This window comes from Actinocorallia sp. A-T 12471 (assembly GCF_033875155.1).
GTDB lineage: Bacteria > Actinomycetota > Actinomycetes > Streptosporangiales > Streptosporangiaceae > Actinocorallia.
The window spans coordinates 112,284-222,572 of record NZ_JAWZTE010000012.1 but is presented as its reverse complement, the minus strand read 5'-3'; the positions used below and the strand labels follow the sequence as shown (position 1 = coordinate 222,572).

Annotated in this window: 114 protein-coding genes and 2 tRNA genes (2 of these 116 running past the window's edge); 72 read left to right on the top strand and 44 right to left on the bottom strand. The window is 71.1% G+C overall.

What is annotated here, in order from left to right:
• A protein-coding gene (locus R9X44_RS28540; protein ID WP_319817401.1) for a hypothetical protein crosses the window boundary here: on the top strand, positions 1-2,638 show its 3' portion. It extends 149 nt beyond the left edge of the window; 2,638 of the gene's 2,787 nt are visible here — the last part of the coding sequence; its start codon lies off the left edge, out of view; it ends in the stop codon at positions 2,636-2,638.
• 112 nt (positions 2,639-2,750) lie between these two features.
• Here the strand turns inward: R9X44_RS28540 and R9X44_RS28535 are convergent, their stop codons facing one another.
• The 5 genes from R9X44_RS28535 to R9X44_RS28515 all read right to left on the bottom strand — a co-directional run bounded on the left by R9X44_RS28535 (position 2,751) and on the right by R9X44_RS28515 (position 6,487).
• Positions 2,751-3,641, bottom strand: coding sequence for a ribonuclease Z (locus R9X44_RS28535; protein WP_319817400.1), 891 nt, complete (start codon positions 3,639-3,641; stop codon positions 2,751-2,753).
• Positions 3,642-4,031: 390 nt separating this feature from the next.
• Positions 4,032-4,553, bottom strand: a complete 522-nt coding sequence (locus R9X44_RS28530; RefSeq protein ID WP_319817399.1) for a hypothetical protein — start codon at positions 4,551-4,553, stop codon at positions 4,032-4,034.
• A 143-nt stretch (positions 4,554-4,696) separates the two neighbouring features.
• A complete protein-coding gene (locus tag R9X44_RS28525; protein WP_319817398.1) occupies positions 4,697-5,488 on the bottom strand; it encodes a hypothetical protein in 792 nt (263 codons plus the stop codon).
• A 212-nt stretch (positions 5,489-5,700) separates the two neighbouring features.
• Positions 5,701-6,009, bottom strand: a complete 309-nt coding sequence (gene mihF, locus R9X44_RS28520; RefSeq protein WP_123668907.1) for an integration host factor, actinobacterial type — start codon at positions 6,007-6,009, stop codon at positions 5,701-5,703.
• Positions 6,010-6,415: 406 nt separating this feature from the next.
• Positions 6,416-6,487 (bottom strand) — tRNA-Arg (locus R9X44_RS28515).
• A 179-nt stretch (positions 6,488-6,666) separates the two neighbouring features.
• On the opposite strand from R9X44_RS28515, the gene R9X44_RS28510 reads away from it, so the two are divergent.
• From R9X44_RS28510 to R9X44_RS28450, 13 genes are all read left to right on the top strand, one after another.
• The gene (locus R9X44_RS28510; RefSeq protein WP_319817472.1) at positions 6,667-7,050 is read left to right on the top strand and encodes a response regulator transcription factor; all 384 of its coding nucleotides are present in this window, start codon (positions 6,667-6,669) and stop codon (positions 7,048-7,050) included.
• Positions 7,051-7,091: 41 nt separating this feature from the next.
• Positions 7,092-7,751: a hypothetical protein gene (locus R9X44_RS28505; protein ID WP_319817397.1), complete on the top strand. Its 660-nt coding sequence runs from the start codon at positions 7,092-7,094 to the stop codon at positions 7,749-7,751.
• On the top strand, positions 7,748-9,172 hold the full coding sequence (gene lysA / locus R9X44_RS28500; protein WP_319817396.1) for a diaminopimelate decarboxylase: 1,425 nt from the start codon (positions 7,748-7,750) through the stop codon (positions 9,170-9,172). Before R9X44_RS28505 ends, lysA begins: the two co-directional genes overlap by 4 nt.
• Entirely contained in the window at positions 9,169-10,452 is a 1,284-nt protein-coding gene (locus tag R9X44_RS28495) for a homoserine dehydrogenase (RefSeq protein ID WP_319817395.1), read from the top strand. Before lysA ends, R9X44_RS28495 begins: the two co-directional genes overlap by 4 nt.
• A gap of 140 nt (positions 10,453-10,592) precedes the next feature.
• Positions 10,593-11,648 (top strand): threonine synthase, encoded by a 1,056-nt coding sequence (gene thrC / locus R9X44_RS28490; RefSeq protein ID WP_319817394.1) that lies wholly within the window; start codon positions 10,593-10,595, stop codon positions 11,646-11,648.
• Positions 11,645-12,556 carry a homoserine kinase gene (gene thrB / locus R9X44_RS28485; protein WP_319817393.1) on the top strand — a complete coding sequence of 304 codons (912 nt, stop codon included), beginning with the start codon at positions 11,645-11,647 and terminating at the stop codon, positions 12,554-12,556. The genes thrC and thrB overlap by 4 nt, the downstream gene beginning before the upstream one ends.
• 299 nt (positions 12,557-12,855) lie before the next feature.
• Positions 12,856-14,820, top strand: a complete 1,965-nt coding sequence (gene rho, locus R9X44_RS28480) for a transcription termination factor Rho (protein ID WP_319817392.1) — start codon at positions 12,856-12,858, stop codon at positions 14,818-14,820.
• A gap of 179 nt (positions 14,821-14,999) precedes the next feature.
• Positions 15,000-16,289 carry a sensor histidine kinase gene (locus tag R9X44_RS28475; RefSeq protein WP_319817391.1) on the top strand — a complete coding sequence of 430 codons (1,290 nt, stop codon included), beginning with the start codon at positions 15,000-15,002 and terminating at the stop codon, positions 16,287-16,289.
• A gap of 29 nt (positions 16,290-16,318) precedes the next feature.
• The gene (locus R9X44_RS28470) at positions 16,319-16,945 is read left to right on the top strand and encodes a response regulator transcription factor (protein ID WP_319817390.1); all 627 of its coding nucleotides are present in this window, start codon (positions 16,319-16,321) and stop codon (positions 16,943-16,945) included.
• A gap of 112 nt (positions 16,946-17,057) precedes the next feature.
• Positions 17,058-17,279, top strand: a complete 222-nt coding sequence (rpmE, locus tag R9X44_RS28465; protein ID WP_319817389.1) for a 50S ribosomal protein L31 — start codon at positions 17,058-17,060, stop codon at positions 17,277-17,279.
• 120 nt (positions 17,280-17,399) lie between these two features.
• Positions 17,400-18,455, top strand: coding sequence for a peptide chain release factor 1 (gene prfA / locus R9X44_RS28460; protein WP_319817388.1), 1,056 nt, complete (start codon positions 17,400-17,402; stop codon positions 18,453-18,455).
• The gene (gene prmC / locus R9X44_RS28455; protein ID WP_319817387.1) at positions 18,455-19,321 is read left to right on the top strand and encodes a peptide chain release factor N(5)-glutamine methyltransferase; all 867 of its coding nucleotides are present in this window, start codon (positions 18,455-18,457) and stop codon (positions 19,319-19,321) included. Before prfA ends, prmC begins: the two co-directional genes overlap by 1 nt.
• Positions 19,322-19,326: 5 nt before the next feature.
• Positions 19,327-20,256 carry an L-threonylcarbamoyladenylate synthase gene (locus R9X44_RS28450; RefSeq protein WP_319817386.1) on the top strand — a complete coding sequence of 310 codons (930 nt, stop codon included), beginning with the start codon at positions 19,327-19,329 and terminating at the stop codon, positions 20,254-20,256.
• 9 nt (positions 20,257-20,265) lie between these two features.
• On the opposite strand, the gene R9X44_RS28445 is transcribed toward R9X44_RS28450, so the two are convergent.
• Complete coding sequence (locus tag R9X44_RS28445; protein ID WP_319817471.1) at positions 20,266-21,201, bottom strand: DUF2207 domain-containing protein; 936 nt, start codon at positions 21,199-21,201, stop codon at positions 20,266-20,268.
• Between the two features lie 349 nt (positions 21,202-21,550).
• Between R9X44_RS28445 and R9X44_RS28440 the strand changes: the two genes are divergently transcribed.
• From R9X44_RS28440 to R9X44_RS28365, 16 genes are all read left to right on the top strand, one after another.
• The gene (locus R9X44_RS28440) at positions 21,551-22,012 is read left to right on the top strand and encodes a hypothetical protein (protein ID WP_319817385.1); all 462 of its coding nucleotides are present in this window, start codon (positions 21,551-21,553) and stop codon (positions 22,010-22,012) included.
• Positions 22,013-22,359: 347 nt separating this feature from the next.
• Positions 22,360-22,803 carry a hypothetical protein gene (locus R9X44_RS28435; RefSeq protein WP_319817384.1) on the top strand — a complete coding sequence of 148 codons (444 nt, stop codon included), beginning with the start codon at positions 22,360-22,362 and terminating at the stop codon, positions 22,801-22,803.
• A 91-nt stretch (positions 22,804-22,894) separates the two neighbouring features.
• Positions 22,895-24,163 (top strand): hypothetical protein, encoded by a 1,269-nt coding sequence (locus tag R9X44_RS28430; protein ID WP_319817383.1) that lies wholly within the window; start codon positions 22,895-22,897, stop codon positions 24,161-24,163.
• A 163-nt stretch (positions 24,164-24,326) separates the two neighbouring features.
• Positions 24,327-25,505 (top strand): MraY family glycosyltransferase, encoded by a 1,179-nt coding sequence (locus tag R9X44_RS28425; protein WP_319817382.1) that lies wholly within the window; start codon positions 24,327-24,329, stop codon positions 25,503-25,505.
• Positions 25,506-25,616: 111 nt separating this feature from the next.
• The gene (locus tag R9X44_RS28420; protein ID WP_319817381.1) at positions 25,617-26,072 is read left to right on the top strand and encodes a hypothetical protein; all 456 of its coding nucleotides are present in this window, start codon (positions 25,617-25,619) and stop codon (positions 26,070-26,072) included.
• Positions 26,073-26,108: 36 nt separating this feature from the next.
• Positions 26,109-26,324, top strand: coding sequence for a hypothetical protein (locus R9X44_RS28415; RefSeq protein ID WP_319817380.1), 216 nt, complete (start codon positions 26,109-26,111; stop codon positions 26,322-26,324).
• Positions 26,325-26,436: 112 nt separating this feature from the next.
• The gene (atpB, locus tag R9X44_RS28410) at positions 26,437-27,231 is read left to right on the top strand and encodes a F0F1 ATP synthase subunit A (protein WP_319817379.1); all 795 of its coding nucleotides are present in this window, start codon (positions 26,437-26,439) and stop codon (positions 27,229-27,231) included.
• Positions 27,232-27,325: 94 nt separating this feature from the next.
• Positions 27,326-27,565: an ATP synthase F0 subunit C gene (gene atpE / locus R9X44_RS28405; RefSeq protein WP_319817378.1), complete on the top strand. Its 240-nt coding sequence runs from the start codon at positions 27,326-27,328 to the stop codon at positions 27,563-27,565.
• A gap of 39 nt (positions 27,566-27,604) precedes the next feature.
• Positions 27,605-28,159 (top strand): F0F1 ATP synthase subunit B, encoded by a 555-nt coding sequence (locus tag R9X44_RS28400; protein ID WP_319817377.1) that lies wholly within the window; start codon positions 27,605-27,607, stop codon positions 28,157-28,159.
• The gene (locus R9X44_RS28395) at positions 28,159-28,968 is read left to right on the top strand and encodes a F0F1 ATP synthase subunit delta (protein WP_319817376.1); all 810 of its coding nucleotides are present in this window, start codon (positions 28,159-28,161) and stop codon (positions 28,966-28,968) included. Before R9X44_RS28400 ends, R9X44_RS28395 begins: the two co-directional genes overlap by 1 nt.
• A gap of 17 nt (positions 28,969-28,985) precedes the next feature.
• Positions 28,986-30,623, top strand: a complete 1,638-nt coding sequence (gene atpA / locus R9X44_RS28390) for a F0F1 ATP synthase subunit alpha (RefSeq protein WP_319817375.1) — start codon at positions 28,986-28,988, stop codon at positions 30,621-30,623.
• A gap of 3 nt (positions 30,624-30,626) precedes the next feature.
• Complete coding sequence (locus tag R9X44_RS28385; RefSeq protein ID WP_319817374.1) at positions 30,627-31,529, top strand: F0F1 ATP synthase subunit gamma; 903 nt, start codon at positions 30,627-30,629, stop codon at positions 31,527-31,529.
• An 8-nt stretch (positions 31,530-31,537) separates the two neighbouring features.
• Positions 31,538-32,965: a F0F1 ATP synthase subunit beta gene (gene atpD, locus R9X44_RS28380; protein WP_319817373.1), complete on the top strand. Its 1,428-nt coding sequence runs from the start codon at positions 31,538-31,540 to the stop codon at positions 32,963-32,965.
• A gap of 63 nt (positions 32,966-33,028) precedes the next feature.
• Positions 33,029-33,418, top strand: coding sequence for a F0F1 ATP synthase subunit epsilon (locus tag R9X44_RS28375; RefSeq protein ID WP_319817372.1), 390 nt, complete (start codon positions 33,029-33,031; stop codon positions 33,416-33,418).
• Positions 33,419-33,434: 16 nt separating this feature from the next.
• Positions 33,435-33,887 carry a DUF2550 domain-containing protein gene (locus R9X44_RS28370; RefSeq protein ID WP_319817371.1) on the top strand — a complete coding sequence of 151 codons (453 nt, stop codon included), beginning with the start codon at positions 33,435-33,437 and terminating at the stop codon, positions 33,885-33,887.
• Between the two features lie 25 nt (positions 33,888-33,912).
• Positions 33,913-34,494: a cob(I)yrinic acid a,c-diamide adenosyltransferase gene (locus R9X44_RS28365; protein ID WP_319817370.1), complete on the top strand. Its 582-nt coding sequence runs from the start codon at positions 33,913-33,915 to the stop codon at positions 34,492-34,494.
• 5 nt (positions 34,495-34,499) lie between these two features.
• Here R9X44_RS28365 and R9X44_RS28360 read toward each other — a convergent pair whose 3' ends face one another.
• On the bottom strand, positions 34,500-35,015 hold the full coding sequence (locus R9X44_RS28360; RefSeq protein ID WP_319817369.1) for a GNAT family N-acetyltransferase: 516 nt from the start codon (positions 35,013-35,015) through the stop codon (positions 34,500-34,502).
• Between the two features lie 58 nt (positions 35,016-35,073).
• Here R9X44_RS28360 and nucS point away from each other — a divergent pair, with 58 nt between their 5' ends.
• A complete protein-coding gene (gene nucS / locus R9X44_RS28355; RefSeq protein WP_319817368.1) occupies positions 35,074-35,754 on the top strand; it encodes an endonuclease NucS in 681 nt (226 codons plus the stop codon).
• 138 nt (positions 35,755-35,892) lie between these two features.
• On the opposite strand, the gene R9X44_RS28350 is transcribed toward nucS, so the two are convergent.
• On the bottom strand, positions 35,893-36,387 hold the full coding sequence (locus tag R9X44_RS28350; protein ID WP_319817367.1) for a hypothetical protein: 495 nt from the start codon (positions 36,385-36,387) through the stop codon (positions 35,893-35,895).
• Positions 36,388-36,471: 84 nt separating this feature from the next.
• The gene (locus R9X44_RS28345) at positions 36,472-37,380 is read right to left on the bottom strand and encodes an oxygenase MpaB family protein (protein WP_319817366.1); all 909 of its coding nucleotides are present in this window, start codon (positions 37,378-37,380) and stop codon (positions 36,472-36,474) included.
• Positions 37,381-37,443: 63 nt separating this feature from the next.
• On the opposite strand from R9X44_RS28345, the gene R9X44_RS28340 reads away from it, so the two are divergent.
• The 3 genes from R9X44_RS28340 to R9X44_RS28330 all read left to right on the top strand — a co-directional run bounded on the left by R9X44_RS28340 (position 37,444) and on the right by R9X44_RS28330 (position 39,542).
• Positions 37,444-38,109 carry a TetR/AcrR family transcriptional regulator gene (locus R9X44_RS28340; RefSeq protein ID WP_319817365.1) on the top strand — a complete coding sequence of 222 codons (666 nt, stop codon included), beginning with the start codon at positions 37,444-37,446 and terminating at the stop codon, positions 38,107-38,109.
• A gap of 83 nt (positions 38,110-38,192) precedes the next feature.
• Positions 38,193-38,975 (top strand): site-2 protease family protein, encoded by a 783-nt coding sequence (locus tag R9X44_RS28335; RefSeq protein ID WP_319817364.1) that lies wholly within the window; start codon positions 38,193-38,195, stop codon positions 38,973-38,975.
• A 174-nt stretch (positions 38,976-39,149) separates the two neighbouring features.
• Entirely contained in the window at positions 39,150-39,542 is a 393-nt protein-coding gene (locus R9X44_RS28330) for an SCO5389 family protein (protein ID WP_319817363.1), read from the top strand.
• On the opposite strand, the gene R9X44_RS28325 is transcribed toward R9X44_RS28330, so the two are convergent.
• Complete coding sequence (locus R9X44_RS28325) at positions 39,511-40,656, bottom strand: LLM class flavin-dependent oxidoreductase (RefSeq protein ID WP_319817362.1); 1,146 nt, start codon at positions 40,654-40,656, stop codon at positions 39,511-39,513. The genes R9X44_RS28330 and R9X44_RS28325 overlap by 32 nt on opposite strands.
• Before the next feature lie 68 nt (positions 40,657-40,724).
• Between R9X44_RS28325 and R9X44_RS28320 the strand changes: the two genes are divergently transcribed.
• The 4 genes from R9X44_RS28320 (at position 40,725) to R9X44_RS28305 (ending at position 43,680) form a co-directional block, all read left to right on the top strand.
• Positions 40,725-41,783 (top strand): 3-hydroxyacyl-CoA dehydrogenase, encoded by a 1,059-nt coding sequence (locus tag R9X44_RS28320; protein ID WP_319817361.1) that lies wholly within the window; start codon positions 40,725-40,727, stop codon positions 41,781-41,783.
• A gap of 20 nt (positions 41,784-41,803) precedes the next feature.
• Complete coding sequence (locus R9X44_RS28315) at positions 41,804-42,082, top strand: hypothetical protein (protein WP_319817360.1); 279 nt, start codon at positions 41,804-41,806, stop codon at positions 42,080-42,082.
• A gap of 1 nt (position 42,083) precedes the next feature.
• Positions 42,084-42,794, top strand: coding sequence for an alpha/beta hydrolase (locus tag R9X44_RS28310; RefSeq protein WP_319817359.1), 711 nt, complete (start codon positions 42,084-42,086; stop codon positions 42,792-42,794).
• A gap of 100 nt (positions 42,795-42,894) precedes the next feature.
• Complete coding sequence (locus tag R9X44_RS28305; RefSeq protein ID WP_319817358.1) at positions 42,895-43,680, top strand: alpha/beta hydrolase; 786 nt, start codon at positions 42,895-42,897, stop codon at positions 43,678-43,680.
• A gap of 3 nt (positions 43,681-43,683) precedes the next feature.
• On the opposite strand, the gene R9X44_RS28300 is transcribed toward R9X44_RS28305, so the two are convergent.
• The 3 genes from R9X44_RS28300 to mce all read right to left on the bottom strand — a co-directional run bounded on the left by R9X44_RS28300 (position 43,684) and on the right by mce (position 47,491).
• Positions 43,684-45,237, bottom strand: a complete 1,554-nt coding sequence (locus R9X44_RS28300) for an AI-2E family transporter (protein WP_319817357.1) — start codon at positions 45,235-45,237, stop codon at positions 43,684-43,686.
• A gap of 164 nt (positions 45,238-45,401) precedes the next feature.
• A complete protein-coding gene (locus R9X44_RS28295) occupies positions 45,402-46,682 on the bottom strand; it encodes a DivIVA domain-containing protein (RefSeq protein WP_319817356.1) in 1,281 nt (426 codons plus the stop codon).
• A gap of 380 nt (positions 46,683-47,062) precedes the next feature.
• The gene (gene mce / locus R9X44_RS28290) at positions 47,063-47,491 is read right to left on the bottom strand and encodes a methylmalonyl-CoA epimerase (RefSeq protein ID WP_319817355.1); all 429 of its coding nucleotides are present in this window, start codon (positions 47,489-47,491) and stop codon (positions 47,063-47,065) included.
• A gap of 85 nt (positions 47,492-47,576) precedes the next feature.
• Between mce and R9X44_RS28285 the strand changes: the two genes are divergently transcribed.
• Positions 47,577-48,752, top strand: coding sequence for an acetyl-CoA C-acetyltransferase (locus R9X44_RS28285; RefSeq protein ID WP_319817354.1), 1,176 nt, complete (start codon positions 47,577-47,579; stop codon positions 48,750-48,752).
• A 72-nt stretch (positions 48,753-48,824) separates the two neighbouring features.
• Here R9X44_RS28285 and R9X44_RS28280 read toward each other — a convergent pair whose 3' ends face one another.
• Positions 48,825-49,520, bottom strand: coding sequence for a DUF4230 domain-containing protein (locus R9X44_RS28280; protein WP_319817353.1), 696 nt, complete (start codon positions 49,518-49,520; stop codon positions 48,825-48,827).
• 82 nt (positions 49,521-49,602) lie between these two features.
• On the opposite strand from R9X44_RS28280, the gene R9X44_RS28275 reads away from it, so the two are divergent.
• A complete protein-coding gene (locus R9X44_RS28275; protein ID WP_319817352.1) occupies positions 49,603-49,902 on the top strand; it encodes a DUF3817 domain-containing protein in 300 nt (99 codons plus the stop codon).
• A gap of 387 nt (positions 49,903-50,289) precedes the next feature.
• Here the strand turns inward: R9X44_RS28275 and R9X44_RS28270 are convergent, their stop codons facing one another.
• Positions 50,290-51,492, bottom strand: coding sequence for a hypothetical protein (locus R9X44_RS28270; protein ID WP_319817351.1), 1,203 nt, complete (start codon positions 51,490-51,492; stop codon positions 50,290-50,292).
• 51 nt (positions 51,493-51,543) lie between these two features.
• Positions 51,544-52,704, bottom strand: coding sequence for an ATP-binding cassette domain-containing protein (locus R9X44_RS28265; protein ID WP_319817350.1), 1,161 nt, complete (start codon positions 52,702-52,704; stop codon positions 51,544-51,546).
• A gap of 274 nt (positions 52,705-52,978) precedes the next feature.
• Between R9X44_RS28265 and R9X44_RS28260 the strand changes: the two genes are divergently transcribed.
• Positions 52,979-53,878, top strand: coding sequence for a co-chaperone YbbN (locus R9X44_RS28260; protein WP_319817349.1), 900 nt, complete (start codon positions 52,979-52,981; stop codon positions 53,876-53,878).
• Between the two features lie 123 nt (positions 53,879-54,001).
• Complete coding sequence (locus R9X44_RS28255) at positions 54,002-55,405, top strand: NAD-dependent malic enzyme (RefSeq protein ID WP_319817348.1); 1,404 nt, start codon at positions 54,002-54,004, stop codon at positions 55,403-55,405.
• Positions 55,406-55,407: 2 nt separating this feature from the next.
• On the opposite strand, the gene R9X44_RS28250 is transcribed toward R9X44_RS28255, so the two are convergent.
• The 4 genes from R9X44_RS28250 to R9X44_RS28235 form a co-directional block, all read right to left on the bottom strand.
• A complete protein-coding gene (locus tag R9X44_RS28250; RefSeq protein WP_319817347.1) occupies positions 55,408-56,343 on the bottom strand; it encodes a zinc metalloprotease in 936 nt (311 codons plus the stop codon).
• A gap of 69 nt (positions 56,344-56,412) precedes the next feature.
• Positions 56,413-56,655 (bottom strand): DUF3039 domain-containing protein, encoded by a 243-nt coding sequence (locus R9X44_RS28245; RefSeq protein WP_413774997.1) that lies wholly within the window; start codon positions 56,653-56,655, stop codon positions 56,413-56,415.
• Between the two features lie 49 nt (positions 56,656-56,704).
• Positions 56,705-57,295, bottom strand: a complete 591-nt coding sequence (locus R9X44_RS28240) for a YqgE/AlgH family protein (RefSeq protein WP_319817345.1) — start codon at positions 57,293-57,295, stop codon at positions 56,705-56,707.
• Between the two features lie 113 nt (positions 57,296-57,408).
• Positions 57,409-57,837, bottom strand: coding sequence for a hypothetical protein (locus tag R9X44_RS28235; protein ID WP_319817344.1), 429 nt, complete (start codon positions 57,835-57,837; stop codon positions 57,409-57,411).
• Here R9X44_RS28235 and R9X44_RS28230 point away from each other — a divergent pair.
• From R9X44_RS28230 to R9X44_RS28220, 3 genes are all read left to right on the top strand, one after another.
• The gene (locus R9X44_RS28230) at positions 57,824-58,252 is read left to right on the top strand and encodes a hypothetical protein (RefSeq protein WP_319817343.1); all 429 of its coding nucleotides are present in this window, start codon (positions 57,824-57,826) and stop codon (positions 58,250-58,252) included. The two genes, R9X44_RS28235 and R9X44_RS28230, sit on opposite strands and share 14 nt — an antisense overlap.
• A 44-nt stretch (positions 58,253-58,296) precedes the next feature.
• Entirely contained in the window at positions 58,297-59,001 is a 705-nt protein-coding gene (locus tag R9X44_RS28225; RefSeq protein WP_319817342.1) for a hypothetical protein, read from the top strand.
• 135 nt (positions 59,002-59,136) lie between these two features.
• On the top strand, positions 59,137-60,867 hold the full coding sequence (locus tag R9X44_RS28220) for a DEAD/DEAH box helicase (RefSeq protein ID WP_319817470.1): 1,731 nt from the start codon (positions 59,137-59,139) through the stop codon (positions 60,865-60,867).
• On the opposite strand, the gene R9X44_RS28215 is transcribed toward R9X44_RS28220, so the two are convergent.
• Complete coding sequence (locus R9X44_RS28215) at positions 60,853-62,427, bottom strand: hypothetical protein (RefSeq protein ID WP_319817341.1); 1,575 nt, start codon at positions 62,425-62,427, stop codon at positions 60,853-60,855. The two genes, R9X44_RS28220 and R9X44_RS28215, sit on opposite strands and share 15 nt — an antisense overlap.
• 108 nt (positions 62,428-62,535) lie before the next feature.
• Here R9X44_RS28215 and R9X44_RS28210 point away from each other — a divergent pair, with 108 nt between their 5' ends.
• Entirely contained in the window at positions 62,536-63,663 is a 1,128-nt protein-coding gene (locus R9X44_RS28210) for a HAMP domain-containing sensor histidine kinase (protein ID WP_319817340.1), read from the top strand.
• 115 nt (positions 63,664-63,778) lie between these two features.
• On the top strand, positions 63,779-64,438 hold the full coding sequence (locus tag R9X44_RS28205; protein ID WP_319817339.1) for a response regulator transcription factor: 660 nt from the start codon (positions 63,779-63,781) through the stop codon (positions 64,436-64,438).
• On the opposite strand, the gene R9X44_RS28200 is transcribed toward R9X44_RS28205, so the two are convergent.
• The gene (locus tag R9X44_RS28200) at positions 64,435-65,010 is read right to left on the bottom strand and encodes an isochorismatase family protein (protein WP_319817338.1); all 576 of its coding nucleotides are present in this window, start codon (positions 65,008-65,010) and stop codon (positions 64,435-64,437) included. The two genes, R9X44_RS28205 and R9X44_RS28200, sit on opposite strands and share 4 nt — an antisense overlap.
• Positions 65,011-65,036: 26 nt before the next feature.
• The gene (locus tag R9X44_RS28195; protein WP_413774996.1) at positions 65,037-66,275 is read right to left on the bottom strand and encodes a nicotinate phosphoribosyltransferase; all 1,239 of its coding nucleotides are present in this window, start codon (positions 66,273-66,275) and stop codon (positions 65,037-65,039) included.
• Between the two features lie 133 nt (positions 66,276-66,408).
• Between R9X44_RS28195 and clpS the strand changes: the two genes are divergently transcribed.
• The 5 genes from clpS (at position 66,409) to R9X44_RS28170 (ending at position 69,057) form a co-directional block, all read left to right on the top strand.
• Positions 66,409-66,699, top strand: coding sequence for an ATP-dependent Clp protease adapter ClpS (gene clpS / locus R9X44_RS28190; RefSeq protein ID WP_319817336.1), 291 nt, complete (start codon positions 66,409-66,411; stop codon positions 66,697-66,699).
• Positions 66,699-67,235: a DUF2017 domain-containing protein gene (locus R9X44_RS28185; protein ID WP_319817335.1), complete on the top strand. Its 537-nt coding sequence runs from the start codon at positions 66,699-66,701 to the stop codon at positions 67,233-67,235. Before clpS ends, R9X44_RS28185 begins: the two co-directional genes overlap by 1 nt.
• A gap of 54 nt (positions 67,236-67,289) precedes the next feature.
• A complete protein-coding gene (locus R9X44_RS28180) occupies positions 67,290-67,712 on the top strand; it encodes a M67 family metallopeptidase (RefSeq protein ID WP_319817334.1) in 423 nt (140 codons plus the stop codon).
• 122 nt (positions 67,713-67,834) lie between these two features.
• Positions 67,835-68,107: a MoaD/ThiS family protein gene (locus tag R9X44_RS28175; RefSeq protein ID WP_319817469.1), complete on the top strand. Its 273-nt coding sequence runs from the start codon at positions 67,835-67,837 to the stop codon at positions 68,105-68,107.
• 2 nt (positions 68,108-68,109) lie between these two features.
• On the top strand, positions 68,110-69,057 hold the full coding sequence (locus R9X44_RS28170) for a cysteine synthase (protein WP_319817333.1): 948 nt from the start codon (positions 68,110-68,112) through the stop codon (positions 69,055-69,057).
• Positions 69,058-69,126: 69 nt separating this feature from the next.
• Here the strand turns inward: R9X44_RS28170 and R9X44_RS28165 are convergent, their stop codons facing one another.
• Positions 69,127-70,026 carry a DUF3825 domain-containing protein gene (locus R9X44_RS28165; protein WP_319817332.1) on the bottom strand — a complete coding sequence of 300 codons (900 nt, stop codon included), beginning with the start codon at positions 70,024-70,026 and terminating at the stop codon, positions 69,127-69,129.
• A gap of 72 nt (positions 70,027-70,098) precedes the next feature.
• On the opposite strand from R9X44_RS28165, the gene R9X44_RS28160 reads away from it, so the two are divergent.
• The 5 genes from R9X44_RS28160 to rdgB all read left to right on the top strand — a co-directional run bounded on the left by R9X44_RS28160 (position 70,099) and on the right by rdgB (position 73,888).
• Entirely contained in the window at positions 70,099-70,884 is a 786-nt protein-coding gene (locus R9X44_RS28160; protein WP_319817331.1) for a thioesterase family protein, read from the top strand.
• Between the two features lie 72 nt (positions 70,885-70,956).
• Positions 70,957-71,781 (top strand): glutamate racemase, encoded by an 825-nt coding sequence (murI, locus tag R9X44_RS28155; protein ID WP_319817330.1) that lies wholly within the window; start codon positions 70,957-70,959, stop codon positions 71,779-71,781.
• 25 nt (positions 71,782-71,806) lie between these two features.
• Entirely contained in the window at positions 71,807-72,550 is a 744-nt protein-coding gene (locus R9X44_RS28150) for an MBL fold metallo-hydrolase (RefSeq protein ID WP_319817329.1), read from the top strand.
• Positions 72,551-72,572: 22 nt separating this feature from the next.
• Entirely contained in the window at positions 72,573-73,292 is a 720-nt protein-coding gene (gene rph, locus R9X44_RS28145) for a ribonuclease PH (protein WP_319817328.1), read from the top strand.
• On the top strand, positions 73,289-73,888 hold the full coding sequence (rdgB, locus tag R9X44_RS28140) for an RdgB/HAM1 family non-canonical purine NTP pyrophosphatase (protein WP_319817327.1): 600 nt from the start codon (positions 73,289-73,291) through the stop codon (positions 73,886-73,888). The genes rph and rdgB overlap by 4 nt, the downstream gene beginning before the upstream one ends.
• A 106-nt stretch (positions 73,889-73,994) precedes the next feature.
• Here the strand turns inward: rdgB and R9X44_RS28135 are convergent, their stop codons facing one another.
• A complete protein-coding gene (locus R9X44_RS28135; protein ID WP_319817326.1) occupies positions 73,995-74,597 on the bottom strand; it encodes a hypothetical protein in 603 nt (200 codons plus the stop codon).
• 547 nt (positions 74,598-75,144) lie between these two features.
• Between R9X44_RS28135 and R9X44_RS28130 the strand changes: the two genes are divergently transcribed.
• The 3 genes from R9X44_RS28130 to R9X44_RS28120 all read left to right on the top strand — a co-directional run bounded on the left by R9X44_RS28130 (position 75,145) and on the right by R9X44_RS28120 (position 79,673).
• Positions 75,145-76,008, top strand: coding sequence for a helix-turn-helix transcriptional regulator (locus R9X44_RS28130; RefSeq protein WP_319817325.1), 864 nt, complete (start codon positions 75,145-75,147; stop codon positions 76,006-76,008).
• Between the two features lie 11 nt (positions 76,009-76,019).
• Entirely contained in the window at positions 76,020-76,217 is a 198-nt protein-coding gene (locus R9X44_RS28125; protein WP_319817324.1) for a DUF397 domain-containing protein, read from the top strand.
• Between the two features lie 651 nt (positions 76,218-76,868).
• A complete protein-coding gene (locus R9X44_RS28120) occupies positions 76,869-79,673 on the top strand; it encodes a hypothetical protein (RefSeq protein WP_319817323.1) in 2,805 nt (934 codons plus the stop codon).
• Here R9X44_RS28120 and R9X44_RS28115 read toward each other — a convergent pair.
• The 6 genes from R9X44_RS28115 to bcp all read right to left on the bottom strand — a co-directional run bounded on the left by R9X44_RS28115 (position 79,663) and on the right by bcp (position 84,256).
• On the bottom strand, positions 79,663-80,592 hold the full coding sequence (locus R9X44_RS28115) for a sensor histidine kinase (protein WP_319817322.1): 930 nt from the start codon (positions 80,590-80,592) through the stop codon (positions 79,663-79,665). The genes R9X44_RS28120 and R9X44_RS28115 overlap by 11 nt on opposite strands.
• On the bottom strand, positions 80,589-81,503 hold the full coding sequence (locus tag R9X44_RS28110; protein WP_319817321.1) for an MEDS domain-containing protein: 915 nt from the start codon (positions 81,501-81,503) through the stop codon (positions 80,589-80,591). The genes R9X44_RS28115 and R9X44_RS28110 overlap by 4 nt, the downstream gene beginning before the upstream one ends.
• A gap of 168 nt (positions 81,504-81,671) precedes the next feature.
• Positions 81,672-82,622: a sensor histidine kinase gene (locus R9X44_RS28105; RefSeq protein ID WP_319817320.1), complete on the bottom strand. Its 951-nt coding sequence runs from the start codon at positions 82,620-82,622 to the stop codon at positions 81,672-81,674.
• Positions 82,622-83,488, bottom strand: coding sequence for an MEDS domain-containing protein (locus tag R9X44_RS28100; protein WP_319817319.1), 867 nt, complete (start codon positions 83,486-83,488; stop codon positions 82,622-82,624). The genes R9X44_RS28105 and R9X44_RS28100 overlap by 1 nt, the downstream gene beginning before the upstream one ends.
• A 171-nt stretch (positions 83,489-83,659) precedes the next feature.
• Positions 83,660-83,733 (bottom strand) — tRNA-Leu (locus R9X44_RS28095).
• Between the two features lie 37 nt (positions 83,734-83,770).
• Positions 83,771-84,256: a thioredoxin-dependent thiol peroxidase gene (bcp, locus tag R9X44_RS28090; RefSeq protein WP_413774995.1), complete on the bottom strand. Its 486-nt coding sequence runs from the start codon at positions 84,254-84,256 to the stop codon at positions 83,771-83,773.
• A 118-nt stretch (positions 84,257-84,374) separates the two neighbouring features.
• Between bcp and R9X44_RS28085 the strand changes: the two genes are divergently transcribed.
• On the top strand, positions 84,375-84,704 hold the full coding sequence (locus R9X44_RS28085) for a DUF3618 domain-containing protein (RefSeq protein WP_319817317.1): 330 nt from the start codon (positions 84,375-84,377) through the stop codon (positions 84,702-84,704).
• Between the two features lie 7 nt (positions 84,705-84,711).
• Here the strand turns inward: R9X44_RS28085 and R9X44_RS28080 are convergent, their stop codons facing one another.
• The 4 genes from R9X44_RS28080 to R9X44_RS28065 all read right to left on the bottom strand — a co-directional run bounded on the left by R9X44_RS28080 (position 84,712) and on the right by R9X44_RS28065 (position 89,204).
• Complete coding sequence (locus R9X44_RS28080; RefSeq protein WP_319817316.1) at positions 84,712-85,986, bottom strand: glycoside hydrolase family 4; 1,275 nt, start codon at positions 85,984-85,986, stop codon at positions 84,712-84,714.
• Complete coding sequence (locus R9X44_RS28075) at positions 85,983-87,032, bottom strand: PfkB family carbohydrate kinase (protein ID WP_319817315.1); 1,050 nt, start codon at positions 87,030-87,032, stop codon at positions 85,983-85,985. The genes R9X44_RS28080 and R9X44_RS28075 overlap by 4 nt, the downstream gene beginning before the upstream one ends.
• A gap of 16 nt (positions 87,033-87,048) precedes the next feature.
• Entirely contained in the window at positions 87,049-88,236 is a 1,188-nt protein-coding gene (locus R9X44_RS28070; protein ID WP_413774994.1) for an amino acid deaminase/aldolase, read from the bottom strand.
• A 125-nt stretch (positions 88,237-88,361) separates the two neighbouring features.
• Positions 88,362-89,204, bottom strand: coding sequence for an alpha/beta hydrolase family esterase (locus R9X44_RS28065; RefSeq protein ID WP_319817314.1), 843 nt, complete (start codon positions 89,202-89,204; stop codon positions 88,362-88,364).
• 98 nt (positions 89,205-89,302) lie between these two features.
• Here R9X44_RS28065 and purU point away from each other — a divergent pair, with 98 nt between their 5' ends.
• The 7 genes from purU to glyA all read left to right on the top strand — a co-directional run bounded on the left by purU (position 89,303) and on the right by glyA (position 95,590).
• Entirely contained in the window at positions 89,303-90,139 is an 837-nt protein-coding gene (purU, locus tag R9X44_RS28060; RefSeq protein WP_319817313.1) for a formyltetrahydrofolate deformylase, read from the top strand.
• 67 nt (positions 90,140-90,206) lie between these two features.
• Positions 90,207-90,812: a YdeI/OmpD-associated family protein gene (locus R9X44_RS28055; RefSeq protein ID WP_319817312.1), complete on the top strand. Its 606-nt coding sequence runs from the start codon at positions 90,207-90,209 to the stop codon at positions 90,810-90,812.
• A gap of 92 nt (positions 90,813-90,904) precedes the next feature.
• Positions 90,905-91,507: a DUF6286 domain-containing protein gene (locus R9X44_RS28050; RefSeq protein ID WP_319817311.1), complete on the top strand. Its 603-nt coding sequence runs from the start codon at positions 90,905-90,907 to the stop codon at positions 91,505-91,507.
• Positions 91,507-92,031, top strand: coding sequence for a hypothetical protein (locus R9X44_RS28045; protein ID WP_319817310.1), 525 nt, complete (start codon positions 91,507-91,509; stop codon positions 92,029-92,031). The genes R9X44_RS28050 and R9X44_RS28045 overlap by 1 nt, the downstream gene beginning before the upstream one ends.
• Positions 92,032-92,790: 759 nt before the next feature.
• Positions 92,791-93,951: a glycine cleavage system aminomethyltransferase GcvT gene (gcvT, locus tag R9X44_RS28040; RefSeq protein ID WP_319817309.1), complete on the top strand. Its 1,161-nt coding sequence runs from the start codon at positions 92,791-92,793 to the stop codon at positions 93,949-93,951.
• Complete coding sequence (gene gcvH, locus R9X44_RS28035) at positions 93,948-94,334, top strand: glycine cleavage system protein GcvH (protein WP_319817308.1); 387 nt, start codon at positions 93,948-93,950, stop codon at positions 94,332-94,334. The genes gcvT and gcvH overlap by 4 nt, the downstream gene beginning before the upstream one ends.
• Positions 94,331-95,590 carry a serine hydroxymethyltransferase gene (gene glyA, locus R9X44_RS28030; protein WP_319817307.1) on the top strand — a complete coding sequence of 420 codons (1,260 nt, stop codon included), beginning with the start codon at positions 94,331-94,333 and terminating at the stop codon, positions 95,588-95,590. The genes gcvH and glyA overlap by 4 nt, the downstream gene beginning before the upstream one ends.
• Before the next feature lie 467 nt (positions 95,591-96,057).
• Here glyA and R9X44_RS28025 read toward each other — a convergent pair whose 3' ends face one another.
• Complete coding sequence (locus R9X44_RS28025; RefSeq protein ID WP_319817306.1) at positions 96,058-96,879, bottom strand: helix-turn-helix domain-containing protein; 822 nt, start codon at positions 96,877-96,879, stop codon at positions 96,058-96,060.
• A gap of 62 nt (positions 96,880-96,941) precedes the next feature.
• Between R9X44_RS28025 and R9X44_RS28020 the strand changes: the two genes are divergently transcribed.
• The gene (locus R9X44_RS28020; RefSeq protein WP_319817305.1) at positions 96,942-97,523 is read left to right on the top strand and encodes a TIGR03086 family metal-binding protein; all 582 of its coding nucleotides are present in this window, start codon (positions 96,942-96,944) and stop codon (positions 97,521-97,523) included.
• A gap of 325 nt (positions 97,524-97,848) precedes the next feature.
• Here R9X44_RS28020 and R9X44_RS28015 read toward each other — a convergent pair whose 3' ends face one another.
• The 8 genes from R9X44_RS28015 to R9X44_RS27980 form a co-directional block, all read right to left on the bottom strand.
• Complete coding sequence (locus R9X44_RS28015; RefSeq protein WP_319817304.1) at positions 97,849-98,856, bottom strand: polyprenyl synthetase family protein; 1,008 nt, start codon at positions 98,854-98,856, stop codon at positions 97,849-97,851.
• Positions 98,857-98,868: 12 nt separating this feature from the next.
• Positions 98,869-101,205: a terpene synthase family protein gene (locus R9X44_RS28010; RefSeq protein WP_319817303.1), complete on the bottom strand. Its 2,337-nt coding sequence runs from the start codon at positions 101,203-101,205 to the stop codon at positions 98,869-98,871.
• A gap of 74 nt (positions 101,206-101,279) precedes the next feature.
• On the bottom strand, positions 101,280-102,668 hold the full coding sequence (locus tag R9X44_RS28005) for a family 2B encapsulin nanocompartment shell protein (RefSeq protein WP_319817302.1): 1,389 nt from the start codon (positions 102,666-102,668) through the stop codon (positions 101,280-101,282).
• A 113-nt stretch (positions 102,669-102,781) separates the two neighbouring features.
• The gene (locus R9X44_RS28000) at positions 102,782-103,810 is read right to left on the bottom strand and encodes a hypothetical protein (protein WP_319817301.1); all 1,029 of its coding nucleotides are present in this window, start codon (positions 103,808-103,810) and stop codon (positions 102,782-102,784) included.
• On the bottom strand, positions 103,807-104,562 hold the full coding sequence (locus R9X44_RS27995; protein ID WP_319817300.1) for a hypothetical protein: 756 nt from the start codon (positions 104,560-104,562) through the stop codon (positions 103,807-103,809). The genes R9X44_RS28000 and R9X44_RS27995 overlap by 4 nt, the downstream gene beginning before the upstream one ends.
• Positions 104,563-104,687: 125 nt before the next feature.
• Positions 104,688-106,010 carry a site-2 protease family protein gene (locus tag R9X44_RS27990; RefSeq protein WP_319817299.1) on the bottom strand — a complete coding sequence of 441 codons (1,323 nt, stop codon included), beginning with the start codon at positions 106,008-106,010 and terminating at the stop codon, positions 104,688-104,690.
• 91 nt (positions 106,011-106,101) lie between these two features.
• Positions 106,102-106,626 (bottom strand): hypothetical protein, encoded by a 525-nt coding sequence (locus tag R9X44_RS27985; protein ID WP_319817298.1) that lies wholly within the window; start codon positions 106,624-106,626, stop codon positions 106,102-106,104.
• Positions 106,614-107,393 (bottom strand): hypothetical protein, encoded by a 780-nt coding sequence (locus R9X44_RS27980; protein WP_319817297.1) that lies wholly within the window; start codon positions 107,391-107,393, stop codon positions 106,614-106,616. Before R9X44_RS27980 ends, R9X44_RS27985 begins: the two co-directional genes overlap by 13 nt.
• Positions 107,394-107,537: 144 nt before the next feature.
• Here R9X44_RS27980 and R9X44_RS27975 point away from each other — a divergent pair, with 144 nt between their 5' ends.
• The 3 genes from R9X44_RS27975 to R9X44_RS27965 all read left to right on the top strand — a co-directional run.
• Complete coding sequence (locus R9X44_RS27975) at positions 107,538-108,641, top strand: PLP-dependent cysteine synthase family protein (protein WP_319817296.1); 1,104 nt, start codon at positions 107,538-107,540, stop codon at positions 108,639-108,641.
• A gap of 76 nt (positions 108,642-108,717) precedes the next feature.
• Positions 108,718-109,596, top strand: coding sequence for a DUF5753 domain-containing protein (locus R9X44_RS27970; protein ID WP_319817295.1), 879 nt, complete (start codon positions 108,718-108,720; stop codon positions 109,594-109,596).
• 44 nt (positions 109,597-109,640) lie between these two features.
• Positions 109,641-110,289 carry the 5' portion of a DUF6879 family protein gene (locus R9X44_RS27965; protein WP_319817294.1) on the top strand. Its footprint extends 122 nt past the window's final position, so the window shows 649 of its 771 coding nt (coding positions 1-649); its start codon is at positions 109,641-109,643; its stop codon lies off the right edge, out of view.

Here is a 110,289-nt window from a genome sequence, read left to right as displayed (position 1 = left end):
GGGCAAGTCGGCACTCGCCCGCGGCCTCGCCGCCCTTCTCGGGCCGCGCTACCCCGACGGCTGCGCGTTCGCCGACTGCGCCGCGCTGCCCGCCGACGCCACCTCCGCCGCGGCGGCCGACCTGCTGCTCGGCGCGCTGCGCCTGGAGCGCGGGCCGTCCGGGCCGCTCGCCGCCCTGCTCGGCGCGGTCCGTGAGCGGCGGGCCCTGCTCGTCCTCGACCACGTGGGCCAGCTGACGGCCGGGGCACGCCATGTCATCGAGGACGTCATGCGCACGATCGCCGAAGCCGGCGGCGAGGCCGCCCACGCCGTCGTGGTCACCCGCGACCCGCTCGGCACCCCGGCCGAACGCGTCTGGCAGGTCCCCCCCTTGACCACCGAAGCCGCCCTACGCCTCCTCCACCCCCGCCACACCCCCACCCTCCTCCCCCCACCCACCCCCAAACACGCCAAACCCCCCAACAACCCAACCAACCCCAACACCCACACCGACCTCCCCCACACCAGGGGCGACAAGCGAACGGGCGTCCGCGCCGACCTCGCCCGCGCGCGGGGCGACAAGGACGCGGGCGACCCCGGCGTGCGTGCGGAGCTCGCCCGCGCGTGGCGTGGCGAGGGCGCGGGTGACCCCGGCGTCCGCGCCGACCTCGCCCGCGCGCGCGGCGGCGAGGGTGCGGGTGAGCTGGACGTGCATGCGGAGCTCGCCCGCACGCGGGGCGACAAGGGCGCGGGTGAGCCCGGCGTGCGTGCGGAGCTCGCTCGCGCGTGGGGTGGCGAAGGCGCGGGTGAGCTGGATGTGCGGGCGGAGCTCGCTCGCGCGCGGGACGGCGAGGGCGCGGGTGAGCCCGGCGTGCGGGCCGACCTCGCTCGCGCGCGGGGTGGCGAGGGCGCGGGTGAGGTGGACGTGCGGGCGGAGGTCGCCCACGCGTGGGGAGGCGTGGGCGCGGGTGAGTCCGGCGTGCGGGCGGAGCTTGTTCGCGCGCGGGGTGGTGAGGGTGCGGGTGAGTCCGGCGGGCGGGCGGAGCTTGTGCGTGGGCGGGGTGGGGTGGGGGAGGTGGATGTGCGGGCGGAGGTCGCTGAGCTGCTTGGAGGGGTGCCGTTGGCGCTTGAGCTCGGCGGGGTGATGCTGGGGCGCGTCCCTGCGCTGCGGTTGCGTGATCATTTGCGGCGACGGCGTGATCTGCATGCGGCGTTCGGGTTGCCGTGGGCGTCGGGGGAGAGGGTCGCGGACTGGGTGGCCGATCTGCTGCCCGCGCGTGAGGCTGTTCTGCTGGGCAGGATGGCTGTCTTTCCCGGGCCTGCCGGGACCGACGCCGTCGCGGCGGTCTGCGGGCATGCGCCGCTCAGTGCGGGGGAGGTGCCCGAGCTGCTTGAGTCGCTGACGGCGGCGGGGCTGGTGACCGAGGCGGGGACGTTGCGTCCGGGGCTCGCGGAGTCCTGCGCGGCGCGCTGTGAGGACCCCGCGCTGCTGCGGGACAGGCTGCTGGCCTACTGCCTGCTCACCGCGCTGGAGGGCCGCCGTGCCGTGCCGTCCGACACGCTCGCCGCGCTGCGCTGGGCGCTGCGTCCCGACGCCGGGCCCGCGTCGGTGCGCGCGGCCGCCGAGCTGCTCGACGCGGCGGGGGAGGACCTGACCGACGACACCGGCCCGGCCGAGGCGCTGGCCTGGACGCTGCGGGCGCTGCACCACACGTCGGGGCTGCCCAGGCACGAGGCGGGCCTCCTGCACGCCCGTGCGGGCGCGCTGAAGGCGCGGATGGGCGACGACGTCGAAGCCAGAGCGCACTACGAGACCGCGCTCGGCCTGTTCGGCGTCGAGCCGCGCGGGCTGCGCCGCCGCGCCGAGGTGCTGGGCAGGCTCGTCGGACTCGACCTGCTGTCGGCGCACCCGAGCACCGCGGCGCTGATCGCGGGGGCGGCGGCCGAGGCGAGGGCGTCGGGCGATCCGCGCGCGGTAACCGCGGTGCTGCCGTCGCTGGCGCTCGCGCTGAGCTGCCTCGGGCGCGGCGACGACGCGCTCGCCCTGCTCGCCGAGGCCGAGGCGGCCGGGCCGCTGCCCTGCCCGGACGAGGCCGCGTTCGTGCACCTGCGCGCGGGCGACCCCGTCGAGTGCCTGGCGAGGACCGCGCCGCTGACCGCGCGCGGCGGCCTCGTCGGGGCGCGGGCGCTGCTGGCCAGGGGCTGGGCGCGGATGGTCGGCGGGGACCTCGCGGAGGCCGCGGAGACGCTGGCGCGCGGGGAGGAACTCGCCGCCGGATCGGGCGCGCCGGGCGTGCTCGCGACGTTCGACGAGGCTTTCGCGCACGCCGCGCGGCTGTCCGGCGACGCCCCCTCGGCGGCGCGCCGCACCGCGCGGATGCTGCGCAGGGCCGTCGACCGCCGCGACGCCCTCACCGGCGTGCGCGCCGGATGCCTCGCGCTCGTCCTGCACGGCGACACCCACCCCGAGGCCGAGCGAATCGCCGAGATCGTCAGGGAATGCCGGTTGCGCACGGGTCTGCCCGCCTGGCCGTTCCCCGACGCGGAGATCGCCGAACTCGAGGAGTCCCTGGGCGCGACCGCGACACCGCCTTCCGGCTGGTACCCCGACACCGTCCCCGCCCTGCTCGCCGAACTCCTCACCCTCCTGGAGACCTGACCTGCCCGTCGAGGGCCAAGAAACTTGGCCGCCCCGCACTGTGACGCGTTCGTGGAGGGCCGCGTCCGTGCGGGGTGGGCCGGGACGCGCGCGCCGTGCTGAGCGGGGAGGCTCAGCGCGGCGCGCGTCGCGTAGGCAGGGGGATGCGGGCGAGGTCGTGCGCGAGCACCGCGCCGGGGAAGGCCGCCTGGTCGAGGAAGAGGGGGTCGTCGGCCTCGTCGTAGCGTTCGGAGAAGTGGGTGAGGACAAGGGTGCGCACGCCGCAGGCACGCGCCACCTCGCCCGCCTGCCTCGCCGTCAGGTGGCCGCGCTCGTACGCGAGGTCGGTCTCGGCGTCGAGGAACGTGGACTCGATGATGAGCATGTCGACCCCGTCGGCGAGCGCGTAGACGTTGTCGCACAGCCGGGTGTCCATCACGAACGCGACCTTCTGGCCGGGCCGGGGGACCGTGCACTCCTCGAGCAGCGGTCCGGACAGCTCACGGATCGCGGGGCCGGAGATGCCGTGCGCGCGCAGGCGCTCGGGAAGGAACGTGCGGCCGTCCGGCTCGGCGAGACGGTAGCCGTAGGTGGGGATGCTGTGTTCCAGCGGAAGCGCGGTCACAGAGAAGCCGTCGCCTTGCAGGACCTCCCCGGCCCCCGAGACGGGATGCTCCACAAGGGGAGGAGAGCCGTAGTAGCTGGTCGCGTGCCTTAGCCGCTCCCAGTAGACCGCCCCCTCGGCGGGGAAGACGGCGTGCACGTCGTGCGGGACGCCGTCACGCCCGATCCGCTGCACGATCCCCGGCACCCCGAGCGAGTGATCGCCGTGGAAGTGCGTGACGCACAACCAGCGCAACTCCGTCGCCGACGCCCCCGCATGCGACATCTGCCGCTGCGTCCCCTCCCCGGGATCGAACAGCACCCCCTGCCCATCCCACCGCAACAAATACCCATTGTGATTCCGCCGCCGAGTGGGCACGGCCCCCGCCGTCCCCAACACCACAAGCTCCCGACTTGCCATACCCCAATCCTCGCAGTCCCTTCGGGACTGCGAGGAGCTACAGGAGTCCCGGACGGACTGGAAGCGAGCGGGCCGGCCGCAGAGCATCCGCGCCCCCGGCGCAGCCGCGTGCGGCCCCGGGGGGATTGGGCGCGAGGGGGCGGTCGCGGAGCGTGGGCGCCCCCGGCGCAGCCGCCGTGCGGTTCGGGAGGGAGAGGGGCGGCTGTGGAGCGGGTGTCCTTGGCGCAGTCGTCGTGTGGTCCCGGGGGACTGGGAGGGAGGGGGCGGGCGGGGAGTGCGGGTGTTCCGGGGTGATCCCCGTGCGGTCTCGAAGGGGCGCGGAGAGCGCGCGTTGCTACGCAGCTCCGCGTTGCAGGCCGGAGGGGCTGGGCGCGGGGCTGCGGGGAGGGGTTAGAGGGGGGTTAGGGAGAGGCGGGGGGAGACGATGGTGCCGTCGGTCAGGGGGGTGATCCAGTGGTCGCGGTAGAGGGTGTGGAGGGCCAGGTGGAGGTCGTTGACGCCGGCGAAGGCGTTGACGTGGGATTCGTGGACGAAGCTCGCCTCGTGGCCGACGGTTTCGATGCCCTGGAAGTCGATCGCGACGGCTTCCAGGACGGCGAGGTCGGCGGGGATGAAGTCGCCGTAGCGGGCGAGGACCGTGGCGCAGAAGTATTCGCCGTCGTCCCAGTCGGCCATCCAGTCCGAGACCCAGGGCTGGTCGAGGAACTCGTGCCGGTCCCAGACCAGCCCCGTCGCGGGCTGCCAGGCCGCCGCGTTGTCGGGGTCGGCGGCCTGGGCGAGCTCCTCGAGGGTCAGCCAGGGTTCCGCGGGGGCGAGGCGGTAGCGCGCCGGGTCGTACCCCCGGCCCGCGTAGGAACGCCCTGTGCAGCGCCACAGCGGCCGGACCCGCCGTCCGACCCGCGATCTGCCCATCGCAACTCCCGACCCGTCTGAGCCCGCCAAGGACGTTGCGATCCTAAACAGCCACCCCGCCCAGGACCGCCCACGTCGACCGCATAAGGAGAATGCGCACCCCCGCTTTACCAGCACGCCACCTGCGCCGACCGGGACGGGCGTCAGGGCAGCCGCAGGCTGACCGGCAGGTCAGGGCAGGCGAGCAGCTTCTGCAGGGTCCCTCCGCAGGGCCGCGGCCGCGACGCGGACGGCGTCAGCGGGCCGCGCGCGGCTCCCGACGCGCGGGTCCGCTCGTCGCCGGTCGGCGTCGCCGTCGGCTCGGTGCGCGGCCGTCCGGTGTGCGGCTGGCGGGTGTGCGGCTCGGCGGTGTGCGGCCGGCCGGTCGGGTCGCCGTGCGCGGGCCCCGCGCTCGCGGGCCCGGACGCCTCCGGACGGGCGGGACGCGGCCCCGCCGAGGGCGAGGGACCCGATGCGGGCATCGCGCCCCCGTGGGCGGGCTCAGCGCCGTCCGCGTCGCCTGCGGGGCTCTCGGGCGCGCTGTGCGGCTCGGCCGACGGCGTCGCGGCGGCCTCCTGCGCCTCGTCGTCCGCGCTGACGGACTCGTCGGCCGGCGCGTGGGCGAGCGCGAGGTTCTGCTCCGGACGCCCGCCGCCGCCCGCGCTCGCCGGCGCCGACGGCAGCGGCGTGGAGGTCGCCGCGGTGGTCACCTCCGGGACGGTGCGGGCGCGCTGCCCCGGCAGCCGCCTCGGCTGCGCCGTGCCGATCCGCTGGACGGTCTGTTCGGCGCGCGGCGCGGACAGGGTCACCTCGGTCGGCGGCACGGAGCCGGTGGACAGCAGGGCGAGGCCGACGATGGCCCAGCCGGACAGGGCGAGAACGGGGAGGACGGACGCGACGACCACACGGCCTCGGGACGAGGACGCGGCGGCGTGCGACCCTGTGTATCTGGTCACGGGCAGAGAGTTGCATACCCGGCGGGAATCGGCTGGGCTTTTTCCTACTTTCCTTAATGTTCCTCGAAGTGCCCGCAGACCCCCTCACCTGCGTGATAGTGCGGTGCGTAATCATCCGAATATCGGGCTGAAAACGACAGAACCCCCGCCATGCGCGCGCATGGCGGGGGTCCGGTACTTCTGAGCTAAGGCGCCTACCGGGCTCGGGGGCGTCAGCCGCCGATCTCGGCGAGGAGCTTGGCGCGCTGCTGCTCGCCAAGCCCGCCGACCCGGCGGTTCTCGTCGATGCCGAGCTTCTCGATCAGGGCGGAGACCTTGGCGGGGCCGTACCCGGGCAGGGCCTTGAGGACCTGGGTGACCTTGGTCTTCTTGGCCACGGTGTCCTCGCGGGCCAGCACGTCGGCCAGCTTGAGCGTCCCGGCCTTCAGCGCCGCCAGCAGCTCGCTACGGGCCTTGCGGGCCTCCTGGGCCTTGGCGAGAGCTTCGGCCCGCTGCTCGGGGGTCAGCGTCGGCAGAGCCATCGTTTCTCCTCGTTGTTGATCGAACCGTCCGCGCCGTCGGCGTGGACGTAGTGACCATCATGGCGAAGAGGACCGACGGATGCCCACTTGAGCAGCGGATTAGTTCGATCTGACGGGGTCCGGTGACCCATCGTGATCGTTTTCGGCCATCCGGTCAAGGCGTGCGGCCACGGCCAGAAGGCGCAGTGAGCGCGTCCGGAGGGCGGGATGGGCGGGTTGTTCGCGGCGTCGGACCACAGTGTTCATTCGTCCTCCTGAAAGGTGCTGCGGGAGGTGCAGTCGGCGGAGGGGCCGTTGATCACAGCGCGATCACCGGGCCGGATATTCCTGACGGGACAGGGAAAGTCGGCCGGGAAACGCGAAAGGCGCGAACCTCGCGGTTCACGCCTTCGTCATGCCGGTGGTGCGCTCCCGGCAGGATTCGAACCTGCGCTTTTGCCTCCGGAGGGCAACGCTCTATCCCCTGAGCTACGGGAGCCTGCCGCGTGCGGATCTTCGGTGCGGATTCTCGGTGCGAATCCTTGGTGCGAATCCTCGCCCGTGCGACGGGAGCCAACACTACCAGGGTTCACGATCGGGCGCGCACGGGTTCGTTTCGAGTGCGCCGCGGGCCGGGGTAAGGCTAGCCTCAGTCTCGTGGTCGAGAAGCTCGGGCGGGTGCTGGTCGTCGATGACGACGAGGTGATTCGGCAGCTCATCGCGGTGAACCTGCAGCTTGAGGGGTTCGAGGTGGAGACCGCCGTGGACGGACGCGACTGTCTGGACAGGGTCCGCGCGGTGGCCCCCGACGTGATCACCCTCGATGTGATGATGCCGCGCCTCGACGGCTGGATCACCGCGGTCCGGCTGCGCGAGGACCCCGACACCGCGCACATCAGGGTCGTGATGATCACCGCGCGCGCGCAGGAGCGCGACCTCGACCGGGGCATGGAGATCGGCGTCGACGCCTACGTCACCAAGCCGTTCGATCCGGCCGAGCTGATCCGGACCGTGCACCGCCTGTCGGCGGCCCGTCCGCCGCAGCCCAGACCGCCCACATAACGGTTGGGTCGTCCACATGCTGGTCGGCTACCCTCGGTGCCGTGACTCCCGGTGACCTCGACGCGGTGATCGTCACGGCGGTGCGCGCCGTGACCGGCGTCACCGTGCCCACGGCCGCGATCACCTGGGAAGACACCTATGTCTCTCCGGTCGCGCTGCGGCACCGGCTCCCCGCCGAGCCGATCGCCGCACGCGTCGCGGAGCACCCCGACATCTCACATGTTGAGACGCGGGGGGCGGGTCTGCTCGCGGTCCGGCTGCGTGAGCCGGGACGGATCGCGGAGGCGATCGAGCGGGACGGGTCCTACGGCTCGGGTGCGACAATCGAAGCGTGCTGGGCGGATTTCCCCAGAACGTTCGACAACCCAGGTTTCCGGGTCAGGTTCGCCTACGAGCGCGCCTGCGCGGTGCGCCGCCGCGCGCGTGACCTCGGCGTCCCCCGGGGCGACGTGGCGACGCTCGTCGGGCCGCGGTCCGGCGGGACGCGCAAGCTGCTCGGCCTGCTCGCGGGGTTCGACGGGCACCGAAAACCGGTGCTCCAGCTGGAACGCATAGCGGACGCCTACCACGACGTTCACGAGACGTTCCGCGAGGAGCCGACCCCTGAGCACGGCGCCCGTGTGATCCTCGCGGGGGCCGTGCGCGTCACGTTGAGCAACGGGCTGCGCAGGCTCGGAGAGACCCCGAGAGAGAGATTGTGAGCAGAGTTCACCCGGCGGGCGGCAGGCACGAGAACGTGCTGCCCGAGGACAACCCTTCGCCGGCACCGGCCGACCTGAACGATCTGGCCCCCCTGGTGTGGCCGCGCACCGCGCGGCGCGAGGGCGGCGCGCTGACCGTCGGCGGCGTCGACGTGCGGGACCTGGCCCAGGAGTTCGGGACCCCCCTGTACGTCGTTGACGAAGAGGACTTCCGCCAGCGCGCGCGCGAGTACGCCGCGGCCTTCTCCGAAGGAGGTTGGCACGAAGGGGGAGGGCACGACGGCAGCGTCCACTACGCGGGCAAGGCGTTCCTGTGCGGCGCGGTCGTGCGCTGGCTCGCTGAAGAGGGCCTCGGCCTCGACGTCTGCACGGGCGGCGAGCTCGCCCTGGCGCTGGCCGCCGGGTTCCCGCCCGAGCGGATCACCATGCACGGCAACAACAAGTCGGCCGACGAGCTCGTCATGGGCCTCGAGGCGGGCGTCGGCAGGATCGTGGTCGACTCGTTCGAGGAGATCGCCAGGCTCGGCTTCCACGCCGAGCGCCTCGGCCTGCGGCCCAAGGTGATGGTCAGGGTGACCACCGGCGTCGAGGCGCACACCCACGAGTTCATCGCCACCGCGCACGACGACCAGAAGTTCGGGTTCTCCCGCAACTCCGGCGCGGCCCTGGAGGCGGTCCGCCGCATCCTCGCGCTGCCGCAGCTCGAACTGGTCGGCCTGCACTCCCACATCGGCTCGCAGATCTTCGAGACCGACGGGTTCGAGGTCGCCGCCCACCGCGTCGCCGAACTCCTCGTCGCGATCCGCGACGAGCACCGCGTGGTGCTGCCCGAGCTCGACCTCGGCGGCGGCTTCGGCATCGCCTACCTGCCCGAGGACGAGCCGATCGACGCCAAGCTGATCGCCGACAACATGCGCGACATCGTCGCCCGCGAGTGCCGGGCCTACGACCTGCCCGTCCCGAGGCTGACGGTCGAGCCGGGCCGCGCGATCGCCGGCCCCGGCGGGATCACCCTGTACGAGGTCGGCACGATCAAGGACGTCGAAGGCATCCGCACGTACGTGAGCGTCGACGGCGGCATGAGCGACAACCTCCGCACCGCCCTTTACGGCGCGGAGTACACCGCAGGGCTCGTCAGCCGTGAGTCCGCCGCCGACCCCATGCTCAGCAGGCTTGTCGGAAAGCACTGCGAGAGCGGGGACATTATCGTGCGTGACCTATGGTTGCCCGAAGATGTTTCGCCCGGAGACCTGGTGGCCGTGGCCGCCACGGGCGCTTACTGTCGGTCGATGGCAAGCAACTACAACCACGTCACCAAGCCGGCCGTGGTGGCGGTCCGGGACGGGGCGGCGCGGGTCATCGTCAGGCGGGAGACGGTCGCCGATCTTTTGAGGCTCGACATGGAGGTTGGACAGCCGTGAAACCGGTGCGGGTGGCTTTGCTCGGGTGTGGTGTCGTCGGCACCGAGGTCGTCAGGCTGCTGCTCGAGCAGTCCGACGACCTCGCGGCGCGCGTCGGCGCGCCGGTGGAGTTGGCGGGCATCGCGGTCCGCCGTCCCGACCGGGTGCGCGAGGGCGTCCCCGCGGACCTGCTGACGACGGACGCCATGGGCCTCGCCACCCGCGCCGACGTGGACATCGTGGTCGAGGTGATCGGCGGGATCGAGCCCGCGCGGTCCCTCATCGTCGGCGCGCTGAAGTCCGGCAAGTCGGTCGTGTCGGCCAACAAGGCGCTGCTCGCCGAGGACGGCCAGACCCTGTTCGCCGCGGCCCGCGAGTTCGGCGTCGACCTGTACTACGAGGCGTCGGTGGCCGGGGCGATCCCGCTGCTGCGCGCGCTGCGCGAGTCCCTGGTCGGCGACAGCATCCACCGGGTGCTCGGCATCGTCAACGGCACCACCAACTACATCCTCGACCAGATGGACACGCACGGCGCTGGCTTCGCCGACGCGCTCGCCGAGGCGCAGGCGCTCGGTTACGCCGAGGCCGACCCGACCGCCGACGTCGAGGCGTTCGACGCCGCCGCCAAGGCCGCGATCCTCGCCCAGCTCGCCTTCCACACCCCGGTCACCGCCGCCGACGTGCACCGCGAGGGCATCACCGAGGTCACCGCGCAGGACGTCGCGGGCGCCAAGGCGATGGACTGCGTCGTGAAGATCCTCGCGATCTGCGAGCGCGACGGCGACCGCGGCGTGGCCGTCCGGGTCCATCCGGCGATGATCCCCAGGTCGCACCCGCTCGGCTCGGTGCGCGGCGCGTACAACGCGGTGTTCGTGGAGGCCGAGTCGGCCGGGAGCCTCATGTTCTACGGCGCGGGCGCGGGCGGCGCGCCGACGGCGTCGGCGGTCCTCGGCGACATCGTCGCGGTCGCCCGCAACCGGGTGAACGGCGCTTCCGGGCCGGTGGAGACCACCTACGCGGCGCTGCCGATCCTGCCGATGGGCGAGACCGTCACCCGGTACTACGTGCAGCTCGACGTCGCCGACCAGGCGGGCGTGCTCGCGCAGGTCGCCGAGGAGTTCGCGCGGCACGGGGTGTCCATCCAGGCGGTCCGCCAGGAGGGCAGCGGCGAGGACGCCCAGCTCGTCATCGTCACCCACCGCGCGACGGACGCGGCGCTGAACGCGACAGTCGCGTCGCTGCGCGGCCACGCGTCGGTGCGCGAGGTCGCCTCGGTCATGAGGGTCGAGGGCGACATCTGAACTCGTCTAGACTCGCCTTCCATAAAGGCAGGTCACTCCCCGGGTCCGGATGTGCCCTCGGGCGGGCGGCCGCCGGGCGGGTCTGACGCCGGGCACAGCCGGACACCGCCGCCCAGGCGGCACGCATCAGGAGGAAAGCCGTGAGCGCTTGGCGCGGGCTGATAGAGGAATACCGTGACCGGCTGCCGGTCACCGACAAGACTCCCGTGGTCACGCTGCTCGAGGGCAACACCCCCCTGGTACCGGCGCACCGGGTCTCGGCGCAGACCGGCTGCGAGGTCTACCTCAAGGTCGAGGGGCTGAACCCGACCGGGTCGTTCAAGGACCGCGGCATGACCATGGCGATCTCCAAGGCCGCCGAGGAGGGCGCGAAGGCCGTCATCTGCGCGTCCACCGGCAACACCTCGGCGTCGGCCGCCGCCTACGCGGTGCGCGCGGGCATGACCTGCGCGGTGCTGGTGCCGCGCGGCAAGATCGCCATGGGAAAGCTGGCGCAGGCGCTCGTGCACGGCTCCAAGCTGCTCCAGGTCGACGGCAACTTCGACGACTGCCTCGAGCTCGCGCGCAAGCTCGCCGTCGACTACCCGGTCGCGCTGGTCAACTCGGTGAACCCCTACCGGCTCCAGGGCCAGAAGACCGCCGCGTTCGAGATCGTCGGCGCGCTCGGCGACGCCCCCGACGTGCACTGCCTGCCCGTCGGCAACGCGGGCAACATCTCGGCCTACTGGATGGGCTACAAGGAGTACGCCGCCGACGGCGTCTCGACCAAGAGGCCCCGGATGATGGGCTTCCAGGCCAGCGGCGCGGCCCCGTTCGTGTCCGGCGCGCCGGTGAGCAACCCGCAGACCATCGCGACCGCGATCCGGATCGGCAACCCCGCGTCCTGGGACCTTGCCTCGGCCGCCCGCGACGAGTCAGGCGGCGCGATCGGCTCGGTCACCGACCGGCAGATCCTCGCCGCCTACCGGCTGCTGGCCCGTGAGGAGGGCGTGTTCGTCGAGCCCGCCTCGGCCGCGTCGGTCGCCGGGCTGCTCCAGGCGCGCGAGCAGGGCGTCATCGAGCCGGGCCTGAAGATCGTGTGCACCGTCACCGGCAACGGCCTCAAGGACCCCGACTGGGCGATCTCCGGCGCGCCCAAGCCGACCACCGTCCGGGTGGACGCGCACGAGGCGGCCACCGCGCTCGGGCTCGCATGAGCCGGAGCGTCACCGTCGAGGTCCCGGCCACCAGCGCCAACCTCGGCCCCGGCTTCGACTCCCTCGGCCTCGCCCTGTCGTACTACGACGAGGTGACGGTCTCGCTCGCCGAGGACGGCGTCGAGATCGAGATCGAGGGCGAGGGCGTCGAACTCGCGGAGCTCGGCGAGGAGCACCTGATCGTCAAGGTGTTCCGGCAGGCGTGGGCGCGGATCGGCGGCGCGGACGGCCCGGCGGGGCTGCGGCTGCATTGCGTCAACCGCATCCCGCACAGCAGGGGGATGGGCTCGTCGTCGGCCGCGATCGTCGCCGGGATCACCGCCGCGCGGGCGCTGCACCCGCAGGGCGCGGAATTCTCCGAGGACGCCGCGCTCGCGCTCGCCACCGAGATCGAGGGGCACCCCGACAACGTCGCGCCCTGCCTCGCGGGCGGCCTGACCATCGCCTGGACCGGCCCCGACGCGGCGACCAAGCTCGTCCGCCTCGACGTGGACGTCCCGGTCACCGTTTTCGTCCCCGACCAGCGGCTCGCCACGGAGCGTGCGCGCGGGCTGCTGCCCGAGAGCGTCACGCACGCCGATGCCGCGGCGAATTCTGCCCGCGCGGCCTTGCTCATCGCGGCACTGACCAGCAAACTGGGCTACGACGTGCTGTTGGACGCGACCGAGGACAGGTTGCACCAGTCGTATCGAGCGCCCGCGATGCCGGGCTCGGCGGCGCTGGTGGAACGGCTCCGTCGGGCGGGAGTGCCGGCCGTGATCTCCGGGGCCGGGCCTACAGTTCTGGCGTTCGGGTGGCCCACTCCCGGTTGGCCCGAAACCGACACGGGTAATGGCTGGGATATGCACCGGCTGAACGTCAGCCCGTACGGTGCCCGCGTTCAGCCGCGCGCCTGCCGAACACGCTGACCTCAGGGAATACAAGTGCGCCGTGGTGGTGTTAGGCTGGAAGCCGCACCAGATGCCCCGCTCGGGTTTCCACTGCTCGGGGCCGCAAGCCCATCGGCATATCCACTGCTGATGCGCCCGTGCACCAGGCTCTCCACTTCTGATTCCCTTCGGCTTGGGGACGAGTACGCGATCATCTGGCTGTCTTCGGAATTTCCGCATGGCGAATTGATCGCCGGATTCGGCGCCCCCGCCGAGTCGAAACATCGGGTAGATCGGCCTCCTATCGGCCCACACCCGCTCCCTGGGAAGGACCCTTTGTGAGCGAATCCAGCGAACTGCTCAACGAAGCGCCGGCCGACGCGCCCGCGCCCAAGCGCGCCCGTCGCGGCACAGGGCTGTCCGCGATGGTGCTGCCCGAGCTGAAGACCCTGGCGTCGCAGCTCGGCATCAGCGGCACGACCGGGATGCGCAAGAGCCAGCTCATCGCTGCCATTCAGGAGAAGCAGGGCGGCGCGGCCGCGGGGGCGGCGGCCAAGCCCGAGACGAAGGCCGAAGGCAAGAGCGAGACCAGAGCCGAGAGCACGACGCGGCCCGCCGCGGCCGAGTCCGTCGGCGAGCAGCCGACCCGCACCCGCAGGGCCCGCGCGGCCGCGCCGCGTGAGGACGCCGAGCAGGCCGAGTCCCGCACGGACATCCGGCAGGAGACTGTCCGGCACGAGACCGCCAGGCACGAGGCGCGGCAGGACAAGCCCGCCGAGCAGGCCAAGGCCGAGACCAGGACCGCCGAGGAGCAGCCCGAGGGCGGCGAGCGCCAGCGCGAGGGCCGCCAGCGCACCCGCAGCGGCCGTGAGCGCGGCGACCGCCAGCGCGACCGCGGTGAGCGCGGGGACCGCGGCGAGCGGGGCGACCGCAACGAGCGCAACGACCGCAACGACCGTGGCGAGCGCGGTGACCGCAACGAGCGGGGTGACCGCAACGAGCGGGGTGACCGTGGGGAGCGCGGCGAGCGGCAGAGCGGCGGCCAGCAGGGCGGCGGCGAGCACGACGACGAGCGCGGCTCGCGGCGCGGACGCCGCTTCCGCGAGCGCAACCGGGGACGCGGCACGGGCGGCCGCGACCGTTACGAGGCCGACCCCGTGGTCTCCGACGACGACGTGCTGATCCCCGTCGCGGGCATCCTCGACATCCTCGACAACTACGCGTTCGTGCGGACCACCGGCTACCTGCCCGGTCCGAACGACGTGTACGTCTCGCTCGCCCAGGTCCGCAAGAACGGCCTGCGCAAGGGCGACGTCATCACCGGCGCGGTCCGCCAGGCCCGCGAGGGCGAGCGGCGCGAGAAGTTCAACGCGCTGGTCCGCCTCGACACCGTCAACGGCATGGAGCCCGAGCAGGCCCGCGCCCGCGTCGAGTTCTCCAAGCTCACCCCCCTGTACCCGCAGGAGCGGCTGCGCCTGGAGACCGACGCCAACATCCTGACGACCCGGATCATCGACCTGGTGAGCCCGATCGGCAAGGGCCAGCGCGGTCTGATCGTCTCCCCGCCCAAGGCCGGCAAGACGATGGTGATGCAGGCGATCGCCAACGCCATCACCAAGAACAACCCCGAGTGCCACCTGATGGTCGTGCTCGTGGACGAGCGGCCTGAAGAGGTCACCGACATGCAGCGGTCGGTGAAGGGCGAGGTCATCCACTCGACCTTCGACCGGCCCGCCGAGGACCACACCACCGTCGCGGAACTCGCCATCGAGCGGGCCAAGCGGCTTGTGGAGCTCGGTCACGACGTCGTCGTCCTGCTCGACTCGATCACCCGTCTGGGCCGCGCCTACAACCTGGCCGCCCCCGCCTCGGGCCGCATCCTTTCCGGTGGTGTGGACTCCACCGCGCTGTACCCGCCCAAGCGGTTCTTCGGCGCGGCCCGCAACATCGAGAACGGCGGCTCGCTGACGATCCTGGCCACCGCGCTCGTCGAGACCGGCTCGCGGATGGACGAGGTCATCTTCGAGGAGTTCAAGGGCACCGGCAACATGGAGCTCAAGCTCTCCCGCCAGCTCGCCGACAAGCGCATCTTCCCCGCCGTCGACGTGGACGCCTCCAGCACGCGTAAGGAGGAGATCCTGATGGCCCCCGAGGAGCTGCGCGTCGTCTGGCAGCTCCGCCGTGTGCTGCACGCGCTCGACACCCAGCAGGCGCTCGAACTGCTGCTGGAGAAGATGAAGGAGACCAAGTCGAACGCGGAGTTCCTGCTCCAGGTCCAGAAGACGACGGTCGCGCACGACTGATCCGCTGATCGCACGCTGAGGCCCGCCCGGTTCACCGCGCGGGCCTCACGCGTTCCCTGACGGGCTCCGCCGCGCGCTTGCGGGGGTTATCCCCACCCTGTGGACGGAGGTCCGCACCATGGTGTGCCGCGCGCGCCTCCGGAAGCCTTGAGGACGTCGAGAGAGAAGGAGCCCCCGCGATGACCGATCCGCGCAGGACGCACGAGATCTCCGTCCCCAAGCCGCTCGACCTGGTCAGGGACGCCTCGGTCTACAAGGCCGCGCTGTACTTTCCGCTCACGTCGCCGCTCGGGCTCGCCTGGCTGGTCATCCTTGCCGGGGGCGTCCCGCTCGCCGCCGCGACCACGATCATCTGGGTGGGCCTGCTGGTGTGGGCGCTGCTCCTTGTGCTGCTGCGGGCTGGGTCGATGCTCGACCGCAGGCTCATCGGCGCGGCGTTCGGCGTGCGGATTCCCGACCCGTACCGGCAGGCCCCGCAGGGTGGGCTGCTCGCGCGGGGGAAGACGATCCTGGGCGACCCGGCCACGTGGAAGGACCTCGCCTTCCAGGTCGTCAGGATTCCGCTGGCGTTCGGGTACTTCACGGGCTCGCTCATCATGTGGGCGCTGACGTTCGCGCTGATCTTCGCGCCCGTGGGCGGGCAGATCAATGAGGGCTTCGTTCCGGAGTTCGGGTCCTACGAGCCGCGTATCGACTCCTGGTACGACGGGGTGCCCTTCACCCTCGTCGGGCTGCTGCTCTTCGTCTGCTGCCTCTATGTGGTGAAGGCGGTCGGCGTCGCGCACGTCGCGCTCGCCAGGGTGCTGCTCGGGCCGTCGGAGAAGCAGGCGCTGCGCGTGCGCACCACCGAGCTCCAGGCGAGCCGGGCGCGCGGCGTGGACGCCGCCGAGGCCGAGCGGCGCAGGATCGAACGCGACCTGCACGACGGCGCACAGCACAGCCTGCTGGGCGTCGCCATGGACATCGGCCGCGCCCGCACCAAGATCGACAGCGACCCCGAGGCGGCCCGCGCGCTCATCGAGCAGGCCCACGACGGCGCGCGTGCCGCGATCGCCGAACTGCGCGACCTGGCAAGGGGGATCTACCCGGCGATCCTCACCGACCGTGGCCTCGAGGCCGCGCTGTCGGCGCTCGCCGGCCGCTCCCCGGTCCCCGTGACGATCTCCGTCTCCCTGCCCGAGCGGCCGCCCGCGGCCGTGGAGTCGATCGCCTACTTCACCGTCGCCGAGGCCCTGACGAACGTGGCGAAGCACGCGGCGGCAGGTCAGGCGGCGGTCGACGCCTTCAGGGACGGCGACCGTGTCGTCGTGGAGATCCGCGACGACGGACGCGGCGGCGCGGAGCAGGCCCCCGGCGGCGGCCTCGCCGGGCTCGCCGACCGCGCCGCGACCATCGACGGCACCCTCACGGTCGACAGCCCCGAGGGCGGGCCGACCATCGTGCGCGCCGTGCTTCCCTGTTCCTGGTGACCGAAGCCGACGGGACGGGGGACAGGCCGATGCGCGTGGTGATTGCCGAGGACTCGGTACTCCTGCGGGAGGGCATCGTGAGGCTGCTCGCCGACGAGGGCGTCGAGACCGTCGGGTCCTGCGGCGACGGCGACGCGCTCGTCGCCATGGCCCGTGACCTGCGCCCCGACCTGGTGATCACCGACGTCAGGATGCCTCCCGGCTTCGGCGACGAAGGGCTCAGGGCCGCCCTGGCGATCCGGCCGCTGCCCGTGCTCGTCCTGTCCCAGTACGTGGAGGAGCAGTACGCCGCCGAGCTGCTCGGCGGGGGCGCGCGCGGCGTGGGCTACCTGCTCAAGGAGCGGATCTCCGACGTCGCGGAGTTCGTCACGGCGGTCCGCGAGGTCGCCGGGGGAGGCACGGTGATCGACCCCGAGGTCGTCGGCCAGCTCCTGAACCGCAACCCCCTGCGCGACCTGACGCCAAGGGAACGCGAGGTGCTCGGGCTGATGGCCCAGGGCCTGTCCAACGCGGGGCTCGCGCGCGCCCTGTTCGTCGGGGAGGGCGCGGTCGAGAAGCACATCTCGGCGATCTTCGCCAAGCTCGGGCTCGCCCCGTCGAAGGACGTCCACCGCAGGGTCCAGGCGGTGCTCGCGCTGCTCAGGGGCGGGGAATAGGGGCTGGTCCCGGCATGTTCACGCATCCGTCATACTGGAGGGGCCCACAGGCCCCGGTTCCCGATCGTGGAAGACCCGGTCGACCCGGCGCCGTCTCGAAGGAGATCCATCCATGAAGCCCGAGATCCACCCGAACTACGTGGTCACCGAAGTGACCTGCACGTGCGGGGCGACCTTCACCACCCGCAGCACCGTGGAGAGCGGCGTGATCCGCTCCGACGTGTGCAGCCAGTGCCACCCGTTCTACACGGGCAAGCAGAAGCTGCTCGACACCGGAGGCCGCGTGGCCCGGTTCGAGGCCCGCTTCGGCAAGAAGAAGGCCGCGGACAAGTAGGGGTGCGGCGGGAGCCCGGCCGCGGCTGTCACATAGCCGCCGCCGGGCTCCGCTGCTTGGGTCCCCCGCCGTCCCGGACGGGCCGCGCGTCCGTCAACCCGCCTTGAGAAGAGCTGACCCGTGAACTTCGACCTCGACGACTTCCTGCGCGAGTACGCCGACATCGAGCTGGCGCTCGGCGACCCGGCCGTGCACGCCGACCAGAAGAAGGCGCGCGACCTGGGCAAGCGGTACGCCCATCTGCGCCCGATAGTCGAGGCGTACCGGGAGCTCGAGCAGGCGGAGGACGACCTCGGCACGGCCCGCGAGCTGGCCGCCGAGGACAAGGCGTTCGCCGACGAGGCCGTCGCCATCGAGGCGCAGATCGCGGAGCTGAACGAGCGGCTGAAGCGACTGCTGGTGCCGCGCGACCCCAACGACGACAAGGACGTGATCGTCGAGATCAAGGCGGGCGAGGGCGGCGAGGAGTCCGCGCTGTTCGCCGGGGACCTGCTGCGGATGTACACCCGCTACGCCGAGCGGATCGGGTGGAAGACCGAGGTCATCGACTCGCAGCTGTCGGATCTGGGCGGCTACAAGAGCGTCACCATGGCCGTGAAGGCCAAGGAGGGCGCGTGGTCGCAGCTCAAGTGGGAGGGCGGGGTGCACCGCGTGCAGCGGGTGCCCGTCACCGAGTCCCAGGGCCGCATCCACACCTCGGCGGCGGGTGTGCTGGTCACCCCCGAGGCCGAGGACATCGACATCCAGATCGACCCGAACGACCTGCGGATCGACGTGTTCCGCTCGGGCGGGCCGGGCGGCCAGTCCGTCAACACCACCGACTCGGCGGTGCGGATCACGCACATCCCGACCGGCACGGTCGTGCAGTGCCAGAACGAGAAGAGCCAGCTCCAGAACAAGGAGTCGGCTTTGCGGGTGCTGCGCTCGCGGCTGCTGGCCGTCGCGCAGGAGGAGGCCGACGCCGCCGCGTCGGCCGAACGCAAGGCCCAGGTGCGCACGGTCGACCGTTCTGAGCGAATCCGCACCTACAACTTCCCGGAGAACCGGATCTCCGACCACCGCGTGGGCTTCAAGGCGTATAACCTCGACCAGGTGATGGACGGAGACCTGACCGCCGTCATCAAGGCCCTGGTGGACGCCGACATGGAACGCCGGCTGGACGAAATTCAGCAGTAATGAACTTGCTTCTCGACGAGATCGCGCGCGCCACGGCACGGCTGGCCGAAGCCGGGGTCGCCTCGCCGCGCGCCGACGCCGAGGAGCTTGCCGCCTTCGTCCACGGGGTGGGCAGGGGCGAGCTGCACACGCTGCCCGACAGCGCCTTCGACGCCCGCTTCTGGGAGGGCGTCGCGCGCCGCGAGGCGGGCGAGCCGCTCCAGCACATCACCGGCCGCGCCTACTTCCGCTACCTGGAGCTGACGGTCGGGCCCGGCGTGTTCGTGCCGCGGCCCGAGACCGAGGTCGTCGCGGGCTGGGCGATCGACCGGCTGCGCGAGATGGACGTCGCCGACCCCGTCGTGGTCGACCTCGGCACGGGTTCGGCGGCGATCGCGCTGTCGATCGCGCAGGAGGTACCGCAGGCCCGCGTGCACGCGGTCGAACTTGACGACGACGCGCACCGGCACGCCGCCCGCAACATCGCCGACCTGGACGCACGCGGCCAGGTCACCCTTCACCAAGCCGATCTGGCCTCCGCGCTGCCCGAGCTGAACGGCAGGGTCGACCTCGTGGTCAGCAACCCGCCCTACATCCCCATGAGCGAGTGGGAGTATGTTCCGGTCGACGTGCGCGAGCACGACCCGGCGCCCGCCCTGTGGGGCGGCGGCGACGACGGGCTCGACGCCGTCCGCGCGGTCGAGCGCACGGCCCACCGGCTGCTGCGCCCGGGCGGATTCGTGGCGGTCGAGCACAGCGATCTCCAGGGGGCCCCGGTCTACTGGATCTTCGCCGAGGAGCGCGGCTGGCGCGACGTGCGCAACCGCCGCGACCTCACCGACCGTGACCGGTACGTCACGGCCCGCCTGACCACCTCGATGGAGTAGTCCCCATGAGCCGACACTACGACTGCTCGGACCCCCTTGAGCGGGCCCGCGGCATCGCGGACGCCGCGTCCTGCCTGCGCCGGGGCGAGGTCGTCGTCATGCCGACCGACACCGTGTACGGGATCGCGTCCGACGCCTTCACCCCCGCCGCCGTCCGGCTGCTGCTGGAGACCAAGGGCAGGGGCCGCGACATGCCGCCGCCGGTGCTGGTCGGCTCGGTGCGCGCGGCGACCGCGCTGATCGACGACCTCGGCCCGTACGGCCAGGACGTCATCGACGAGTTCTGGCCCGGCGCGCTGACCGTCGTGTGCCACGCCAACCCGAGCCTCGCCTGGGACCTCGGCGACACCAAGGGCACCGTCGCGGTGCGGATGCCGCTGCACGACCTCGCGCTCGAGCTGCTGCGCGAGACCGGCCCCCTGGCGGTCTCCAGCGCGAACCTGAGCGGGCACCCGGCGGCGCGGACCGTCGAGGAGGCCGAGGCGATGCTCGGCGACAAGGTGTCGGTCTACCTGAATGACGGCCCGTCCGGCGGCGGCCAGGCGTCGAGCATCGTGGACCTCACCGGCACGCTGCCGAAGCTGCTCCGGCGCGGCGCGATCAGCGAATCCCGGCTGCGGTCGGTGTGCGGGGTGCTGCTGCGCGACGAGCTGCTCGGCGACGATGACGACGAACTCACCGACGACGCCCTCGCCGTCCAGGAGGCCGCGGCGGCCGAGGCCCTGAAGAAGGAGTTCGGGGCCCCGGGCGACGCCCAGACCGACGCCGACAAGCCCGCGGACGACAAGCCCGAGGACGACAAGCCCGCCGACGCCGTCGACTTCGTGAAGGACTCCGGCGACGAGAAGGCCGACGCCGTGGACTTCGTGAAGGGCGCCGAGGACAAGGACGCCGAGGAGTCTCCGGCCAAGGAGACCCCGGCCAAGGACGTCTAAGGCCCGGGCTTACTCCGCCGCGCGGCCGGTCGCGACTCTGCCGAGGGCGAGCAGCATCAGCCCGCACAGCAGTTTGTCGTCCACCGCGACGTTCCACGGGCCGCCGGCGGCGACGTCGTCGGCGAGGTCCCACAGGACGAGCGCGCAGCCCGCGGTGACCAGCACGGCCCGCAGCGGGCGCGGGCTGCGGCCGTGCAGCAGCGTGCCGAGCGGCGCGGCGGACAGCAGCACGAGCCAGCCCCAGGGGGTGAACCCCAGGTGGGGCGGGGCCATGACGGGCGGAGTCGGCGCGAGCGCGCCCGAGGCGAACGCGGCGCGCACGACCATGCCCTCGCCCGGCCTGAGCGCCGACTGGCGGAACTCGGCCCTCCCCGGGCCGTCGGGGCCGCCCGCGCAGGTCGTCTGCGCGCCCGCCCGCCCCGCGAGGCACCCCGTCGCGAACACCGCGGGGGCGTGAATCCGCACGGTCGCCTCGCCGAGCGGATGCGGCCAGGCGGGCCCCAGGACGTTCCACAGCAGCTCGTCGCGTCCGCCGTCCTCGCGCACCAGGGAGACGACGTCGTAGTCCAGCACGTACGTGTGGCGGCCGGACACGGGGTGTCCCGCGCCGATGCGCAACTGCCGCTCGTGCATGAAGTCGCGGACCGTCAGGTTCACCGGCGCGAACGTCGGGCTGGTGACCTCGATGCGCTCGATCCGGTGGGTCGCGTCGCCGTCGCGCTGCCTGAGGCGGCGCAGCAGGCCGGCCGAGCCGTCGCCGGCGAAGTCGACGGTGAACGTCTCCCGCACGTGGACCGTGCCGTTCTCCGCGACGGTCAGGACCGCCTCGAAGGACGGCACGCTCGCCTCGGCGGACTGCTGGCCCCGGAACAGGACGGGGAGCATCGCGAGGAAGACAAGGGTGGCCGCCGTCATGAGGCCGGTGGGGGAGGGGCGTCGCTTCATCACCGGGTGCAGTCTCTCGCGGACGCAACGCAGTCCGCAGCCGTTCCGCGCAACGGGAAACTCAGATTACGGGGAAAGTGTGAACAAGGTCACATGCAACCTGAGACGTCTGCGTGATCAATCGACCGCGCTCCGCGTTCCCCCAGCTAGGGGCCACCATGATCGGTCACCCACGGTGCCCGGAGCCGCCCCCGCATCCCTTCTTCGATGCCGGACGGCGTCCGAAGGTTCCGAAAACCCGGTGAATCAGGCGGCGTGAAGTTTCCCGCATATGACGGGCATAAACCTGATCTTTCTTCAACCGCTACAGTCCCACCCCGAGTAAGGCGAGAGATCAAGGAGTGATCACATGCGGCGAATCGCTGCGGTAACCGTCACCGCCGTCGCTCTGAGCGTCGGGATGGGTCTGGCCGCCGCCCCCGCCGGAGCCGCCCCCGCCAAGAAGGTGACCAAGAGCTGGGTGACCCACAAGGGCAAGACCGCCGCGTTCAAGTCGGTCCAGGCCGGTGGCAAGTTCACCCGCAACGGCAAGAACATCACGGTGCGGGGCTACATCCAGGACAAGGTCCGCGGCAACGGCTGGGCCCCCGGGGTGCAGTTCCGCTACTGGACCGGCGGCAAGTGGAAGCTGTCCGACGAGATCTTCGTCAGCACCAACGGGGTCACGCCGTACGACTCCGTGTACAAGTACTACGACGACAAGCCTCTGCTGAAGGCCAAGGGCACCAAGCTCCAGGTGCGTGAGCTCGCGCTCAAGCCGAACAACAGCAAGAAGGGCACCCGCTACGGCGCCTGGAAGAAGCTCTTCTAACAGGTCCCCGCTCCGCGGTCCCACGCCCGGCGCCCCGCCCAGGGGTGGCCGGGCTTTCTCATGCGGGCGCTGCGCCAGGGGGTCATGTGACCAACGTCACTTGCAACTCGGGGTCGTGGTCACCGGTGGTCGCTCCGCGTAGTCGCCTCAGGTGGGCGGCGCGCGGACCGCGCGCGGGCGGGGCCGTGCGACGGAAGGGGCTTAGATGCCGGGCCGGGATCGGAGGTTCGGGATGTACCTGATGTTTATGCGACCGTCATTTCGCGTCATCGGCGGTAAAAGTGCGCGCATTGCGCGGTCGGTACAGTCCGGTTCCGGAAAATTCGAGCTGATCGAGGAGCGAGTGCATGCGGCGGATCGCCGCGGTGGCCATGGCCGCCGTACTGGTCGCGGGGTGGGCGGTTCCCGCCCAGGCCGGGCCGGGCGGGAAGGTGACGAAGAACTGGTCGACTCCGGAGGGGAAGACCAAGGCGCTGAAGTCCGTCAAGGTCTACGGCAGTTACACCAGGGAAGGCGCGTCGGTCTCGGCGCGGGGGACGCTGCGCGACTTCGGCAAGAACGGGTGGTCGCCCGGCGTGCAGTTCCGGGCATGGCAGGACGGGAAATGGACGCTGTCGGAGGTGTACTTCCGCGTCCGCCCGTCCGGAAAGCCGATGGACGCCGTCTTCAAGATGAACTACGGACTCTTCTGGGCCACCTCCGCGAAGCATTTCCAGGTGCGCGAGGTCGCGCTGAAAGCGACGAGCACCACGAAGGGCCGCAAGTACGGGGCCTGGCGGAAACTCTTCTGAGAAAAAGAACCGCGCATTCTCCGGAGAAGGCGCGGCGCGCGCGGCTACTATGCCGGGGCAGAATCCGCGATGACCGTCGGGAGCGCCACGGATGCCACGCGTCACCACAGTGCTGTTCGCCTGCGGGGCGCTCTCGCTGGGCGCGGCGGTCTTCGGCGTGCCGGGCAGCGCCGGGCCGCCCGCCCCGCAGACCGTCGTCGCCGAGGGCCGCTTCAAGACCGCCGACGGCAAGGGCGCGGCGTTCCGGCACGTCCGCGCGAGCGGGCGGTACGAGGTCACCGAGGACACCGTCACCGTCCGGTTCACGATCACCGACCGCAAGCGGGACGGCTGGACGGCCGGGGTCCAGTTCGCGACCGGCGAGGCATGGGACGAGCACCACTCGCCCGTCTACTTCCCCTCGGGGACGGCCGCCGATCCCCAGCCGGGCGTGCTGCGCGGCCCGAAGGTGGCCGAGGCGAGGCCGCGTGAGCGGCCCAGGTGCCCGCGCTGCAAGGTCGTCGAGCCCCGCAAGCGCAAGGGCGGCGGCCGCCTCGCGGACGGCAGGCTCGCCTACCGCTACCCGAGGGCGTTCACCTCGTCGTTCACCGAGCACCTGTGGGTCCGCGAGGTGCTGATCAAGAAGGACGGCCGCAGGACGATCGTGCGCCCCGGCCGTGCCGTCGCGGTCTACCGGGCCCCCGACGGCATCGTCTACCCGGGCGCGCAGCGCTCTGCCCCCCTCCCGCCCGGCTCCCGCTTCGCCCCCGCCCTCCCCGCCGCCCTCCCTCCGGCCCAGCCCGCGACCGCACCCGGTGATCAGCCCGCCGACGCGCCCACGGCCCTCCCCGCCGCCCCCCACCCGGCCCAGCCCGCCGACGCGCCCACCGGCCTTCCGGCCGACCCGTTCGCCGACGCGCCCACGGGCCTCCCGGCCGACCCGTCCGCCGACCTCTCCGTAGATCCGGGAGGGGCGCAGGGCCCGGCCGGGCGGCGGCCTCCGGTGGGGACCCTGCTGTTCTCCACCAAGCAGTTCCGCGAGCTCGAGGTGGCCGCCGAGCCCTGGGGAGGGGCGGGGCACGCCCGTCGCCGCCAGGACGGGGACGGCGAGGCCAGGATGCTGCTGCGGATCAGGGATCTCGCGGTCGACCGCCGCCTCCCCGGGGTGATCGTCACCTTCACCGACGAGGACGGGACCCGGATAGACACCTGGACGTTCTGGAACGCCAGGGACAGCTCCGGCCGTTGGACGAGTCGGCTTGCGGTCAACAAGCTGTCAGGGCACCTCTTCTACCGCCCCTGCGTGGGTACGCAGAGCCGTAACGACGGGGTGTGGGCCTACGAGCCCGTCGCCTGCGGGGACACCCGCCAGGTCTACTGACCCGGCGGATGTGACGAGGGGGACGAAGGCCGTGGAAAGCGCATCCGGGACGGCCGGAAGGCGTAAGGTGTCCTGATCGTGGGACCGACCGCCAACCCGAGCGGGACGGCGGGCGTCTCACCGGTCATAGGGGTCGCATCAGGGCGGAACGGGGGGTGAGGACATGCGGGAGTACCTGCTGGTGATCCTCACCGGCATCACCGTCACGTACCTGCTCGTTTCCCCGGTGAAGAGCCTGGCGATCGCCATGGGCGCCCAGGCCGCCGTCCGCGACCGCGACGTGCACAAGGTCCCCACCCCGCGCATCGGCGGCCTGGCGATGTTCGGCGGCCTGCTGGGTGCCCTGCTGATGGCCCGGGCGCTGCCGCACATGACCGCGGTGTTCATCGAGACAAAGACCGCCAACGCGATCATCCTGTCCGGCGCGCTCATCGTGCTGCTCGGCATCGCCGACGACCTGTGGGACATCGACGCCCTCACCAAGCTCGCCGGCCAGATCGCCGCCTCCGGCATCCTGATCATGAACGGCGTCCAGCTCAGCGCGCTGCCCAGGCTGGACGGCGGCTCGCTCGCTCTGTCCCCGGTCTACGGCGTCCCGCTCACCGTCTTCATCGTGGTCGCCACGATCAACGCGGTGAACTTCATCGACGGGCTCGACGGCCTGGCCGCCGGCGTCGTCGGCATCGCCGCGTTCGCGCTGTTCCTGCTGGCTTACCGGCTCGCCGAGGTCGTCGACATCCCGCTGCTGATCGGCCCCGCGCTGATCGCCGGGGTGCTCGTGGGCATCTGCGCCGGGTTCCTCGCGCACAACTTCCACCCGGCCCGCATCTTCATGGGCGACACCGGCTCCATGCTCATCGGCCTGCTGCTGTCGGCCGCGACGGTCCAGCTCATCGCCCTGTTCGACACCGCGCTCGCCGAGAAGTACCTGATCTTCCCGCTCTGGCTGCCGCTGCTGCTCGTCCCGATGGTGACGGTCGTGCCGTTCGCCGACATGCTGCTCGCGGTCTGGCGGCGCACCAACCAGGGCCTGTCGCCGTTCGCGCCGGACAAGCACCACCTGCACCACAGGCTGCTGCGCCTTGGCCACTCGCACCGCCGCTCGGTCCTCATCATGTACGGCTGGGTCGGCCTGGTCGGCGCGTGCATGGTCGCGATGTCGTTCGTGCCGCCGAACTCGCCGAAGTGGCAGGCGCTCGTGCTGTTCGTCACTCTGTGTGTCGCCATCCTCGGCGCGGCCCTGATGGTCGGGGTGCCGCGCGTCATCGCCCGCAGGGCCTTCCAGGCCGAAGTCGAGGCCGCCGCGGCCGGACCCGGAGACCGCACCCGGCAACACGCGTAACCGGCCGTTCGCACACCGGTTACCTGGGGGGTAATTGCCGGAGTTCCCTAGGCTTGTGATAGCTTTCACTAAGTAGAGACGAACACGTAACGTAACCACCCCGGAGCCCTCATGGACTCGACCGGCAAGCGCCTTCTGACCGGCGCGGCCCTCCCCGTCTCCTTCGCCGGAGTCATCGCGATCGCCGTCGGAAGCGTCGTCGGCGGAATCGAGGGAGCGCTCGGCGCGGGTCTCGGCTCGGTGGCCGTCATCGTCTTCTTCTCACTCAGCGCGTACGTCGTGAACTGGGCTTCGAAGATCTCGCCGCAGACCGTGCTCGTCGCGGGCCTCGCCAGCTATGTGCTGAAGGTCCTCGCGATGATGATCCTGGTTTCGGCGGTGAAGGGTGTCACGGTTTTCGACACCGTGGTATTCGGCTGGACCGTGGTGGCCCTGGCGGTCGCCTGGATCGTCGCCGAGTTCCGTATCACCCTCGACACACGAAAGCCCTATATCGATGAACCCGCCGGTGATGCCCGCCGCGACGACGCCAAGGAGCGCTCGTCGCACGGGGCCACTCCGATATGACCAGTCCGCGTCTAGCCTGCTATTGTCCGGAACGCGATGAGCGAGCACGAGGCACCATCCAAAGGGGCGGGCCCCAGCTTCGCAGACGCCATGTGGTCGGTCCCGAGCTACATCCTCTCGGGAATGATCATCTGGGGCGGCGCGGGTTGGTTTGCGACCTACCTGACCGGGTGGGTGTTGTTCAAGCCGATCGGGTTGGTGATCGGTGTGGTGCTCGCCGTCTACCTGGTCTACGTGAAATACGGTCGCTGACCGCCGGCGCCTCGCGCCCGGCCAGCCGGTTTTTGATCCGATATCAGCTTGAAGGGAACGCCACAGTGCGCGAGTGCAGCGAGCGGACCACCGTACCCACCGAGGTGAACAAGTGAGTACAGCGATCGTGCTCGCTTCATCCGGTGGGGAGTTCACGCCGCCAGGCGCGGAACTGTTCGACTTCCCGCCGCTATTCGCCGGCGGCCCCGAGTGGCTGACCAAGCCGGTGCTCATGGCGGTCCTCGGCGTCGTGGTCACCTGCGGCCTGGCATGGAGCGCGTTCGCCAAGCCGAAGCTCGTGCCGCGCGGCATGCAGAACGTCGGCGAGATGGGCTACGTGTTCGTCCGCGACCAGGTCGCCCGCCCTTTCCTGGGTAAGGACGCCGAGCGGTGGATGCCGCTTCTGCTGTCGATGTTCATCCTGATCTGGGTCTGGAACATCTTCGCCGTCATCCCGGTCATCCAGTTCCCGGTGGCCTCGCACATCGCGTTCCCCGCGGTTCTCGCGCTGAGCGTGTACTTCCTCAAGATCTACCTGGGCATGAAGCACCAGGGGCCGGTGAAGTACTTCACCAACCTCATCCCCCCCGGCCTGCCCAAGCCGATCTACGTCCTGCTCGTCCCGATCGAGTACCTCTCGACGTTCGTGCTGGCGCCCTTCACCCACGCGGTCCGACTTTTCGCGAACATGTTCGCCGGCCACATCATCCTGGCCTTCTTCAGCCTCGTGGGCTACTGGTTCCTCATCGAGAACCCGACCCTGCTCGGTGCGCCCGTCGGCGTGCTCGGCGTCATCATGACGATCCTGATGACCGCCTTCGAGATGTTCATCCAGTTCCTCCAGGCCTTCCTCTTCACGATGCTGGCCGCGATGTACATCGGCAGCGGACTGCACGCCGACCACTGAGTGCGGCCGCGTCCGCGCGGACCACTCGGAACATCGTTATCCCCAAGGACCAGACCGGCGGATCGTCCGTCGGCCAACTGAAGGAGTAAGTGAAATGAGCGTTGTCGCCCAGTCGGCCCTTGCCGCCGTCGAAGGCAACGTCGGAGCGATCGGCTACGGCCTCGCCGCGATCGGCCCGGGTGTGGGCGTCGGCATCATCTTCGGTCAGGGCGTCCAGGCGATGGCCCGTCAGCCGGAGATGGTCGGTGTCATCCGCCAGAACATGATGCTGGGCTTCGTCCTCACCGAGGCGCTCGCCCTCATCGGTCTGGTCGCGCCGTTCATCTACGGCTGATCCACCGCTGAGAACCCCTGACGAAAGGCTGCGAAAACAATGATCACAGCAGCTTCACTGCTCGCTGCGGAGGAGGGCAACAACCCCCTCATTCCGCACACCTATGAGCTTGTCGTCGGAGTCTTCGCCTTCCTCGTCGTCGTCCTGGTCGTCGGCAAGATCCTGACTCCCCGGATTCAGAAGACCCTTGCCGAGCGCACCGAGCTCATCGAAGGCGGGCTCAAGAAGGCCGAGGACGCACAGGCGGAGGCCAAGCAGACCCTCGACGCTTACAAGAACCAGCTCTCGGAGGCCCGCCAGGAAGCGGCGCGCCTGCGCGAGGAGGCTCGTGAGCAGGGCGCTCAGATCATCGCCGAGATGAAGGAGCAGGCCCAGGTCGAGGCGCGCCGGATCGTGGAGAACGCCCAGGCCCAGATCGAGGCGGAGCGGGCGCAGGCCCTTGCTTCGCTGCGCGCCGAGGTCGGCGCGCTGTCGGTCGACCTGGCCGGACGTGTCGTCGGTGAGTCCCTTGAGGACGAGGCGCGCCAGCGTCGCATCGTCGACCGGTTCCTCGAGGAGCTCGAGTCGTCCAACGCCGCCGGTAAGGCCCTGTGATGGCGGGAGCTGTCAGCAGGGCCTCCCTGGCCGAGGTCGACGAGCGGTTCCCGCAGGTGCTCGCGTCCACCGACGCGGGCGTCCTTGGCGCGGAGCTCTTCGAGATCCTGCACCTGCTCGACCGCGAGCACGGCCTGCGCCGGACCCTGTCCGACCCCGCCGTCTCCGGCGAGGCGAAGGCGGGCCTGCTCGGCTCACTGCTCGACGGCAAGGTCAGCGCCGCCGCGGCGTCGCTGGCCGGGGAGATCGTCCGGCGTCGCTGGAGCACGTCGGCCGAGCTGACCGACGCGGTCGAGCAGTACGCGGTGGCGGCCCTGGCCGACGCCGCCGAGCGCGCCGGACAGCTCGACCAGCTCGAAGAGGACCTGTTCCGCTTCGGCCGCCTGATCGAGGGCAACACCGAGCTGCGCAACGCGCTCGCCGGTGAGCTCGTGCCCGCCGACCGCAAGGCCGAACTGGTCACCTCCCTGCTGGAAGGCAAGGTCGGCGGTCCGACTCTGGCCCTCGTGCTCGAAGCCGTCACCCATCCCCGGGGACGTAGCCTGGAGCGTGGGCTCGATGCCTTCGGCAAGATCGTCGCCGCTCGGCGCAACCGGCTCGTGGCGCTCGTGCGCACCGCCGTCTCCCTCACCGGGGAGCAGCAGAACCGGCTGGCGGCCGCGCTCGGCGCGTCCTATGGCCGCGAGGTACACCTGAACATCGAAATCGACCCCACTGTGCTCGGCGGAATCGCCGTACAGCTCGGGGACGAGGCAATCGACGGCACGATCGCCGGACGCCTTGACGGCGTGCGCCGGCGGATCGCCTGAAGGGCAAGAGAGGAATCATGGCGGAGCTGACGATCCGTCCGGATGAGATCCGGAACGCGCTGGAGCGTTTCGTCCAGTCGTACGAGCCCGACGCGGCCGCGCGCGAGGAGGTCGGCACTGTCACCGAGTCCGGCGACGGTATCGCTCGCGTCTCGGGCCTCCCCTCGGCGATGGCCAACGAGCTCCTTGAGTTCGAGGGCGGTATCCGCGGTCTGGCGCTGAACCTCGACGCGCGCGAGATCGGCGCGGTCGTACTGGGCGACTACACCAAGATCGAAGAGGGCCAGCCCGTGCGTCGCACCGGCGAAGTCCTCTCCACCCCGGTCGGCGACGAGTTCCTTGGCCGCGTCGTCGACGCGCTGGGCAACCCGATCGACGGCAAGGGCCCCATCGACTCGACCGAGCGCCGCGCGCTGGAGCTGCAGGCTCCCACCGTCGTGCAGCGTCAGTCGGTGAGCGAGCCGCTGCAGACCGGCATCAAGGCCATCGACGCCATGACGCCGATCGGCCGCGGTCAGCGCCAGCTCATCATCGGCGACCGGCAGACCGGCAAGACCACGGTCTGCGTCGACACCATCATCAACCAGCGTGAGAACTGGCTGTCCGGTGACCCGGACAAGCAGGTCCGCTGCATCTACGTCGCCGTGGGTCAGAAGGGCTCCACCATCGCTGCCGTTCGCGGCACGCTGGAGGAGGCGGGCGCGCTGGAGTACACCACCATCGTGGCGGCTCCCGCGTCCGACCCCGCCGGCTACAAGTACATCGCGCCCTACACCGGTTCCGCGATCGGCCAGCACTGGATGTACCAGGGCAAGCACGTCCTGATCGTCTTCGACGACCTGTCCAAGCAGGCCGAGGCGTACCGCGCCGTGTCGCTGCTGCTGCGCCGTCCGCCGGGCCGTGAGGCTTACCCGGGCGACGTCTTCTACCTGCACTCGCGTCTGCTCGAGCGCTGCGCGAAGCTGTCGAACGACCTTGGCGCGGGCTCCATGACGGGTCTGCCGATCATCGAGACCAAGGGCAACGACGTCTCGGCGTTCATCCCGACCAACGTCATCTCGATCACCGACGGCCAGTGCTTCCTCGAGACCGACCTGTTCAACCAGGGTGTGCGGCCGGCCATCAACGTCGGTATCTCCGTGTCCCGGGTCGGCGGCTCCGCGCAGATCAAGGCGATGCGCAAGGTCGCGGGCACGCTGCGGCTTTCGCTGTCGCAGTACCGTGACCTCGAGGCGTTCGCCTCGTTCGCGTCCGACCTCGACGCGGCCTCCAAGGCCCAGCTCGACCGCGGCTCCCGCCTTGTCGAGCTGCTGAAGCAGCCGCAGTACAGCCCGTTCCCCGTCGAGAAGCAGGTCGTCTCGGTGTGGGCGGGTACGTCCGGCGAGCTCGACGAGGTTCCGGTGGAGGACATCCGCCGGTTCGAGGCCGAGTTCCTCGACTACATCGAGGCCAACTCCAAGGGCCTCCTGGCGGGCATCCGGGAGACCGGACAGCTCTCCGACGACGCGCTGACGACCCTGAAGGACTCGGTCACCGAGTTCAAGAAGGGCTTCACCACGAGCGCCGGCACCCTTCTGGGCGTCGACGAGCCGGTCGAGCCCCTGGGCGCTGAGGACGTCGAGCAGGAGACCATCAAGCGCGTCAAGAAGGTCTGATCCATGGGAGCTCAGCTTCGAGTCCTGCGCGGCAAGATCAAGTCGGTCAGCTCGACCGCGAAGATCACGCGCGCGCAGGAGCTGATCGCCACCTCCCGGATCACCAGGGCACAGGAGCGCGTGGCCGCCTCCAAGCCGTACGCCGACAAGATCACCGCGGCGCTGTCCGCGCTGGTCAGCCACCGTCCGGGCATCGACCACCCGCTGCTGCGCGAGCAGCCCGCGGACAAGCGCTCGGCCGTGCTGGTCATCACGTCGGACCGCGGTTTCTGCGGCGGCTACAACTCCAACGTGATCCGTGAGGCCGAGGCGCTCCAGGCGCTGCTTCGCGAGCAGGGCCGCGAGCCGGTCCCGTACGTGATCGGCAACAAGGGCGTCACCTGGTACCAGTTCCGCGACCGTGAGCTCGGCGGGCACTGGTCCGGCTTCTCCGGACAGCCGGACTTCCCCAGCGCCGAGCGCGTCGGCCGCAAGCTGGTCGAGGACTTCCTGAAGACCGACGCCGAGGGCGGGGTCGGTGAGATCCACGTGGTCTACACCGAGTTCGTCTCGATGCTCACCCAGGAGGTCCAGGTCAAGCGCCTGCTGCCGCTCCAGCTCGAGGACGTCGAGCGCCCGGACACGGTGCCGCCGTCCTACGACTTCGAGCCGTCGGCGAGCACCGCGCTCGACCTGCTGCTGCCCAACTACATCGAGAGCCGCATCTTCCACATGCTGCTCCAGGGCGCGGCCTCCGAGCATGCGGCGCGGCGGCGTGCCATGAAGTCGGCGACGGACAACGCCAATGATCTGATCGGGCTCTACTCGCGCCAGGCCAACCAGGCGCGCCAGGCCGAGATCACCCAGGAAATCAGCGAGATCGTCGGTGGCGCGGACGCGCTCGCCGACGCCGGTCGCGGGGAGTGAAAAGGAACATGTCTTCAACTGCGGTAGCGATCGGCACCGGCCGCGTCGTCCGGGTCATCGGCCCGGTCGTCGACGTCGAGTTCCCCGCCGACGCGATGCCTCCGATCAACAACGCCCTCCACGTCGACGTCACGCTCGGCGCGGAGACCAAGACCCTGACCCTCGAGGTCGCCCAGCACCTGGGTGACAACGTGGTCAAGACCATCTCCATGCAGCCGACCGACGGTCTGGTGCGCGGCTCCACGGTCACCGACCTCGGCGACCCGATCCTCGTGCCCGTCGGCGACGTGACCAAGGGCCACGTGTGGAACGCCCTCGGCGAGTGCCTCGACACGCCCGTCGCCTCCCTCGAGGTGAACGAGCGCTGGGGCATCCACCGCAGCGCCCCGCCGTTCGACCAGCTCGAGTCGAAGACCGAGATCCTTGAGACGGGCATCAAGGTCATCGACCTGCTGACCCCGTACGTCAAGGGCGGCAAGATCGGTCTGTTCGGTGGCGCCGGTGTCGGCAAGACCGTGCTGATCCAGGAGATGATCACCCGTGTCGCCCGTAACTTCGGTGGCACCTCGGTGTTCGCCGGCGTCGGCGAGCGCACCCGTGAGGGCAACGACCTCTGGGTCGAGATGGACGAGGCCAACGTCCTCAAGGACACCGCGCTGGTGTTCGGCCAGATGGACGAGCCGCCCGGCACCCGTCTGCGGGTCGCCCTGTCGGCGCTGACGATGGCGGAGTACTTCCGCGACGTCCAGAAGCAGGACGTGCTTCTGTTCATCGACAACATCTTCCGTTTCACCCAGGCCGGTTCCGAGGTCTCCACGCTGTTGGGCCGCATGCCGTCCGCGGTGGGCTACCAGCCCACCCTGGCCGACGAGATGGGCCAGCTGCAGGAGCGCATCACCTCGACCCGCGGTCACTCGATCACCTCGATGCAGGCGATCTACGTCCCCGCGGACGACATCACCGACCCCGCGCCGCACACCACGTTCGCGCACCTCGACGCGCGTACCGTGCTCTCGCGGGCCATCACCGAGAAGGGCATCTACCCGGCGGTCGACCCGCTGGACAGCTCCTCCCGGATCATGGACCCGGCGATCATCGGCCGTGAGCACTACGACGTGGCCCAGAGCGTCATCGGGATCCTCCAGAAGTACAAGGAGCTCCAGGACATCATCGCGATCCTCGGTATCGACGAGCTGTCCGAGGACGACAAGGTCACCGTGCAGCGCGCGCGTCGTATCGAGCGGTTCCTGTCGCACCCGATGTACGTCGCCGAGCAGTTCACCGGCCAGCCCGGTGTCACCGTTCCGCTCGACGAGACGGTTGCGTCGTTCAAGGCCCTCACCGAGGGCAAGTACGACCACATCCCCGAGCAGGCGTTCTTCATGTGCGGCGGCGTTGACGACGTCGAGAAGAAGGCGAAGGAGCTCGCCAAGTAAGGCGGACTCCCGCCGCCGGGGCCGCTCGGCCCCGGCGGCCCTTCCTGGAAGAGGAGAGACACTATGGCGATCAGAGTCGCCCTCGTCTCGCCCGAGCGCGAGGTGTGGGCGGGCGAAGCCGAGATGGTGGTCGCGCAGACCATCGAGGGTGAGATCGGTATCCGTACCGGTCACTCCCCGGTGCTGGGCGTCCTTGTCGACGGCAGCGTCGTGAAGATCTTCCCGTCCGGTGGCGACCCCGTCATCGCGGCGGTCGGCAGCGGGTTCTTCTCCGTCGCCGACAACGAGGTGTCGATCCTGGCCGAGCAGGCCGAGCTCGGCGCCGAGATCGACCTCGCGGAGGCCAGGCAGACGCTGGCCGCGGCCCAGGCCGGAGGCGACGGGGACAACCCGGCGCAGGTGGCCGAGCGGCGGGCCAGGGCCAGGCTCCGTGCCGCCGGCGCGGACGTCTGAGAGAGACCGGCAACACGTGGGCGAGCACCTGGCAGAGATCACCGGCTGGGTGCTCGTCGCCGTTGTGCTGATCGTCGTCGCGCTGTTCGGCGCGATGACGCTGCGCCGCTGGCTCCTCGAGCTGGGCGGCGGCACGGTGGAGTGCAGTCTCCGCGATCTCGGCGGCACCGGGGTGTGGCGGCTCGGCATCGGCCGCTACCAGGGCGACGAGCTGCAGTGGCACCAGATCTTCGGGTTCCGGCGCAGGCCGCGGATCGTGATCCAGCGGCGCGGGCTCGTGGTGCTCGGCCGGCGCAGCCCGTCCGACGGCGAGGCCGACGCGCTGACGAACGACGCGGCGATCATCGAGATCCGCAACGGGGACGTCAAGCTTGAACTCGCGATGTCGCTCGCGGCGCTGACGGGGTTCCTCGCCTGGCTCGAGTCCTCGCCTCCCGGCTGGCCGGTGGACCTGCCCTCCGGGGCCTGAGGCGGCGCGCTCTACCCTTGCCGGTATGAGCCGTGAAGACGAACCCGTCGTCCTGTCCAGGATCTACACCCGTACCGGGGACGACGGAAGCACCGGCCTCGGCGACGGGAGCCGCACCAAGAAGACCGACCCGCGTCTCGCGGCGTACGCCGACGTGGAGGAGACCAACGCCTTCCTCGGGGTCACGCTGGCGACCGGGGGGCTTGCCGAGGACGTCGCGGCGGTGCTGCGCCGCGTCCAGAACGATCTGTTCGACGTCGGCGCCGACCTGTCGGCCCCGGTCGTCCCCGACCTCGGCTACGAGCCGCTGCGGGTCACTCCGGCTTACGTGGAGCGCCTTGAGGCGTGGTGCGACGAGTTCAACGCGCCCCTGCCCGTGCTGCGGAGCTTCATCCTGCCCGGCGGCGACCTGCCGACCGCGCACCTGCACGTCGCCCGGACGGTTTCGCGCCGCGCGGAGCGCTCGGTGTGGGCCGCGCTCGAGGAGCACGGGGACAAGGTGAACCCCTTGACCGCGCGTTATCTGAACCGGCTGTCGGACCTGCTGTTCATCCTGTGCCGCACCGCGTCTGCGGGCGCGGAGGTGCTGTGGAAGCCGGGCGGCTGAGCGGCTTACAGACGGCGGGCCATAAGGATGTCGTCCACGTAGACGCCTTCGACGCGGAACTCCTCGCGGAGCACCCCCTCGACGTGGAAGCCGGCCCGCTCGTACAGGCGGCGCGCCGCGGTGTTGCTCGACAGGACCCGCAGGGTGATCTTGCGCGCGCCCTGGCGGCGTGCCTCGGCGCACGCCTCGGCGAGCAGCGCCGCGCCGACGCCCCTGCCCCGGACCGCGTGGTCGACCCCGAGGCCCTGGATCTGCCTGACGTGCGCGGCCGACTGCTGGAGCACGGGCTGGACGAGCCGCAGGAAGCCGACCACGCGGTTCCCCTCCGGCCCGGTGAGTTCGGCGACGAGGAAGTGGTCGGGCAGGTGGAAGCGGTCGAAGAAGTGCGGGCCCGCGGCGGGACGCGGCACCGCCGAGTTGTCCGGGGCCCAGGTGCGCCGGTCGAGGTCGGCGAGGGCCGCCTCGTCGGCGGGCCTCGCCTTGCGGATGACCAGGCCGCTCAGGTCGCTCACGTCGCTCACACCCCAGAGTCTGCCGTTCCCCGGCCGCGAGGGGCGAGGGCGGTGGGAGACTTGGCCCATGCGTCTCGTCATCGCCCGCTGCTCCGTGGACTACGTGGGGCGGCTCACCGCCCATCTGCCTCTCGCGACCCGCCTCGTGCTGATGAAGGCCGACGGCAGCGTCTCGATCCACGCCGACGACCGAGCTTTCAAGCCGCTGAACTGGATGAACCCGCCCTGCTCGGTACGCGAGGAGCCCTACACCGAGCACGGGGCCATCGCGAAGTGGACGGTCACGCACGGCAAGTCGGGCGAACAGCTCATCCTCACGATCTTCGAGATCCTGCACGACCACACCCACGAGCTCGGCGTCGACCCCGGCCTGCAGAAGGACGGCGTCGAGGCGCACCTGCAGGAACTGCTCGCCGAGCACATCACCACGCTGGGCGAGGGGTACCGGCTGGTCCGCCGCGAGTACCCGACGGCCATCGGGCCCGTCGACATCCTGTGCCGCGACGCGTCCGGCGGCACCGTCGCGGTCGAGATCAAGCGGCGCGGCGAGATCGACGGCGTCGAGCAGCTCACCAGGTACCTGGAACTGCTGAACCGCGACCCGCTGCTCGCCCCGGTGAAGGGCGTGTTCGCCGCGCAGGAGATCAAGCCGCAGGCGCGCGTCCTGGCGCATGACCGCGGCATCGACACCGTCACCCTCGACTACGACGCGCTGCGCGGCATCGAGAAGGAAGGGATGCTCTTCTAACGCGGTGAGCCGCCTCCTGAGGCCCGCGCGCGGGTGAACCCTTGCGCGGGTGTCCCGGGAGGCGGCCCGTGCCCGATGCGCGCCGCTCGTTCCGGCGCCCGTCTCGTCAGTCGTCCCCCTTGTCAGTCATCCCCCTTGTCAGAGGTCGGGGCTGAACGAGTAGGTGTACCTGGCATAGTGCGTCCGCGTGCCCGGCACGAACACACGGTAGGTGCGGTTGTTGCGCAGCACCCAGCCGGTCTGCCCGAACCGGTCGGTGCGGCGGCACGAGACCGTCACGAAGCGGCGGTCGTACCCGCGGACCTCCCTGCGCTGGAGGCACGCGCGCGCGTCACGCAGGACGCGGTTGGTGTCGGAACGTTGGATCTGTACCTCGAGCAGGGACCGGTCACGCCGGTGGTCCTGGAGGTCGAGGCGCACCGAGACCCGGTAGCGGCGCAGCTGGTCGTCCACCTTGGGCGCGGCGAGCCTTGCGCCCGCCGTGGCGGAGGAGTCCGCGGCCACGGCAGTGCTCGGGTTCGCCGGCTTCGCCGGTGGTGGAGCTGCGGGAATCGTCGACGTCGACGCGAAGGCGGACGGTGTCGTGGCCAGGACGGCCGCGGCGCTCGCCGCACAGAGCAGGAGCTTGATCATGCATCCTCCCGGAGAGATCGTTATCCGATGACCTGTCCGAGAAGGGTGATGGTGAATCTTGTCGTCGCGCTTGTGCTTGGTCAATTATCGGAAAAACAACTTCTTGTCGGAAATACCTGACGGATAAGGGACGCCGACGCGGGCGTGCGCCTCCTCCACGATCCGCTGGTGGACGCCGTAGCGGAGCGTCCGGGTGAGGGCGTGTCCTGCCGCGCGGGCGGCCAGCGGGCCGAGCGGGGTGCGCGGCGTGAGGCCCAGCAGCCGCTTGGCCCACGACGGCAGCAGGTCGGTCGCGACACGGCTGATGACCTGCGTGGAGTAGCGGGTGACGGGGTCGCCGCCCACCGGGCCGCGTAGGAACCCGATGGCTTCGAGGGTCTCCTCCGAGACGGTGAGACGCGGGCGCATCATCGCGAAGTAGTCGGCGACGTCGGCGCGCGACTTGGGCACGTCGGTCGCGCCGAGCATTTCCGAGACGACGGCGTATTGCGCGAAATACTCGTCTATTCCTTTTCCGTCGAGGGGCTTCGGGTGGTAGCGCTGATGGGCTTTGGCGGCCTGCGCGGACTGGGTGATCCCGGTCCAGATGATGTCGGCGGAACTCGTCGCGGAATAGGGGCGGCCGTCGGGCATCGTGCCGTGCACGCGTTTGTGCATGGTCCTGACGATTCCGGCGAGCTTCTCCGCGACGGGCGTCGCGCCGTACGTCATGCCGCTGACGAAGCTGCTGGTGAACCCGAGGCGGCGGATCGGGTCCTGGAGGTAGTTCGAGTGCTGGTTCGTGCCGTGCGTGACGGGTTCGTTGAGCGTGCCCAGCAGCAGCCCGGACACGCCGCCCAGGACGCCGGAGACGTCGCCGTGCACGTACCAGACGGCCGAGCCGGGGCCGAAGAGGCCGGGGTCGCCGACGGGCTCGGTGTACTGCTCGCCGGGGAGGTGCGCGGCGGCGAGCATGCCCCAGTAGGAGTCATCGATCTGTTTCCTGAGGTTCATAAGCACATACTTACGGAGTGCTGAGACAAATTGCAAGTGGTGTCTCACGGATAGGGTGTGACCATGCCCTCCGGTGCCGCCACGCCCTCCGCGTCCTTCCCGCCGCCGTCCGCCGCCGAGCCGCCCGCTTCGGGGGCTTCGGGGGCCTCGGGGGCCTCGGGGGCCAGGTCGTCGGCCGAGCGGATCGTGGACGCCGCCGAGGAGTGCTTCGCGCGCTTCGGCGTCGCCAAGACGACGGTCGAGGACGTCGCGCACGCGGCGGGCATGTCGCGGGCCACGCTGTACCGCAACTTCTCCGGCGGCCGCGACGAGCTGATCCTCGCGGTGTTCCTGCGCGACGTCGGGCGCTTCCTCGACGGACTCGTCGCGAACGTGCCCGCCGAGCTCGACCCGGCGGAGGCCGTCGTCGCGGGGGTGCTCGACGCCGTGCGGTTCGTGCAGGGCGAGCCGAAGTTCGCCGCGCTGTTCGCGCCCGAGGCCGTCGGGCACACGCACAAGGCGCTCGCGCAGTCGTCGCAGCGGGCCATGGACCTGTGCGCCGAGCGGGTCGAGCCCTACTTCCGCGCCGCGCGCGACGCGGGCCTGCTGCGTCCCGGCCTCGAGGTCAACGGGACCGTGGAGTTCCTGTTCCGGCTCATCTCCTCGCTCAGCCTCGCCCCGCTGGACCGCCCGGAGGCCGAGACCGCGAAGTTCCTGCGCACCTACGTCGTCCCGGCCCTCATCCCCTGACGTCCCGCGCGGCCCGATCGTCGCCGAAGAGTTATCCACAGGGCCGGAAGCGGAAGTGGGGGCCTGCGGGTAGCGTTCGGCTCGTGAGACAGACACAGCGCGGTTCGGGCAGGGGGATCAGCCCGGTCTTCCTCGGCATCGTGGCCTTCACGGTCGTGTGCGGCCTGCTGGTGTGGTGGTCGGCCTGGGAGCCGGGGGTGGGGCCGTCGAGCCAGGCGGGCCTCGCGGTGTTCGGCTTCGTGCTGGGCGCATGGGTGGTGTCCCTGTGCCTGCACGAGTTCGGCCACGCCGCGCTCGCGCACCGCTTCGGCGACCGCTCGGTGGCCGCGCGCGGCTACCTCACGCTCGACCCGCTGAAGTACACCGACATGACGCTCAGCATCGTGCTCCCCGTGCTGTTCCTGATGCTCGGCGGCATCGGCCTGCCCGGCGGCGCGGTATGGATCGACCGCGGCGCGATTCAGGGCAGGCTCAGGCACAGCATGGTGTCCTTCGCCGGGCCGCTCACCAACATCGTGTTCGCGCTGCTGTGCGGGGCGGCGATCCACCAGTGGGCGGGGCCGGACCACGCGGTGTTCTGGGTGGCGCTGGCCTTCCTCGGCTTCCTCCAGATCACCGCGGCGGTGCTGAACCTGCTGCCCGTGCCGGGGCTCGACGGCTTCGGCATCTGGGAGCCGTACCTGCCGCGCGCGTTCGTCAACAAGGTCGCGCCGTACGGGATGTGGGTGTTCATCGGCCTGATCGCGCTGCTGTGGATACCGCCGCTGAACCGGGCGTTCTTCTCGGTGATCTACGCGATCACCGGCCTGTTCGGCATCCCACGGGACTTCGCGCAGGTCGGGCACTCGGTCTTCATGTTCTGGTGACCGCGCCCGGCGCGCGCCCGCCCAGCGCGGCGCCGGGGTGGAAGTCTGCCGGGTAAGGGAAATGTCACGGGTTTGTCAGCGAAAGCTCGCTTTCCGTACGCGTTCACACTGGACGTCTCACGAAAAGGTGATTAGCGTCACCGGTGGACACTTCGGCGGAAGGAAGCCACACGCATGTCCCTTGATGTCTCCCCCCAACTGCTCGCGAGAGCACAGCAAGGTGAGATCGACGACGCGACGTTCGTCGAGTGCATCCGGACCTCGCTCCCGTACGCCTGGGATCTGATCAGCGGTCTGGTCGCCGATCTCGAAGTCGCAGGAGGCGACTTCGCCGACAACCAGACCCCTCCTCCGGACGAGCAGGCGCGCGGGCAGCTCCTGCGAGTTCTGGCGAGTGACGCCATGCGCGGCAGTATCGAGCGCTACTTCGGCGTCAAGCTGGCATTCCAGAACTGCCATCGGGTCGCGGTCTTCCCCGGCAAGGCCGGGGACACCGACACCTACCGGCAGTTCGTCACGGCACGCGAGCAGATCCTCAACCAGCAGCCGCACCTGCGCGACTGCTGACGGGCACCCGGAGCCTCGGCAGGACGTCCCTGCCGAGGCTCCGCACGTTTTCCAGGACGCGCCGGGGGTCGGCGGCGCACTCGGCGAGCAGCACGACGCGCTCGACGCCCGGGACGGCGCAGGCGCGCTCCAGGGCCGCCGTGCAGTCGTCCGCGTCGCCCACGGCGTGCATCTCGGCGAGTTCGGCCGCGTAGGCGGCCGCATCGCGCTGCTGACGAGGCCGTCCGTCGACCGCGACGTATCCGGCCAGGCCGGGACCCATCCAGCGCGGCAGCTCCGCCCTGACGGTCTTCTGGGCCTCCGCACGGCTACGCCCCACCCAGGCGAGCCCCGTCGCCACATGCCCGACCTCCCGAGGCCCGCCCAGCGCGCGGTACCGCGCGATCGCCTCCGCCTTCTCCGCATCGCCCACATGCATCCCGAGCAGCATCGGCAACCCCCGCCGCGCCGCGAGCTCCTCCGACGCGGGACTGGTACACGCCAGGAACACGGGCGGCGCCACCTCGGGCACCGGCACAAACGGCACCTCCCGAAACCTGAAGAACCTCCCCTCCGCCGCAACAGCACGGCCCCCACCCCACGCGCGGGCGTCAGGCCCGTGCTCGGCGGATTCCCGGGCGTCGGCGTCGGCGCGGCCCCCGTCGTGTGCGCGGGTGTTGTGCCCGCGCTCGGGGGATTCTTGGGGTTCTGTGGGGGTCAGGCAGGTGAGGAGGAGGTCCAGGGATTCGGGAAAGGCATGGTCGTAGCGGTCGAGGCCGGTGCCGAGGACCTCGAGTTCGCGCCAGGGGCCGCCGCGGCCGATGCCGAGCAGGAAGCGGCCGGGGGCCAGGGACGCCAGGAGCGCGGCCTCCTCGGCGAGGGCGACCGGGTGCCGGGCGGAGAGGACCGCGACGGCGGTGCCGACCGCGATCCGTGACGTGGCCGCCAGCAGGTGCCCGGCCAGGACCGTCGCCGACGGGCACACCCCGTAGGTCATGAAGTGGTGTTCGGCGAGCCATACCTCGTCGAAACCGGCGTCCTCGGCGGCTCTGGCCAGCGTGACGGTGCGGCGCAGGGCGTCGGCGGGGGACTGGCCGGGCCACTGCCCGGCGGGGAGGAAGAGTCCGAAGCGCATGGTCGTCTGCCTGCCCGCCGGAGGCGTCTGCCAGACTTCTGCACAGTGACGGCTTGAGAGGAACGGCTATGGGCTTCGGCAAGGTGGGTGTGGTCGGACTCGGCACGATGGGCGCTGGCATCGCCGAGGTGCTGGCCCGCGGCGGCGTCGAGACGGTGGGCGTCGAGGTGAACGACACGGCGCTCGAGCGCGGCAGAACTGGCATCGAGGGCTCCACCGCCCGCGCGGTCACCCGCGGCAAGCTCACCGAGGAGGCCCGCGACGAGATCCTCGGCCGGATCACCTTCAGCACCGACTTCAAGGCCCTCGCCGACTGCGACCTGGTGATCGAGGCGGTGCCCGAGCTGATCTCGCTGAAGGCCAAGGTCTTCGCCCAGCTGGACGAGGTCTGCCGGCCCGACGCGGTGCTCGCCACGAACACCTCGTCCCTTTCGGTGACGGAGATCGCCGCGGCGACCTCGCGGCCGGAATCCATCGTCGGCGTGCACTTTTTCAACCCGGCCCCCGTGATGAAGCTCGTCGAGGTGATCTACAGCGAGCGTTCGCGGCCCGAGTACGTCGAGGCCGTCACCGCGCTGGTCCGCGACCTGGGCAAGGTCCCGGTGACGATCGGGGACCGCGCCGGGTTCGTCGCCAACCGGCTGCTGTTCGGGCTGCTCGGCCCGGCCGCCCAGCTCGTGGAGTCCGGCGTCGCCAAGGAGGACATCGACGCCTCCCTGAAGGACCTCGGCCTGCCCATGGGCCCGCTGACCCTGATGGACCTCATCGGCCTCGACACGTGCCTTGAGGTCCTCGAGGCCGTCCACGCCGACTCGGGCTCGCCCAGGCACGCGCCCGCGGGCATCCTGCGCAAGCTGGTCGGCGAGGGCTCGGTCGGCCGCAAGTCCGGCGGCGGCTTCTACACCTACGAGCGCGCGGGCTCCGGCACCGTCGTCGCGCCCGTCGAGGGCACCGCGTCGGCGGAGATCGCCGAGAGCCTGTACGGTCCGTACCTCGAGGACGCGGCCGAGATGGTCCGCAGCGGCTACTGCACCGCCGACGACGCCGACGCCGCCATGACGCTCGGCTGCGGCTTCCCCGTCGGCCCGATCGCGGCCCTGCGCGAGCGCGGAGCCTGGACCGACTGACCTCGCATAACCTACAGATCATGGCGCGCAAGAACCGTCGAGGCGACGGCGGAGCCCGTCCGCTGTCGGCGTTCGGCGTGCAGGAGACAAGGCAGGAGCCCGACGGCGAGTGGCACGTCCGCACGGTGAGCGCGGGCGCGGCGGTCAAGAGCTACCGGTGTCCGGGCTGCGACCAGCTGATCCCCCCGGGCACCCCGCACCTCGTCACCTGGCCCGCCGACCGCGGCGGCCCCGACGACCGGCGGCACTGGCACCGGCCGTGCTGGTCGGCAAGGCTGCACCGACGACCCAGAAGGTGACATGACCACGGAGATCAGGGCGGCCACCGTGCTGCCCGCGCGGCGTGAGGACATCACGCTGCACACCGGCGACGGACTCGAACTCGTCGGGGAACTCGCGCTGCCCGAGGGCCGCGACCCCGTCGCGACGCTCGTCTGCCTGCACCCGCTGCCGACGCACGGTGGCATGATGGACAGCCACGTGCTGCGCAAGGCGTCCTACCGGCTTCCCGCGCTCGCCGACCTCGCGGTGCTGCGTTTCAACACGCGCGGCACGACCAGCGAGCGCGGCACCTCCCAGGGCGCGTTCGACGGCGGCGAGGGCGAGCGCTACGACGTCGCGGCCGCGCTGGAGTTCGCCGAGTACCACGACCTGCCGAACGTGTGGCTCGTCGGCTGGTCGTTCGGGACCGAGCTCGCGCTCAAGTGGGGGCTCGACCCGTCGGTGCGCGGCGCGATCCTGCTGTCGCCGCCGCTGCACCGCGCGACCGACGCCGACCTCGACGCCTGGGCCGCCGACGGCCGCCCGCTGACCGCGCTCGTCCCCGAGCTCGACGACTACCTGAGGCCGCCCGAGGCGGCGCACCGCTTCGCGCGGGTGCCGCAGGCGGAGGTCGTCGGCGTGCCGGGGGCCAAGCACCTGTGGGTCGGTGAGCCCTCGGTGCAGGTGGTGCTGAACGAGATCGTCAAGCGTGTCGCGCCGGCGTCCTGGCCGCTGCCCGTCTCCTTCTGACGCCCGGTGACCGCACACGGCCAGCCCGCGGTGTTTTCCTGATCAGCCGGGTACGGAAGTGTGCGTTGAACCGTTTCAAGGTGTTCTAAGGGGATTGCTGATGCAGTTGTACGCTCGGGACGTCGGTCAAGGCACTCCGCTCGTACTCCTGCACGCCTTCCCCCTGTCCTCCTCGATGTGGCTCCCGCAACGCGAGGCACTGTCCGGTCGGTTCCGGGTGATCACTCCTGATCTGCGCGGGTTCGGCGGCTCGGTACTCGGCGCGGCGGAGCCGTCGGTGGACACCATGGCCGACGACGTCGCCGCGCTGCTGAAGTCCAAGAACATCCCGCGCGCGGTGATCGGCGGGCTGTCGATGGGCGGTTATGTGGCGATGGCGCTGTGCCGCAGGCATCCCGAGCGGGTGCGCGGACTCGTCCTCGCCGACACCAAGGCGACCGCCGACCCCGACGCGGCACGCGAGAACCGGTTGCGGATGGCCGAGCGGCTCACCGCCGAGGGCAGCGTCGCCGCGCTGACCGAAGAGGTGCTGCCCAAGCTCGTCGGGCCGACGACGATGCGGCAGCGCGCCCTTGTCTACGGACGCATCCGTGGCCTGGTCCAGGCGACGCCGCCGAAGGCCGCCGCGTGGGCGCAGCGGGCGATGGCGGGCCGTCCCGACAGCACCGAGACACTGCGCTCGGTCCGGGTCCCGACGCTGGTCATCGTCGGCGCGGAGGACGGCATCACCACCGAGGCCGACGCGCGGCACATGGCCGACGCGCTGCCGAACGCCGAGCTGCACGTCATCCCCAGGTCGGGCCATCTGACGTCGATCGAGCAGCCCGACCTGTTCAACCAGTCGGTCGCCGACTTCGTCAGCGCGGTCGCCAAGTCGACGGTGTGACCGTCAGCGGGCGTCCTGGCGCGGGTGGACGACCTCGCGGATGATGAGCGAGATCGCCGCCGCGACCGGGATCGCGAGCAGCGCGCCGGTGACGCCCATCAGGCTGCCGCCGACGAGCGCGGCGATGACCGTCACGACGGGCTGGACGTTGACCGAGCGCTCCATGATGCGCGGGTAGATGAAGTAGTTCTCGACCTGCTGGTACAGCACGAAGAAGATGGCGCACGCGATGCCCTCGGGCACGCCGGTGAGGAAACCGACGAGCGTGACCGTCGCGCCGCCGATCGTCGCGCCGACCATCGGGATCAGGCCGGTCATCGCGACGATGAGGGCGAGCACCGCCGCGTAGGGCACGCCGACGATGCTGAGGAAGATGTACGCCGACACGCTCGCGATGAGCGAGATGAGCGCCGCGCCGGAGACGTAGCCGCCGATCTGGTCGAGGATCTCGTCGCCGAGCAGCGCGATGCGCGCGCGGCGGGTGCGCGGGGTGAACCGGTAGAAGAAGTTCTTCATCTGCGGCAGTGCCGCGAGGAAGTACAGGGTGAGGATCAGGACGGTGAAGGTGTTGAAGATGGCCGACAGCGCGCCCTTGCCGACGCCCAGCGCCCAGTCGGCGACGCTCGCCTGGAAGTTGGATTCCAGCAGCTTCTGCTGTGCGGTCTCCAGCAGGTTGTAGCGCGCGTCGAACTCGGCGATGCGCTTGTTCTCCTGGAGCTGCCCGATGTACTCCGGGACGTGCTCGGCGAACTTGCTGATCTCGGTGACGACGGGCGGCACGACGGCCCAGCCGATGCCGGTGAGGAACAGCGCGACCGCGAGGAACACCACCGCGACGGCCCTGCCGCGCGAAAGCCCGACCTGCACGAGCCGCTCGACGCCGGGGTTGAGCCCGACCGCGAGGAACAGCGAGATGGTGAGCAGGATGAGCACCTGCCGCACGTCGAGCACCGCCTGGACGAGCAGCCACGCGAAGATGCCGCCGAGCACCGAGGAGAACCCGAACACGAACGGATGGAACCGGCTGAGCGGCCGCCCCGGCGTCCCGAACGGCAGTAGGTCGGTGACCCCCGCCTCCCGATGCCGCTGCCCCATGTCCGTCAACGGATCGGCCGGATAGACCGCAGGAGGCTCCGCCCCGGGCGGCAGCGGCACCGGCCGCCCACCCGCCTTCACGGGACTCCCCGCACCTTCCGCAACCCCGCCCTGCTCCGGCGCCTCCGCCTGCTCGCCCGCGCCCGCCTGTTCCGGGACGCCCGCCTTCGCGGGAGTCCCCGCCTGCTCCGGCACCCCTGCCTGCCCGACCGCGCCCGCCTGGTCCGGGTCGCTGGGCTGTTCCGGGACGCCCGCCTTCGCGGAAGGCCCGGTCTCCTTCGGAGCACCGGTCTGCCCGGGCGCGCTCACCTGCTCCGCGACGCCCGCGTGCGCGGAAGTCCCCGCCTGCTCCGGGACGCCCGTTTGTTCCGGTGTGTTGGGAGGGGGTGGGTTGGGGGTCGTCTGGTCCGGGACCGTGGCGGGGTCATGGTCCGCCGACGGATTCGCGCTGGAATCCCGCATGCGCTCTCCTCACCCGATACGACGATCTACCGTAGCCGACAAAAAGGCCCGCAGTGGTAGACGCCGAAGGGCCCGGGGTCGTTGCCGACCTCGGGCCCCTTCTTCCGGCACAGTCACACTGGTCCGGCACTGTCTGTTCGGATCACGCCTTCAGCGGGAGGGCGTTACTCCTGCCACCAGTCGTCGTCGTCTCCGGCGGCGGCGGGCTTCTTCGCGCCGGCCTTGGCGGCGGGGGCCGCCTTCGGCTCGGGCGCGGCGACCGCGGGGGCGGGCTCCGGCGCGGCGACCTCGGGGGGCGACATGACCGGGGCGACGCCGCCGATGAGCTGGCGCAGCTGGTTGAGGTGGCTGGTGATGGAGTCGCGCTGACGGGTCAGCTCGTCCACCTGGCGCTGCGCCGCGGTGCGGATGCGCTCGGCCTCGGCCTTGGTCTCGGCGAGCAGCTGCTCGGCCTGCGACTTGGCCTCGGCGATGACGTTGTCGGAGTTCTTGCGCGCGTTCGCCATGAGCTGCTTGGCGTGGCTGTCGGCCTCGCGACGGGTCTGCTCGGCCTGCTGGGTGGCCTTGGCCGCCCGCTGCTCGGCGGACGACGCCCGCTGCTCGGCCTCGGCGACGAGCTTCTGCGTCGCGGCCTGGGCGGCGGCGTGGCGCTCGGCGTCCTGGCGGTCGGCCTCCTCGCGGCGGGCCGCGAGCTGGATCTCGAACTCGGCCTCGGCCTGCGCGCGCTGTGCCTCGGACTCCTCGAGGATGCGCTGCGCCTGCGCGCGCATCTCGTCGGCCTGCCGCTTGGCGGTCGTCAGGATCTCGTCGCGCTCGCGCTTGGTGGACGCGCGCAGCTGCGCGACCTCGCGCTCGGTGGTGGTGCGCAGCTTGGCGATCTCACGCTCGGCGCTGGCCCGCTTCTCGGCGACCTCGTGGTCGGCGGTGGCGCGCAGCTTGGCGACCTCGCGCTCGGTGGTCGACGTCAGCTCGTCGGCCTCGCGGCGGGCGCTGGTGCGGACCTCGTCGGCCTCGCGCTCGGCGGTGTTGCGCATGTCGTCGCCCTCGCGCTGGGCGGTGGCGCGCAGTTCGGACGCGTCGTTCTCGGCGGTCGCGCGCAGTTCGGCGGCGTCCACCTTCGCGGCGGCCTTGATCTCGTTGGCCTCCGAGCGCGCGGCGCCGACGAGTTCGGTCGCCTGCTCCTCGGCGAGGCGCAGCAGCTGCTCGATGCGGGCGCCCAGACCCGAGTAGGTCGGCCGCTCCTGCTCCTGGAGCTGGCGGTGGGCGTCGGAGAGCTCGCGCTGGAGCGCGCCCGCCTGCTCGGTGGACTTGCGCACCTCGTTGTCGAGCTGCTTGATGTGCTCGTCCACCTGGTGGCGGTCGTAGCCGCGGAGGACTACGTCGAACTCCTTGGCGGGGGTGTCTTCGAAGAAGTTGCTGAGCTGGGCGTCGATGTCGGACTGCATGGAGGCTCAATCCTGGTGTGACGAGTGGGCCGGGGTCATCTGTGTGACTTCACAACCGGTTGATGGCCTGACGGTGCGCAGAGCTTCTTCCGGCGAGAGCAGCGTACTCCCGACGCTGCCGTGTTGGGGGCTCATCTGAACGCACTGCGTAGATTGTCGGATTTGTTACTTTTCCCGCATGGGCGTTCGAGACCTGCTTCTCCACGCAGAGTGACGCGACGAACCGGACATGAAGGCCGAGACGTCCATGGAAACCCCGGTGCGTGACCGGGCGATTTCGATAACGTCACGAAACAGGCAACGCCGGACTACTCCCAATGTTCTGGTGATTTCCCGGCCTTCCGCCCGGGTAATTTCGGCCCGGCCGTCACCCGTGCCCGTCACTCGGCCTTCTGCACCAGTTCCGTCAGGACGCCGTGGCAGTCCTTCGGGTGCAGGAAGGTGATGCGCGACCCCATCGACCCCCGGCGCGGCTGCTCGTAAAGCACCCGGACGCCCTTGCCCGCGATCCCGTCGGCCTCCTCCTGGACGTCGGAGCCGTCGGTGCCGAACGCGATGTGGTGGACGCCCTCGCCGTTCTTCTCCAGCCACTTGGCGACTGTCGAGTCGTCCCGGATCGGGGTGATGAGCTGGATGTACGACGCGGCCCCGTCGCCGGTGTCGTTGATCTTGAGCATGCACTCGCGGACGCCCTGCTCCTCGTTCACCTCGAAGTGGGCGTCGGTGAAGCCGTAGGTCTGCTTGTAGAACTCGACAGTCGCGTCGAGGTCGTGGCAGGCGATACCGATGTGGTCGATGCGGGACAACATGGGGCGAACCCTCCAGAAACTCGGTGTGGGGCTGCTGGGTATCGTGGCAAACGACGAGAGCCGCGGCTTGGGAGGCCCCCTAGTTATGACTTCTGTGATCATCGCCGGAGCCCGGACGCCCATCGGGCGCCTCCAGGGCTCCCTCAAGGACTTTAGCGCCACCGACCTGGGCGGATTCGCGATCAAGGCGGCGCTCGAGCGGTCGGGCGTCGCGCCCGCCGACGTCCAGTACGTGATCATGGGCCAGGTGCTCCAGGCGGGCGCGGGCCAGATCCCCTCGCGCCAGGCCGCGGTCAACGCGGGCATCCCGATGACCGTCCCGTCGCTGACGATCAACAAGGTGTGCCTGTCCGGCCTCGACGCGATCGCCCTCGCCGACCAGCTGATCCGCGCGGGCGAGTTCGACGTCGTCGTCGCGGGCGGCATGGAGTCGATGACCAACGCGCCGCACCTGCTGCCGAAGTCCCGCGCGGGCTACAAGTACGGCTCGATCGAGGTCCTCGACCACATGGCCTTCGACGGCCTCACCGACGCGTTCGACGCGATCCCCATGGGCGAGTCGACCGAGCGCGTCAACGCCAGGCTCGGGCTTTCCCGCGAGTCGCAGGACGAGTTCGCCGCGCGCTCCCACCAGCGCGCTGCGGCCGCGACGAAGAACGGGGTGCTCGCCGACGAGATCGTGCCGGTGGAGATCCCGACCCGTAAGGGCGACCCGGTGGTGTTCGCCGAGGACGAGGGCATCCGCGCCGACACCACCGCCGAGTCGCTGGGCAGGCTGCGTCCCGCCTTCGCCAAGGACGGGACGATCACGGCGGGCTCGTCGTCGCAGATCTCCGACGGCGCGTGCGCGGTCGTCGTCATGTCCAAGGCCAAGGCCGAGGAGCTGGGCCTGACCTGGCTCGCGGAGATCGTGTCGCACGGCAACGTCGCGGGTCCGGACAACTCGCTGCACTCCCAGCCGTCCCGGGCGATCGAGCACGCGCTCGGCAAGGCCGGGCTCGCCGTCGCCGACCTCGACCTCGTGGAGATCAACGAGGCGTTCGCGGCGGTCGGCATCAAGTCGGCGGAGGACCTTGGCCTGTCGGCCGACATCGTCAACGTCAACGGCGGCGGCATCGCGCTCGGCCACCCGATCGGCATGTCCGGCGCGCGGATCGTGCTGACCCTCGCGCACGAGCTCAAGCGGCGCGGCGGCGGCGTCGGCGCGGCGGCGCTGTGCGGCGGCGGGGGCCAGGGCGACGCGCTGATCGTCAAGGTCTGACCCGAGGCGGACCCGAGATAGACGCGGAAGGGGCGCGGCCGGTGCGGCCGCGCCCCTCGTGTGTTCGGCGTACTAGCCCTGTGGGCCGTTGATGGTGACCTTCTCGAAGCCGAGCGCCTTCATCAGGTTCTCCAGCATCTGCCGTGTGTTGGCGTCCGCGCGTTCCTTCAGCCCCGACGCCTCGGCGGCCTCCTCGATCTTGTCCTCGGCCAGCTTGTACACCTGCTGCTGGTCGTTGGGGTTGCTCGAGAAGAAGTCGCCGAAGCGGTCGATCAGCCCGCGCTCGGTGGCGAACACGTAGGACTTGTCGTTGTCGAGCGCGGCGTTCTCCAGCGCGGCGGCCGGGAGCGTGATCGTGACCTCGGTGCGGTCGGCGTTGACCTCGACGTCGTCGATCTTCGAGAAGTCGACGTAGGCGTCGACGCTGCCGACGCCGACGAACAGGGTCCGCTGGCCGCGGATCGCGTCCGGCAGGAACTTGGCGTCCTTCTCCAGGTCCACGACGACCTGGAACTGGCCCGTCGCCGCCTCGTACCGCGACAGGTCCTTGATCGACTTCAGCACCGCGGGGCCCGACCTGTCCTTGGTCGACAGGCCGAACGGATCGGTCCAGCTCGGCAGCAGGCTGAAGCCCTGTGCCACCGCGTAGAGGACGGCGAGCACCACGACGACGGCGCCCGCCTTGAGGACCCGTCCGGACGACGACCTGGGGGCGGCGGCCTCCGTGCCGGAGTCTTCGGCGTCCCGCCCTGATTTCGTGGGGTTCATACGGGGAAGTGTCCCCGGCCGGAAGCCCCCTCATTCAGGGGTCGGATGACCTTCTCGTGATCATGGCCTTACCTTGGGGGACGTGATCCGAGTCTTCCGCTACGTCTCCCTCGCCGAGGCGACCTCGTTCCTGCTCCTGCTCCTCGTGGCGATGCCGCTCAAGTACCTCGCGGACATCCCCGTCGCGGTGTCGATCGTCGGCGCGGCGCACGGCGCGCTGTTCCTTGCCTACGTCGGCCTCGTCGCCCTCTGCTTCCGCCCCCTCCGCTGGACCCTCACCCGCGCCTTCCTCGCCCTCGTCGCCTCAGTCCTCCCCATCGCCCCCTTCTTCGTAGAAAAGCACTGGATCAACGAGCCCACCACCACACCCGCCCAAGCCTGACCCGCGCCCCTGACGCGCCCGCGCCCCACGTTCCAAGCGGGCACGGCGGGCGTTCCGCCCAGGTCTGACCCGCGCGACGCCCGCCTACCGCGCGACCCTGACGGGCTCGCGGCCCGCGTTCCGAGCGGGCACGGCGGGGCCTCAACGCCCGCGTTCCGCCCAGGTCTGACCCGCGCGACGCCCGCCTACCGCGCGGCCCTGACGGGCTCGCGACCCGCGTTCCGAGCGGGCACGGCGGGGCCTCGACGCCCGCGTTCCGCCAGGTCTGACCCGCGCGACGTCCGCCTGGCGCGCGGTCCTGACGGGCTCGCGGCCCGCGTTTCGAGCGGGCCGAAGGCTCGCGGCCCGGACCTGACGGGTCCGGGGCCGTGTCCGGGTGGGCGGGGGTTACATGAAGTGGGCGCGGCTTAGTTCGCAGGAGCGGAAGAAGCGGTAGTTGCGGGCGAACCACTCGCGGCGCTGGCCCTCGGCCCAGTGCGCGAAGGCGGTGATGGGCCTGACCGGCATGGGCTCGTCGAGCAGCCAGGAGACCACCATCGCCTGGTATCCGGTGCGCGCGCCCGCGCCGCAGCCGCCGAGGGCCGCGCCGAGCTCGCGCACCACGCGGCGCTCGTAGCCGGGCGACAGGTCGGCCAGGTGGAAGCCGACGACCCCGCGCGCGACCCGCACCGGCTCGCGGCCGGGGATCTGCTCGATCCGCGCGATCGCGCCGGGGGTGCCCGCGAGCCGGGTGGCCAGCGGCGCGATCGCCGCGCCGAGCGTCGGCAGCGCCTCGCGCAGCGCCGGATGGACGCACACGACCACCGGCCACTCGCGGCACACGTACGTGGGCCGGGCCGGAACCGCGACGTCCTCGCCCGTCGCCTCGAGCCACGCGGTGCAGCCGACGACCGCGCCGAGCGCGAGGCAGACCGGGGCGAGCAGCCGGGACCGCCGGGTGATCCACGCGGTGTATGCGAGTACGAGCGCGACCGCGAGGCCCGCCGCCCAGCCCGCCTGCGCGGCGGGGACCCGCGCCAGCAGCTCCTCGAACGGGTCGACGGGCCCGAGCCGCGCCGGGGGCAGCACCGCCCAGGCCGGTCCCGGCCGGAACGAGCACCACGCCCACGCCGCCACCGCGACGGCCGGGACGGATGCGGGATGCGGCCTGACCCGTCCGACGAGGTATCCGGCGACGACGAGCAGCGCCGTCGCGCACGCGCCCGCCGCGAGCGCGGCCGCCTGCGCCGCGCCGAATCCGCCGTCGCCGAGCAGCCGTCCCGCGACGAGCGCCCAGCCGCACAGGTGCGCGGCCACCGCGACCGCGACCAGCAGCGCGAGGTCGTGCAGCGGCGCGGCGGCGGGGGAGCGGGCGGCAAGCGCGCGCAGGTAGTCGAGCCGCCTGCCGCGCACGCCGGTCCACGCCGCGAGCGCGGCCGCGGCGGGCCCGGCCCACCGCACCGACGCCTCGGCCGCGCGTACCGTGCCGTCCCAGTCGTGCAGGCCGACGGGCAGCGACCGCCACCCCGCGACCGCGCCGATCCCGGCGAGCGCGGGCAGCGCGACGAGCAGCGACCAGCGCCGCGCGTCGACGCGCATGACCCTTGCCACGCGCGCGATCCGTGCGGGCCGTACCGCCCGAGCGAGGTCACTCACGCCGCGTCAGCCGCACGGCAGCGGGGTCTGGCCGCGCACGGCACCCGAAAGCGCAGCCCGCACAGGCTCCTTGCCCAACACACCGTCACCCGCCCCGCCCCCCAGCGCGCTGCCATCCGCCCTGCTACCCGCGACGCCATCGCCCGGCCTGCTACCCGCGACGCCATCGCCCGGCCTGTTACCCGAGAGGCCATCGCCCGGCCTGCCGCTCAGCGCGCCCTCACCCGGCCCGTTGCCCAAGACGCTCTCGCCCGGCCCGTTGCCCAGGGCGCTGCTGCCCGCCTTGCTCAAGACGCCGTCGCCCGGCCTGCCGCTCAGCGCTCGGTCGCCCGCCTTGGTCAAGGCGCTGTCGCCCGGCCTGTTGCCCAGCGCGCTGTCGCCCGCCTTGCTCAGCGCGCTGTCACCCGGCCCGTTGGCCAGCGCTCGGTCGCCCGGTCCGTGGGCCAGGGCGCTGTCGCGTGTCTTGGTCAAGGTGGTGTCGCCCGGCCTCGGCGAGGGTTTTCCCGTCTTTGACGGGGTGCCGGGGGTGGGGACGGGGGCCGGGGCGCGGTCGGCGGGGGTGAGGCGGCAGTGGTGCAGCACGAGCACGCTGTCGCACCAGGGGCTGAGCGGGGCGGTGTCGGTCGCGGTGACCACGACGGTCGGCGCGGCGGCGGCGATCAGCGGGCCGAGCTCGGCGGCCGCGGCGTCGGAAAGCCCCGCGAAGGGCTGGTCGAGGAACGCGATGTCCGGTTCGTGTACACACGCCGCGGCGAGGCCCGCGCGCACCCGCAGGTCGGGGGGCAGCGAACTGAGCGGCCACCCGGCCACGTCACGCAGGTCCAAGCCGTCCAGCACCTTCTCGACGGACGTCGCGGGCCGCCGCTGGTAGTAGGCCGCATAGGCCACGAAGTCGCCGACCGTCGAGCTCGCCGCCCAGGGGGAGTCGGCGGGCAGGAACCCGATGCGGGAGCGCAGCAGACGCAGCCCGCCCCGGGTGCCTGAGTCGTGGCCAAGCACCTCAAGACGGCCCGTGTGCGGCCGACGCAGTGTCGCGAGCGTGGCGAGCAGGTCCGACGTGCCGGAGCCGGCAGGGCCGGCGATCCCGACCGCGCCTTCCGGCAGGCCGAAGGAGACAGGCCGCAGCACCCACCGTCCCCCACGGCGGACGCCCAGTCCCTTCGCCACGATCGCGGAATTCTCCACGATCACTTTCTGTTTCCCCCTGAGTCGTCGGCGACGCGTGACGGGCGGGCGGCATTCCGGCGTCATCCCCAGGCGGCCGGGCCTTTTGCCGTCGCAACACGCATCGACAGCGGAACTATAACGGCCCTTTGGTATCGCTGTCAGCAGCCTTTTGGTCACTCGCCGCAATGTCCGCTGTGTGCCCGGGCGGCTTCGGTGTGCGGCCCGACGGGTCAGCCGCGTTCGGGTTCCCGCCCGCATGAGGCAGGATGGACCCATGCAGAAGCGTGATTTCTCCCTGCACGGCGCCGTCGACCTGGGTGCCCGCGCGGCGGCGGCCAAGCGGCAGCAGGAGCGCGCCGAGCGGCCGGCCGGGCCGGGCGGCCAGTATGTGATCGAGGCGACCGACGCGAACTTCGGGTCCGACGTCGTCGAGCGGTCCATGCGCGTCCCGGTGATGGTGGCGTTCGTGGTCGACAAGGAGCCGTCGTGCGACGCGCTCATGGGCGACCTGGAGAAGCTGGTCGGCGAGGGCGGCGGAAGCTGGCTGCTCGCCAGGGTCGACATCGAGATCAACCAGCAGCTCCAGGGCTACCTCCAGCAGATGCGGGTGCAGCGGCTGCCGTTCGTCGGCGTCGTGGTGCAGGGCCAGATGATGCCCTTCATCAACAGCGTCCCGCCGGAGGCCGAGCTGCGCCAGGCCGTCGGCGAGCTGTTCGCCGCGCTCAAGGAGCAGGGCCTGATGGGCGAGGTTCCCGAGGGGGCCGAGGAGCCCGTCGAGGCAGCGCCGCCGATGGACCCCGCGCACGCCGCCGCCGAGGACGCGCTGGCCAGGGGCGACTTCGAGATCGCCGCCGAGGCGTTCCGCGAGGTCCTCGCCGCCAACCCGCGCGACGACGTCGCCAAGCGCCGTCTCGCGCTGACCGAGCTGACGATCCGGGTGAAGGGCTACGACCCCGAGCGCCTGGAGTCCGACCCGCTGGCCGCCGCCGACGTCCAGCTGCTCCAGAACGACCCCGAGGGCGCGTTCGACAGGGTGCTGGCCGTGGTCCGCTCCACCTTCGGCGACGACCGCGACGCCGCCCGGGTGCACCTGCTGAGCCTGTTCGAGTGCCTGCCCGCCGATGATCAGCGCGTAGCAAAGGCGCGCCGGGCTCTGCAAGCCGCGTTGTTCTGAAATTTTCGCAATTTTTTGCTTGAGCTTACATACCGCGGCGTTGACGGCGTATTCTCAGAAGAGCCCTGACGTGTCAGAAGGCGTGTCAGGGCTCGTTCTTTTCTCTGGCATGAGGAGTTCCACGTGGGCGCGCCGAGCGTGTCGTATTCGATCACGGTCAGATTGGAGGTCCCCGCGGGCGGCAGGGCCGTCAGCGGGATCACCCATCACGTCGAGCACGCCGGCGGCGTCGTCACCGCCCTCGACGTGAACACCGCGGCCACCGACACGCTCGGCATCGACGTGACCATCGCCACCCGCGACACCGAGCACGCCGAGGCGATCGTCGGGGTGATCGAGGGCATCGAGGGCGTGAAGGTGCACAAGGTCTCCGACCGGACCTTCCTGATGCACCTCGGCGGCAAGATCGAGATGAAGTCCAAGGTGCCGCTGCGCAACCGCGAGGAACTCTCGATGGCCTACACCCCGGGCGTGGCGCGGGTGTCGATGGCGATCGCCCGCAACAAGGAGGACGCCCGCCGTCTGACGATCAAGCGCAACAGCGTCGCGGTCGTCACCGACGGCTCGGCCGTCCTGGGCCTGGGAAATATCGGCCCGGAGGCGGCGATGCCCGTCATGGAGGGCAAGGCCGCGCTGTTCAAGCGGTTCGCCGGGATCGACGCCTGGCCGATCTGCCTCGACACCCAGGACACCGACGAGATCGTCCGCATCGTGCAGTGCATCGCGCCGGGCTTCGGCGGGATCAACCTCGAGGACATCTCAGCGCCGCGCTGCTTCGAGATCGAGGCGCGGCTGCGCGAACTGCTCGACATCCCGGTCTTCCACGACGACCAGCACGGCACCGCGATCTGCGTCCTCGCTGCGCTCACCAACGCGCTGCGGGTGGTCCGCAAGGACCTGTCGGAGGTCAGGATCACGATGGCGGGCGCGGGCGCGGCCGGCACCGCGATCCTGAAGCTGCTGCTGCACGCCGGCGCGCGCGACGTGATCGTCTGCGACATGCACGGCGCGGTGCACGCCGGACGCCCCGACATGGACGAGTCCCTCGAGTGGATCGCCGCGCACACCAACGCGGGCGGCTACGACGGCGACCTGCGCGGCGCGGTCAAGAACGCCGACGTGTTCGTCGGCGTGTCGGCCCCCGGCATCCTCACCGGCGACGACGTCGCGGGCATGGCCACCGACGCGATCGTGTTCGCGCTGGCCAACCCCGAGCCCGAGGTCTCCCCGGACGAGGCGCGCGAGCACGCCGCCGTCGTCGCGACGGGCCGCAGCGACTACCCGAACCAGATCAACAACGTGCTCGCCTTCCCCGGCGTCTTCCGCGGCCTGCTCGACGCCGGCGCGACCGGCGTCAACCTCGACATGCTGCTGGCCGCCGCCCGCGCGCTGGCGGGCGTCGTCACCGACGCGGAGCTCGGCCCGAACTACATCGTCCCCAGCGTCTTCCACCCCGACGTCACTACGGCGGTCGCCGCCGCGGTGCGCGACGCCTCCGGCACCGCGGCCCCGGCCGAGGACGCCTGACCTCAGCGGAGGTTGGCGGAGTCGTTGGCCCGGTAGGCGGTCCAGCTGCGGCGCAGGCGGTCGGCCTGGCCCCGGGTGAACTCGGTCATGCAGGCGTCGTGGCTGTAGTCCATGTAGTTGTGGACGGGGTCGAGGCCCGGGGTGGTGCAGGTGTCCTTGCCGGTCGGGCAGCCCTCCGACGCGGTCGCCTGGTCGGGCGTGTCGGCGACGCCGTCGCCGGGCGGGGTGCAGCCGTTCTCGAACGTGTGGAACAGGCCGAGCCAGTGGCCGACCTCGTGCACCGCGGTGAAGCCGAGGTCGTAGTTGGCGTAGGTGCCGCGCGGCATGCTGCGGTGGTCGATGACGACCCCGTCGAGCGTGGGCTTGTCCTTGGCGGTCTGCGGGAACGTGGCGTAGCCGAGGACGGCCTGGCCGACGTCGGCGCTGTACAGGTTGAGGGTGCCCGCGCCGCCCTTGCGCAGCTGCGGCTTGTAGGCGTTCTCGTGGCCGATCGGGTCGCGGAACCATGCGGCGTTGACCGTCGTGTCGGTGGAGGCGAGCCGGAACCTGAACCCGGTGTCGACGCCGCCGCGCGTGCCGCCGTAGGCGTCGTTGAGGACCCGGATCTGGGCGTTGACCGTCGCGGCGCTCGGCCGTCCGGTGCCGCTGGCGTCGGGCGCGAGGATGTGGAACGCGACCGGGACCGTCACTTTGGCCGAGGCAGGACGGTTCGGGCGGCGCAGGAACGGCTCGCGGAAGGCGAGGTCGGCGAGCATCCGCCGCACCTCGGCCGGGGTCGGGTTCAGGGCGTCGCGGGCGCGCGCGGGCGCACCGGGCAGCGGCACGACGCAGTCCTCGGCGGCCGGCGGATCGGCCGGACGCCCCCCGGCGGGGGACGCGTGAAGCGCGCCCCCGGTCAGTGCCGTCACCGTGACCACTGCCGCCAGGCGCCGCCGCATCCGTCCCCCGAACCGTGAGCTGATTGGCCGTCCAGCCTACCGGTCGGGGGACGCTGCGTGTCGGGAGGACTACTCTTCGTTGTTGCCGCCGCCGGGGGCCATGCCCTCGTAGATCTCCTTGCACTCGGGGCAGACCGGGAACTTCTTCGGGTCGCGGTTGGGCACCCAGACCTTGCCGCACAGCGCGATGACCGGGGTGCCGGTCAGCGCGCTCTCGGTGATCTTGGCCTTCTTGACGTAGTGCGCGAAGCGTTCGTGGTCGCCGTCACCGTGCGAGAGGTCCGGGCGGACATCGGCATCCGGCTTGATCATGGTCCCGGTGCCGCCCTGGCCCGGAGTGAAAGTCGGCTCGCTCATGCGTTCAGTTTAGGGCGGGATCGTCGGGGAAGGTCGCGAGGAAGGCCAGCTCCCCGCCCTGCCTGCGCAGCACGCTGCGCCACAGCTCCTTCGGCTCGGTCGAGAACACGTCGGCGGTCTGCCCGGAGACCACGAGCCAGGCGTCCTCCTCGATCTCCGCGCGCAGCTGGTCCCTGGCCCATCCGGCATACCCGGCGAACACCCGGAATTCGGCGGCGCAGTCGGCGAGCAGCGCGGGCGGACTGTCCAGGTCGACCAGGCCGACGCGCGCCACGGCGGGGATGCCCTCAAGGGGCCGCCAGCCGAGCGGCTCCCCGGTGCCCGGCACGTGCGCGAGCGCGAGGGCGCTGTCGAGCGCGACGGGCCCGCCCTGGAAGACCACGTCGAGTCCCGCGACGCCGTTCCCCTCGGCGAGCCGCGCCCACGGCGGCAGGATGCGGCTCACCGCGACCTCTGTCGGCCGATTGAGGACGACGCCGACGGTGCCCTCCTCGGGACCGTGGTCCACCACGAGCACCACGCTGCGGCGGAAGTTCGGGTCCTCCAGCATCGGGGTGGCCACGAGCAGTCGGCCGGGCCGGATGTCGTCCTCCATGGCCTCCATCATCTCTTGTCCCACAAGTCCGGGACACGCCGGTCCAGCAGTGGGCACACCAAGCGGCCCCCTGATTCCGGGCGTAAGCCTCACAATGGGGGGTAAAGAAACGATCAACTGATGCCTAGGGGAGGCCCGGGGATGCAGCCGGTCAGGGCGATCATTGCGGCGATCTTCATCGTGATCGGGGCCTTGATCGTGATCCCCGCGTTCTTGACGGACAACGACACGTCGAACGCGTCGGGCACGCCGTCGCCCAGCGTGTCGGAGACCGACCCGTCCGCGCAGCCGACGGGGACCGGAACGCCCACCGGGACTTCCACGAAGAGTCCGACGAAGACGCCCACGAAGGAGCCTGAGCCGACGAAGACGCCGACGCCCTCGGCGACCCCGTCGGCGTCGCAGCCGCCCGCTTCGCAGCCTCCCGCGACGCAACCGGCCACGCAGCCTCCGGCGACGCCGAAGCCGTCGCCGAGCCAGACCAAGCCGCCCGCCGCGCCGCCCGCCGTCCCCGGGGCCGGGCTGACCGTGGCGTTCGGCAAGATCGACTGCCCGTCGAAGGAGATCACCGTCCGGGTGACCAACGACGGCGCGGACAGCCAGGGGTACTCGATCACCCGTAACGGCAGCGTCGTGCTCGCCGACCGGCTGGGCGCGGCGGCGTCGCGGAGCAGCGAGATCGCGCTGGCCGAGGACAAGAACGTGATCGTGCGGGTCACCCAGGACGGCGAGACCGTCAAGAGCCGGACCTACAAGCTGAACTGTGTGAAGGGCGGCGCGGCTCCGGCGTCGGAGAAGCCCGAGCGGCTGCCCGAGACGGGTTCGGGCACCGGCACGCTCGTCGCGCGGCTGGCGACGGGCGCGGCGTCGATCATCACCGGCGCGATCATCCTGTGGTGGGGCGGGTTGTGGCCGCGTCGCCGGGAGGGAATGTTCGGTTCCTCCGATCGCGGGTAGGCGACCGGTTGTGATCGTTCGGTCACAGTCCGGGGGAGGTCGCGGTGTTCGGGGAACTGCTGCTCGCCCTGGTCGGAGACGGCCCGGGAAGCTCGCTTCAGGTGACGATCGGCGAGGTCGCGTGCCCGGACAGGGTCGTCGACGTCGCCGTGGTCAACCCCGCCGGGGCCGACGCGTTCTATGAGCTGCGGGCCGACGACAGGGTGCTGCGCACCGAGTTCATCGCGGCCGGGAGCAGGCTCGACAGCCGGGTGTTCCTGACCGACGACGGGGTCCCGCTGCGCATCACCGTCCGGGACGGCCAGGGCGTCGAGGTCGGCGCTGCGGTCCGGACCGCGCAGTGCGGCGAGGCGGCGGCCCCGGGAGCCGAGCAGGCGTCCGGCCAGGCCCCTCAGGAGCCAGCAGAGGGCGCGACACCCCCCACCGAGGCCCAGGACAAGGGCGCGGCCCCCGACGCCGCCGCACCGCAGGAAGAGCCCCCCGGAGCAGGCACCCCCGACAAGGACGAGGGCGCGGCGGAGGGAGAGCCCCCAAGCAAGGCCGAAGGCGAGGGCGCGGGCGGGGGCAAGGGAAAGCCCCCGATGGACGAGTTGCCCTATACCGGCCACGAGACCGCGGCCCTGGGCCGCACAGGCGGCGCCGTCCTCCTCACCGGAGGAATCCTCCTCTGGTACGGCAGGCTATGGCCGCGCGCAGGAACCCGCCCCTGCACCCCCGGCACCCCCCGCAGACGCGACGCGCGAGCATAAGGGCCGGGCGGCGGGCGGGGAGGTTTTGGGGTAAACCGGGGGGTGGGGTGAGATCTCGCACGCTGGAAGTGGGCCCGCGTTGTCGGTGGGGGTCGGTAGCCTCTCTGGATCGTGAGTACCTTTGCCGCCTCAAGCATGCCCCCCGCCTACCCCGAGAGGGCCGCGTGGGGCACCGCGGGGTCGCTGCGCGCCTGGCAGCAGCAGGCGTTGGAGCTCTACTTCCGCGAAGGCCCGCGCGACTTCCTCGCCGTGGCTACCCCCGGCGCGGGCAAGACGACCTTCGCGCTGCGCCTTGCCCGTGAGCTGATCGACCGCAGGGTCATCCAGGGCATCACCGTCGTCTGCCCGACCGAGCACCTGAAGCGCCAGTGGGCGGAGTCGGCGGCGCGCGTCGGCATCAAGATCGACCCCGAGTTCACCAACGCGCAGGGCAAGACCGCCAAGGACTTCCAGGGCGTCGCCGTCACCTACGCGACCGTCGCGGCCCGGCCCGCGCTGCACCGCAACCGGACCGAGGCGCGCAAGACGCTGATCATCATGGACGAGGTCCACCACGCGGGCGACGGCCTGTCGTGGGGCGACGCGGTGCGCGAGGCGTTCGAGCCGGCCTCGCGGCGGCTCGCCCTGTCGGGCACCCCGTTCCGCACGGACATCAACCCGATCCCGTTCGTGGAGTACGAGGAGGGCCCCGACGGCATCCGCCGCAGCCGCGCCGACTACACCTACGGCTACGGTCCCGCGCTGGCCGACGGCGTCGTCAGGCCGGTGATGTTCATGGCGTACGCGGGGGAGATGCGCTGGCGCACCCGCGCGGGCGACGAGATCGCCGCGTCGCTCGGCCAGCCGATGACCCAGGACCAGGTGGCCCAGGCGTGGCGGGCCGCGCTCGACCCGAAGGGCGACTGGATCCGTCAGGTGATCGCGGCGGCCGACAAGCGGCTCACCGAGATCCGCAAGGGCATGCCGGACGCGGGCGCGATGGTGATCGCCTCCGACCACGAGTCGGCCCGCGCCTACGCGAAGATGATCCGCGGCATCTCCGGCCAGGGCGCGACGATCGTGCTGTCGGACGACCCGAACGCGAGCAAGAAGATCAAGCAGTTCGCCGAGTCCGAGGACAGGTGGCTGTGCGCGGTCCGGATGGTGTCGGAGGGCGTCGACATTCCGCGCCTCGCCGTCGGCGTCTATGCCACGTCGACGGCGACGCCGCTGTTCTTCGCGCAGGCGATCGGGCGTTTCGTCCGGGCGCGCAAGCGCGGCGAGACCGCGTCGGTGTTCCTGCCGAGCGTGCCGACCCTGATGGGGCACGCGGCCGAGATGGAGACCGAGCGCGACCACGTCCTCGACCGCAAGCAGCGCGAGGGCGACGGGCTCGACGACGAGGCCCTCGAGCAGGCCAACCGCAAGAACGACGGCGCCGACCTGTCGGAGGAGATCCCGTTCGAGACGATGGAGGCCAGCGCCACCTTCGACCGTGTGCTGTTCGACGGCGGCGAGTTCGGGCTCGGCGGCGAGATCGGCTCCGAGGAGGAACAGGACTTCCTCGGCATTCCGGGCCTGCTCGAACCCGATCAGGTCACCGCGCTGCTGCGGCAGCGTCAGGCCGAGCAGCTCGCCGCGCAGCGCAAGAAGGGCGGCGACGCGGCAGCCCCGAAGGAGACGACCGCGTCGGAGGACCTGCACGCGCTGCGCACCGAGCTGAACGGCCTCGTCGGCGCGTGGAGCCACCGCACCGGCAAGCCGCACGGCGTCGTGCACACCGAGCTGCGCCAGGCGTGCGGCGGCCCGGCCGTCCCGCAGGCGAGCGCCGCCGAGATCAAGCGCAGGATCGACAAGATCCGCGAGTGGGCCTCACGCCGCGCCTGACCCGCGCGCCCGCCGCCGCGCGAGCGCGAACGCGAGCCCGACGAAGCCGAGCAGCACGGCGAGGCCCGCCCACGGCGGCAGCGGCAGATAGCCGTTCGCGGGGGTGTACAGAGCTGTCACCTGCGGGTAAGCCGTGACGCTCTGCTGCGCCGCCATCCCCGCGGCCGGGGTGAGCCGCAGCATCCAGTCGGCGACGGCGTCGGGCAGCACCCCGGCGACGGCGAGCAAATACGGCACGGGCAACAGCGCGACGCCCACGGCAGCCCCCCGCCACCGGCCGCCCAACAGCATGGCGAGACACCCCCCGAACACCGCAGCAGCCGCACAAACCACCCCGACTCCGGCAACAACCCGCACCTCGGTCCCCACCGGCACCGCCCCGAGCGCCACCCCGCTCCCGGCCAGCAGCGCGGGCCCCGCCCACACGGCGACCCCCGCCCCGACCACCCCCACCACAAACCCGACGACCCCGACAACCGACACCCGAGCCACGACGCCCGCGCCCGTGCGGCCGCCCGCGACGGCGTCGTAAGCGGTCTCCGCGTCTCCCGTCGCGCCTGCGGTGGCGTCGGTTGTGCGCGAGTGGGGGCGGATGAAGGAGGCGGCGAGGGCGATGAGGAGGGTGAGGGTGAGCGGGCCGCCCAGGAGGAGGGATTCGAGGCGGCGGGCGGGGAGGGAGGGAACGGGGGCTATGTCGCCCGAGCCGGAGATCTTGAGGGTCGTGGGGGTTTCCAGGAGGCCGGGCGGGTTGTGGTGGCGCTCCCAGTCGGTGCGGTTGCCGTCGTCGCCGACCAGGGTTGACGCCCAGGCGGGGGTGAGGTCGCCGACGGGGGTGACGGCGTCGAAGGCGCCGACGGCCTGGGTGAAGCGGACCTGGCTTGTGGAGGGGCCGAAGCCGCTCTCCACGACGGTCAGGTCGCCGGGGGAGGCGGCGAAGACGCCGATGGGGACGTCGGTCGGCAGGCCGGGCAGGCGGGCTGAGCCGACGGGGTGCCAGGAGACGCCGTCGGCGGACTCCTCGCCGGTGACGACGTCGCCCTCGCGGGTGAGCCGGAGCCAGCGCGCCTGGTCCGAGCGGGTGGGGCTGCCCGCCTCGTCGCCGCTGAAGCCGTGCTGGAACCTGACGCCGTGGTCGCCGGTCAGCAGCACCGCCGCGTAGTCCGCGCCCGGCTCGAGCGACGCCTTCACCAGCAGCCCGGTCTTCGCCCACGGGACGAGCCCGGTGACGAGCCTGTCGTGATTCGGGGGCGGGTAGGTGATCGTCCCGGTGAAGGACGCGAGCCGGGCCGTCAGGGACCCGTCGCCGTGCAGGGTGCGGTGGGCGAAGGCGAAGGAGTCGGTCACCGAGCTGCCGTCGGGGCCGCGTGGAGCCTGCGGGCACGGCGTCTCGACCTCCCCTTCGGAGCAGACCGAGCGGTCGGTCCAGGCGAGCGCGGGGCCGAGAAAGGCGGTGAGCGCAAGCGCGCACACGAGCGCGACGACGTAGCCGCGCTTCCGGAACAGCGCCGAGAACGCGTCCCGTAGACGGCCCGTGAAGGCCGTGGGTTCGGTTGAGGTCATGGACGGCTTTCTACGGAGCCGCCCATGACACCGCCGGAACGGAGGCCGTCATGCCCGTGTTAGGCGGCACCGGGCATCCTTGGGGGAACCGATGAGCAGGGGGTGCTGATGCGGGCGCTGTCCGACCGGCCGGTTCTGGGGCGTTTCACTCTCCTGTACGGGCTGCTCTTCTTCGCCTCGGGGGCGGTGCTCCTGGCCGTCGTGAACGCCGTGGCGCTCGGCACGTCGCCGCGGGTGGAGAGCGAGCCCGTGCCGTCGATGCCGACCGCGCGGCCGCTCGAAGAAGCCGCGCTGCTGCGGGAGCGGCTGGCCGAGGCGGGGGCGGATCAGCACCGGGCGCTGCTGCTCGGCTCGCTCGTCGCGCTCGGGCTGCTCGCGCTGGTGTCGGTGCTGCTCGGCAGGGTCGCGGCGGGCCGCGCGCTGGCCCCGCTGCGCGCGATCACCGCGGCGACCCGCAGGGTGTCGGCGGACACGCTGCACGAGCGGCTCGCGGTCACCGGGCCGCGCGACGAGGTCAAGGAGCTCGCCGACACCATCGACGGCCTGCTCGCCCGGCTCGAGGAGGCGTTCGCGGCACAGCGCAGGTTCGTCGCCGACGCCTCGCACGAGCTGCGCACCCCGTTGACGACGATCCGCGCGACCCTCGACGTGGCGTCGGCCAAGCCCGCGGTCTCCGAACAGACCCTCGCCCTCGCCGGACGCGTCCGCGCCGAACTCGACAGCACCGACGACCTCCTCAACGGCCTCCTCGTCCTCGCCCAGGCCCAACACCGCGCCCTGGAAGCCCCCGCACAGACCGACCTCGCGACGGAAGCCGCCCGCTCCCTCGCCGCCCGCGCCCCCGCCCTTGACGCCCACACCCTCACCACCTCCCTCGACCCGGCCCCGGCCCGAGGCGACACGGCCCTCCTGGCAAGGCTCGTGGACAACCTCATCGACAACGCCGCGACCCACACCCCGCAAGGCGGCACGATCCGCGTCACTACGGCCCAAGAAGCCGGGATATCCCGCCTCACCGTAGAAACCGACGGCCCCCACCTCACGCAGTCCGAGGTGGACACCCTCGCCCGCCCCTTCCGCCGCCTAGGCCCCGCCCGCACCGGCCCCGGCTCGGGCCTCGGCCTGGCCATCGTCTCCGCCGTGGCCACCGCCCACGGCGGCACCCTCACCCTCACTCCCCGCCCCGAAGGCGGCCTCCACACCACCGTCACCCTCCCCTCGGGAGAAACACCGTGACGGCCCGCGAGCTGACCCCGCGCCCGGCACGGCGGCCTGCGCGTGGCCGCAGGGCTGGAGGCCCGGTGAGGGCCCGTGAGCGAGGCGGCCTGCGCGTGGTTGTGGGGGAGGCGCGGTGAGGGTGCTTGTGGTTGAGGACGCGCGGACGCTCGCTGACGTGGTCGCCGAGGGGCTGCGGGATCAGGGCATGGCCGTGGATGTCGCGTACGACGGGCTGGAAGGGGCGGAGAAGATCGGCGTCCATCGTTATGACGTCGTCGTGCTCGACCGGGACCTGCCTGGCCTGCACGGTGACGTGCTGTGCCGCATGGCCGCCGCCGCGCCCGACCCGCCGATGGTCCTCATGCTGACCGCCTCGGGCGGGCCAGGCGACGTCGTCCAGGGCCTGTCGCTGGGCGCGGACGACTACCTGGCGAAGCCGTTCCACTTCCCCGAACTCGTCCTGCGGGTCAGGGCGCTCGCGCGGCGGCGGCCGGGCGCGCGCCCGAGGGTGCTGCGCGCGGCGGGGATCGAGCTCGACCCGCTGGCCAGGACCGTCGTGCGCGACGGCGTGCCGGTGGAGCTGTCGGTGAAGGAGTTCGCGGTCCTCGCCGCGCTGCTCGCCGCCTCACCCGGCTTCCTCAGCGCCCAGGACCTCCTGGAACGCGTCTGGGACGAGCACGCCGACCCGTTCACCAACACCGTCGCGGTCACCGTCGGACGGCTGCGCCGCAAACTCGGCGCGCCGCCCGTCATCACCACGACCCCCGGCGTCGGCTACCGGATCGCCCCCTAGCGGACGATGGGCTCCCCGGTAAGGGTGACGCCCTCAGTACGCAGCAGTTCAAGCGCGCGCTCGGTCGTGTCGGCCGCCACCCCCGCCGTCAGGTCGAGCAGGACCGTCGTGGCCAGGCCCGCGCGGGCGGCGTCCTCGGCGGTCGCCCGTACACAGTGGTCGGTGGCGATCCCGACGACGTCGACCTCGGTGACGCCGCGTGCGGCGAGCCAGTCGCCGAGCGGCGTGCCGTCGTCGGCCGCGCCCTCGAACCCGCTGTAGGCGGCCGAGGTCCTGCCCTTGGAGAACACCGCCTCGACGGGCCCGAGCGCGAGCGCCGGGTGGAAGTCGGCCCCCGGCGTCCCGATGACGCAGTGCGCGGGCCAGGTCGCGACGTAGTCGGGCCGCTCGGCGAAGTGGTCGCCCGGGTCATGGTGGAAGTCGCGGGTCGCGACGATGTGCGCGTAGTCGCCCGGGTGGGCGGCGACGTGCGCGGAGATCGCGGCGGCGACCTCCGCGCCGCCGTTCACCGCGAGGGACCCGCCCTCGCAGAAGTCGTTCTGCACGTCGACGATGATCAGAGCGCGGGACATGGGAGCTCTCCCCTCGGCTTGCTGCGTTACGCGAAGAGTGTGGGCAGGGCGGGGTCGCCCTTGGACAGGTGCAGCGCGTGCGCGGGCAGCTCGGCCAGCGCGCGGCGGTGGCGCTCGCGCGCCTCGGTGAGCGGTTCCCGCCCGACGGTCTCGCCGTCCCGCACGAGCGGCACCTGGAGGGGCCGGTCGTCGGGGGTCAGCCCGTCCTCGGTCACGGTGACGAGCTCGGCCTCGGCGACGCCCCCGGAGAACCTGCGGTGCGCGTGCTTGCGCCCGCCCCGGCTCGGCTTGCCCGGCGACGCCTTCGCGACCGGGCTCAGCTCCCCGGAGGAGTCCTCACGCGCGACGAGCTTGTAGACCATCGACGCCGTCGGCGCGCCCGAGCCCGTCACCAGGGAGGTGCCGACGCCGTAGCCGTCGCAGGGCGCGGCGGCCAGGGCGGCGATGGAGTACTCGTCGAGGTCCCCGGTGACGACCACGCGGGTGCCGGTCGCGCCGAGCGCGTCGAGCTGGGCGCGCACCTCCTCGGCGACGACCCGCAGGTCGCCGCTGTCGATCCGGACCGCGCCGAGCTCGGGCCCGGCCAGCTCGACGGCCAGCCGGACGGCCTCCGGCACGTCGTAGGTGTCCACGAGAAGTGTCGTACCCGGTCCGGCGGCGGCGAGCTGCGCGGCGAAGGCCGTCCGCTCGTCGTCGTGCAGGAGCGTGAACGCGTGCGCGGCGGTCCCGGCCGTCGGCACCCCGTACGTGCGCCCGGCCTCGAGGTTCGACGTCGTCGCGAACCCGCACAGGTACGCGGCCCGCGCGGCGGCGACGGCGGCCGCCTCATGGGTGCGCCGCGACCCCATCTCGATCAGCGGCCGGTCGCCCGCCGCGTGCGCCATCCGCGACGCCGCCGCCGCGATCGCGCAGTCGTGGTTGAAGACCGACAGCGCGAGCGTCTCCAGCATGACGGCCTCGGCGAACGACCCCTCGACGCGCAGAATGGGCGATTCGGGGAAGTACACGTCGCCCTCGGCGTAGCCCCACACGTCGCCGGTGAACCTGAAGTCGGCGAGCCAGGCGGCGGTGGCGTCGTCCACGACGCCGTGTTCGGCGAGGAACGCGAGCTCGTCGTCGCCGAACGTGAACCGTTCCAAAGCGTCGAGGAACCTTCCGGTGCCCGCGACGACGCCGTAACGCCGCCCGCGCGGCAGCCGTCGCGCGAACACCTCGAAGACCGACCGCCGCGCCGCCGTCCCGTCGCGCAGGGCGGCCTGGAGCATGGTCAGTTCATAATGATCGGTGAGCAGCGCCGTGCCCACGCCAGGTCCGACGTTCACACCGGCAGCGTAACGGGCAGGGTCTCCGAGGCCGCGCGCCCGGTAGGTTCGTAGGTGATGGAGGGAGGAGTATCCGATGAGCACCGCGCCCGCCGAACTGCACAGACCGGACGTGGACGAGGACGTCAGCCCGGATCTGCCGTGGCTGACCATCGTCTGGAATGATCCGATCAACCTGATGTCATATGTGACCTACGTCTTCCAGACGGTCTTCGGATACGCCAAGGAGAAGGCGGAGAAGCTCATGATGGACGTGCACCACAAGGGCCGTGCCGTGGTGGACTCCGGCACCCGCGAGGAGATGGAGCGCAACGTCGAGGTGCTGCACTCCTACGGCCTGTGGGCGACAGTGAAGCGGGACGACTAGTGCCCGGCGGATTCCGGCGGCACCGCGACGGCGGCCTGTCCCTGCGGCTCGAGCCCGTCGAGGGCCAAGTGATCGAGAACCTGCTCGGCCAGCTCACCCGGCTTTATGACGACCTGCCTAAGGGCGATCCCGGCCTCGCCGAACTCGGCATCTCCGAGAGCACCGAGGCCCCCGACGACCCCGTCCTGGCCCGGCTGTTCCCCGACGGCTACCGCGACGACGACAAGGCGTCCGGCGAGTTCCGCCGCTACACCGAGGCGTCCTTGCGCGACGGCAAGGAACGCGACGCGTCGATCGTCCTGAAGTGCCTCGCCCAGGGCCCCGACGTGCGGCTCGACGAGGAGCAGGCCCAGGCTTGGCTCAGGGCGCTCAACGACCTCCGCCTGGCCATCGGCACCCGCCTCGACATCACCGAGGACGGCCACGAACGCTTCGCCGACCTGGAGTTCGACGACCCCGTCTACGCGATGTACGTCACCTACGACTGGCTGACCCAGCTCCAGGACAGCCTCGTCCAGTGCCTCTTCCAGCGCTGAGCGGCGGACGTTCCGGGCGAGGGGGCCGCGCGACGCGTGGGTAATATGCGGCACATGCTGACCGTTACCCGCGAGATCGTCGACAAGATCGTGGCGCACGCCCGCGCCGACCACCCCGACGAGGCGTGCGGCGTGGTGGCGGGACCGCTGGGCTCCGACCGTCCCGAGCGGTTCGTGCCGATGGAGAACGCCGAGCGGTCGCCGACCTTCTACCGGTTCGACTCCCTCGAGCAGCTGAAGGTGTGGCGGGAGATGGACGACAGGGACGAGGAGCCCGTCGTGATCTACCACTCGCACACCGCCACCGAGGCGTACCCCTCGCGCACCGACGTCTCGTACGCGGCGGAACCCAACGCCCACTACGTTCTGGTGTCGACCCGGGAAGAAGATGACACCGAATTTCGTTCCTACCGGATCGTGGACGGCGTCATCACCGAGGAAGAGGTCCGGATCGTCGATGTTTACGCGGCTGGGTAAACTCGTCGTCATGGTCCAGAGCTTCCTGTTCGCCCACTCGCGTGCCGAGGTCGTCTACGACTGTCGGTGAGTGTTCTTCCCCGGCTTCCGTCATACGACTTTTGTGAATGGAGATCACCGAGATGGCGATCGAGGTCCGGATCCCCACGATCCTGCGGAACCTCACCGGCGGCGCGAAGGCCGTCGAGGGCAAGGGCGCGACCCTGGACGAGCTGTTCACCGACCTGGACGCCGCCCACCCGGGCCTGCGCGCCCGGCTGGTGGACGAGAAGGGCCTGCGGCGGTTCGTGAACGTCTACCTGAACGACGAGGACGTGCGCTTCCTCGGCGGGCTGACCACCGAGGTCTCCGACGGCGACACGGTCACCGTGCTCCCCGCCGTCGCCGGCGGCTGACCGTGCGTTACGAGTCGCTGATCGACGCGCTGGGCCACACCCCGCTGGTGGGCCTGCCGCGTCTTTCGCCCACGCCCGAGGTGCGGATCTGGGCGAAGCTCGAAGACCGCAACCCGACCGGCTCCATCAAGGACCGGCCGGCGCTGTGGATGGTCGAGCAGGCCGAGAAGGACGGGCGGCTCACGCCCGGCTGCACGATCCTCGAGCCGACCTCGGGCAACACGGGCATCTCCCTGGCGATGGCCGCGAAGCTCAAGGGCTACAAGATCATCTGTGTGATGCCGGAGAACACCTCGTCCGAGCGGCGGCAGCTGCTGCGCATGTGGGGGGCGGAGATCATCTCCTCCCCGGCGGCGGGCGGCTCCAACGAGGCGGTCCGCGTCGCCAAGGGCCTGGCGGCCGAGCACCCGGACTGGGTGATGCTCTACCAGTACGGGAACGAGGCCAACGCCCGCGCCCACTACGAGACCACGGGCCCTGAGCTGCTTGAGGACCTGCCGACGATCACGCACTTCGTCGCGGGCCTCGGCACCACCGGGACCCTGATGGGCACCGGGCGCTTCCTGCGCGAGCACGTCCCCGACGTCAAGATCGTCGCGGCCGAGCCGCGGTACGGCGAACTCGTCTACGGGCTGCGGAACGTGGACGAGGGCTTCGTGCCCGAGCTCTACGACCCGACCGTGCTGACCACGCGCTTCTCCGTCGGCTCGCACGACGCGCTGCGGCGCACGCGTGAGCTGCTGGAGAGCGAGGGGATCTTCGCGGGGATCTCCACCGGCGCGGTCCTGCACGCCGCCCTCGGCATGGCGGCCAAGGCCGTCAAGGCGGGGGAGCGCGCGGACATCGCCTTCGTGGTGGCCGACGGCGGCTGGAAGTACCTGTCCACCGGCGCTTACGAGGGCACCCTCGAAGAGGCCGAGGCCCGTATCGACGGGCAACTCTGGGCTTGATTCACTTCTGGGCTTGATCTTTCGGACCATGGACCCGCCGAGCGTGACGCCCGGCGGGTTCGCCGTTTCTCAGCCCTCGACGGGTGCGGCGAGCCAGTCGGTGCGGCGGGACAGCAGACGGGCCCGGGAGCGGGCGACGTCGAGCGCGAGGATCGACACCGCGCGGTAGGCCGACGGCTCCTGGGCGACGACGAGCGCGACGTCGGCGGTGTCGGGGGAGCTCAGCGCGAGCGGCAGGAGCAGACTGACCTTCTCCGCCGTCGCATCCCAGGCCGGGACTGGGCTGCGCGGGTCGCGGTGGGCGCGGGTCTCGGCCCTGCGGATCGCGCCCTCCATCACCAGGCCCGCCAGGTAGGGGTTGGTGCGCAGCTCGGCGGGCAGCACCGCGACGGACTCGCGGTTGTCCAGCAGCGAGCGGGGATGGGCGGTGAGCGGAAGCCGCCAGTCGAAGACGAGCTCGGCCGGGTCGGCGGTGAACTCGGCGCGGCCAGGACGGTCGGGGAAGCGGTCGGCGACGCGCGGGTCGTCCTCCACCACCCAGCTCTGCAACGCCCAGGGCGCGCCGTCGGGGTTCGCGCCGGGCAGGCACAGCGCGTAGATCACCGAGTCGTCGGCGGTGGTGAGACCCGTGTCGAAGAGGCTGCGTGACCCGTCGGCGGCCACCGCGATCCGGCGCTGCGCGTGCAGGCGTTCGAACGTCTGCTCGAGGTATTCGCGCAGGAGCCATGTGCCGTCGCGGCCGGGGGCGGTCCAGGGTTCGGGGGCGGCGAGCCTGGCGAGCCTGTCGAAGCAGTCCTCGGTGGTGGTGCCGTCGATGCGCAGCGGGCCGAGCTCCACCTGTTCGTACAGCGCGCGGGCCGGGCGCGCGGGACGGGTGGCGGCGGCCGACGGCGGATCGCCCACCAGCCTTCCGAAGTCGGGGAACCCGCGGCCCTCCGCGAACGAGGGCTTCGACTCGTGCAGCGTCACGGGGCCAGGCTAACTGATCTCTCTTTGGTCCGGGATGGGCCGGAAATATGGCGGTCTGTAGGCTTGGCTGCCATGACGACGTACCAGGAGGCCACCTCGGTCACCCCCCAAGGCGATGGCGAGTACGCCGTCCGCCTGGCCGAGGAGTACAGCTTCGGCGAGGCGGTCAACGGCGGCTACCTGATGGGCGTGCTGCTGCGCGCCGCCGTCGCGGAGTCGCCGCACGCGCACCCGCTCACCACCGCGGCGAGCTTCCTGCGCCCCGCCCAGCCGGGGCCCGCCCAGGTCGTCGTGGAACCGCGCAAGACCGGGCGGACGGCGGCCACCGCGCGCGTGTCCCTGGTCCAGAACGGCAAGCCGATCGTCGACGCCATGGTCACCACGGGCACGCTCGACCCGACGTCCGAGCCCGCCTACCAGGGGGAGCGGCCGCCGATCCCGCCGATCGAGGAGTGCCGCCCGTCCGGCCACGACAGGAGCGGGTTCGTCGCCCAGGTCGACATGCGCTTCGACCCCGCCGTCATGGGGTGGCTCGACGGCGAGCCGAGCGGCAGGCCCGAGATGCGCGCCCACTTCAGGCTCGCCAGCGGCGAGGACCCCGACCCCTATGTCCTCGCCCTCGCGCTCGACGCGCTCGTGCCCGTCGTCGTCAACACCGGGAACGTCGGCTGGTCGCCGACCGTCGACCTCACCTGGCACCTGCGCGCCCTGCCCGCGCCCGGGTGGCTCACCGTGCACGGCGGCGGACGGCTCGTGCGCGACGGGTGGAACGACGAGGACGTCGAGATCTGGGACTCGTCAGGCACTCTCGTCGCACAGAGCCGTCAGCTCGCGCGTACAGCGCGTACTCGTAAGTAACACCAACATTGCGGGCGCATGTATTGAGCGTCACACAATGTGCTTCGGCCAGTTCGCATAGCCTAAGGCGTCATGTCAGACGCGCCGATCGGAATCTTCGACAGCGGCTTCGGCGGGCTCACCGTCGCGCGGGCCGTCCTCGACCAGTTGCCCGGGGAGCCGATCCTCTATCTCGGTGACTCGGCGCGTCAGCCGTACGGTCCGAGGCCCATCGCCGAGGTCCGCGAGTACGCCCTCGAGATGCTGGACAAGCTCGTCGGCGAGGGCGTCAAGATGCTCGTCATCGCCTGCAACAGCGCGAGCTCGGCGATGCTGCGGGACGCCAGGGAGCGGTACGCGGGCATCCCCGTGGTCGAGGTGATCTTCCCCGCGGCGCGGCGTGCCGTCGCCGCCACCCGCAACGGCAAGGTCGGCCTGATCGCCACGCACGCCACGGTGACCAGCCGCGCCTACGACGACGCCTTCGAGATCGCCCCGCACATCGACCTCACCAGCGTCGCCTGCCCGCGCTTCGTGGAGTTCGTGGAGCAGGGGGTCACGATGAGCCCGGAACTGCTCGACGTGGCCCGCTCCTATCTCGCTCCCATCATCGAGGCGGGGTGTGACACCCTGATTCTGGGATGCACCCACTACCCGCTGCTGACCGGGGTGATCTCCTACGTGGTAGGCGACGGCGTCACCCTCGTCTCCAGCGCCGACGAGACAGCCAAAGACGTCTACCGACTGCTGCACGACAGGGGAATGGCCCGCGCGGAGGCCGCCGCCCCACCCGTCCACCGGTTCCGCGCGACCGGCGACCCCGAGGTGTTCGCCGCGATAGGACGACGCTTCCTCGGACCGGTGATCGGCTACGTGGAGTCGCCGTCCGACACCAGCGTCTTCCGACTCACCCCATGACCCACAGCCAGTAGAGGAGCTCCCCGTGCGGGTGACCGTGATCGGCTGCTCTGGCAGCTTCCCGGGGCCGGACAGCCCCGCCTCCTGCTATCTCTTCGAGGACGAGGGCTACTCGCTGCTCCTCGATTTCGGCAACGGCGCGCTCGGCGCGCTCCAGCGCCACCACGACCTGTACGGCATCGACGCCATCGCCATCTCGCACCTGCACGCCGACCACTGCATGGACCTGTGCGGCTACTACGTCGCGCGCAAATACTGTCCCGGCGGGGAGAAACCCCGCATCCCGGTATACGCGCCGCCGCACGCCGACAAGCGCATGGCCGAGGCGTACGACCTGCCGATCAATCCCGGCATGACCGACACGTTTGACTTCGTCCCGCTGGCCGCGGCGTTCCAGGCCGGGCCGTTCGAGATCACCGTGCGGCCGGTCAACCACGTCATCGAGTCCTACGGGTTCCGGGTCACCTCGGGCGGCAAGACCGTCGCGTACTCCGGCGACACCGGCCGCACCGACGTCCTTGTGGACCTCGCCCGCGACGCCGACCTCTTCCTGTGCGAGGCGTCATTCCTCGACGGCGACAACCCGCCCGACCTGCACCTCAGCGCGCGCGAAGCCGCCGAGTACGCCGAACGCGCGGGGGCCGCAAGGCTCGTCCTGACGCACCTGGTGCCGTGGAACGACTCCGAACGCTCGATGGTCGAGGCCAAGGACGGCGACTACTCAGGCCCCATCGACCTCGCCCGCAGCGGAGCCGTCTACCGGCTCTGATCGCGACGGTAGGGTGGGCGGTATGCCTCGCCCCGACGGTCGTGTGAACGACCAGCTCCGACATGTCCGTATCCAGCGCGGTTGGCTCGACCACGCCGAAGGCTCGGTGCTCGTCGAGTTCGGCGGCACCAGGGTCCTGTGCGCCGCCTCGGTCCAGGACTCGGTGCCGCGCTGGCGACGTGACAGCGGCCTCGGCTGGGTGACCGCCGAATACGCGATGCTGCCGCGCGCCACCAACACCCGCAACGACCGCGAGTCCGTCAAGGGCAGGCTGGGCGGGCGCACGCAGGAGATCTCGCGGCTGATCGGGCGGTCCCTGCGGGCCTGCGTCGACTTCAAGGCGCTGGGCACGAACACCGTCACGATCGACTGCGACGTCCTGCAGGCCGACGGCGGCACCCGCACCGCGGCCATCACCGGCGCTTATGTGGCGCTGGCCGACGCCGTCACGTGGATGCAGGGCAAGCGGCTCACCAAGGGGGACCCGCTGCTGACGTCGGTGAGCGCGATCAGCGTCGGCGTCGTCGAGGGGGAGGCGCGGCTCGACCTGTGCTACGCCGAGGACGTCAAGGCCGACACCGACATGAACGTCGTGTGCACCGGCGACGGCAGGCTGATCGAGGTGCAGGGCACCGCCGAGGGCGTCCCGTTCTCGCGCGAGCAGCTCAACGAGCTGCTCGACCTCGCGCAGCTCGGCTGCACCGACCTCACGATGATGCAGAAGGAAGCCCTCGCGCGATGACCACGCTGGTGCTGGCCACCCGCAACAAGGGCAAGATCGCTGAGCTGCACGATCTGCTGACCGCCTTCGACGTCGTCGGGCTCGAGGCGTTCCCCGACGCGCCCGAGGTGCCGGAGACCGAGCTGACCTTCGCCGGGAACGCCCTGCTCAAAGCCCGCGCGATCGCCGCGCACACCGGCCTCACCGCGGTCTCCGACGACTCGGGCCTGTGCGTCGACGCTTTGAACGGCATGCCGGGCGTCCTGTCGGCCCGCTGGTCCGGCCGGTACGGCGCGGCGGCCCCCGAGGGCGTCGACCGCGCGAACCTCCAGCTGCTGCTCGACCAGCTCGCCGACGTCCAGGACTTCGACCGCGGCGCCCACTTCGTCTGCGCCGCCGCGATCGTCCACCCCGACGGCCGCGAAGACGTCTTCGAAGGCCGCATGGAAGGCCGCATCGTCCGCACCCCCCGCGGCGCCAACGGCTTCGGCTACGACCCCATCTTCGAGGTCACCGCCCTCTCCCGCACCACCGCCGAACTAACCCCCCACGAAAAATCCACCCTCAGCCACCGCGCCCACGCCTTCCGAGCCCTAGCCACCTCCCTAGGCGCCTAACCCACCCCGCCCCGCCCCGCCCGCCGCATCCCGGGCCCCTTCGGGCCCCCCGCGACCACCGGCTGCCAGCGATGCGTTCCCGGCGCGCGTGCCGTTCCATGGCCGTCTAGCGCTTCTGGGGGCTGGTGACGTTCATGTCGCGAGGGTGGACAAGGGTGTAGTCCTTGAGCTGGACGTGGAGTTGTACCGCCCGCATCCAGCGGGTGCGCGGGTCGTCGTAGGCGATGGTGGCGGCGGTGGGGGTGAGCCCCAGCGGGGTGGGCCTGTAAAGGACTCCGGTGAGCGCGGCCGGGGCGATGCGATCGGGCCGGAGTATGACGTATCCGTTCCGGAGGTGCGGACAGAGGCGTGTCGCCCGTTCCACGCATCCCGGGCACAGCGGCGGATGCGCCGTCATGACCGGGGCGGGCCACGGGCCCTCCGCGCTCTCGTACTCCCGCTGGGACAGCATCCAGACAGCGCTCTTATCGCACGGTTTCGCGCACACCTGGCACAGCAGACGCTCCATCGCGCGCCGCTGCCGGAGGGGGTGGACGGCCTTGAACTGCGGAACCCCGACCCCGGGACTGAACACTTTCCGCGTCCACAACACCCCTGATCCGTCGCGGTCCCGCTTCGTCTCGTCGGCGTACGCGATCCGCCCGTCACGAACCACGACCGCGAACCCCGGCGCCCTCTCCGACGACCAGGCCGTGATGAACGGCACCACCCCCAGCCCCCCCGATTCCCGCACGCTCACAGAACGCTTACGCCTCGACATTCGCACACACCTTTCTGTAATCGGAAGACGAACTCCCACGCGACCGTCCGCGCGCGGGTGGAGACCGCAGGAGAGCCTTGCCGTGCCGAGGCATTAGAAGCTCCCCGCCGCGAACGCCTCAACGCGGAGCATCACAGCCGCCTGCTTCTCCAACTCGGCCTCCAGAGCCTCTTCGGTCGCCGTGTACATGTCCCGGGCACTCCTCCGCGAGATCGGACATCGAGCATCGAATCGAGCCAGATGGGTACCGGTCGTTCATAGTTTCAGTTAGCGATCTGCGTACTGTACTGAGGTTGATACGGTAGCGAGTATCTATTCCGTAGAGGCGTACTGGCAAGACCTTCTGTAGTCCTTTGGTCCGGAATAGTGACGGACCCAGGGCTGACGTAGCGCTGCCCGCTAGCGAAGAGGAATCCGCGACGTAGCGCTTCGGTGTACGGATAACCTGACCCTCGACGTTCTCCGCACGGGGACGTCACGAAGCACGGGAGAGTCGATGATCAGCCCCTACGTTCGCCGTCTCCGACTGGCCAGCGAACTCATCCGTGTGCGGACCGCTCAGAAGATGACCCATGAGCAGCTCGCCAAGAAGATCAACGGGCATCGCCCGACGATCAGCAAGTTGGAGAACGGCCACATCGCGCCCAACCTCGATGACGTGCTCAAAATCTTGGACGTCCTCCAGGTCACGGGAGATGAGTGGGAGCGGATCGTCCGGATCGCCCGAGAAGCGGCCGAGCGCGGCTGGTGGGAACTCAAGGCCAAGTCCATGGGCGAGCGGCAGGCCCTCTACGCCAACCTGGAAGCAGGAGCGACCCTCATCCGCGAGTTCCAGCCCTGCATGGCTCCGGGCTTGTTGCAGAGCCCGGAGTACATCCGGGCACGGCTGGCGGCGAAAGGCTGGACCAAGGGTGCCGCCGGAGCGACTCCCGACGGCATCGTCGATGGGCGAATGGGCCGCCAGCGAATGCTCCACCGGCCGAGGGGACCTCTGTATGAGGTCATCCTCGACGAGGTCGCCGTTCGCCGAGCGTCCGCACCACCGGAGGTCCTGGCGGCCCAGTTCCAACTGATGGCCGACAAGGCCCGCGAGGAGAAGATCAGCCTCTTGGTCCTCCCGGTGGACGCGATCATCGGAAGTTTCGCCGTACCGACCGTCACGTTCTCGATGTACGACTACCCCGAAGACCCTCCGGTGGCGGCCGTGGAGAACGTCGGAGCCGACTACGTGGCCACCAGCCCCGAGGAGGTCGAACGCTACATCGACCGGTATGGCCTACTCCGGGATGCCTGCCTCAGCCCGGAAGACAGCATCGAGCTATTGATTACGTCAGCAGACCGGCTGCTGACCGGCCCCTAGGAAGAAACGACATGAACCGCGAGCAGTTCGCCGCCTGGCGCAAGTCGACGTACAGCGACGACGACGCCAACTGCGTCGAAATCGCACTGGGAAACCGTGGCAGCATCGGCGTCCGCGACAGCAAGAACCCCACCCACCCCGCCCTGGTCTTCACACCGTCGGCCGTTACGCGCCTCGCCCGCAGCATTAAGGCCGACAAGCACCTGTAAGCCCGAACAAGAACAGAACGAGGGCGCCGGCGAACACCCGCCGGAGCCCTCAACCGCACCGAAACCCTCGCGAGACAGACTTCGAGGCGGCTTTCCCCGTCTACCGGCTGGGATGACAACCGCTGATGCCTGCTTCCCTTTCCTCCAGCGCCCAAGCTGCCCGACAACGCCGCGGACCATCACGGCTGACTACGTTCGTCTGTGGTGTCAGATATGTCGGGCCACCGCCGCCAGCGTACGGCTTACGCCCCACAGAGCAGGCTTTGTGCTGTGATCAAGCCACCCACATCAGGGATGAAAAGGCGCACGGTGCGGGTGGGTGGAGGGTTGTGTCTGGGGATGCCTGGCATGTCAGAATCGGTGGGGGGTGGATCATGTGGCGGGGAGGGTGGGATGACGGGGACGCTGTGGGGCGTGTTGCGGGAGAAAGGGCCGGCTGAGGAGGTCGTAAGGGTCACGAGGCTTGTTGAGCATGCGGCTGGGCTGCTCGGCAGGATTCCGGACACGTTTCCGACTTATACGTTGCACGATCGGACGCATGCCGAGAACGTCATCACGATGATGGAGAGGCTGCTTGGGCCGCGGCTTGGTGAGGTCAGTGGGCTTGAGGCGGCCATCCTTATTCTGTCGGCGTATTTTCATGACATCGGCATGGTGTTCAGCGAGGGGGAGCGGGCGACGCTCAGGGACGCGTCGGATTTCGGGGCGTATCTGGCGGGTCATCCGGGGGCGGCCCTGGCCGTCGCGCGGACGCCGGAGGGGCCGTTGCCGGTTGAGGTCGCGGAAGGGTACTGCCGGTGGGCGCATCCCGAGCGCGTCGCGGCGCATCTGACGCCGGAGCGCCTGCCCGTTCCGTTGACGTGGTCGGTGATCGACCTCGCGCCCTACCTCGCGGCGGTGTGCCGCAGCCACGGGCACGACGCGCGCACGCTCTACGACGACGACGCCTTCCCGACCGAACTCCTCGCCGACATCGACGACGTCGCCGACCTGCGCATGTGCGCTGTGCTGCTCAGGCTCGCGGACATCCTCGACTTCGACCGCTCCCGCACCCCCGAAACCCTCTACCGCTACCTGGGCCTCGCCGAGTCCGCCGCCGCGCGGGACCAGGTGAGCGACCGGGAGTGGCGCAAGCACTACTCCTGCGCGGGCTTCCGCTTCCCCAAGGACCGCACCGCCGGGTACACCCTGGCCTTCGTCGCGGGCCCCGACGACCCGGCCGTCGAACGCGACATCCGCGAGTTCCTCGACGTCATCGAGGAGGAGTTCCGGGTCTGCGCGAAGGTCGTCCGCACCTGCGCCGACCACTGGCGTGACCTCCCTCTCCCCGGCCCGATCCGCCGCGATCAGATCCGCAGCCAGGGCTACACCTACGGCCCCTACCGGTTCACGGCGAGCCGCACCGAGGTCCTTGAACTCTTCACCGGCGACAACCTCTACGACACCCCCTACGCCTTCCTGCGCGAACTCCTCCAGAACGCACTCGACACCAGCCGCGACCGCGCCTTCGCCGAGGAGGCCCGCACCGGCCGTCCGCACACCCCGGGCCCGGTCCGCGTCCGCGACTGGCGCGACCGCGAGGGCTGCCTGTGGATCGAGGTCTCCGACGACGGCCGAGGCATGGACGAACACATCCTGCGGGACTACTTCCTCCAGGTAGGCCGCTCGTACTACACCTCCGAGGAGTTCCAGGCCGAACTCCTCACCTACGAGCACGGCAGAGGCCGCGAGTTCACCCCCATCAGCCGCTTCGGCATCGGCATCCTGTCCTGCTTCTCAGTCGCCGACCGCGTCGAACTGTCCACCCTGCGCGCCAGCCCCGACGCCCACCCCATCCGCCTGTCGATGTGGGGCCGCGACGGCTTCTTCGCCCTCCAGACCCCACCCGCCCAGTACTCCGCCAAACCCATGCCCGGCCCGCACGACGACCTCCCGGGCTACCGCACCACCCCCGGCACCACCATCACCCTCCGCATAGACCCCCGCCGCGAACGCGGCGACCTCGACGTGCGCGCGGAACTCGACAGCTGGATCGCCTTCCCGGAAACCCCCGTCGAGTACGCCGGCGACCGCGTCGGCCTCCCCGCGACGCTGTTGTCCGGCCCGCCCGGCCCCCTGAAGGTCCCGGTGCCGGATCTCGCGGAGCAACTGAACACTTTCGGCAAGGAACTCGGCATCCCCCAGGCCGTGGACCCCGCGCTCGCGCTCGTGTTCACCCCGCTTCCCCTGCCCGAACTCGCGCCGGAGGCGCGGTGCGGGGGCCTGCTGTTCGCGGTGCATCTGACGGGGGTGCGGACGACACCGCTCGGCCTGGGACCCAACCGCCACCGGACCTGGGATGTGCGGCTCCGAGGTCTCTCGGACATCCTCGGGCCGGACGGAACCGAGGGGATCTTTCTCGTGGTCGAGTTCCAGAAGCATGACATGTCCCGGACGAATCAGGTCATCGAGCCGCAGACGGACACCTACCGTGTTGATCTGTCCGCGCTTCTCTACTCGCACCCGGAGTGGCGCGACGTCTTGTCCGCTATCGCTGACCTGCCCGTGCTGAGCCACAACGGCATGTTCGTACCCTTTTCCCTACCCTTTGATGAGCAGGTCTTCCCGTCGAGAGCCCTTCTCACGGCCACAGCCGAGGAGCGGGCCGTCGCCCACGTGTTCGGCCACTTCGCGCTCGGCGACCGGCTGCGACCGGACGTTGACGTCGCGCGTGGGCGGGTGCGTGACCTCGGCTGGCCCGTCCTGTCGGCGATCGAGCTCGCCACCCGGCGCGCCCTGTCCGTCGCCGGGCTGACCACCAACGAGGGGCCGATCCGAACGGATACCAACGAGCTCCGACGGTCCGCAGACCCCGCCCTCACCGAGCTGATGGCGGACCCGCTACTCGTCGGCGAGCACGGGTGGGCCGCCGAGCAGATCGTGCGGACCTCCTCGGGCACGGCACGGGTGGACGACCTCACCGTGGGAGACCGGGTCGAGTTCAACGTCGAGCCCGTGTCGGACTTCACGGCGCGTCGTTGCGCCTGGACGCTGCTCGCGACGCGGACCAGACTCGTGGTCACCGACGTCAATTCGGCCCTGGTCCACGCTCGGGTCGACGCGGTGGGCCCGCAGGAGCCTTCCGCCGCCGAGCTGCTGTTCCCGCCCCTGTTCTTCCTCACCGTCGAGGGCTCGGACGGCCTCGTCGTCCCCGGTGTGTGCCTGAACCGAGAACACCCCTACACGCGCTGGCTGCTGCGCGAGTCCCCGGCCCTCGCCGCCGACCATTCGGCGTTCTTCGCGACGCTGCGGCGCGAAACCCTCAACCTCGTCGCGATGCTTCCCCGCAGAACGGACCCCGAGGTCGTGACGCGCATCAACGACCTGCTCGACCGGCTTGAGGTGGCCCGACCCCAGGCAGACAAGGCCCCAAGGCTACGGATCGAGGGCCTGCTAATCCGGAAGGCTACTCGGTGAGGGTGGTGCGGAGGCGGACTTGGGTGCCGTGCCAGCCGGCGCGGATTTCGACGAGGTCGACGAGCATGCGGGCGGACCAGAGGCCGAAGGAGGGGGCGTTGGCGGATTCGGGGGGGAGGTAGCTTTCGAGTTCGTCGGGGTGCCAGAGGCCGATGTCGGCGACCTCGCAGAAGGCCGTGTCGTGGGTGGTCCAGAGGATCACCTGGACGGGCGGGGTGCCGTGGGTGAGGGCGTTGGTGGCGATCTCGTTGATGGCGGTGATGAAGCGGCCCATGACGAGGGGGGACATGCCGGAGCGGGTGCAGTGGTCCTTGACGAAGGCGCGCATGCCGGCCAGGTCCAGCGAAGTGACGTCGCGGCGGGCCGCGTCGGCCGGGACGGGCGGCAGCGGGGTCTTGTCGCAGCGGGAGTTGTAGACCTCGGTGTGCTCGTAGGAGTCGTTGTAGGCGGGGAACATGCCGCCGTCGAGCAGCTGCGGGTGGGTGCGGCGGGCCTCTGACTCGATGTCCTCGCCGATGACGCGCCGGTCGTAGGAGCAGATGACGCTGACGCCCCGGTTGTCGAACACGGTGTTCACCAGCGACTCGTACCGCCCCCACTCGCGCGCCTCCCACGGCGCGCGCCCCTGCCACGCGACCTCCGCCAACGCCCGGACGGGACGGCCCTGCGCGGTCCGGACGATGTCCATGTACTGGGAGATCGTCCGGACGGGGTGGCGGTAGAAGTGCTCGGCGTCCGCGAAGACGGAGATGACGTCGCCGAGCACGTCGCGCACCGCGTCGTAACACCGGCGGGGGATCGCGGCGATGATCATCGCGTCCTGGTCGAGTCCTTCGCGGACGTAGGGGACGGCGGTCGCGAGGTACTCCTCGTCCTTGCCGTAGAGCAGTGCCTGGTGTTGCAGCGCCGCGCCGGTCACACCGACCTCCAGCCCTTGCCGCGGGTGATGCCCGGGAACAGGTGGAAGCCCACCATCTGGATGACGTTCTCCAGGTCCGGGGTCGGGTTGTCCAGCACGAGGCCGTTGCCCCGGGTGAGGTCCAGCGCGTGGGCGCCAAGCATCTTCAGGGCTCCAAGGTCGATGAACTTCAGTCTGCCGAGCTCAAGGTGGACCTCGGCGCGCGGGGCGCTCACCGAGGACAGGGCCTTGGTGAACACGGGGTGCCTCGCGCTGTCTATCTCGCCTTCGAGCCGTAGCCCGTGCGGCGCGTACGTGCGGACCATGCGCAGCACGCCGTCGTCATAGTCGGGGTTCACTTCGACGAGCACCTCGTGGTGGTTCTGAAGCGCGCTGAGCGCGTCGGCTGAGCGGACGGCGCGCGTGTCTACCTGGCAGACGGCCATCGCCTGCGTGCTCGGTCCGACGACGCACTCCATCGCGCCGTCGCACGCGAGCATGAAGTCCATGCCGCCGGGGAGCGCGGCGGCCCATGTCATGTCGGCGGTGATGCGCAGCGCGGGGAAGCGGCCTTCGTGGGCCCGGTCCATCTCACGCTCCAGGGTGCGGCCGAGCTGGTCGGGGTCGGCGCGGCCGTGTCTGGCGCAGGCCCGCCGCCACGGGATCACCTCGAGGTGGCCCGCCTCGGCGAACGGCCTGACGTCGATGCCGTGCCTGTCGTACATGCCGGGAAGGTGCTGCGGTGGGGCGTCGGTGACGCACACGACCCGCTGCGCCGAGCGCAGGCCGTCGTAGACGAAGTCGCCGAGCACCCGCCGTTTCTCGTCGGGGTGGGTGGAGGCGAGCCAGGCGTGGTCGCCCGGGCGCAGGTCGCCGACCGACCGGAGCGTGGTCCAGCCGTGCCCACCCGCTGCGTGCTCAGTTGCGTCCATGGTGCTCCGCGGTCGTCCGCGACATGCGTGCCGGATCGTCTGTGGTAGCCGTTGGTGTCGACCACACTACGCCGCCGGGCGGAAGACCGTGGGCAGAGTGACCGGTTCTGTGGATTTCTTCCTCCGGGTATCTGAAAATCCCTCCTCGCCGGAGGAGGAATGCTCCGCTCACACGGGCAGCCTTGCGGCGTCGGCGCGGCCGACGGGGGTGTGGATGCGCACGCGGGTGCCGTGCGGTCCGGTGCGCACGTGGACGGCCCCCGACAGCATCCGCACGGCCCACAGCCCGAGCCTTGCCTGTTCGTGCGGTCTCGGCGGGACATGTCCGACGTGTTCCGGCCCGTCGGGGGCCCAGCGGCCCTCGTCGGCGACCTCGCACACCAGCCCTCCCCCCTCCGGCCACATCCGCAGCGTGACGGGCGGCTCGCCGTGGTCGAGCGCGTTGGTGGCGACCTCGGTGACGGCCACGAGCAGCTGGTGCAGCCGGGTCCCGGCGACCCCGTGCCGACGGGCGTGCACGCTGACGAGTGCGCGCAGGTCGCGCAGGTCGCGCGAGCCGACCGACACGAACGCCGAGTCGCGCGGCGCGGGCGCGAGCGGCGTCCGGTCGGCCGACGACAGGTACTCGTGCGGGTTCTGGTAGTCGGGGTTGGGACGGCGGCCAAGGCCGTCGGCGAGCTCGGGGTGGGTGAGCCGTGCCGTCCGCAGGATCGGTTCGGGAAGCCGCAGGTCGTAGGCGCACATGATGTGCGCGCGGGTCCTGGCGAACACCACGTTCACCAGGGCCTCGACCCGCTGCCACTCCTGGTTCTCCAGGTGCGTCCTGCCGAGCCACGCCTGTTCGCCGAGCAGCCTGATCCCGCCCGTGCCCGCCTCGTGCTCGGCCAGGTCGCGCACCCGCGCGACGATCCGGGCGGGGTGCAGGTAGAAGTCGGTGCTGTCGATGTAGGAGATCGCCCCGTCGTGGGCGGCGAGCTCGCGGCGCAGCCGTTCGGTCTTGCCCACCGTGACGGCGAGGACGGGCACGCCGTCCTTCGCGCCGTCCCGCAGGAAGGGGACGGCGGCGTTAAGGAAGGCGTCCTCGTCCGGGTAGGGAAGGACCGCGTGTGTGAGGGGCATCAGCTGTCACCAAGCTCGATTCCTGGCAGCCGTGCGAGGCCGACCACTTCGATGACGGAGCGCACGACCGGGTCCACGTGGCGCAGCACCACGCGGCAGCGCGGGCCGCGCCTGCGGGTGAAGGCGGTGAGTTCCTTGAACGCGTCGAGGCTGACGAACGAGACCTCGGCGAGGTCGAGTTCGAACATCTCTGACGTGCGGGGCAGCGCGTTCAGGGCCTCGCCGAAGCGGATGCGGCGGGAGTCGTCGATCTCGCCGCGCAGGTGCAGGCCGATGGGCTGGAACGTGCGCGTGATGGTGAGTTCCGGATCGTCGAAGTCCGGGTTGGGCAGGACCCGCACCTCGTGGTGCGCGTCGAGGAGGGTGTACTGCCAGCCGTGGCATTTGCGGACGTCGGTCTGGCAGATCGCGGTGACCGACACGCTCGGCGCGACCTTGGCGTCGAGGCGTTGTTCGCAGAAGTCCATCCGGGAGTCGCCGAACGGCTGGGCGAGCACCCACGAGTTCTCCGCGGTGAGGCGGATGCCCCGGAACTCCTGCTCCTCGGCCTTGGCGATCTCGTCTTCCAGGGTGCCGAGCAGCTTGTGCGGGTCGAACATGCCCTCGGTGAGGCATGCCTCGCCGAGCGGGATCAGGGTGAGCAGGCCCTGACGGACGGCGGGGGTGAGGTCGTGTCCGTACAGGCCGGGGAGCTGCCAGTGTTCGGCGTCGGTGATGTAGATGACCTTGTCGCGGATCTCGAGGCCGTCGGATATCCACGGGCCGATGACGTGGCCCTGCTCCTCTTCCGAGGCGTACGGGAACCACGCGTGGTCGCCGGGCAGTAGGTCCCTGACCGGCCGGTAGACCTGCATGGTGTTCCGCATTCCTCAAGCGCCCCCAGCAAAGCCGACCACACCAGGGTACGCGCCGGTGCCTTTGTGTGCAGTGCCGTTTTCTCACATATCGACGGCCTCGCGTGCGCTGCCCGGATTCGCTGGCCTGTCCCGGCCGGAAATGGGACGAGACGGTCTCGCTGAGACCGTCTCGGTGAGGGGTGGGGCCGGTGGGACTCGAACCCACAACACGACGGACCTAAACCGCCGGCCTCTGCCAATTGGGCTACGGCCCCCGGAGCCCCGACGATATCAGCGGGACGCCCGCGGCGTTCAGAGAGCGAGCTCCCTGCGGATACGGGCGACGTGGCCCGTGGCCTTCACGTTGTAGTACGCCTTCTCGACCTTGCCTTCGGCGTCGATGACGAACGTCGAGCGGATGACGCCGACCGTCACCTTCCCGTACAGCTTCTTCTCGCCGTACGCGGAGTACGCCTGCAGGACCTGCTTGTCCGGGTCGGACAGGAGCGGGAAGGTGAGGCCGTCGCGCTCGGCGAACTTGGCGAGCTTGGCGGGGGCGTCGGGGGAGACGCCGACGACCTTGACGCCGGCCTCGGCGAGTTCGGGGAGCGCGCCCTCGAAGTCGACGGACTCCTTGGTGCAGCCGGGGGTCATGGCGGCGGGGTAGAAGTACAGGATCACCCGCTCGCCGCGCAGCGACGACAAGGTGAAGGGCTTGCCGTCGGCGTCGTCGAGGGTGAAATCGGGGGCTTCATCGCCTGGTTCAAGACGATCTGTCACCTTGGGTCCTTTCGCCATGAGTGCCGCCGGTCCAAACTTACCGGTCGCGTTCCGCCGGTCTCGCCGTGCCACCCGGCCGTGCGACCTGCGAGACTGATCGACACCAACGACACTACGCCGAACATGGGGACGCGGGATGGCCGACAGGAATCCTGACCTGATCAAGCAGCAGATCGAGGACGAGCTGGACGATCTCGCGCGCAACATCGACGCGCTCGCCAAACGGATCGCGCCGGGCGCGATCGTGCACCGGACGGGTGAGCGCGCCCGCGAAGAGATCACGCACGTCGCGCACGCGCTCGGCTCGGTCGTCGCGCCGAAGGAGGGGCAGGACTCGCCGCTGTCGCAGGAGCAGCGCAAGCGGCTGCTCATCGTCGGCGGGGTGCTCGCCGCGGGCGTCGCGCTGCTGGTCATCGGCTCGCGCAGGTCGGCCAAGAAGACGGTTGTGAAGCTCACCCGGGGCTGACGGCGCGCTAGAAGAACTGGGGAAGGTCGGGGCGGTGGGCGGCGAGGCCCTCGGTGAGGATCGCCTCGGCCGCGCGCTTGCCGGGGGTGAAGGGGTGCGCCATGAGGGCCTGGAGCGCCAGCGCGCGGTCGCCGGTCGTGGCGGCCCGTGAGGCAAGGCGCTCGTAGCAGGCGGCGGCCTGGGTGAGGCCGCGCACCGGCAGCGGAAGATCCCCGACGGGCAGCGGCTCGGCCCCGCGCGCGCCCACCCGGCACGGGATCTCCACGACGGTGTCGGCCGCGAGCGACGGGATCGCGCTGCCCCCGTCGGGCAGGGTGTTCGGCACATTGAGGATCATCCGGCGGCCCTCGTCCCCGGCGATCGCGCAGATGACGTCGATCGCGAACTCGCCGTGCTCGCCGCCGCCCCGCTCGCGTGACGGGTCGGGGTCGGCCTTGTGGGACTCGGCTTCGACCTGGGCGTAGAACGCGGGAAGGGTCGCCATGATGTCCTGCGCGCGGGTGGTGCCCTTGGCGCGCAGCTCCGCGACGACCTCGTCGTGGAAGAAGTAGTACTTGGCGTAGGAGTTCGGGAGGAATCCCAACGCTTTGCCCAGATCGGCCATCCGCGACGGGTCGCGCCACGGCGTCGCGCCGCCGTCCGGGGGTTCAAGGGCCGCGAGCAGGGGCGGCAGATCGAGCGGCTTGCCCCGGTGTCGCACGGTTTCCGCCCAGGTGAGGTGGTTGAGGCCGATCCAGTCGGCTTCCAGGCCGTCGAGTCCGAGCAGCGCCTCCCACATCTCGGTGTCGCCGACGTGCTGGTCGCACAGGCCGAGGAAGCGACGGCCGGGGAACCGCTGGAGGACGGCGTCGGTGACCACGCTCGTGGGGTTGGTGTAATTGACGATCCACGCGTCATCGGGCGCGAGTTCCGCGAGCTCGAGCAGGGGCGGGACCGAGCGGCACGCCATGAGGAAGCCGCCCGGCCCCGCCGTCTCCTGGCCGACGACGCCGTGCGCGAGCGGGATCGACTCGTCAAGGTGGCGGGCGGGCATGCCGCCGGGGCGGAACGTGGTGAAGACGAAGTCCGCGCCGTCGAGCGCGGTCTTCAGCGCGGGATGCTCGGTGACCGTGCACAGGCCCTTGAGCATGCCGCGCGCGAGGCGCGCCATCAGCTCCATCGCGGGGACATCGGGGTCGTGGAAGGCGAGTTCCGCGCCGCGCAGGGCGTCGGCGCGGTGCAGGACGCCGCGCACCACCCCCGGCAGATAGCCGCTTCCCGCGCCCACGACGGCGATCTTCACTGGCGTCCTCTCAGGGTCGGCTGGGCGCGCGCGACGGACTCCGCGCCACGGTCGAGTTCGGAGTCGGGGATGTGCTCGACCACGAACGCGTAGTTCTCCAGCACCTCGCCTGGCACCTCGCCGGACTCGCCGAACGCGGCGATCTCGCCCCAGCAGGGCGCGCCGAGCGAACCGCTGTAGTGCCGCACGGACAGGCCCGCGCACAGGTTCGCGAACCGCAGCCGCTGCGACAGGCCCCACCCGGCGAGCGTGCCGTAGACGAACGCGGCGGCGAACACGTCGCCCGCGCCCGTCGGGTCGAGCGCCGTCACCGGAAGGGCCGGTTCCGCCGCGCGCTCGGAGCCGCGCGCAGCCAGCGCGCCGGACGCGCCGCACTTGACGACGACGGTCGGCACGAGCCGCGCGAGGTGCTCCAGCGCGGCGGCGGCCGTCGACGTGCGGGTGTAGGCCATCGCCTCGACGGCGTTCGGCAGGAAGACGTCGACGTGCCGCAGCCTGTCGAGCACGTCGGCCGACCAGGTCTCCGTGGGGTCCCAGCCGAGGTCGGCGACCACAAGGCCGCCCTTGGCACGCAGCTCGATCGCCCACGCCGGGACGGGCTGGGCCACGTCGATCACACAGGTACGCGCGGGCGGCGGCGTGCCCACGGGGGCGAGCGGCGGGAGCGGGTTGACGTAGGTGACCATGCTGCGGTCGGCGTCGTAGGCCATGGACACCGTGACGGGGCTCGACCAGCCGGGCATCCGCCGCGACCACGTCAGGTCGACGTTCTCCTGGTCGGCGAGGGTGTCCCACAGGTAGGCGCCGAAGATGTCGTCGCCGAAGGCCGCCGCAAGGCCCACCCGAAGGCCGAGCCTGCTCATCGCGACCGCCATGTTCGCGACGCCGCCGGGGGCCGAGCCGAGCCCGTCGGTGATGACCTCGCCGCCGGGCGGGGGCGGGCCGGGCAGGCCGGTGAAGATCATGTCCATGTAGACCTGGCCCGACAGGAACACGTCGAGGCCGGGGGACGAAGGCGCGGGACGAGAGCCGCACGGGTCGCTCATCGGCCTGCCTCCGCGACTAAAGGAAGGTTTGTCCCTCGCCACGATAGGTCGGGACGGTGCGAACTGTGCGCTCGCCCGAGATCAAATGTACGGCCTCGAACCGCTCGCAGAGTTCGCCGGCCTTGGTGTGCCTGAACCACACGCGGTCGCCGACCTCGAGGCCGTCGGCGGCGCGTCCGACCAGCGGGGACTGGACCTCGCCCGCGCCCTCAAGGCCGGTGAACTTCAGGCCCTGCGGGAGGTAGGGCTGGGGGAGGCGCAGGGCGTCGGCGGGGCCCGAGGCCAGGTAGCCGCCGCCGAGGCAGGTCGCGACGCCGGGGCCGGGGCGGCGCACGACGGGGAGGGCGAACAGGGCGGCGGGGGTGCCGCGGAACGCCGTGTAGTGGTCGAAAAGGTGCGGCTGGAACAGGCCCGAGCCCGCCGCGACCTCGGTGATCGCCCGCTCGGCGACCGTCCACTCGATGCTTCCCGTTCCGCCACCGTTCACGAACTCGATGTCGGCGACCTCGCGGACCCGTCGGACGATCTCGCCGCGTCGGGCCGCGAGTTCGAGCCGGGACCGCGACTGCATCGCCCGGATCAGCCGCGCCCGCGCGGGCTGGCCCGCCGGGTCGTCGCCGACCCCGGCGATCTGCGACTCGTAGCCCATGATCCCGACGAGGCGCAGGTGCGGGCGCTTGGCGATCTCGTCGGCGAACGCCCGGGCCTGCGCGGGCGTGACGATCGGGGACCGCTGCGCGCCGACCTTGATCCGGCCGCCGAGCACCCGGTATCCGGCGTCGATGTCCATGCACACCCGGATCGGGTGGCCGTCGGACGGCAGCATCTCCAGGTGCTCGAAGCAGTCGACCATCAGGGTGACGACGGAGGCGGCGTGCGCGTCGTCGGCGAGCCTGCGCAGCGCGCCCTTGTCGGCCGTGGGGTAGGCGACGAGGATGTCGTCGCTGCTGCGGTGCCCGGCGAGCCACAGGGCCTCGGGCAGGGTGAAGGCCATGATCCCGGCGAAACCGTCGGTCTTCAGCGCCTCCTCGATCAGCGCGCGCACGCGGACCGACTTGCTCGCCACCCGCACGGGCTTGCCCCCGGCACGGCGGACGAGGTCTGCGGCGTTCGCACGGAACGCGTCGATGTCGACGATCGCGAACGGCGCGTCGAACGCCGAGGTGGCCGCGTCATACCGCGCCCTCAACTTCAGGGGGTCCATAGCGGTCCAGCCTGTCATAGAACATTAAACATGAAAAGGCTTCATGTATATTTCGCGGTGCGGCCGGGGCCCCAGCGCGCCCGGGGTCCCGGCCCGACCAGCCTGTCTCGGGCCGGTCGGCCCGGTCAGAGGGACGAGAAGAAGTCCCAGAGGTCGGCGGCCATGGTCTTCGGCCAGACGTGTCCGCCGCCGTGCGGGCAGAACCTGACCCTCACCCCCTTGTTGTTCCCCGCGCGGCAGTCGCCGTCGGCGGTCAAGCGCGCTATTCCGGCGTCGTTACGGAAGAACGTGACGGCCTTGGAGACGGGGGCGAAGGGGCGGGTGTCGTCAAAGTCGCGGTTGCCGCCGCCGTCGTAGGGGACCGAGGTGTCCTTGCGGCCGTGCGCGATCATGGCCGAGACCGGGTGCTTCGGGGCGCAGTCGATCACCAGGGACGCCGAGACGACGCCGATGCCCTTGACGCGGCCGGGGCCCTCGCAGGCCAGGCGATAGGCCATGCCGCCGCCGTTGGAGAAGCCCGCTACGAACACTTTGTCTGGATCGGCTGCTCCGACGTCGATGAGGTGCTCGATGAGCTGGGTGAGGAAGCCGACGTCGTCGATCTTGGCGGCCTTGGCGGGGCCGCAGCACGCGCCGGCGTTCCAGCTGAGGGCGAAGCCGTCGGGGTAGGCGACGAGGACGCCGTGGTCGTCGGCGACGCGGTCGAAGCCCGATTCCTGCTGGAAGCGGTCGGCGGTGGACGCGCCGCCGTGGACGGCGACGACGAGGGGGAGGGGGCCTTCGGCTTTGGGCGGGACCCTCAGTTGGTACTCGCGCCAGCCTGGGCCGTCGACGTCGATGCGCTCGCGGTGGGTGCCGGCCGACCAGGGGATCTTGTCGGTCTTTTGTGGCGGGTCGCCCTGGTCGTCGGGCGTGGTGCATCCGCTCATCAGCAGGATGAGCGCGACGAGTACCCCGAACCACCGCATAACGCCCAACCTAACCCGCACCGCATCTTCCGGTGAATCGGCAGGTGGCGCGGGGAGCGCATAGACTGCGTCCCTTCCGAGTGCTGTGAGGCGAGGGCGTGAGTTACATCCTGGCGTTGTCGTGTCCGGACCGGCCCGGCATCGTGGCCGCCGTCTCCGGGCTGCTTGCCGCGAAGGACTGCAACATCCTGGAGAGCCAGCAGTACGGAGACCAGTCCACCGGACGGTTCTTCCTGCGCGTCCAGTTCACCGCCGACCTGCCGCTGTCGGAACTCCAGACGCTGTTCGCGCCCATCGCCGCCGAGTTCGGCTTCGACTGGCACCTCGGCGACGCGGCGAGCCGCATGAAGGTCATGATCATGGTGTCGCGCGAGGGGCACTGCCTGAACGACCTGCTGTTCCGGGTGCGTTCCGGGCTGCTCGACATCGACGTCGTCGCGGTCGTCTCCAACCATCCGGACATGCGGCCGCTCACCCAGTCGTACGGGATCGACTACCACCATCTGCCCATGTCGATGGGGAAGCCCGCGCAGGAAGCGGAGATCCTTACGCTTTTCGAGCACTACCGGGCCGACCTCGTCGTCCTCGCGCGGTACATGCAGATCCTCACCGACGACCTGTGCGCCAAGCTCCAGGGCCGGGTGATCAACATCCACCACTCGTTCCTGCCGTCGTTCAAGGGCGCCAAGCCCTACCACCAGGCGCACGCGCGCGGCGTCAAGCTGATCGGCGCGACCGCCCACTACGTCACCCCCGATCTTGACGAGGGCCCGATCATCGAGCAGGAAGTGGCCAGGGTGGACCACACCCAGACGCCCGAGGACCTGCGCCGCGTCGGCCGCGACATGGAGTGCCTGGCGCTGGCCAGGGCCGTCCGCTGGCACGCCGAACACCGCGTGGTGCTCAACGGCGACAAGACCGTCGTCTTCCGCTGACGCACACCCTGCGGGGGTGTGGGGATCGTGGACGGGGAATGTCAGACCCTCGGGTTAGCGTCGGGGTATGGACGTTGAGACGGGTGTGCCGGCGGGGGTCGGGGCGGACGGGTTGCCGGTGTTCGCGTTCGCCACGGAGGCGGAGTTCGAGGCGTGGCTTGAGCAAGAGCACGCCACGTCGCAGGGGCTGTGGATCAAGATCGCCAAGAAGGCGAGCGGGATCGCGTCGGTGACCGCACCCGAGGCGCTCGACCACGCGCTGTGCTTCGGGTGGATCGACGGGCAGCGCAAGGGGTTCGACGCGACCTACTTCCTGCAGAAGTACACGCCGCGCAGGCCGCGCAGCAGGTGGTCGAAGGTCAACACGGGCAAGATCGCCGAGCTCGAGGCGGCGGGGCGGATGCGTCCTGCGGGGCTGGCGCAGGTCGCGGCGGCCAAGGCCGACGGCCGCTGGGACGCCGCCTACGCGCCGCAGTCGAGCCGTGACGTCCCCGCCGATCTCCAGGCCGCGCTCGACGCGGAGCCCGAGGCCGCCGCGTTCTTCGCCACGCTGAGCTCGCAGAACAGGTTCGCCGTGGTGTTCCGGGTCGAGGACGCCAAGCGCGCCACCACCCGGGCCGCCCGGATCGAGAAGTTCGTCCAGATGTTGAAGGAGGGCAAGACCTTCTACTGAAGAGCGGCCTGGCACGACGCGCACCCGGCTTTTCTTGATCATGGACCTGTCGGGCATGGTTCGATACGGCGCGGCCGTTACTGTTCGTGTCCATGGCTGAGACGCTGGTCACAGAGCTGTTCGGGGACACCGCGGTGCGCCGGCAGACCCGGTTGCGGTCGGAGGAGGAGTTCCAGCCGCGCCGGACCGTCGCCGCGCTGTCGTCCGCCGCCGTCGCCACCGCACTGTGCGCGACCGCCGCCGCCGAGATCGTCGCGCGAAGACACGGGATGCACGCGGTGCCGCCGGAGTTCGTCGACGCGCTCGCCGCCCGGCTGCGAGCCACGCCGTGGGCCGACCCGTCGGTCGGGTTCGCCGGGTGGGGGCTGCTGCTCGGCGGGATCGCGCTGCTCGCGCACGCCGTCTGGCCCGCCCGCGAGGCGCTCGAACCGATGCGCGGGGCCGACCCCGCGCTGTCGGCCGCGCTGAGCCGCGACGCGCTCGCCAGATCGGTCGAGAACGCCGCGCGCGGCGTCCCCGGCGTCACCGGCGCACAGGCGCGGATCGGGAGGCGGATCGACCTCGAGGTCGCCACCGGGTACCGCAACCCCGGCAATCTCGCCGATCTCGTGCGCCGCGCCGTCGTGTCGCGGCTCGGCGAGATCGACCCGGTGCGCGACCGCGCGCTGGCGCTCTCCGTGGTCTGGCGGCGCTGATGGCACGCCCCGGACTCCTGCTGACCGGCTTCGCGCTGTGCGCCGCCGGCGGACTCGTGCTGCGGCTGCGCACCGACGGCGGCCACGACCCCGTCCTCGGCGACGACCTCACCGCCTTCGCCGCCGCGCACGCCTGGTTCTGGCCGCTCGTCACCGCCCTGCTGACCGTCACCGCGGGCGCGTCCCTGTACTGGCTGTGCGCCGAAGGCCGCACCGCCGCGCTCCGCAGATTCCCGCTCATGCGCGGCGCACGCCGCGTCCGCACCCGCGCCGCCCTCGCCGACCTGACATCCGAGCTGCGCGAACTGCCCGGGGTCCAGGAGGTAGAACTCCGGCTCACGGGGTCCCGCGCGCGGTCCCGGCTGGTGCTGCATGTTTCCTGTGAGGAGAGTGCTGACCTGGGGCTTCTTCTGACGCTTATCCGTGAGGCGCCGTTGACGCGGTTCAGGGAAGCGGTGGGGTTGGCGGGGCTCCACTCGGTCGTGAGGTTCCGTCTCGTGTACCAGGAGACGCGCTTCGCGTGATTTTTTGGGGCTTTAGGGCTGTGCGCTGTGTTTATTTGGGCCTGACGGCCGTGCGCTTTGAAGCCCGGCGCCGCCCCTCCGGCCCTGGGGGCCTACGGGGCGGCACCGGGCGCGCACGGCCGTCAGGCCCGGTGTCTTCACTATCGGGAGAGAAGCCCGGCCCAGCATTCCTTGTAACCCTCACGGCTTCCCTGGGGCCGGACGTGCTGCTTAACCCTCACGGCTCCCCTGGGTGCGGACGTGCTGCTCAGAGCATTGGGGCGGGGCGGGCGGGGTGGGGGCGTTGCGGGGCGGGGCTGAGCGGGCGGGGTGAGGTGGGTGGGGGGCGGGCAGGGTGGGTGTTGAAGGGTGGGCGAGGTGGGCTGACACCACGAGACCGGCGGGCGGAAAGTCCGCGGCGCCGGTCTCAAGCAGAAGGTCCAGCCAGTTCGTCTCGGATGATCGAAGTCCCCTCTCTTCCATCTTCCCTGTGGTCGCTGTCTGCGAGGAGTGCGACTCACTTACGTAGAACACTACGAACCCGTCACTCCCGGAACACCTGCCATCCCCACAAATCCCGGTAGAGCACCCTTTAACCGGGGTCTGCCGCGCGGTCACGGTAGGTGCCCGACCGGGGGCGGGGGCCGATCGGGGTATGGGCGTAGGATTCGGGGGGTGGGGACTGGGCCGTAGGTATGCCGGTCCCGCAGACTCCGGGCCTGGTGTAACCGCGCCCGCCCGTTGGGCCGAAAGAAACACACATCAAGGAGCCAGCCCGTCGTGTCCGCCACCTCTTCGGCAGAGTCCGCCAAGACCACGCCGCTTCTGGAGATCCATCAAGAGCTCGGCGGGACCCTCGTGGACTTCGCCGGATACCTGATGCCGTTGCGTTATGGGTCGGAGACGGCCGAGCACAACGCGGTCCGCGCCAGCGCGGGGATCTTCGACATCTCGCACATGGGTGAGATCTTCGTCACCGGCGCGCAGGCACCCGAGGCGCTCGACCACGCGCTCGTCGGCACCCCTTCCGGTCTGACGCCGGGACGGGCCCGTTACACCATGATCGTCAACCCCGAGGGCGGGGTGCTAGACGATCTGATCGTCTACCGCCTCAGCGACCACGGGTTCCTGGTCGTCGCCAACGCCGCGAACCGCGAGGTCGTCGCGGCCGAGCTGGCCGAGCGCGCCAAGGGCTACGAGGCGCACGTCTCCGACGACTCCGACGCGTGGGCGCTGATCGCCGTCCAGGGCCCGAAGTCGGCGGCGATCGTGGCCGGGCTCACCGATGCGGACCTGTCGACGCTGAAGTACTATGCCCTGGTCAGCGGCACCGTCGCGGGCAGGTCGGCGTTCATCGGACGCACCGGCTACACCGGCGAGGACGGCTTCGAACTCTTCGTGGCGGCCGAGGACGCCGTCCCCCTGTGGCGGGCGCTCACCGAGGCGGGCGGGGCGGACCTCACCCCCTGCGGGCTGTCCGCACGCGACACCCTCCGGCTGGAAGCCGGGATGCCGCTGTACGGGCACGAGCTCACCGTCCAGACCACCCCGTACGACGCGGGCCTCGGCAGGGTCGTCCGGCTGGAGAAGGAGTTCGTCGGACGCGACGCCCTCGCCGCGGTCGCCGAAGCCGGGCCGGAGCGCGAGCTCGTCGGGCTCGTCGCCGTCGGCCGACGGGTTCCGCGCGCCGGATACGCCGTGATCGGCGAGGACGGTGAGCCGTGCGGGGTCGTCACCAGCGGTGCGCCGTCGCCGACGCTTGGCAAGCCGATCGCGCTCGCCTCGGTCAGGCACGGGTCACGGCCCGTCGCCGTGGACATCCGCGGCAAGCACGAGGCGGTCGACGTGGTCGACCTGCCGTTTTACCACCGTGAACACCGCCCTGCCGGGGCCGGTGCGGATCTCGGGTCAGCCGAACAGAACAAGAGGACGAACAAGTGAGTGTTCCTGAGCAGCTCCGTTACACCGAGGAGCACGAGTGGGTCTCCGGCCTTGACGGTGAGGACGGCGTCGTGACCGTCGGCATCACCGACTACGCCGCCGACGCGCTCGGCGACATCGTGTTCGTCCAGCTGCCCGAGGAAGGCCAGGCCGTCACGGCCGGAGAGCCCTGCGGGGAGGCCGAGTCGACCAAGTCGGTCTCCGACATCTACTCGCCGCTGTCCGGCGAGGTCGTCGCCGTCAACCAGTCCGTCGTGGACGACCCGGGCATCATCAACGCCGACGCCTACGGCGAGGGCTGGCTGTTCCGCATCAGGATCGACGAGGACCAGCCCGACCTGCTCGACGCCGAGTCCTACAACAAGATCATCGAGGAAGCATGAGCACCCTTTTCGAGCACCTGTCGGACGTCGACCCCGAGGTGTACGACGCGGTCCGCGCCGAGCTCGGGCGGCAGCAGCACACCCTCGAGATGATCGCGTCGGAGAACTTCGCCCCCGTCTCCGTCCTTGAGGCGCAGGGGTCGGTCCTCACCAACAAGTACGCCGAGGGCTACCCCGGGCGGCGTTACTACGGCGGCTGCGAGTACGTCGACGTCACCGAGCAGCTCGCGATCGACCGCGCCAAGGAGCTGTTCGGCGCGGAGCACGCCAACGTCCAGCCGCACTCGGGCGCGCAGGCCAACACCGCGGTCTACTTCGCGCTGCTCGACCACGGCGACACGATCCTCGGCCTCGACCTCGCGCACGGCGGCCACCTGACGCACGGCATGCGCATCAACTACTCCGGCAAGTTCCTCAACGTGGTGCCCTACCACGTCAGCCCCGAGGACGGCCGGGTCGACATGGCCGAGGTCGCGGCGCTGGCCGCCGAGCACCGGCCGAAGATGATCGTCGCGGGCTGGTCGGCCTACCCGCGTCAGCTGGACTTCGCGAAGTTCCGGGAGATCGCCGACTCGGTCGGTGCCCTGCTTTTTGTGGACATGGCGCACTTCGCCGGGCTTGTCGCGGCGGGGCTGCACCCGTCGCCGGTCCCGTACGCCGACATCGTCACGACCACGACGCACAAGACCCTTGGCGGTCCGCGCGGCGGTCTGATCCTCGCGCGTGAGGAGCTCGGCAAGAAGATCAACTCGGCGGTGTTCCCCGGCATGCAGGGCGGGCCGCTCGAGCACGTCATCGCGGCCAAGGCCGTCGCGCTGAAGATCGCCGGGTCCGAGGAGTTCAGGGAGCGGCAGGCGCGCACGATCGAGGGCGCGAAGATTCTCGCCGAGCGGCTGCTCCAGGAGGACGCGGCCAAGGCGGGCGTGAAGGTCCTGACCGGCGGCACCGACGTCCACCTCGTGCTGGTCGACCTCGTCGACTCCGAGCTGACGGGCCGCGACGCCGAGGACCGCCTCCACGAGATCGGCATCACCGTCAACCGGAACGCGGTCCCCAACGACCCGCGCCCCCCGATGACCACCTCGGGCCTCCGCATCGGCACCCCGGCCCTCGCCACCCGCGGCTTCACCGCCGACGACTTCACCGAGGTGGCCGACATCATCGCCCTGGCCCTCCAACCCACCTTCGACGCCACGGCCCTGTCCGCCCGCGTCAAGTCCCTGGCCGACAAACACCCCCTCTACCCATCCCTCTAACCCACACCCCGCCGTGCTTCCGCCCCCACCCGGCCCCCGGAAGCACGGCCCACCCCCTCCAACCGTGGACCCCGGAGCGCCCTGCCCAGCGCACACGCCGACCTCCGCAGCCGTGGATCTCATCGAGCGCTGTCTGGGCGCACACACCCCCGCGCGGCTACGGACGCTGTCCGGGCGCACGAAGAGCCCGTGGCCGTGGACCTCGGCGCCCTCCGGGGCGCAGGCAGGCCCCGGCCGTCGCGCCGTAGACCTCGGAGGACGCTGTCCGGGCGCACACACCCCCGCGCGGCTACGGACGCCAGGCGGCGCTGTCCGGGCGCACGCAGACTTCGCGGCCGTGGGACTCGGCGCGGGGCGTGCGCCGACCTCTGCGGCCGTGGGACTCGGCGCTGTTCGGGCGCACGTGGGTTCCGTTGGGCGGGGGCCATAAACTCGGCGCTGTCCCGAAGGGACAGCGCCGTTGGGGTTTATGGGGTTTTGGTGTATTTGGTGGGGCTTTGGCCGAGGGTTGCGGTGAAGTCGCGGATCAGGTGGGACTGGTCGGTGTAGCCGAGGGCCGCGGCGAGGGCCGGCCAGTCGATGTCGGCGCCCGCGTCGGCGCGGGCGGCGACCTCGTGCAGGCGGGCGCGGCGCAGCACCCACTTGGGCGACGCGCCCACGTAGTCGGAGAACAGGCGTTGCAGGGCGCGGACCGAGAGGCCCGCGGCGTCGGCGGCGTCGTCCACCCGGAACAGCGACGGCTCCGCCGTGAACCGTGCGACGAGCTCGGCGGCCCGCCCGGCCTGCGGATCGGGCGCGTCGGGCAGCAGCGGCACAAGAAACCCCTCGGCATCAGCCACCATGTCCGCGATATCCGACCTGCCCTGGATCGCCGTGTTGACGGCGTCGACGGAAGCCCCGAAGATCTCCGCCGCGGCGACACGCCGGTCGGCGAGCTCGGCGATCGGGCCGCCGTACAGCGCGCGGAACCCGCCCGGCAGGAACTTCACGCCAAGGACGTGCCCCGCCCCGGTCAGATGCCGGACGAACACCCCACGATCGACCCCGTAGACGAACGCCCCCTCGGGTTCGAAGACCAGGTGCACGTTCGGGTGGCTCAGCACCTTCGCGTCATACGGCTCGCCGACCCGCCACCTGACGACCCAGTGGTGTTCGGCGAACCCCGCGAGCTCCGGCCCGGGCTCCCGCCGCTCAAGCACGACATGCCGCGCCATCTCACCGGGCCGCACGATGCCGCGCCCCTCAAGGGGCGCGATCCCTCCCGCCTGCGGGTTCGTCTTCTCCACCACCGCTTAAGGCTACGTCGCGTTTCTCCAAGACCGGGCCGGAACCCGTCAATAGAGTCGAACGCATGAACGAAGATCTCCTGAAGGCACTCGCCGAGACCAGCGCGGAGGCCGTCCGCATCGCCGCCCTCGTCCCGCAGGACAGGCTGTCGGCCGCGACCCCCTGCCCCGACTACGACCTGCGCGAGCTGGTGAACCACTGGATCGTGTGGACGTCGCACGCCCTAGAGCACTACGGCCTGCGCACGACCCTGCCCGAGGCCCTGAAAACCGCCGACTTCACCGCCGACCCCACCTGGCGCGAGGACTACGCGGCGACCCTCGACCGCGCCCTGACGGCCTGGTCACGCCCCGAGGCATGGCAGGGCGACATCGCCTCCGGCATGGGCCCCACCCCACCCGCCGACATGGCCGCGATGATGCTCACCGAACTAGCCCTGCACACCTGGGACGTAGCCCGCACAATCGGCACCGACCTGCACATATCCGACCCGACAGCGGCCCTCCTCCTCGCCGACGTCGAGAAGATCGCCCCCATGTTCCGCGAATACGGCGGCTTCGCCACCCCCATCCCCCTCCCCGCCTCGTCCCCCCTCCTAGCCCGAGCCCTGGCCGCCTCCGGCCGCAACCCTAACTGGACCCCCTGACCCACCCCCACGGACCACAACCCCCGCCAGACAGCCCCCCGGAGCACGCCCCGCTGCCCCCTGACCGAGAACCTGGCTACGGCCGAGGCGCGAGCAGATCTCCGCGACGCACCGCCGCGACCACGCCTCGGCCGACCGTCCCCGGGCGAGCCGGGGGCGGTCGACCTCGGCCTCTTCGCCGCCCAGCGCACCCGTGACGCCGTCCGCAACGCTCAGGGGTGCTGGGCGGCGTAGCCGGGCGGCCCGGAGCGCGGGTCCGGGGCGGCCGGGGAAAGGACGGAGGCGGCGGGGGTCGGGGGTGCCGCGCTCCGTCCGGTTCGGGGGGTTAGTGGGTTCGGTCGGTTACCAGGTGGGTTAGGGCGATGAGGGAGGAGGTGGGGGTGGGGGAGGGGGAGAGGGCGGTGAGGGTGGCGGTCGCCTGGTTGCGGAGCTGGGTGAGGCGTTCGAGGGTCCAGGCGCGGCCGCCGGCGGCCTCGACCAGGCGGGCGAGGTCGGCGGGGTCCTGGGGGTCGGGGGAGTGGTAGGCCGCGGCGAGGGCCGCCGCGGCGGGGGTGCCCGCGGTGAGGGCGGCGACGACCGGGAGTGACTTCTTGCGGTTCAGGACGTCGGAGTGGGCGGGTTTGCCGGTCATCGCCGGGTCGCCCCAGATGCCCAGGAGGTCGTCCATGTACTGGAAGGCGAGGCCGAGGTGTTCGCCGAACAGGCCGAAGGACGCGACCTGCTCGGATGTGCCGCCGCCCGCCGTCGCACCCAGGGCGCAGGCGCAGCGGACCAGGGAACCCGTCTTGTTGACGGCCATCGCCACACACTCGGACAGTGTGACGTCGTCGCGGGTCTCGAAGGTGAGGTCGGAGTTCTGCCCGTCGAGCAGGTCGAGCACCGCCGACGTCAGCATCCGCGCGGGCAGCCCGCTCGACGCGACGAGCTCGATCGCGAGGGCCAGCAGCACGTCCCCGGTGAGGACGGCAGGGCCGTTGCCGAACAGGTGCCATGCCGTGGGCCGGTGCCTGCGCAGCAGGTCGCCGTCCATGACGTCGTCGTGCAGCAGAGAGAAGTTGTGCACGAGTTCGACGGCGACGGCGGCCGGCACCGCGTCCTCGGCCCGCCCCCCGACGGCCTCGGCGGCGAGCACCGCGAGCGTCGGCCGCAGCGCCTTGCCCGACGACGACGGCGTCGGCACCCCCTCGTGGTCCCACCAGCCCATGTGGTACCCGGTGATCTTGCGGACGGGGTCGGGCAGCGACCCGACCGCCTCGCGGAGCGCGGGTTCCACAAGGGTCCGGCCGCGGGCGAGCACCTCGGCCGCCTTCTCCGCCTCGTGTACGGCTGTCATGCGCCTGCCTCTCTAGCTGTGGAGTCGGGGAAGGTGGGCGGCGGCCGTGCCGAGGCCGCGCGGGTACAGCGGCACGGGCGGCGGACGGTGCTCGGCCGCGGGTGGCGCGGCGGAGACCGCCGAGGGCCGCGCGGCCGGCACCGCGACGGGCCGCGCGGCGTCGGACGCGTGCGCGCCGGGCGGCCGCAGCGCCGAGGTGCCGGTCAGGCTCCGCGGGGCGCTGAGGTGCGCGAGCGGGTTCAGCTCGGATTCCACGTAGCGGCTTGTGCGCCGGTGCCAGTGGATGATGGCGACCATCCAGTCGCGCAGCTCGTCAAGGTACCCCTCGAGCGCGGAGCGCGCGGCGGAGTCGAGGTCGAGCCTGTCGGCGACGACGGGCAGTTCCACCCTGACGAGGTGTTCGAACTGCGCCAGCCGGTCGGCCATCAAGCGGGCGACGGTCGTGACCGCCTCATCCCTCCCGATGTTGAGGAAATTCTCCAGGATGAGCACGAGGTTGTGCAGCTCGTCCTCGAATTCGATCTCCTTCTGATAGGAGAAAAGATCATTCGTGAACATCCCGAAATCGGAAACCGCATTGTTGATCGACAGCAGGGTGCGACTTTCAAAGAACTCGTCGGGGATGTCCTTCTCGCGGGCGATCCTGGCCAGGAACATGGTCAGTTGCGAGCCGAATGTGGCGCGCCGCATCTCCACGTAGTCGACGGGGTCGGGCAGCCTGTGCTGGACGAGGTTGCCGACCTCCCACGCCATCGCGTCGATCATCACCGAGACCGCGCTGTGGAATCCCGCGCGCTGCCGCTCCGACATGGGCGCGGCGGTGCGCCGCCACAGGTCGGCAAGGCCCGCCTCGACGGGGTTGAGCGGCGGCGGGGTCGGGCCGAGGTCGAGCGGCATGAAGTCATGCAGCCGGATCGCGAACGCGCGGGCCCCCAGCGGGTCCTTCGCGGCGGCGTACACGCGCGGGAACCAGTCGTCGATGTAGGTGCCCCACGTGAGCCAGTGCGAGGACAGGGTGAGTTCGTCGGGGGTGGCGTCGGGGTCGAGCCCGGCCGAGCACAGCGGGAAGTCGAAGCCCTTGAGCTGCCTTTCGGTCCACAACGACCCGGGCACGCCCATCCCCTTGGCCATGCTCCACGCGTTGTTCTCGCGCCGCGCGTGCTCGAGGTGCGGGCTGAGCCGCAGCGGATAGGGCGGGTCGATTTCCGGAATCGTGGTCGGCCCGACCTTCTGGAACGGCACGTGCGTGTAGGCGCGGAACCTGCCGAAACCGAGGTTCTGCGGCGACGGGAAAAGCCGCGCCGCCGACGTTCCGAGCCCTGAGGGCGAATAGCGCAGACCGGCCTCGGAGTTCATGTACCGGCTTGAGCGCATGTGCCATTCGTGCCCGCCGGACTGCCAGTCCTGCAGGCCCTTGATCCACGCGGCGACCTTAGCCGCGCCGTCCGCGCCGATGCCGTGTTCGGCGAGCAGCAGCGGCACCTCGGTGACGGCGGTGTGGTCGAACTGGTAGAGCCGGGAGCTGAGCAGGTCGTTGGTCAGCTCCGCGGCCGTCTGGGTGTCGTGCCCGAAGAAGTCCTCGAAGACAAGGACCGCGTTGGACAGCTCGCCCTCGTCGCCGACCTCGCGCTCATAGGAGAACAGGTCGTTGCGCAGGTGGACGGCGTCGGCGAACGTCTCGCGCAGCACGTTGACGGGACGGGCCCGCGCGATCTCGGCCGGCACCTCGGCGTCGGCCGCGTACTCCACGAGGTCCGACGACCAGGGCGCGCCGCCGACCCGCCGCCGCATCTCCACGTACTCGATCGGGTTGGCGATCCGGCCCGCGTTGATGTTCACCAGCTCCCACAGCGACTCCTCAAGGAGCGCCTTGGTGTTGGCGGCGAACCGCTCGCGCCACTGCCGCGACATCGCCGGGACGGTCCGCGCCCACAGGTCGGCGAGGCCGCGCTCGACGGGGTTGGTGGCCTCGGGGTAGCCCGCGTCGAGGTCGACCGGCATGAACAGGGCGAGCCTGTCGAGGTAGGACTGGGCCCCGTCGAGGTCGCCGGTGCGCTTGAACAGCTCGAGGAAGTGGTCGTCGAAGTAGAAGACCCACACGTACCAGTCGGTGACGGTGTCAAGGACGGGCCCCGAGGAGTCCGGGTGGGTGTAGGCGCACAGCAGGGCGTAGTCGTGCGCGTCGTACTCCTGCTCGGTCCACACGATGCGGCCGTCGTCCAGGGGGCCGAGGATGCCCATCTCCCACGCCCACTCCTTGGAGTGGGCACGCGCGGACTCGACGTGCTCGTTGAGCCGCGCCGGATAGGGCAGGTAGAACTCGGGCAGGCTGAAGGGCTGCTTGGGCACTGGAGGTTCCTCCGTCGTCGGGCGGGCGCACACCGGGCCGGCGCGGGCCCGGAGCGGGCCCGCGCCGGAGGGCGTCAGGTGTGCGCGATCTCGACGTTCTCCAGGACGCCGAGGGCGTCCGGCACCAGTACCGCGCAGGAGTAGTAGGCGCTTACGAGGTACTGGATGACGGCCTGCTCGTTGATGCCCATGAAGCGGACGGACAGGGACGGCTGGTACTCGTCGGGGATGCCGGTCTGGTGCAGGCCGACGACGCCCTGCTCCTCCTCGCCAGTGCGCATGACCATGATCGAGCTGGTCTGCTGCGCGGTGATCGGGATCTTGTTGCACGGGAAGATCGGGACGCCGCGCCACGCCGGGATCTGGTGGCCGCCGAAGTCGACGGTGTTGGGGTACAGGCCGCGCTTGTTGCACTCGCGGCCGAACGCGGCGATGGCCTTGGGGTGGGCGAGGAACAGCTTGGAGCCCCTGCGCCGGGACAGCAGCTCGTCGAGGTCGTCGGGGGTGGGCGGGCCGCTGTGGGTCTGGATGCGCTGGCGCAGGTCGGCGTTGTGCAGGAGGCCGAACTCGCGGTTGTTGATCATCTCGAACTCCTGGCGTTCGCGCAGGGCCTCGATGGTCAGCCTGAGCTGCTGCTCGACCTGGTTCATCGGCTCGTTGAACAGGTCGGCGACGCGGGTGTGCACCTGCAGGACGGTCTGCGCGACCGAAAGGTCGTACTCGCGCGGGGACGTCTCGTAGTCCACGAACGTGCCGGGCAGCACGGGTTCGCCGGTGTGGCCCGCCGACAGGTCGATGGACTTCTCGCCGTAGTGGTTCTGCTCGGGGACCGGGCTCGCAAGGAACGCCGCCACCTGCGCCTGGAGGGTGGGCGAGGAGTCCCGGATCTGGCGGAAGTCCGAGCGGGCGAGCGTCAGCACCGTGACCGGCGTCTGCGCCCGCAGCGTGTACTCCCACTCGTGCTCGCCGACCAGCGCGTCCGCGCCGACGAAGTCGCCGTCGGCGTGCGCGCCGAGCCTGGCCTCCTCGCCGTACTTGGACGTGCCGATCTTCTGGATCTTGCCGTGCGCCACCAAGATGACGTGGTCGGCCGGCGCGCCGGACTCGGCGAGCAGCTCGCCCGGGGCAAGCTCCCGCTGCACGCAGCGGTCGGCGAGCGCCTGGAGCACCTCGGGGTCCTCGAACCCGCGCAGCACCGGCAGCTCGGCCAGCTCGGCCGGGATCACCTGGACCCGGGAGCCGGTCGAGACGAACTCGATGCGCCCGTCGCCAAGGGTGTAGGTGAGGCGGCGGTTCACCCGGTAGGTGCCGCCGGAGACCTGCACCCAGGGAAGGGTCTTGAGCAGCCAGCGGGAGGTGATCTCCTGCATCTGCGGCGGCGTCTTGGTGGTGGAGGCCAGGTTCTTCGCCGCCGCCGTGCCAAGGCTGAGCTGCTGCTGGGCGCGGTCCACTGTCTCGGTCATCGTTACCGCTTTCGCTCGGGGAGCTTCTGCCAGTTGGAAAGTTACTAACGGTAATTTGATGATCGCAATAGGTATTGATCTATCCGCAGGGTGACAGTACAGAGACCTGAGAGTCACCTGAGGCGGAAGACGGTCCCCGTGCCCGCCGAGACGACGGCCGCCACGACGGTCACCGCCAGCACCGTCGAGAATGGATCACGGTCCTCCTCGAGCGGGGTGAACGCCGCCTTGGCCTGCGGCCGCGCTGCGGCCCTCGGCGCGACCGAGGGGGCGGGCGTCGGCGTCGGCTCGGGCTCGGCGGGCAGGTCCGGCGGCGGGGTCTCCGCGAGCGCCACGGGCGGCACGTTCGGCAGCGCAGGGGGTTCGGGCGGCTCGGCCGACGGTTCGGGCGCGGGCGCGGCGGGTTGCGCGACGGGCTGCCCCGGCTGCGGCACCGGCGCACCGGGCGCGGGCGGCTCGGGCGCCTGCGGCTGCGGCACAGGTCCTCCCGGCTGCGGCGCGGGCGCGGGCGGCGCGGGCTCGGGAGCCTGCGGCCCGGGGGCCGGAGCAGGCGGCTCCGGCGCGGGTGCGGGCGGTGCGGGCGCGGGAGCGGGTGCCTCCGGCTCGGGCGCGGGTGCCTCAGGCTCGGGTGCCGGAGCTTCCGGCTCGGGTGCAGGGGGTTCCGGTTCGGGTGCGGGCGGCTCGGGTTCAGGCGCGGGAGGCTCGGGTTCGGGTGCGGGAGGTTCGGGTTCGGGTGCGGGCGGCTCGGGTTCAGGCGCGGGAGGCTCGGGCTCGGGCGCAGGGGGTTCCGGCTCGGGTGCGGGCGGCTCCGGTTCGGGCGCAGGCGGCTCGGGCTCCGGCGCGGGAGGTTCAGGCTCGGGCGCAGGAGGTTCAGGCTCGGGCGCAGGGGGCTCGGGTTCCGGCGCGGGAGGCTCTGGCTCGGGGGCTGGCGGTTCGGGTTCGGGGGCCGGGGGTTCGGGGTCGGCGCACTGGCCTGGGCCGATGACGATGACGACGTTGAGCTTGATGAGGACGAGGTCCGCGCCCAGGCAGATGACGATGCCGTGGTCGGCGTGGGCGGGCGGGGCGGGCGTCAGGGCCATCCCGCCGATGAGGGCCGCGCCGAATCCGGCGGCGGCGAGCGCGGCGGCGGGGCGTCTCATGGGACCCGCGCGAATTCCTGCTGGGCGGTGCGGAACGCGTCGTTCCCGACGCCCAGCGGTCCGGTGAACGTGTGGTTGATCGCGAAGACCAGGTAGACGCTGACGCCCATCGCCACGGCCATCAGCCCGTACGTCACCCTGACGCGGCCGCGCGGCCGCGCCCCCGACAGCATCGGGAACGCAAGCACGAGGCCCCCGGTGACGACGGTGAGGACCAGGACGCCGAACGGGAGCGGCGCGTGCGCGTCGACGGCGCGCTGTCTGCGCGCGGCGAACACCGTGGTGAGCTGCTCGTCGACGGCGTCGCGGGCCTGGACGTCCTCGCGGTCCTTCAGCTCGAGTTCGCCGAGCGCGTGCCTGAGCGTGTCGAGCCTCGCCCATCCGGCGGGGTCGAGGCGGCCCTCGGCCATCGGCTCCCATTCGGCATCGGCGACGAAGGCGGTGTAGTCGCGCAGCGCCTCGCGGACCATGAGCGCGTCGGTCTCCGGCAGGTCGCCCGCCGCCCAGAACGCCTCGGTGAGGGCCTGCGCCTCGGCGTAGGTGTTCTGGCGCGCGGAGTCCGCGACGGTCCACGGCACGATGACCGCGATCGCGAAGACGACGAGGAACAGCGCGGACAGCATCGCCCCTGCGTGTCCGGCGGTGGGGCCGTCCGCTGCGTCGTCGGGGGTCGTCTCGCGACGGGCCCTGCCCTTGGGCCCACGGTCATCGTCCTCGGCGTCGCGGCCTCGGGCGGAGGGGAACTTGAACATGACCGACTCCCGACTGCTCCCGGCTGACGTTGGGTAGCCAACGCTAACCTGTGCGTAGGGTCGGTGACACGCAAAGTGATCGAACAGTTCCGGTCAGGTGAGACGGTTCGGGCCCGCCGGGCAGATCAGGTAAGCCGGACGGGGTTGATGAGGTCCGCGTACACCAGCAGCGCGCCCATCACCAGCAGCACGAGGCTCATCGCGTAGGTGAGCGGCAGCAGCTTGGCGACGTCGACGTACCCGGGGTCGGGACGCCGCAGCACCCGCGCCGCGCCGCGCTTGACGCCCTCCCACAGCGACCCGGCGATGTGGCCGCCGTCCAGCGGCAGCAGCGGGATCAGGTTGAACATGCCGACGGCGAAGTTCAGCGACGCGAGCAGCCCGATGAACCAGGTGATCTTCTCGATGCCGGGGTTCTCCGACGCGAGGATCTCGCCGCCGAGCCGTGACGCGCCGACCACGCCGATCGGCCCCTCGGGGTCGCGTTCCTCGCCGCTGAAGGCCGCCTGCCAGACGCCGACCATCTTCTCCGGAAGGTTGGCGAACGCCTCGAGCGTGCGGACTGTCATGTTGCCCATCTGGGTGACGACGTCCCACGGCCCGCCCTGCACCCGGTCGGTGAGCGGGGTGATGCCGACGAACCCGACGGTGACGGTCCGGTCGGGGTTCTTCAGGTCGGGCAGCTGGTTGGGGGTGACCTCGAGGGTGATCGGAATGGACTTGCCGTCCCGCTCCACCACGGCCGGGACCGACTTGTTCGCTGACTCGCGGATGAGGCCCTGCAGCTGGGGATAGTCGTCGATCTTCTGTCCGGCGAAGGTCACGAACACGTCGCCCGGCTTGAGGCCGGCCTTGGCGGCGGGGGTGGAGCGCGCGGTCTCCTCGGCGGTGCACTCGCGCGGGGTGCCGTCGGGGTTGTACGCCTCGGCGGCGGGGATCGTGCACTTGGCGACCGACGAGATCGTCGGGGTGGCCTGCATGGTGCCGAAGCCCATGATCAGCACCGCGAAGAAGACGAACGCCAGCAGCAGGTTCGCGGCGGGGCCCGCGAACATGATCAGCAGCTTCTGCCACCACTTCTTGGAGTAGAAGACGCGGTCGTGGTCACCCGGCCCGACCTCCTCCAACGCGCCCTCGCGCGCGGAGTCGATGAGCATCTGGAACCTGCCGGTCGACGCGCTGCGCAGCATGCCTTCCGGGTCGTCCTTGCGGGGCGGCAGCATGCCGATCATCCGGATGTATCCGCCGAGCGGGATCCACTTGAGGCCGTACTCGGTCTCGCCGCGCCGCCACGACTTGATCGTCGGGCCGAAGCCGACCATGTACTGCGGGGTGCGGACCTTGAACAGCTTGGCGAACGACAGGTGACCGAGCTCGTGGAAGGCGATCGAGGCCATGAGCAGGACGAGGAAGAGCAGCGCGCCGCCCAGCACGATCAGAGTTTCCATGCCCCGTCCCCACTCCACACCCCGGACGCCGCGAAGGCGGCCGGATCCCCAGGATTGCCCAGACAAACGTACCGGGCCCCGGGAACGGTTCCTAGCGGACGGCGGAGAACACCGCGCCCGTGAGGGCGGTGATGAGGATCGCGACGACGACCACGACGAGGACGGCTTTCAGGGGTTCGGGACGGGTCCGCAGCGGCTGGAAGCCCGAGACCTCGGCCTTCTCGGCCCTCGGCCGGTCCCCGGCGGCCTCGCCTGTGGGCTCGTCGTCTGGGTTGTCCGCTCTGGGCGAAGAAATCGGTGTCGTGGAGAAAATGGGGGTGGGTCGGGGATCTGGTGGAACGGGCGGCGGTGGTGGGGCGCTCGGCGGCGGCGTCGGGGGCTCGGGCCGTCCGGCGACGGGCGGCGCGACCGGCCGGGGAACGGGCACGGGAAGCGGCGTGTACCCGGGACGGGTGACGGTCGGCGTGGGGGCGTCGGGCTCGGGCGTCTCGCGGTTGGGGAATAGGTCGATCTGCAGCCAGTAACTCGGCGGCGGGTCCGGCGGCGGGTCCGGCCTGAACCCCGTCGCCGTCGTCAGCGCCAGCAGGGCCAGGCCCGCCGCGCTCAGCCCGCCCACGGCACCCTGTCGAACTCGGCGACGGCGGTCTCGAACGCCGTCGGCAGCACGCCGAGCGACCCGGCGAAGACATGGTCGATGTCGAAGACCAGGTAGACGCTCACGCCGAGCATCGCGGCCATGAGCGCCAGCGGGAGCAGCGCGCGGCCCTGGGGACGGGCCCCGAGCAGGAACGGCAGCACGATCATGGCGAGGCCGGTGACGACGGTGAACAGCAGCACCCCGGATGGGAGGGTCGCCTCGGCGTCAGAGGCGCGTTGCCTGCGCGCGGCGTACACCTCGCGCACCTCGTCGCGGATGTCGTCGAGGGCGTCCTTGTGGTCGGCGTTGGTGTAGGTGAGGGAGGCGAGGCGGCCCCGGAAGTCGTCAAGGCGGTGCCAGCCTTCGGCGGTGAGCTTGGACTCCTCGCGCATGACGGGCCACTCGTCCTCGATCACGAAGCCGGTGTAAGCGCGCAATCCGTCGCGGACGGCGTCGCGGCCCTGCGGGGGGAGGGCCCCGGCCGTCCAGTAAGCCTCCACGAGCGACTGGGCCTCGGCGTGCGTGTTCTGGCGGGCGGCGTCGGCGGCGGTCCACGGGACGATCACGGCGATCGCGAAGACCAGCAGGAACAGCGCCGACATCGTCGCGCCCGCGTGGCCGGCGGTGGGGCCGTCGGGGGCGGAGTCGCCGTCGCCGTCCCAGGAGTCGCGCCGCTGGGTGAGGCGGGCGAGCAGGAGCACGAGCACGACTGCCGCGAGGGCGCAGAGGATCGAGCGCACAACCATGCGCCCATCCAAGCGGGCCTACCCGCGCGCGCCCGTCCGGACACGCTCGGTGACCGTCGGTCTTTGCGCGCGGCGACCCACGGCGGGGGCGACGGGGCCGCGCGCATAGTCTTGGGCCGGGTCACGAAGTGGGGAGATGTCCTGATGGGAACGCATGAGCAGGCGCGTCCGGCGCACGCGGTGGACCGCTGCGAGCCGGCGCGGCGCGCGTGGATCGCCGAGGCGATCCGCAAGGTCGAGGCCGACGCCAACCGCAGCGCCGACACCCACCTCCACGTGTTCCCCCTGCCGCCCGAGTGGGGCGTCCAGCTGTACCTGAAGGACGAGTCGGTCCACCCGACGGGCTCGCTCAAGCACCGCCTCGCCCGCTCGCTGTTCCTTTACGCGCTGTCCAACGGCTGGATTCGCGAGGGCACGCCGGTGATCGAGGCGTCGAGCGGCTCGACGGCCGTCAGCGAGGCTTACTTCGCGCGGCTGCTCGGGCTGCCGTTCATCGCCGTCATGCCGCGCACGACGAGCCCGGAGAAGTGCGCCCTCATCGAGTTCCACGGCGGCCGCTGCCACTTCGTCGACGACCCCGCCATGATCTACGCCGAGGCCGCGCGCCTCGCCGAGGAGACCGGCGGCCACTACATGGACCAGTTCACCTACGCCGAACGCGCCACCGACTGGCGCGCCAACAACAACATCGCCGCGTCGATCTTCGAACAGCTCGCACTCGAACCGCACCCCGAGCCCGCGTGGATCGTGGTCAGCGCCGGCACCGGCGGCACCGCCGCCACCATCGGCCGCTACGTCCGCTACCGCCAACACCAGACCCGCCTTGCCGTGGTCGACCCCGAAGGCTCGGCCTTCTACGAGTCCTGGGTGACCGGCGACCCCACCCTCACCGCCAAGGGCTCCCGCATCGAGGGCATAGGCCGCCCCCGCGTGGAACCCTCCTTCCTCCCCACCGTCATCGACCGCATGTACCGCGTCCCCGACGCCGCCTCCCTCGCCTGCATGCGCTGGACCACCGAGATCACCGGCCGCAGCGTGGGCGCCTCCACCGGCACCAACGTCTGGGGCGCCCTCCAGATCATCGCCGAAATGCGTTCCAGGGGCGAACGCGGCAGCGTCGTCACCCTCATCTGCGACGCCGGCACCCGCTACACCCACACCTACCTCTCCGACACCTGGCTGACCACCCAAAACATCAACATAACCCCCTACCTCAACGACCTCCGCACCCTCCTCCCCCCCACCTAACACCCCGACCAGCCGCCCCGGGGCGTCACTGCCGCCCAGTCCCCGCCCACCCGGCAGGACGGGCATTATTTGCCCGATGCCCTCGTCCCCGTCCTCGTCGGCGCAGGCGGCCCGCGTACGCCTCGGCGCCCGCCTGCGCGCGCTACGCCTCGCCGCCGGACTGACCGGCCGCGCCTTCGCCGATCACGCCGGATGGCGATCCGCCACCAACGTCACAAAGATCGAAAAAGGCCAATACGCGATCACCGCCGACACCGTCCGCCTGTGGTGCCGCCTCTGCGGCGCTCCAGCGGAACTCGTCGCCGAGCTGCTCGCCGAACAGTCGAACGCGGCAGTCGCGTGGGCGACCCACATGGACCTGAACCGCGGCGGCCTCAAAGCCCGCCAGGAACGCCTACGCGACATCTACTGGAGCGTGCGTGTGCAGCGCGTCTACCAGACCCGCGTCATCCCCGGCCTGCTCCAAACGCCGGAAATGATGGCGTTCCTGCTGGAACGGGTGCGGATCGACCAGCACATAGAGATCGACGACGTCGCCGAGGCGGTCGCCGCCCGCCTCGCCCGCCAGGAGTGCCTGAAGCGACCGGACGCCCGCTGGCTGTTCCTCCTTGAGGAAGATGTCCTCTGGTACCGCCCGGCCCCGCCCGACGTCCACCGCCACCAACTCACCCACCTCCTCGAGGTGATGCGCCGCCCATCGGTCTTCCTCGGCATCATCCCCCGCGACATCGACCGCCGCGGCGTCATCACAGCCGAATCCTTCACCATGGACGACGAAAGCCTCGTAGCCGTCGAACTGACCTCAGGCGAAGTGAACATCACGTCCCCCGGAGAAACCCGCCTCTACCAAGAAATGTGGACCCGCCTACAGTCCATCGCCGTCTCCGGCCCCCAGGCCCGAGCCCTCATCCACCGCGCCGCCGATTCCCTTGACGCCACCAAGCCCGAAGAGTGAAGGTCGTCGGAGACGGTTCAACGCGCCCATGCAAGGGAGTGCCTGTGCCCGATCCCCGCTTCGTCCGCGTTCACTTCGTCGGCGGCGACCCCGACTCCGCCCGCGAACACTGCCCGGCCGTGTTCGTAGATCCCCTGACCGGTGACTTCCTCTTCCAGGGACGCGTCGTCACCGAACCGGCCGTGCTGGCGATGCTCGGAGAGCACGCCGTGCTCGCCTCCGACGAGGCGGTCGTGTGGATTCCGGCGCGGATGCGTCAGGTCGTCCTCGATGCGCTCATGGGCTACGAGGAGGACAGGCAGGGCCACGGAGCCCCTTCGTTCGAGCAGATGCTGAAGGCCGCCCGCCGGTCGGCGATTCATCTGGAGATGCGGGACTTCTACGGTCCGGACGAAGGCTTCCAGGCATGGGTAGACGGCGGCCCGGCCCGACTCCCGGACGACGGTGGCCGGTGGGACCGTCTGATCGGGGAGGCGACTGGTCGCGGCGTGACCGTCCGGCGGGTGCGCGTGATCTCGCGTCCCGCCTCTCGGTACTCGCGCTGGCTCCACGCGACGACTGAAGAGAACGTCAGCGCTGGGGAAGAAGTTCGGTGGCTCTGGCGGCCCGACGCGCTCGGGCTGTTCCTGCCGCACACCGATCTTTGGATGTTCGACCACAGCCTTGTGGCGTTCAACCACAACGACGGCGAGG

Bases quoted from the DNA above. Each gene is read 5' to 3' on its own strand.
- R9X44_RS28535 (WP_319817400.1), bottom strand. From the start codon at position 3,641: ATGGCAAGTCGGGAGCTTGTGGTGTTGGGGACGGCGGGGGCCGTGCCC.
- R9X44_RS28530 (WP_319817399.1), bottom strand. From the start codon at position 4,553: ATGGGCAGATCGCGGGTCGGACGGCGGGTCCGGCCGCTGTGGCGCTGC.
- mihF (WP_123668907.1), bottom strand. From the start codon at position 6,009: ATGGCTCTGCCGACGCTGACCCCCGAGCAGCGGGCCGAAGCTCTCGCC.
- thrB (WP_319817393.1), top strand. From the start codon at position 11,645: ATGAGCCGGAGCGTCACCGTCGAGGTCCCGGCCACCAGCGCCAACCTC.
- R9X44_RS28475 (WP_319817391.1), top strand. From the start codon at position 15,000: ATGACCGATCCGCGCAGGACGCACGAGATCTCCGTCCCCAAGCCGCTC.
- R9X44_RS28470 (WP_319817390.1), top strand. From the start codon at position 16,319: ATGCGCGTGGTGATTGCCGAGGACTCGGTACTCCTGCGGGAGGGCATC.
- rpmE (WP_319817389.1), top strand. From the start codon at position 17,058: ATGAAGCCCGAGATCCACCCGAACTACGTGGTCACCGAAGTGACCTGC.
- prmC (WP_319817387.1), top strand. From the start codon at position 18,455: ATGAACTTGCTTCTCGACGAGATCGCGCGCGCCACGGCACGGCTGGCC.
- R9X44_RS28450 (WP_319817386.1), top strand. From the start codon at position 19,327: ATGAGCCGACACTACGACTGCTCGGACCCCCTTGAGCGGGCCCGCGGC.
- R9X44_RS28445 (WP_319817471.1), bottom strand. From the start codon at position 21,201: ATGAAGCGACGCCCCTCCCCCACCGGCCTCATGACGGCGGCCACCCTT.
- R9X44_RS28440 (WP_319817385.1), top strand. From the start codon at position 21,551: ATGCGGCGAATCGCTGCGGTAACCGTCACCGCCGTCGCTCTGAGCGTC.
- R9X44_RS28435 (WP_319817384.1), top strand. From the start codon at position 22,360: ATGCGGCGGATCGCCGCGGTGGCCATGGCCGCCGTACTGGTCGCGGGG.
- R9X44_RS28430 (WP_319817383.1), top strand. From the start codon at position 22,895: ATGCCACGCGTCACCACAGTGCTGTTCGCCTGCGGGGCGCTCTCGCTG.
- R9X44_RS28425 (WP_319817382.1), top strand. From the start codon at position 24,327: ATGCGGGAGTACCTGCTGGTGATCCTCACCGGCATCACCGTCACGTAC.
- R9X44_RS28420 (WP_319817381.1), top strand. From the start codon at position 25,617: ATGGACTCGACCGGCAAGCGCCTTCTGACCGGCGCGGCCCTCCCCGTC.
- R9X44_RS28415 (WP_319817380.1), top strand. From the start codon at position 26,109: ATGAGCGAGCACGAGGCACCATCCAAAGGGGCGGGCCCCAGCTTCGCA.
- atpE (WP_319817378.1), top strand. From the start codon at position 27,326: ATGAGCGTTGTCGCCCAGTCGGCCCTTGCCGCCGTCGAAGGCAACGTC.
- R9X44_RS28400 (WP_319817377.1), top strand. From the start codon at position 27,605: ATGATCACAGCAGCTTCACTGCTCGCTGCGGAGGAGGGCAACAACCCC.
- R9X44_RS28395 (WP_319817376.1), top strand. From the start codon at position 28,159: ATGGCGGGAGCTGTCAGCAGGGCCTCCCTGGCCGAGGTCGACGAGCGG.
- atpA (WP_319817375.1), top strand. From the start codon at position 28,986: ATGGCGGAGCTGACGATCCGTCCGGATGAGATCCGGAACGCGCTGGAG.
- R9X44_RS28385 (WP_319817374.1), top strand. From the start codon at position 30,627: ATGGGAGCTCAGCTTCGAGTCCTGCGCGGCAAGATCAAGTCGGTCAGC.
- atpD (WP_319817373.1), top strand. From the start codon at position 31,538: ATGTCTTCAACTGCGGTAGCGATCGGCACCGGCCGCGTCGTCCGGGTC.
- R9X44_RS28375 (WP_319817372.1), top strand. From the start codon at position 33,029: ATGGCGATCAGAGTCGCCCTCGTCTCGCCCGAGCGCGAGGTGTGGGCG.
- R9X44_RS28365 (WP_319817370.1), top strand. From the start codon at position 33,913: ATGAGCCGTGAAGACGAACCCGTCGTCCTGTCCAGGATCTACACCCGT.
- nucS (WP_319817368.1), top strand. From the start codon at position 35,074: ATGCGTCTCGTCATCGCCCGCTGCTCCGTGGACTACGTGGGGCGGCTC.
- R9X44_RS28350 (WP_319817367.1), bottom strand. From the start codon at position 36,387: ATGATCAAGCTCCTGCTCTGTGCGGCGAGCGCCGCGGCCGTCCTGGCC.
- R9X44_RS28345 (WP_319817366.1), bottom strand. From the start codon at position 37,380: ATGAACCTCAGGAAACAGATCGATGACTCCTACTGGGGCATGCTCGCC.
- R9X44_RS28340 (WP_319817365.1), top strand. From the start codon at position 37,444: ATGCCCTCCGGTGCCGCCACGCCCTCCGCGTCCTTCCCGCCGCCGTCC.
- R9X44_RS28330 (WP_319817363.1), top strand. From the start codon at position 39,150: ATGTCCCTTGATGTCTCCCCCCAACTGCTCGCGAGAGCACAGCAAGGT.
- R9X44_RS28325 (WP_319817362.1), bottom strand. From the start codon at position 40,656: ATGCGCTTCGGACTCTTCCTCCCCGCCGGGCAGTGGCCCGGCCAGTCC.
- R9X44_RS28320 (WP_319817361.1), top strand. From the start codon at position 40,725: ATGGGCTTCGGCAAGGTGGGTGTGGTCGGACTCGGCACGATGGGCGCT.
- R9X44_RS28315 (WP_319817360.1), top strand. From the start codon at position 41,804: ATGGCGCGCAAGAACCGTCGAGGCGACGGCGGAGCCCGTCCGCTGTCG.
- R9X44_RS28310 (WP_319817359.1), top strand. From the start codon at position 42,084: ATGACCACGGAGATCAGGGCGGCCACCGTGCTGCCCGCGCGGCGTGAG.
- R9X44_RS28305 (WP_319817358.1), top strand. From the start codon at position 42,895: ATGCAGTTGTACGCTCGGGACGTCGGTCAAGGCACTCCGCTCGTACTC.
- R9X44_RS28300 (WP_319817357.1), bottom strand. From the start codon at position 45,237: ATGCGGGATTCCAGCGCGAATCCGTCGGCGGACCATGACCCCGCCACG.
- R9X44_RS28295 (WP_319817356.1), bottom strand. From the start codon at position 46,682: ATGCAGTCCGACATCGACGCCCAGCTCAGCAACTTCTTCGAAGACACC.
- mce (WP_319817355.1), bottom strand. From the start codon at position 47,491: ATGTTGTCCCGCATCGACCACATCGGTATCGCCTGCCACGACCTCGAC.
- R9X44_RS28285 (WP_319817354.1), top strand. From the start codon at position 47,577: ATGACTTCTGTGATCATCGCCGGAGCCCGGACGCCCATCGGGCGCCTC.
- R9X44_RS28280 (WP_319817353.1), bottom strand. From the start codon at position 49,520: ATGAACCCCACGAAATCAGGGCGGGACGCCGAAGACTCCGGCACGGAG.
- R9X44_RS28260 (WP_319817349.1), top strand. From the start codon at position 52,979: ATGCAGAAGCGTGATTTCTCCCTGCACGGCGCCGTCGACCTGGGTGCC.
- R9X44_RS28250 (WP_319817347.1), bottom strand. From the start codon at position 56,343: ATGCGGCGGCGCCTGGCGGCAGTGGTCACGGTGACGGCACTGACCGGG.
- R9X44_RS28245 (WP_413774997.1), bottom strand. From the start codon at position 56,655: ATGATCAAGCCGGATGCCGATGTCCGCCCGGACCTCTCGCACGGTGAC.
- R9X44_RS28240 (WP_319817345.1), bottom strand. From the start codon at position 57,295: ATGGAGGACGACATCCGGCCCGGCCGACTGCTCGTGGCCACCCCGATG.
- R9X44_RS28220 (WP_319817470.1), top strand. From the start codon at position 59,137: ATGCCCCCCGCCTACCCCGAGAGGGCCGCGTGGGGCACCGCGGGGTCG.
- R9X44_RS28215 (WP_319817341.1), bottom strand. From the start codon at position 62,427: ATGACCTCAACCGAACCCACGGCCTTCACGGGCCGTCTACGGGACGCG.
- R9X44_RS28210 (WP_319817340.1), top strand. From the start codon at position 62,536: ATGCGGGCGCTGTCCGACCGGCCGGTTCTGGGGCGTTTCACTCTCCTG.
- R9X44_RS28200 (WP_319817338.1), bottom strand. From the start codon at position 65,010: ATGTCCCGCGCTCTGATCATCGTCGACGTGCAGAACGACTTCTGCGAG.
- R9X44_RS28195 (WP_413774996.1), bottom strand. From the start codon at position 66,275: ATGCTCCAGGCCGCCCTGCGCGACGGGACGGCGGCGCGGCGGTCGGTC.
- clpS (WP_319817336.1), top strand. From the start codon at position 66,409: ATGAGCACCGCGCCCGCCGAACTGCACAGACCGGACGTGGACGAGGAC.
- R9X44_RS28180 (WP_319817334.1), top strand. From the start codon at position 67,290: ATGCTGACCGTTACCCGCGAGATCGTCGACAAGATCGTGGCGCACGCC.
- R9X44_RS28175 (WP_319817469.1), top strand. From the start codon at position 67,835: ATGGCGATCGAGGTCCGGATCCCCACGATCCTGCGGAACCTCACCGGC.
- R9X44_RS28160 (WP_319817331.1), top strand. From the start codon at position 70,099: ATGACGACGTACCAGGAGGCCACCTCGGTCACCCCCCAAGGCGATGGC.
- murI (WP_319817330.1), top strand. From the start codon at position 70,957: ATGTCAGACGCGCCGATCGGAATCTTCGACAGCGGCTTCGGCGGGCTC.
- rph (WP_319817328.1), top strand. From the start codon at position 72,573: ATGCCTCGCCCCGACGGTCGTGTGAACGACCAGCTCCGACATGTCCGT.
- rdgB (WP_319817327.1), top strand. From the start codon at position 73,289: ATGACCACGCTGGTGCTGGCCACCCGCAACAAGGGCAAGATCGCTGAG.
- R9X44_RS28130 (WP_319817325.1), top strand. From the start codon at position 75,145: ATGATCAGCCCCTACGTTCGCCGTCTCCGACTGGCCAGCGAACTCATC.
- R9X44_RS28125 (WP_319817324.1), top strand. From the start codon at position 76,020: ATGAACCGCGAGCAGTTCGCCGCCTGGCGCAAGTCGACGTACAGCGAC.
- R9X44_RS28120 (WP_319817323.1), top strand. From the start codon at position 76,869: ATGGTGTTCAGCGAGGGGGAGCGGGCGACGCTCAGGGACGCGTCGGAT.
- R9X44_RS28110 (WP_319817321.1), bottom strand. From the start codon at position 81,503: ATGGACGCAACTGAGCACGCAGCGGGTGGGCACGGCTGGACCACGCTC.
- R9X44_RS28105 (WP_319817320.1), bottom strand. From the start codon at position 82,622: ATGCCCCTCACACACGCGGTCCTTCCCTACCCGGACGAGGACGCCTTC.
- R9X44_RS28100 (WP_319817319.1), bottom strand. From the start codon at position 83,488: ATGCGGAACACCATGCAGGTCTACCGGCCGGTCAGGGACCTACTGCCC.
- bcp (WP_413774995.1), bottom strand. From the start codon at position 84,256: ATGGCGAAAGGACCCAAGGTGACAGATCGTCTTGAACCAGGCGATGAA.
- R9X44_RS28085 (WP_319817317.1), top strand. From the start codon at position 84,375: ATGGCCGACAGGAATCCTGACCTGATCAAGCAGCAGATCGAGGACGAG.
- R9X44_RS28075 (WP_319817315.1), bottom strand. From the start codon at position 87,032: ATGAGCGACCCGTGCGGCTCTCGTCCCGCGCCTTCGTCCCCCGGCCTC.
- R9X44_RS28070 (WP_413774994.1), bottom strand. From the start codon at position 88,236: ATGGACCCCCTGAAGTTGAGGGCGCGGTATGACGCGGCCACCTCGGCG.
- R9X44_RS28065 (WP_319817314.1), bottom strand. From the start codon at position 89,204: ATGCGGTGGTTCGGGGTACTCGTCGCGCTCATCCTGCTGATGAGCGGA.
- R9X44_RS28055 (WP_319817312.1), top strand. From the start codon at position 90,207: ATGGACGTTGAGACGGGTGTGCCGGCGGGGGTCGGGGCGGACGGGTTG.
- R9X44_RS28050 (WP_319817311.1), top strand. From the start codon at position 90,905: ATGGCTGAGACGCTGGTCACAGAGCTGTTCGGGGACACCGCGGTGCGC.
- R9X44_RS28045 (WP_319817310.1), top strand. From the start codon at position 91,507: ATGGCACGCCCCGGACTCCTGCTGACCGGCTTCGCGCTGTGCGCCGCC.
- glyA (WP_319817307.1), top strand. From the start codon at position 94,331: ATGAGCACCCTTTTCGAGCACCTGTCGGACGTCGACCCCGAGGTGTAC.
- R9X44_RS28020 (WP_319817305.1), top strand. From the start codon at position 96,942: ATGAACGAAGATCTCCTGAAGGCACTCGCCGAGACCAGCGCGGAGGCC.
- R9X44_RS28015 (WP_319817304.1), bottom strand. From the start codon at position 98,856: ATGACAGCCGTACACGAGGCGGAGAAGGCGGCCGAGGTGCTCGCCCGC.
- R9X44_RS28005 (WP_319817302.1), bottom strand. From the start codon at position 102,668: ATGACCGAGACAGTGGACCGCGCCCAGCAGCAGCTCAGCCTTGGCACG.
- R9X44_RS28000 (WP_319817301.1), bottom strand. From the start codon at position 103,810: ATGAGACGCCCCGCCGCCGCGCTCGCCGCCGCCGGATTCGGCGCGGCC.
- R9X44_RS27995 (WP_319817300.1), bottom strand. From the start codon at position 104,562: ATGTTCAAGTTCCCCTCCGCCCGAGGCCGCGACGCCGAGGACGATGAC.
- R9X44_RS27990 (WP_319817299.1), bottom strand. From the start codon at position 106,010: ATGGAAACTCTGATCGTGCTGGGCGGCGCGCTGCTCTTCCTCGTCCTG.
- R9X44_RS27980 (WP_319817297.1), bottom strand. From the start codon at position 107,393: ATGGTTGTGCGCTCGATCCTCTGCGCCCTCGCGGCAGTCGTGCTCGTG.
- R9X44_RS27975 (WP_319817296.1), top strand. From the start codon at position 107,538: ATGGGAACGCATGAGCAGGCGCGTCCGGCGCACGCGGTGGACCGCTGC.
- R9X44_RS27970 (WP_319817295.1), top strand. From the start codon at position 108,718: ATGCCCTCGTCCCCGTCCTCGTCGGCGCAGGCGGCCCGCGTACGCCTC.